Here is a 112,070-nt window from a genome sequence, read left to right as displayed (position 1 = left end):
ATGCACACCGCGTGGTGATCGACAGTTGCGGCTGTACGGAACTCGATGAGCTTGAGTTGGGCCGAGCGGTGGAGTTCATCGCCGACGCGCAGCACGGGGGTCAGTCCCTGCATTGAAGCATACAAGCGAGATTCCTTCAGGAGGGCAGTATGAAGCTAAACGGCTCAGACAACAATATTACAATTCAAGGTGCGAATGTCCATCTCGGTGACGGGCTTCCTGTCTATGCACGGGCGAGCATCCTTCGCATCGCCGGCAAGTACTTCGGGTGCCTGAACACAGCATCTGCCCACTTCAGCCGTGACGGAGCGGCTTACCGATGCAGCATCACGATGCGCATGGGCGGCTTGCCTGTGAAGAGCGCAGAGAGCCGGGACCGAGACATTTACACTGCCTTTGACACCGCCCTCATAAAAGTCGCTAAGCAACTTCGGCGCATGAAGCGGGAGCTGCGCGAGGATCAACCGCTGCGTGCCGACAGGGACATGGCTCTTCGGGATGGACTCGGCCTACCTCCAGTTCTGTGACAAATCTCAAAGTCCCAGCTTAAGTTCCATCCGAAGTTTGAACGAGAAAACCCAATGACTCACAAGGGAGGGACAGCGATGCTTAGGCTTCCAATTCATGGCTTTGCCAAGCGCGTTGACGACGCGGTGGCTCGTGCCATGTCCGCTCTCCAGGCGCGCGAACAGCTAATGGTGAAGAGATCCCAAATCATCCATGATCCACAGCGCAAGGAGCTGGCCAAGAAAGCAGGTAGCAGCGACGCTTAGGCGTGGAATAATGCCTCTCCCAGCTTGTTAGGAAGCTGCCCGCCCCAGGCCCAAATAAACCCAGCTCTCTCTTGGCTCAGAGAGGGGCAATCCTGACAGTGTGTTCCGGCCCATAACAAATTGCGGGTTTGGTTGTGTTGATGATCTCTGTGCCGGATCAGACCAATGGGTCTAGCAGTATCCCTACGTTCACCGCCACGCCACTCCGCGCTGTTCATGGAAGAACCGACATGCCACACTTCTATTTCAACGTCCGTGCCAGGGCAGAATTCCTCAAAGATCCAGACAGCTTCGAGGTCTACAACCTGGGTGCGGCCGAACACGAGGCCATACAGTCGGCTGTTTGTCTCTGACGGATTGGCAGTTACGCGCTCGTGATGTTCATGTTGAGGCAGGGATGAACAGCATCAGTTGCGGCTGATCGTGACCATCGTGCTCACGATTGAGCGACCCGGCGAGGATACAGTGAGTCTCGGGCGGCTCGTCCTTCATGATATGTGGCCACGTTCGACCGAGGTCATCGTCCGTTCACCCCAGGTGAAGAAGCTTGAACAGGCTTCAGAGTTCTTCCTCTTTCTGAATCCTTCTCCCTCACCGGTACTGCCGGCGAGGGAGCTTTCGATGAAATCGGCAGAGCTGCGCTGTCCTGATCCGCGACTGCCCCGCTGAAGCTAGACGACCTCCTCGGCGCTGCCCTTCATCTTGACCGGGATCATCAGGTAACGGACGCCGTTGGCCTCGGCTGGTGGGAACTTGCCGGCCCGGATGTTGGTCTGGATCGAGGGCAGCAGCAGCCGGGGCGCGGCCAGCTTTGCGTCACGGGCGGTTCGCATGGCGACGAACTCCTCCTCGGTGACGCCTTCCTTCACATGCACGTTCTTCTCGCGCTGCTCCGCGACAGTGGTCTCCCAAGCATAGGTGTCGCGGCCCGGCGCCTTGTAGTCGTGGCACATGAACAACCGCGTCTCGGGCGGCAGCGCGGTTAGGCGTCTGATCGAGCGGTAGAGTTGATGGGCGTCGCCGCCCGGGAAGTCGGCGCGGGCGGTGCCGTAGTCCGGCATGAACATCGTGTCGCCCACGAACACGGCATCTTCGACCTTGTAGGAGATGTCGGCTGGGGTGTGCCCGGGGGTGTGCAGCACCTCCACATCGAGCTCGCCGATCTTGAAGCGCTCGCCGTCCCTGAACAGGTGGTCGAAATCGCTGCCGTCCGGGTTGAGGTCGGTGGCGTTGAAGATCGGCCGAAAGATCTTCTGCACGTCCTTGATGTGCTCGCCGATGCCGATCTTCGCCCCGGTCTTCGCCTTGATGTAGGGCGCACCTGAGAGATGGTCGGCGTGGGCGTGGGTCTCCAGCGCCCATTCCACCGTGTAGCCCGCCTCCTCAGCCGCCTTGAGCATCGCCTCGACCGAGCGCGTGTCGACCGTGCCGGAGTTGTGGTCGTAGTCGAACACCGGATCGATGATCGCCGCCTTCCTGGTCGCCGGATCCGCGACCAGGTAGCTGACGGTGTTGGTGGGCTCATCGAAGAACGCCCGGATGATCGGTTGGCCTGACATGATCTGAACCTCCTCAATGGTTCGTCTTGTGATTGCTGTTGACAATATATAAGCAATCACTAAATAAGAAATACCTAATACAATCAGGGACTGCCTCCAGGACCGCCCCACATCGGAGATCCACCATGTCGCCTGCCACCCTGAGCCCCATCGAAGCCAAGCGCCTGCTCGACCAAGGCGCCGTCCTAGTTGACATCCGCGAAACCGACGAGCATGCCCGGGAGAACATCCCTGGCGCCCGTCTGATGCCCCTGTCGAAGCTTGATGCGGCTGATCTCGCCCTGCACGAGGGCAATCCGGTGATCTTCCACTGCAGGAGTGGCGCACGCACGCAGGGCAACGCCGCCCGCCTTGCCGCCACGGCTGGCAGCGCCTGCGATGCCTACATTCTTGAAGGCGGCCTCGACGCCTGGAAGAAGGCTGGCCTGCCGTCGGCCGTCGACCGCCGTCAGCCGCTGGAGCTGCAGCGCCAGGTGCAGATCGGCGCCGGCAGCATGGCCTTCCTCGGCACGATGCTGGGCCTACTCGTCTCACAGTGGTTCTTCATCATCCCAGCCTTTGTCGGTGCCGGCCTGACGATGGCGGGGGTCACCGGGTTCTGCGGCATGGCCCGGATCCTGAGGAAGGCCCCGTGGAACCGGACGGCCTTTGCCCAACCCAAGCACGCCTGACGCATTTAACAACCCGTGCCGCGGCTCTAGCAGGAGATCATGATGGATTTGTCGCTTACCCAGAGCGCCCTCGGCCTCGCCTCGGGCTCGCTCGTCGGCTTCACGCTTGGCCTCGTGGGCGGGGGCGGCTCGATCCTGGCGGTGCCGCTGCTCGTCTATCTCGTCGGCGTGACCAACCCGCACGTGGCCATCGGCACGAGCGCGGTCGCGGTGGCGGTGAACGCCCTCGCCAACCTCGGCAGCCATGCCCGCGGCGGAACCGTCAAGTGGCGCTGCGCCCTGGTCTTTGCCGTCTCAGGCGTGGTCGGCGCGTTCGGCGGCTCGACGCTCGGCAAGATGATGGACGGGCAGAATCTGCTCGCGCTGTTCGCCGTGCTGATGATGATCGTTGGCACCCTGATGCTGCGCAAGCGCTCCGGTGAGGGCGACAAGGATGTCCGCCTGGCGCGGGACAACTTCCCCAAGCTGGTCGGCATCGGCCTGGCGACGGGTGCCCTGTCCGGCTTTTTCGGCATCGGCGGCGGCTTCCTGATCGTGCCGGGCCTGATCATGGCGACCGGCATGCCGATCCTGAATGCTGTCGGCTCGTCCCTGGTGGCGGTGTCGGCCTTCGGGCTGACCACGGCGTCCAACTACGCCCTGTCGGGCCTGATCGACTGGCCCCTGGCGGCGTTGTTCATTGGCGGCGGCGTCTTGGGTGGCCTGCTCGGCACGCGCTCCGCCAAGTTGCTCGCGGGCAGGAAAGGCGCGCTCAACACGGTGTTTGCCGGCCTGATCTTCGTGGTCGCGATCTACATGCTGGTGAAAAGCCTCAACCTCGTCTGAGCCGAAGGGGATCAGGTCCTCGCATAGTTGAAGCAGCCGGGCGGAAGCCCGGCCCCGCTCACGAGGATGGCGCCGCGCCGGAACAGCGTCAGACCTGACTGCTCCTCCGGCATCCGCACCACCACGAGCTCGCCGCTTCCGTCGGCCCACACCAGTTCCCCGTCAACCGCGGCGATGGCCTCGAAGATGCGCCCCTGGCTGGTTCCAGGGGCAAACAGCACCGTGGTGAACTCGTTGCCCCGCGGCGGCCAGAGGGCCACGGCTCCCGCACCAAGAACGAGAAGAGCCGCAAGGGACCGGACGACCGCCGATGCGCGGGACGCGCGAGCCCCGTCCTCGTCCCGCGGCCCTCCCATCATCCAACCAAGGATCAGGGGCACGATGCCGAACAGGCCCAACCACAGCAGGTCCCAGAAGAGAGGATTGGGGCTGTCCATGCGGATGCGGTGAATGCCGAGCAGCCAGTGCGACAGGATGGTGTCGACCACATGCCAGACGCCGAACCCGATCAGGATGCTTCCCAGGAGCAGGCGGCCCGAGGCGCGGGGGTCATTCCGCGACGCCCACAGCAACCAAAGGCCTACGGCGGCGATGACGTACATCAGGGCATGGAAGTAGCCGTCTGCCGCCACCTGGAAGCGGATGTCGTCGGAATTGATCGTGCTCAGGAGGTGATGCCACTGGAGGATCTGGTGGAGCAGGATCCCGTCGAAGAAGCCGCCGAGCGCAAAGCCCAGCAGGTACCCCGACCAGTGGTAGCGGCGATTGGCTCCGGTGCGTGTCACGGCTCACCTCATCGTCAAAGTGGTTCTGCCCCTGGCCGGCCAACCAGCACCTCAGCGGAATGTTTCGCAGGTGCTCCCCAAATCTCGGCCTCCGCTCAGGTTCCGTCGTTTCGGGTGGTGCCGGAGGCCCATGCGGGGGCGGGACCTGCCGGCGTCACCTTCGGCTCGGCCAAGGCGGTTTCCGGACGACTGACCTCCACCCGCCCCGAGGTCAGAGCCTGCAGGCGCGCCGGTCCCGAGCGGCGCAGGAGCTCCTGGAACGAGGGGTGCATCGATCCGTCGGCATAGGTGTAGGAGACAGCTGCCCGCCCCGAGGCCACGATCTCCCTGATCCGTGCCTCGTCCCTCGCCTGCTTCGCCGCCACCATCATGGCGGCCCCGGCCTCGACCGTGAAAGCGGGGCAAGCTGCCCCGGCGCCGAACCGCCCACCGGGATCGTTCGGGCGGGCATTGAACACGTAGCGCTTGCCGCAGCTGGCCACCGTCGGCGGCCGGCGTGTCGCCTCGAAATGGTCCGAGCCCTCCTTCAGGTTGCGCCAGAACGCGATGTGCGGGCTCGCCCGGTGCTCGGCCAGGTTCTCCGGCGTCATGCGGAAGGGGAAGGACTGGACCTGGAACGCCTCCTGTCCGCCCTTGATGGCCTCCCGCGCCAAGGCGAAGAGCTCGGCGGCGCCGTCATCCGTCATGGCGAAGCAGCCCGAGGACGAGCAGGCGCCATGGATCATCAGCGCCGACCCCGTCCGGCCAAGCGCCCGGTCCAACTCGTTCGGGAAGCCTAGGTCGAATGACAGGTAATAGGCGGAGTTTGGGTTCATCTGGCCAGCCCGCACCGTGTAGAACCCCTCCGGCGTCTGCCGGTCACCCTCCTGCATCTTCGGCCCCAGCTGCCCCGACCAGCGGCAGACCGGATAGATCTTGAGAAGGGCGTACTGGCCGGTCGCGTCGCGCTTCCAGACCTCCAGCTCGGCTTCCTTCTTGAACACCCGGATGAGGATGGGATCGGAGACCGTCATCCCCTTCACCTGCATGCTGGCCACCAGCTTCGGCGGCACCGGCTTCAGGTGTTTCGGGTCGCCAACCGTCACGCAGCCCGCCAGGGCTGCGGCCAGGATCACCCCGCTCAGAACGCCACGCGCCGAGTTCATCCGCATTCGTCAAAGCTTTCGTTGTTGAGGTTTCGACCTGACGCGTTGCGTCAGGAGGGGCACACCACCTCGCCGCATTTGTCGAGGGCGGCGACGATCCCGCCAATGGTCTTGGGACCGGGATAACCAAGCACGCCAACGCCGCCGGCGACGAAGGATGGTGTCGCCGCAAGCCCGAGGTTGGCCGCCAGCGAGGTCTGCTCGCGCAGCATCCCGCCAACCTTGTCGCTGTCGGCCGTGGGCTCGATCTGGCGTCTCGGGACCCCAAGGTCCTCGGCGAGCTTGAGCGCCCGCTGGCCGTCGTTCGTGCCGGGCATGGCGAACAGGCGCTGGTGGAACTCGTAGGCCACCGCCGGGCCCTTCAGCAGGAGCAGCGCGATTTCCACCTTTGCCGCCTGCATCGATCCGAGGGACAGGATGGCGTTGTTGATGAGCCCGAGGCGCAGTTCCGGCCTCTTTTTCACGAGCTCGTGCAGGTCCTTCGACGCCACCCGGCAATACGGGCAGTTGTAGTCGTAGAACTCATAGAGCGTCACGGCGGAACTCTTCGAGCCCACCCAGATCAAGCCGGGCAGATGCTCGATCTCGTTGGTCAGCTCGACCGGCAGGCGTGCGTTAGCCACGGGCTTGCCGTCGTCCCCTTTCAGCGGGTGCCAGCCCTCCCCGCTTTGGGCCTGGGCAGCCTTGAAGGACGCGGGGGAGAGGAACGCCAGCGCGGCGCCCTGGATGATCCGGCGTCGGGTCAGATCCATTGGTTGCTCCTTTCCGAAATCACGCTGATCGGATGTGCCAGTCGCCGTCACAGGACGACCACCTTGCTGCCGGCCGGGACGCGGCTGTAGAGATCTATGACGTCCTGGTTCATCATGCGGATGCAGCCGGAGGAAACCGCCTCGCCGATGGTCTCCGGCTCGTTGGTGCCGTGGATGCGGTAGAGCGTGTCCTTGCCGTCCTTGAACAGGTACAGGGCGCGTGCGCCGAGCGGGTTGTCGGTGCCGCCCTGCATCCCACCGGCCCACTTTCTATAGCGCTCCGGCTCGCGCTTGATCATGTCGGGTGTTGGCGTCCAGCGCGGCCACTGCGCCTTGTGGTTCACCGTCGCCGAGCCTTTGAACTCCAGCCCCTCCTTGCCGACGCCGACGCCATAGCGCAGCGCCTTGCCGCCCTCCTGCACGAGGTAGATGAAGCGGGCATTCGTATCGACCACGATGGTACCCGGTTTCTCGGCAGTCGCGTAATCCACGAGCTGGCGCATGCTGCGCGGCTTGAGCGTGGTGGGATCGACGCCCGGTACCAGATGCTTGTCGGTGGTCACCGCGGCATAGCGTTCCGCTGTGACGGGATCGACGGCCGGCGCCGCGGCCACCGGTGGAGGCGGCGCGCTTGCGGTCGTGTTGCAGGCGGCCAGAGTGATCGGGAGGATCAGAGCGGAGACACGGAGGAGACCGGCTAGCTGTACCAGCTGTGCGAGACTGAACATGGATGTCCTGAGAGAGAGTGGTATCGGAGGGGGCGCGGATGCGGGTTACTGCTTGCCCTGGGCGCGGGCGTCGGCGACCGCCTTGCGGAACTGCTCGTAGGTGAGCGCTCCCGATGCCTTGAACGGGCCGATCAGGTAGACCGGTGTTCCCGTCAGCCCGAGCGCGTCGGCCTGATCGAGGTTGCGCTGAATAAGTTCCTGAATCTCGGCGCCGTGCTGCTTCAGGTCTGCGTTCAGGCGTTCCATGTCGACGCCGGACCTCTGGACTGCCTCAGTCATCTTCTCCTTGCTGATCCGCATGCCAGGGATGGCCATCAGGGCGTGGTGAACCTGCTCGTACTTGCCCTGGCGCTTGGCGGCCAATGCCAGCTGCGCACCATGGATGGAAGCTGGCGTGAGGATCGGCCAGTCCTTGTAGACCAAGCGGATCCTGCCGTCGGCCTTGACGAGCTTCTCCAGGTCGGGGGCCGACTTCTTGCAGAACGGGCAGTTGTAGTCGAGGAACGCCACGATGGTGACATCGCCCTTGAGATTGCCGCCGACGGGCGCCTGCGGATCGTTCAGGATCGCGTCGACCGAGATGTCCTGGGCCAGAGCCGGTGCGGCGGGCATGATGACAGCGACAGACAATGCGGCCAAAACGGCGGCGAAGAGAGATCTGGTCAGGACGGCCATTGTTGACTCCTTGGAATGCGGGGAAGGACGGTCGCGGGCCTAAAGGCCTGCAAGATTGATCGTGTCGAGGAAGAGGTTGGCGTCGACGGCCCCGGTCAGGCGGGTTCTGGGCATCTCCCGGCCGTCCTTCGGATCGATGACGAACATGGTCGGCGGGCCTGACACCCGAAGGTGTTCCATGAGCGCCCGGTTGCCGGCATCGACGGCCGTCACGTCCGCGCGAACCAGGGCGATGCGCTCAAGCCGCCTCTTGATCACAGGATTGGAGAACACGCGGCTGTCGATGCTCTTGCAGATCGGGCACCACTCCGCTGTGAAGTACGCCAGCACCGACTTCTTCTGAGCACGAGCCTTGGTGAATGCGGCGTCGAACTCCCTGCGGTTGGTGACATGAGCAAAGGCCAGTTCCGCGGCCCCTGCCTGCCCTCGTTGAGGCGAGAGCGTCAGGCATGGGATCAGGGCTGCATACCTCAGGATCGTCCGGCGCGACCATGCGTAGGCCTGGGGGAAAGCACGGTGACGAGTCGAGCCGAAAACCATCACGCGCCCGCCGCTGTAAGCTTCTGGAGGAAGCCGTCTGCATCGATGGTGCCGATGGTGCGGGCCGGGGCGAGTTCCTGTCCGGTCTTCGGATCGAGGAACAGGATCGTCGGAGGCCCGACCACGCCGAAGCGCTGCATCAGATTGCGGCTCCCATCGTTGTAATCCGTCACGTCGGCGCGGATGAACGCCACGTCCTTGAGCCTTGCCTGCACGGTGGGATCGGCGAAGACGGTGCGGTCGATCTCCTTGCAGGTCACGCACCACTCGGCGGTGAAGTCGACGAGGATCGGCTTGCCCTGCGCCCGGGCCGTCTCGACCGCGGCGTCGAACTCCGCCGGCGTGGTGACGCGGGTGGCTGCAAGCTCACTCGTTACGGCGGGCGCCGAGCCCCGTGCCAAGGTGGCCAGCGGCTGGAGCGGGTCCGTCGCCCCGGACGCGGCGCCCACCACCAGCGTTCCACCGTAGAGAACTGCTGCAATGCCGGCTGCCTTGGCCAGCCGGCGGGCCGCGCAGCCGGGCGCCGGATCGAAGGCACCGAGGAACACGCCGGCTCCGATGGCGAGCATGGCCCACAGGGCGAGCGACAGCTGGGGTGGCGCGATGCGCGAGACCATCGCGATGGCGACGCCGAGGAAGACGACGCCGAAAGCCTGCTTGACGCGCACCAGCCAGAGGCCTGACTTCGGCAGGGCCTTGGCCCCGACGGTGCCGTACACGATCAGCGGCAGGCCCATGCCGAGTCCCAGCATGAACAGGGCCGCCGCGCCACGCATCATGTCGCCCGTTTGCGACACGTAGAGCAGAGCCCCGGCCAGCGGCGGCGTCACACAGGGGCCGACGATCAGGGCCGACGTGAAACCGAGGGCCGCCGCGCCAGGAAGCGAGCCGCCCATCCCCGAGGTGCGACCCGAGATGAAGCTGGTCCAGGAGCTGGGGAGCTGGAGTTCGAACAGGCCGAACATCGACAGCGCAAGAACCACGAACAGCACGCTCATGGCGCCCAAGGCCCAAGGCGTCTGCAGGGCGGCCTGCAGGTTCTGCCCCGACCAGGCGGCGGCGACGCCGAGCAAGCCATAGGCCGCCGCCATGGCGAGCACGTAGGTGACCGAGAGCGCGAAGCCCCTCCCCGCCGAGAGCCGCCCTCCGCTGCGGGCGAGCATGCCCGACAGGATCGGGATCATCGGCAGCACGCAGGGGGTGAAGGTCAGCAGCAGCCCGAAGCCGAGGAAGGTCGCCAGGACCGACGCCAGGCTGCCACTCATCCAGGCATTATCCTGCGAGGCCGTTTGCGGCGTCGGCGGCGCAGTCGTGGCGGACGCGGCGGCTTCGACCGGCTGCGAGGGGCCGGTCGAAGCCGCCGGGCCACCATTCGCCACCGGAAGCGCCGCAAGTTCGATGGCTTTCGTCTCGGGCGGATAGCAGATGCCGAGCTTCTCGGCGCAGCCCTGGTAGGTGACATGGACCGTCTGGGGCGAGCTGGCGGCGGCCAAGGCGCCGGCCGACACGGTCGCGCGGGCCGCATCGTGGTAAACCTCGGTCTCGCCGAAGGTTGGATCGTCTTTCTTCTGGCCGGGGCTGGTTTCGACCGGCAGCGGCTTGGCGTCGCCGGGCGAGGCCGAGACGATCACTTTGTCGCGATACAGGTACATGTCCGGGGCAATCGCCCAGTCGAGGATGATACCTCCATCGGCGCTCTTCGAGGCGCTGAACCTGAACACTTCGTCGGCGCTGGGGATATTGAACTGCGCCCCCGCCCCGATTGAGCCAAGGACCAGCGCAACGAGCGCAAACACAATTCGGGTAAGGTTGTGGGGCAAGCGAATCCTCGCGACTAGGACAACTTCCCCCAAACTCCCGGCCAACCTTAAGGCAGCCTTAAGGGTAGCGGGTCACAGAGCCCGCGGAGGTGCTCGATGCGTATTCTTGTGGTTGAAGACGATGCGGTGCTGCTCGACGGCCTGAAGGTTGGACTTGGCATTCATGGCTTCACGGTCGATGCGGTGGCGTCGTGCGGCGATGCCCGCGCGGCCCTGGCCACGGCCGAGTTCGATGCCATCGTCCTCGACCTGATGCTGCCGGACGGCTCCGGGCTCGACATCTTGCGCGAGCTGCGCCGGCGCCAGGACGCAACGCCGGTTTTGCTGCTGACTGCAAAGGACACCGTCGCCGACCGGATCGGCGGCCTCGACAGCGGAGCGGACGATTATCTCGGAAAACCCTTTGATCTCGACGAGGTCGCCGCCCGTCTGCGGGCTATCTCACGCCGGGCCGCGGGACGCGCCTCGCCGGTCCTGGCGTGGAACGGGATTGAGCTCGATCCCGGCCGCCGCACCGTTGAGGTCGACGGCAAGCCGGTCGGCCTCTCGCGCCGCGAATTCTCGATCCTGGAGGCTCTCATGAGACATCCCGGCACGGTGCTGTCGAAGGACCAGCTCGCCGACCGGCTCTATGGCTGGGAGGAGGACGTGGAGAGCAACGCCGTCGAGGTCCACGTGCATCACCTTCGCGTGAAGATCGGGCGCGACGCCATCGAGACGGTGCGCGGCCTCGGCTACCGTCTCCGGAGCGCCTGACATGAGCTCGATCCGCACCCGCCTCTTCATCATCCTCATTGCCGCCACGACCCTGATCTGGCTGTTCGCGACGGCTTGGATCTATCTCGACACCAAGCGCCAACTGCAGCACGTGCTCGACACGCGCCTTATGGAGGCGGCCCGCATGGTGGGTTCGCTGGTCACCAGCGGCGAGATCGCGCTCTCGGCCCGCGCCGGCGAAGCCCCGGCCTCCATACCGCTCCCGGAGCCAACGCATGTGGGCTACGAGCGCCAGCTCTCGTGCCAGATCTGGTCGTTCGACGGCCGGTTGATCGGACGCTCCAGCGGCGCCCCTGAGGCCGCGTTGTCGAACGAGACCAGCGGGTTCTCGGAGCAGGAGGTGGGCGGCGAGCCGTGGCGGGTCTATGCCTTCGCCGACCGAGACCGCGGCATCCGTGTGCTGGTCGGCGACCGGCTCGGGCTGCGGGATCGCCTCGTCACCGACCTCGTCCGGGGGCTTGTTCTGCCGGCCATCGTTGTGGTCCCGCTGCTCGCCTTCCTGATCTGGGCCAGCGTCGGGAGCGGGCTGCGGCCCCTGCGCCGCCTGACACAGGGCCTCAAGGCGCGCGGCCCCGAGGACCTGAGCCCGGTCAGCGTCGGCAACCCGCCGTCGGAGATCCGTCCCGTTGTTGACGCCCTCAACGGCCTGTTCGGCAAGTTCGCGGCAGCCCGCGAGCATGAGCGCAGCTTCACGGCCTTTGCGGCGCACGAGCTGCGCACCCCGCTGGCCGGCCTGCGCACCCAGGTCCAAGTGGCCCTGGCGGCGAGGGATCCGGAAATCCGCGAAGGAGCGATGAGGCAAACGTTGGTGGCCGTCGACCGCACCAGCCGCCTCGTGCGCCAGCTGCTTGCCATGTCCGAGCTCGATGCCGTTCCGGACGAGGGCGAGCCTCAGGACATCGTGGTCGGGCGCGCCATCGAGGACATCGCCGCCAGCCTCAGAACCAGCCACACGGATGTTGGGGTGGAGATCGACCCCGCGCTCCACCATACGACGATCCGGATGAACCGCGAACTCTTCCATCTCGCCGTGCGCAACCTGCATGAGAACGCCGTGCAGCACTCGCCGGCGGGTGGGCGCGTGCGGTGGGTCCTCGACAGCAGTGCAAGCCCGCCGGTGATCGCCGTGGAAGACGAGGGCCCTGGCATCCCGGAGGACGAGATCGGCCAAGTGACCGACCGGTTCTTCCGTGGGCGCCATCGCAGCCCTGTCGGCAGCGGCCTTGGCCTTGCCATCGTCGACGCGGCGCTCCGGCGGGCAAAGGCCTCCTTCGTGCTGCACAATCGCCAGGGTCGGTCCGGCGTACGGGTTGGCTTCGGCATCGACGTGGCCACAGGCTGACGGTGGCAGCGCTGGATCCGGCGGTTCTCTTAAGGCTGCCTTAAGCTGGATCCTGAACCAACGCGCTCATGCAAGCCGTTTCAATTGGTCCCCTCATCTTCGCCGGTGATCGCCTCGCCGCCATCGTCGGCATCGGTGCCTTCATGGCCGTCACGTGGGTCCTGTCCTCCCGCCTGGATCCCCGCATCGGGCGGTGGTCGAGTTGGGCCCTCATCGCAGGCCTGATCACGGCGCGTCTCGGGCACGTGATCGAGAACACCGCCAGTTTCGCCGCCGAGCCCTGGCGCATCCTGGCGGTCTGGCAGGGAGGCTTCTCCTGGCCATGGGCCGCTGCCTCTGTTGTTGCTGTGTCCGTGGCCCTGGTGCGTACGCGCCGCACGGCCATTGGTGCCGTGGTCAGTCTGGCGATAGCGCTGTTTGCGTGGAACGTCGTGTGGCAGCTGACCAACGCCACGCCTTCGACCCCGATGCCGCATGTTGCTTTGGAGAACATCAAGGGAGGCGACACGTCCATGACGGCTTTTATGGGAAAACCCGTCGTAGTGAACCTCTGGGCCAGTTGGTGTCCGCCCTGCCGGCGCGAGATGCCGATGATGGCCGAGGTGGCAGCGGCGAGAGACGACGTCACGTTCCTGTTCGTGAACCAGGGCGAGAGGCGCACGACGATTGAGGGCTACCTGAACAAGGAGAAGATCACGCTGTCGAACGTGCTGCTCGATGCGCGCACGGACGTGCCTCGCCACTACGCCACGCCGGGTCTGCCGGTCACCCTCTTCATCGGCACAGACGGAAAGCTCCAGTCCGTCCACGTTGGCGAGATTTCCCGTGAGGCATTGTCGGGTGCGCTCAGCCGGCTGCTGGCGGAGTAGCCGAAGTGCGATGAGGCGCCTTGCGGAGCGGTCCGACGACCGCCCTGCACTGCCGCCTTGTCTTCACAGGTCAAGCTTGTTGTCCTACCATGCGGCAAACGACGCTGCGGCCACGGGCGCGGTGCGATGGGGGCCATGCGGAGGAATGCCATGACACGCCAAACCGAGCGGTCGCCCCAAGACCTACCCCTTGACGATCAAGAGCCCCCGCAGCCGGGAGGGATCAGCCGCCGCGGGCTCCTAACCAGCGTTAGCCTGGCGGGCCTAGGGGCCACCGTGGGCGCCAGCGTCCCCCTGTCCTCGAATCCAACCGGCATCATGATCCCGTCGGCTCTGGCGCAGGGGGCTCCCGCATCGGGCGGTGCTGCCCAGCCTTCAGGGCCACAGCCCCTCGACTACCCAGGCAAGGAGAAGGGGCTCGTTGTCCTCGGCGAGCGGCCGCTGGTGGCGGAGACGCCCGAGCACCTGCTCGATGACGAGACCACGCCAATGTCGAAGTTCTTCATTCGCAACAACGGACAGATCCCGGAACCGGCGGCAAACCCGGATGCCTGGAAGCTGACTATTGACGGCGAGGTGAACAACCGGCTTGAGCTGACACTGGCCGAGCTGAAGTCCCGCTTCCAGCCTAAAACCTACCGCATGGTGCTCGAATGCGGCGGCAACGGCCGCTCGTTCTTCCAGCCGCAGGCCAGAGGCAACCAATGGGCCAACGGCGGCGCGGGCTGCGCCGAGTGGACCGGCATCCCGCTGGGCGAAGTGCTGCAGGCGGCGGGGCTCAAGGACACGGCGAAGTACACCGCCCATTACGGCGCCGACCCGCACCTCTCGGGAGACACGACCAAGGAGTCCCTCTCGCGCGGCATGCCCATCGCCAAGGCGCTGGAGCCGCACAGCCTGATCGTCTACCAGATGAATGGCGAGCCCCTGCCCAACATCCATGGCGGACCACTGCGGCTGGTCATTCCCGGCTGGCCTGGCTCGCTGTCGCACAAGTGGCTGACGCGGATCACGATCCGTGACCGCGAGCATGACGGCCAAGGCATGACCGGAACCTCCTACCGGGTGCCGAACACGCCCATGGTGCCGGGCGGCAAGGCGGACGAGAAGGACTTCCGCATCCTCGAATCCATGCCGGTGCGCAGCATCATCACGGCTCCGGCGAACGGCACGAGGCTGCCGGCCGGCACGCGGGAGGTGGCCCTGCGCGGCACCGCCTGGGCCGGCGATCTCACGGTGTCGCGCGTGGACGTCTCGACCGATGCGGGCCAGACCTGGACGCAGGCGACACTGGCACCGCCCCGCAACCGCTACGACTGGAGTAGGTGGACAGCGACCATCCCACTGCCGTCGGACGGCTACTTCGAGATCTGGACAAGGGCCACGGACTCGAACGGCAAGATGCAACCGCCCGTGGCCCACAACTGGAACCCGCAGGGCTATGGCGGCAACACCATGCACCGCGTGGCCGTCTTGGTGGGATAAGGATCATTGATGGTGCGGCTATTCCACTGGCTGCCGATGCTGGCCCTCACGGCATCGGCCTCTTTCTCTGCCGGGCAGGCCCAGCAGGGGCCTGCGCCTGCCTTCACGCCCAAGGACGAGCAGCTTGACGACCTGCCGGCGGGACCCGGACGGGACGAGACCTTCGGCCTGTGCACCGCGTGCCACGGCTACAAGCTAGTGTCGAACCAGGGGTTGACCCGCGACAGATGGGACGAGACGATGACCTGGATGACGGAGCGGCACGGCATGCCGGACATCCAGGGCGCCGACCGGGACCTGATCCTCGACTATCTCGCCACGCATCATCCGCCCAGGGCGCCGGCGGGGGCCGGTGGATTCAGGAACCCGTTCGCACCGCAATAGCTCCCCGACGCTCGACCGGGCGTCACTTGATCGAGCCGATGGCTGGCTGCAGCCGGCTGCCTGATCGCGGAGCAGGCGCAGCATGTGTGATGCTGCCATGCGCCGCCGGCATGAACATCCCGCCACCCCAAGACTTACATCCCCACCCAAGGTATGCAGAGAGCCGAAGGGAATTGGCCCCCACGGCCACGCGAGTGCCGACCCAGTGGAGATTGGAATGAAAGGATCTGCCGCGCCGAAGCGGTCCCATCGCTTGACCCAGGAAACCCTCCGGGATGGCTTCGTGCATGAGATGATCGCCCGCTCCGGGACCAATCTGCCTGTGCTGAGCGATGCCGAGCGGCATGCATCCCTCCAGGCGACCCTGGCCGCGCAGCCCGCGCCGGGCGAGGTCTGGCTGTTCGGCTACGGCTCCCTGATCTGGAACCCGGCCTTCCACCATACCGAGCAGAAGCCGGTCCTGATCCGGGGCTGGCACCGGGAGTTCTGCCTGTCCACGCCCATCGGGCGCGGCACCCCGGACGCCCCGGGCCTGGTGCTGGGGCTCGACAGCGGCGGTTCCTGCCGGGGCGTGGCCTTCCGCATCGCCCGCGCCGAAGCGGAGGCCGAGCTTGAACTGGTCTGGCGGCGCGAGATGGTGACGGGCGCCTACGTGCCGCGCTGGGTGAGCGCTGCACGGTCCCGATCTGCCCGAAGACACGTTCGCCATCGCCTTCACGATCAAGCGCAAGGCCCCGAACTACGTCCGGCCCGCTTCGGAGGCCGACACGGCCCGGGTGATAGCCACCGCCTGCGGGGCACTGGGCTCCTGCCGGGACTACCTCTTCGACACCATCCATGGCCTGGAAGGCTTCGGGATCCACGACCATCATCTGAACCGCATCGCCCGGCAAGTGCGTGAGCACCGAGGCTGAGCGACCGGTCAGCATGGCTTAGCGGCCCTCTTCGATGGGCGCGCCCGCCTGCTGGAGGGCCGCGAAGCCGCCCGCCACATGCGACACGTTTCCGATGCCCATTTCTGTCAGGGCCTTTGCCCCCAGCGCCGACCGGTTTCCGGATGCGCAGTAGAGAACCAAGCGCTTGCCGCCGCCCAGCTCCGGCTTATGCGAGGCGCTGGCGGGATCGGCCTGGAATTCCAGGAAGCCGCGGGGCACGTGCACTGCTCCCTGAACCTTGCCGGTCTTCTGCAACTCCTCGCCTTCCCTGACGTCCACCAGCACCACGCCGGGGTCGCCCACGAGCTTTAAGGCTTCCTCGGCCGACAGGGTCTCAACCGTCTGGTTGGCCTCGGCCACGAGGTCCTTTGCCGTCTTCGTCATGATCGTCTCCTTCATTCGTCCCAGGGGGCGCCGTCGAGCGCGTCGAGGGGGATCTTGAGGTAGCGCTTGCCGTTGCCCTCCGGTTCCGGCAGGCGCCCGCCGCGGATGTTGACCTGCAGCGAGTGCAGGATGAGCTTGGGCATCGGCAGCTCACGGTCGCGCGCTTCGCGCAACGCCACGAACTCCTCCTCCGTCTTCGCCTTCACCAGGTGCTTGTTCTCGCGCCGCTGCTGCCCGACCGTGCTCTCCCACTGCGCCTCGCGCCCGCCCGGCTGGTAGTCGTGCCCCGTGAACAGGCGCATCTCCTCCGGCAAGGCCATGATGCGCTGGATGCTCTGCCACAGCGCCTTGGCGGAGCCGCCGGGGAAGTCGGCGCGGGCGGTGCCGCTGTCAGGCATGAAGATCGTGTCGTGGATGAAGGCGGCGTCACCGACGACGTAGGCGATGGACGCCAGCGTGTGGCCAGGCGTGAACATCACCTCCACGTCCAGGTTGCCGATCCTGAAGCGCTCACCGTCGGCAAACAGCCGGTCCCATTGCGATCCATCCGTCGGGAAGGTGTCGGGCCAGTTGTAGAGGCTCTTCCAGAGCTTCTGCACCTCGACCACCTTCTCGCCGATGGCGGTGGGCACGCCGGTCTTGTCCTTGAGGTAGCCGGCCGCCGAGAAGTGATCGGCATGGGGATGCGTGTCGAGGATCCATTCGAGGGTGTAACCCTCACGCGCGATGTGGGCGAGGAGTTCGTCGGCCTGGATCGTGGCGGTCGCCCCGGACTTCGGATCGAAGTCGAGCACCGGGTCGATGATGGCGCACCTCTTCGTCTCGGGATCGGCGACCACGTACTGCACGCTGCCGGTGCGCTTCTCGTAGAACCCCTTCACGATGGGGCGGCCGTGCAAGGGCGATGACGTCTGGGCGGTCATGATGCTTGCTCCTGTCTTCAAGAAATGACGCAGCGTTTGAAATCTGGGATGGCCGGCTTTTTGGGCTTCAGCCATCCACGCGCGGGGCTTCGCGCCGGAAGGTGACCTGCGGCCAGTCGGCGGGCACGAGGCGGAAGACCGCCATGCCGACGATCATCGCGGCGACGAACACGAACACGGGCCACGGGCCGAAGGTCATGCCGACCAGGGCCGGTCCAGGGCACAGGCCAACGAGGCCCCAGCCGATGCCGAACAGGGCGGCCCCGCCGATCAGGCGCGGATCGAGGTCGCGCCGCGTCGGGATCTCCAGGCGCGGCGCCAGCACGGGCACGCCGCGACGTTTGGCGATGAGATAGCCCAGCGTCGACACCGCGACGGCGCCGCCCATCACGAGGGCGAGGCTTGGGTCCCAGGCGCCGAAGATATCGAGGAAGCCGAGCACCTTGGCCGGGTTGACCATCTGCGAGACGATCAGCCCGAGGCCGAACAGGAGCCCCGACGCGAAGGCGGAAACGATCAGGGGCATGGCTTACATCCCGATGAGGTGACGGGTGACGAACACGGTGGCGATGGCCGTGATCATGAACACGGCGGTGGCCGCGAGCGAGCGCGGCGAGCCGCGGCCGATGCCGCAGACGCCGTGGCCGCTGGTGCAGCCCGCCCCCAGCCGCGTCCCGAAGCCGACGATCAGCCCCGCCAGGATCACGAGTGGCAGGGAGCCATCGAGTTCCACGGGCGGCAGCGCGCCGCCAACGGCGGCATAGACTAGCGGCGCAATGAACAGGCCGGCGAGAAACGCCAGGCGCCAGCCGATCTCGATGCGGGCCGGATGAAGCAGCCCGCCAAGGATGCCGCTGATGCCCGCGACGCGCCCGTTCAGCACCAGGAACAGGGCGGCAGATGCGCCGATCATCAGGCCGCCGATAAGCGCGGACACGGGAGTGAAGTTTTCCATGGCGACCTCCGATCAGCGGGACTTGCTGGCCTTGGCTGGCTTGCAATAGAGCTCGTAGAGCGTAGCGAAGAGTTGCTCGACGCGGGGATCGGCGATGCGGTACCAGATCGTCTGGCTTTCGCGCCGGGTGGCGACGATGCCCTCGTCGCGCATCTTGGCGAGGTGCTGCGACAGGGCCGATTGCGACAGCCCCACCGCCTCGGTGAGCGTGGTGACGTTGGCCTCGCCCCATTCGACCAGCTTGCACAGGATCATCAGCCGGCGCTCGTTGGCGAGCGCCCGCAGGACATCGGCAACCTCGGTCGCCTTCTGTTCGAATGTTTCGAGGTCGAGTTCCACAGCGGGCATAGGCGCACCTACGTTCATGAGGTTTATCTAATTTAGCATATTCTCATGGATATGCAAGGGCGGGCATGCAGCCCAGCCCACCGTGTGGAACCGGCCCGCCAACGCCCCGTTGCCCCTGTTGTTGCAGGAAGCTGAACCATGGTTGCAGGCACCGTCGACCGCGTTCCCAGGCACACCAGCCAGGAAATCAACCGTCAGATCAAGATGCAGATTGCCGAGAGCGTCCGCTGGCATGCGGCCCATCCCGAGGGGATCGACCGCCGGCTGCACGAGCTCGATCAGGAGTGGGATGTCGAACGGACCTTGGAGGCCAACGCCTCGACCCTGGCCTTCACCGGCGTGATGCTCGGGGCGACCTTGGACAAGCACTGGCTCGCCCTGCCGGCTCTGGTGACCGCCTTCCTGTTCCAGCACGCGGTGCAGGGCTGGTGCCCACCTCTGCCGATCCTGCGGCGGCTCGGCTTCCGCACCGCCCACGAGATCGAGACGGAGCGGTATGCGCTTAAGGCGCTGCGGGGCGACTTCGGCCCCATCGAGCCGGGCCCGCATGACCACGACAGCCGGGCCAGCCACGCCATGCAGGCCGCGCGTCTCTAGGCGGCTCGACGTCAGCCCGGAGGCCACCGTGCAGTGGCAGTGATTGAGACAACGGAAGCATGGCAGTCCTGGGTGGCGCCCACCGCCTTTGAGTGAAGCGCGCACCGCGGATGCTTCCTGATGCGAGTGACCGGTTTCAACTTGGAGAGCCTGCCATGAAGACATACCTTGTCGCCGCCATTCTGATCGCCGTCACCGGCCCCACTCTGGCTCAAACTTCCGGTGACCAACACCATCCCGGCGGGGCCTCCGTTGCACAAGCCCAGGCGACGCCTCCCGCACAGACCCAAACGCCAACGGCCCAGCCCGGGGCACGAATGCCGATGGGGCAGATGATGCAGGGCCAGGGCATGCCCGGCGCGCCAGGATGGGCGGCCCCGGCCGGGGCATGATAGGCCGGTTCTCGCCCGAGGACATGAGCGCCTTCATCGACGCCCACATCGCCGCGATCCAAGCCGGTCTGAAGCTCTCAGCCGATCAGGAAAAGCTGTGGCCACCCGTCGAGACCGCGATCCGGAACCTTGCCACTCTCCACGCTAGCCACATGCAGGCCATGCGCCAGGCCCTTGGAATGATGGCGACCGACCCGGTTGGCCTGCTCCGCGCCATGGCTGACCGGATGAGCCAGGGATCGGAGGCCATGCGCAGGCTCGCGGATGCCGCCTCGCCGCTCTACGCCACGCTCGACGAGGCTCAGAAGCGACGATTGCAGGTCCTCGTCCGGATGGGCGGCTGCGGCATGAAGGGGCAAGGAATGGGTCCGGGAATGATGAGCCCGGGCGGTGCCATGATGCCCGGCGGGTCCGGCGACGATGATGATGACGACAACGGCGACAGCCGGGATAGTCGCTGACTATTGAACCCAGGCAGAGGGTTCGCTTAGGACGGGCTCGACACGCCCCGAGCCGTGAGCCCATGAGTGCCGGTGGGACGGGCAATGGCCCGTCCGCACTGTGACGTCACTTCAGCAGGTATTTCACAAGCGCGGCAATCCTCAGGACAACCAGGATGAGGACGAGAAGCGCGATCAGATTCATCCCGCCCATGCCCCAGCTCATGCCGTGCATCATCGGAGTTCCCCCACCCTTGGACCACTCCGCCGACCGGATGCCACTATATGGGTTGCGGCACCTACATCTGCGGGGGTGAACCTGTAAGGGCGAGCTTGGCAAGCCCGGATGCGGTCCCGCGGACCTCGTCGTCCGCGTAATCGGCGGCATTCACCTGGGCAGGCGACACGGAGGGCTCCGAGAGCCGATCCCCGTCGATTGCGAAGTTGTAGACGCGTCCGTCGGGTGTGAAGGTCAGCACAAGATTGTCGCCGTCGCGCTCCAGGCGGAAGTCGTCGGCCTTTGTTGTCACCTTCTTGAAGGCCGCCTCTGCCGCCTTCAAAGGATCGCTGGGGCGGCGCCCTCCAGGTGGTCTCGACATGTTTTCCTCCCTACGGACTGCTGGTTTTCAGGTGGTTCATACTGGCACCGGCGCCTCGTCTACGACAACTTTTTTAGTAACCTCAAGTTCTCACCCTATCCCTGGATGGATTGCAGGTAGGCGAGCAGATCATTAATTTGGGCCGGATCGAGCTCGAACTGAGGCATCGAGGGATGACCCGTGGTGATGCCCTCGGCGAAAGCCTCGGCCAAGCCCTCAATCGGATAAAGGGTATGAAGCGTTCGGAACGGCGGCGCCTCGGGAATGGGGCTGTCGCCGAAGTGGCCGATGGCATGGCATTGGGAGCAGTTGGTCTGCGCAAAGGTGAGCCCGCGCTGCACGCGTCCCGATTGGGCCATCACGGCCGATGAGCCAAGGGCCAGTGCGGTGCAAAGGAGAGCGAGCCGCTTCATTGTCGGTGCCCCTCTGCTCTGGCAGGCTCGGCCAGCTTCACGGAGACCACCTGGAAGGTATGGGGCTTCTCGTCGTCAACCTGGATGGTGATGTATTCACCTTCAGCGAAGCGATGCTGGTGGAGGCGATAGCCTGCCTCCTCATCACCCGGATGACCCTGGTTGTAATCGATCATCCAGGTTGCCCCGCCGGCCCCACCTGGGCGGTGGACCAGAATACCATGCTGCTCCCCCGCACCGGCCCAGAAGCGGCGAACCCGGCAATAGGCCCGCTTGTCCGCCCACTCCTCCTGGTTCAGATGCCCCTGGGCATCGAGAGGCGCGGTGATTTCGTAGCCGTAGCGCGGGCTGCCCTCCGGAAACTCCCTGCTGCGGGCCAGATGAAGCGTAATGTGGTAGAGCATGTCTCCCTCCCAGGTTCAGGGCGCGTCTCAAGCGAACCTCGCCATTGTGGCAAAGCTTAGAGGCACGGCCCCCGACAGCCTTGATCCCGATCAAATCGGGCCGGACCGGAACGGGAAAGATGGCAGGCTTTACTCCTTGTAGCCGTTTTTCAAGGCATCCCTGATACGCCGGATGATGACCCCCTTCGCCTTTCTGTCAGCGGCGGCCTCAATGGCCCCGTTGATGTCGAGAAGCAGCTCCGCGTAGTCATTGTGCCAGTCCCGGTGTCCGGCGCTTGAGCCAGACAGCCGCGGTTCGGGGCGGTCCATGCGCACGGGGCGCGCGCCGCTCAGATCGTAGAGATCGTCAATCTCGGGGATGAGCGCATCCGGCGCCTGCTCCACCTCATCCAGTGACGCTTGCAACGCTTTCAAGGCCGGATCCTCTCCGTGGACTAGGAAAACGCCCCGGCGAACGGGGAGGCGCTCGGAAAGCCACGTCTTCAGCTCCGGCCCGTCCGCATGACCTGAGTAGAGGTCGAGCGTCTTCATCCGTGCGCGGACCTTGATCTCCTCGCCATGGATCCGGACCTTCGACGCACCGTCCTGAAGAATCCGCCCAAGGGTGCCCTGCGCCTGGAAGCCAACGAAGAGGACAGTCGCCTCGTCCTTCCAGAGCCACGCCTTCAGGTGGTGCCGGATCCGGCCCGCCTCGCACATGCCGCTGGCTGCGATGATAATGTGGAAGCTGTGGATGCGGTCGATGGATTTGCTCTGCTCGACTGTTTCCGTGAAGCGCACCCATCGAGACTCAAGCGCCTGCACCAGGTCGCCGCCGTTCCTGAGCTCTCCGGCATGTCGCTTGAAGATGGTGCTGGCCTTCGAGGCGAGCGGAGAGTCGATGAAGATGGGAATATCCGGCAGCTCGCCCGCTTCCATCAGCTCCATGAGGTCGACGAGCAGTTCCTGCGTTCGCTCCACCGCGAAGGACGGTATGAGCAGAACCCCGCTCGGGCGCATCGCGCCCCGCACCTCGTCCCGCAGCACCCGCCGTCGGCGCTCGATGGTGGTGCCGGCCCGGTCGGTGTCGCCATAGGTCGATTCAAGGATCACGTAATCGAGGTCGTGCGGTCCGTCCGGATCGGGCTGTAGGAGCTTCTGATCCGGGCCGATATCGCCGGAGAACAGGAGGCGGGTCGGTCTTTCGGTATCGCTGGACGTCACCTCCATCTCGATAGAGGCCGAGCCCAAGAGATGTCCGGCGTTCCAGTAGCGGGCTCGGAAGCCGGGAGCCACATCCTGCCATTGGCCGTAAGCCACGGGGCGGAACTGCCTGAGAGACGCGATGGCGTCCTCCTCCGTGTAGATCGGGGACACCCTATCCCGCCCGCGTCGGCTGTTGCGCCGGTTCAGCTGATCGACCTCCATCTCCTGGATGTAGCCGGAATCCGGAAGCATGATCGAGGCGAGGTCGGCCGTGCCGCCCGTTGCATAGATCGGACCGTCGAAGCCAGCCTTCACCAGCTTCGGTACAAGGCCGCTATGGTCGATATGCGCATGGGTGAGGCAGAGCGCATCGATGCCGGCCGCGCGGAAGGGGAAGTGCTGGTAGTTGAGCTCCCGCTCAGTCTTTGAGCCTTGGAACATTCCGCAATCGATTAGGATACGGGCGGCGTCCGTCTCAAGCAGAAAGCAGGAGCCGGTCACGGTCCGGGCGGCACCATAGAAGTGAAGGCGAAGCGACAAAGGGACCTCCTGGGTACAAGGAACGATCAGGCAGGGCGATGGCACCTTGGTACACCACCGTCGAGCGGCTAAGTTTGATCCATGCCAAACCAGTGGAAATGACGATCATGACATCCCATCCGGCGTCGTCCAGCCCGGTCTCCCAATCACGGGCCAAGCTTACTCCCAAAGGGACTCTCTCCTGATTGAGCAGTTGCGCCCAGCTCTCGCGGACAGGATCAGGCAGGACCATCCGGCACTCGATGCCCAGAGCTGTATCAGTCGGGCAGCCGTCGACCGGTACCGCTTGCGTTATGTCGAAGAACTCCTGCGCCAGGAACGCGGCGAACTCACCAGGCTCGACAAGGAAGTGGCGCGCAGTCTTGCGGAGGGTCTCACCGTCACAGAGAACGTCGAGGACAACTACGACGAGAACCGCACGTTGGGCGAGCGCCTGTCTGAGGGCTTGCCACGTTCGGCGGGAGTTGGCCGTTCCTGATATTTTTCGCCCTGGGTCTGGGAGCTTGGATCGGCATCAACGCGGCGCGAGGGCCTGAGGCCTTTGACCCACACCCCTACATCCTTCTCAACCTCGTTCTGTCCTGCATCGCCGCCGTTCAGGCTCCCATCATCATGATGAACCAGAGGCGTCAGGAGGCAAAGGATCGACTGCGCTCGCGGAACGACTATCAGGTCAACCTGAAGGCGGAACTCGAAATCCGGCACCTGCACGAAAAGGTGGACCATCTCATCAACCGGCAGTGGGAGCGCCTCGCCGAAATCCAGGAGATGCAGATCGAACTCCTTCAGGAGCGCCGATAAGCCAATCACCGCGTCCCGGAGGAGCCGGGCGCATCGTGATCACGACGGCTCAGGTCCCCACAGCGCCCGCAGCGCGTTCAGGATCATGGCCACGTCGATGGCCTCCTGGATGAGAGCTCCCTGCACCGGCGTCAGATAGCCCAACCCGGCGGCCATCATCCCAACGACCGACAGGCTGATCCCCACATAGACGCTCTGGAACGCGATGTGCCTGGACCGGCGAGCGGCCCGGATCGCCACTGGTATCTTATCGAGCTGATCGAACAGCAGGACCACATCGGCTGCTTCGGCCGACGCGGCGGCACCCTTTGCGCCCATGGCGACGCCAAGGTCAGCAGCAGCAAGAGCCGGAGCATCGTTGACGCCGTCACCGATCATCATCACGGGCCCGTGCCGCTTCTCATCCTGCACGATGGCGATCTTCCGGTCTGGCGTGAGTTCGGCATGGACCGAGTCGAGGTGCAATCCGACTGTCACGGCCTCCGCCACGTCGCGGCGGTCGCCGGATGCCAGCGTGATCCGGGCAATCCCCAGCCGGCGAAGGCTGTCGATCACCCGGGCGGCTTCCGAGCGTAAGGGGTCTGCCAGGATCAGGAGCCCGGCGGGCTCCCCATCGGCCGCCACGGCCACCACAACCGAGCCCACGGGATAGTAGCCGTCGGCCACCGCCCCGGCGTTCGGAACGCGCTGCGAGACAAACCGGACACCGCCCACGACCACGCGCCGGCCGTCGACGTTCCCTTCCAGCCCCTCGCCCGGGATCTCTTCGATTGCTGTAGGACGCTGGAGGTCGAGTCCCCAGGCCTGCGCCTCCAAAACGAGGGCCCGGGCGATGACGTGCTTCGATGCCTGATCAAGCGACGCCGCGAGCTGGAGGAGTTCTTCGGGCGACAGCCCCGCCCTAGGGCGGATCTCGACTATCCGCGCCCGCCCGTGCGTGAGGGTGCCTGTCTTGTCGATCACTAGGGCCTTCACCCGAGCGAGCGTCTCCAGTGCCCTCCCGCCCTTCACAAGCACCCCGGCCTTCGCGGCGCGTGACACTCCTGAGACAATGGCCACGGGCACAGCAAGGATAAGGGGACATGGGGTGGCGACGACGAGAACGGCCAGGGCTCGGATCGGATCGCCACTCCACAGCCAAGCACCGCCGGCGAGCATCACGGTCAGTGCGAGGAACGCCATGGCGAACCGGTCGGCGAGCCGCGTCATGGGAGCCTTTGAGGCTTGCGCGGCTTCGATCAGACGGACGATGCCGGCATAGGTGCTCTCAGCAGCGCGGTGCGTGGCCGAAAGGTCGAAAGCATCGCCGACATTGGTCACGCCGCTCATGACTGGCTCGCCGACTCTCTTCTGGACAGGAACCGACTCGCCCGTCAGCGCCGACTGATCCAGAACAGCCATCCCAGCGACAACAAGTCCATCCACGGGCACGACGTCACCCTGGCGGACCAGCAGGCGGTCCTCCGGCGCGATGGCATCGAGGGGGACCTCCTCAAGCCTGCCGTCCCGCTGTCGGATCGCAGTCCGCGGCACACGGGCGAGTAGCGCCGTCATCTCGCGGTTGGCGCGCCGCTCGGCAAAGCTCTCCAGGTACTGCCCGCCGGCGTACATCAGGGCGACGACAACGGCGGCGAGGTGCTCCCCGAACATGAGCGCCCCGGTCATGGAGAGGGCGGCAACGATGTCGAGGCCGACATCCCCGCGCCGCAGAGTGGCAACGATCTCGATCAGCAATGCACTCAGGACCGGGAGGGTCGCCGCGGCCCAGATCGTCCCGGCCCAGTGCCCGCTTCCGACAATGCGCACTCCGAAGCCCAGGATCAGCCCCATTGCGGGCAGGATGACCAGGATGGGGCGGATGACCCCGTGAAGCTCCTGCAGCGAAGGGATCCTCGGCACGCGGAGGAACCGAGGTCGCGGCGAGGCTGACAGGCTGGCTTTCTCAACACCAGGCATCATCGGGTCCAGCTGGGGCGCAAGGATTGTCGCCCCTTGCAGGGTCTGCATCAACCGTTGCCGATCTGCACGTCAGCAGACCGGTAAAGCCAAAAGCCCACGCAATAGTCACCGAGCCCTCTTGCCGAGGCTGCGCATCGCATCGAGCCAGGCCATCCGTTTACTGTCGCTCATGCCCTCGATCATCCCGACGAGCGTGTGCCGGTTCGGGCCGATGCCAACCAAGGACAGGATGCTGCGCTTCAGACTCCTGAGGCTGTGCGCGCCGAAGTACCACCGATAGACGAAGGCGGGCATGCCCATCGTGATGACGATCCGGGACGAGCGCCCCTTGAGGGCGGTCTTCCAGCTCGCCTTGGAGCCGCCCCCACCCGTCATGAAGGCCGGGCGGAACGCCTGTTCCATGAACCCCTTCAGGAGTGCGGGCATCCCTCCAAGCCACAGAGGGTAGATGATGACGAGGTGCTCGGCCCACGCCATGGTGCGCTGGGCCTCCGCGATGACGGATGGCGGCGGGCCGCTGTCCCAATCGGCTTTCGAGCGCAACAGCGGGAAGTCGAGGTCGGCAACCGGGATGGACCGGACTTGGTGGCCGCCGGCGGAAGCCCCTTCAGCGTACGCCTCGGCGAGCGCGTGGCCGAAATGCCCGCCGCCGGACGTGGGGTGGCCCTGGATAATGACGATGCGTGTCATGCCGATGTCCGTTGCTCGTTGCTTGATGCCCCTGCGGACCGGAACCGCTTGGCCAAGCCGAACCAGCCCCCGGCCAGAACTGCAATGGTCACAGTTATCGCCATCCATGACAGGCTCGGGGATGAAACGCGCAGAATGCTGGCCAGCGGCGGAACGTAAAGGACCATGGCGACGATGACGGCGGCCCCGGCGCCGATCCCCCAGAAAGCGAGCCTCCTCCTGTCAAAGACGGAAGTTCCCGGCTCCGCAGCGTCGGCGAGTGCAAGCACCAGGTTTCCGAGCACCAAGGCGACAAACGCCGCAGCCCGCGCCTCCACCTCCGGAAGGCCAGTATTCAGCGTCCACACATAGAGGCCGAAGACGGCCCCGAGAACGACGGCACCCTGGAGGAGCCCGAGCACGATCTGGGAGGTGCCGAAGAGCGGCTCGGTGGCGGGACGGGGCGGCTGCTCCATCGCATGCCGCTCGCTGGGTTCCCCCTCGAACACGAGCGAGCAGACGGGATCGATCACGAGCTCCAGCAGGATCACGTGCATCGGATACAGGATCGGCGGCAGACCCATCAGGATGGGCAGCAGGGCGAGCCCGGCGATAGGCACATGGATCGCGGTCACATAGGTGAGCGCCTTGCGCAGGTTCGCGAAGATGCGCCGCCCGAGACGCACACCCCCGATGATCGAGGGAAACCGGTCATCGAGGAGCACGATGTCGGCGGCCTCCCGGGCGACATCGGTGCCCCGCTGCCCCATGGCGATGCCAATGTGCGCGGCCTCAAGCGCCGGCGCGTCATTGACGCCGTCTCCGGTCATGGCAACGACCGCGCCATTGGCCTTCAAGGCCTCGACCAGCGCGAGCTTCTGCTCCGGCATGATGCGCGCAAACACCCGGATCCGCCGCGCGAGCTCCCGCAGTCCTTCCGGATCGAGCTCGGCGACCTCCCTGCCGGTGAGCACGCCCGCACTTGTGTCGATCCCGGCCTGGCGGGCGATCTCCAAAGCTGTGGCGGGGTAATCGCCCGTGATCATCGCAACGGTGATCCCGGCCCGCTTCGCCTCGGCGACGGCCTGCGGGACATCGGGCCGCACCGGATCCGCGAAGCCGATCAACCCCTCGAAGGTGAAAGCCAGAGCTTCGGGAGCGGTTGCGCTGTCCCGGGTATCGCGCGCGGATGCCACGCCCAGCACCCGCAGGCCGCGGCCTGCCAGGTCGGCAACGACCCTGTCCATTGCCGCGCGTTGGTCATCCTCCATGCGGCAGAGCCGGAGAATAGCCTCTGGGGCGCCCTTCGCGGCATAGAGGACGCCGCCCTGCGGATCCGCCCAGACCTGGATGAACGCGAGAAGCTCGGGACGGAGCGGATAGGTGCGCAGCGGGGCCCCGGTTCCATCCAGCTCCGTCGGCGGTTGCGCCCTCACCTCATGGATGGCCTTGTCCATGGGATCGACGGGGCGGACGGCGGACGCGAGCAGCGCCGTCCGCAGCGGCTCCATGGCGGCGCAAAGCTCGCCGCTGTCCCGGAGATCCTGAGCCTTGCCGTCGCGCCAGACCGTTGTGAGCGCCATCCGGTTTTCCGTCAGCGTACCGGTCTTGTCGACGCACAGGAAGGTGGCCGCCCCGAGCGTCTCGATCACGGCGGCACGGCGCACCAGCACGTTGTGCCGGGCAAGCCGAAAGGCCCCAAGCGCCATGAAGATCGCCAGCACCATCGGGAACTCTTCCGGCAGCAGCGCAATAGCCAGCGTGATCCCGGATAGCATGCCTCCAATCCAGTCGCCTCGCAGTACGCCATAGGTCACGGCGACGATGGCGCAGAACCCTAGCGCGAGAGCGCCGAGTTTGGTGATGAGCGCGCCAGTCGTTTTCTGCAGCAGCGTCGGCTCGTCCTCAATGGCGGCCAGCGAGGCGCCGATGCGCCCCAGCCGGGTCGCGGCACCTGTACGCATGAGGTGGACCATGCCCTGCCCACGCACATTCAGGGTACCGGCGAACAGGTACGGCGTGTCGTCTCCTCCAGGTTCGGGATCGGTCGCCTTACCCGCCCCATCTGGCGTGGGACGCTTGGACACTGGCACCGACTCGCCCGTGAGGGCGGACTCGTCGACTGTCAGCGCATCGCCGGCGAGCAGGATGCCATCGGCGGGCAGACGTTCCCCCTCTCCAACGAGGACGAGATCGCCCGGCACGAGATCGCGCGCCGGGATGCGCCGCTCGGCCCCGCCCCGGATCACCCGGGCGTACGGCTCCGCGAGTTCTCGCAGGGCTGCCAAGGCTTGTTCGCTCCTCGCCTCCTGCAGCACGACCAGCCCGATGGTCACGAGGGCGCCGGCCATCATGAACAGGCCCTCGCCGATATCGCCGAGCACCAAGTAAAGCCCCGCCGCGGCAAGGAGGAGCAGAAACATGGGCTCGTGCAGGATCCCGCGGACGATGTCGATCAGTCCGCGGGGGCGCCTCCCCGCGACAGCATTGGGCCCATGCCGGGCAAGCCGGCGCTGCGCCTCGGCCTCGTCGAGACCGGTCAGGCTCGCAGGCGTGCCGGCCGCGGTGTCCGCCTCATTGCCGTTCGATGCGACACGCGTCTGCACCAGCATGTCCTGCCCTCCAGGCGATTGGCATGGCCCGCTTTAATGAGCCACCAGCAGCGGACTGTCCGCTGCGGAGAGGATGTCTCGCGTCGCTCCGCCGAACACCTGCTCCCTGAAACGGGTATGGCCGTACCCTCCCATGATGATGAGATCCGCGGACACGCTGCGGGCCTCGTCGAGGATGACGTCGGCGACGCGGCGATCCTGGCTTTCGGCGGTTTCGACCTCCGCGATCACGCCATGGCGGGCGAGGTGGTCCTCCACCTCCATCCAGGGCCTAGTGTCCGGCGGAGGATCCACGACGAGGACGACAGTGCGCCCCGCTTGCTCGATGAAGGGCAAGCCTTCGCGCAGGGCGCGGGCGGCCTCGCGGCTGCCGTTCCAGGCCACCAGCACGGTCTGGATCGGCCCCCGACGATGACGGCCGGGCGGCACGAGCAGGAGCGCGCGTCCGCTGCCGAAGAGAACCGCCTCGACGAGATCCGTCCAGTCGGGTGTCTCGGTCCCGCCATTGGGCCGGGTGGCTAGGAAGAGATCGGCGCAGCGGGCCTGCTCCACCACCTTCGCCGAGAGGGTGCCGTAGGTCCCATCGAGCCGGCGCAGCTCGCTCGGCACTTGCAGGCTGGCCAGCCGCTCGGTCAGGCGCTTGGCGGTGGTGTCGCCGTCCTGGCGCGCCTTATCGTCAAGCTCGGTCAGCACCTGCATCGCCGCCGCGCCGCCGTCCATCGGCATGGCGATGGTGAGGTCGGGCAGCAGGTTGGTGAAGATGCCGATGAGAGGGGCCCGCCCGGCGGACGCGATGGCCTGCCCGTGCTCCAGCCGGATCTCGTCCTCGAGGCTTCCGTCGAGATGCACCATGATGTCCTTGATCATCACTCTCTCCCTCTGTGGGCCCGGACACAGCCGTTGTGCCGAAGCAGCTATCGATCATCATGTGGTCGAAATCGGGGTGAATGCTTTGATCTGGCGCAATTTGCCTGAGCTCGTCCGGGGATAGTGTCCGATGGCCCACTTCCTGCGGCACACAGGGCAAGACCCGGAGGCTGCGATGCCGTCCCACCCATCTGCCACTCTTGCCACCAGACGTGCGCCGAGGGCCCGGGGCACCCCAGCGCCGGGGCAGAAGCCAGATCGGCGTTCCTCTCCCACCATGCCCGCGCCTATCCCCCTGGCCGAGCAATCGGTCAACGCCCAGCTTCACCACTTCTGGGACACCCTCGATCACGCCGCCCATGCGGGCTTGGCGCACCTCACCGGCGGCCTTTCGCTCGCGGCGCTCGCTGCTGCCTACATGGACTGGGCCGCCCACCTTGCCATCTCGCCCGGCAAGCAGGTCGAGCTTGCCACAAAGGCAGCCCGCCAGTGGACGCGCTTGGCGCAGTTGGCCTCCCGTTGCGGCCTGGACGGAAGCCCCTGCGAACCGTGCATCGAGCCGCTGCCCCAGGACCGCCGGTTCGGCGGAGATGAGTGGCAGCAATGGCCGTTCAACATCATCCACCAGGCCTTCCTGCTGCAGCAGCAATGGTGGCACGACGCGACGACCGATATCGACGGGGTCACTAAGCAGCACGAGGCGGTGGTCGAGTTCATCTCGCGCCAGATCCTCGACATGGCATCACCTTCCAACTTCGTGGTGACCAATCCGGTCGTGCAGCGGCGCATCCTGGAAACGGGCGGCCAGAACCTCGTGCAGGGCCTGCGGAACCTCAAGGATGACTGGGACAGGATCGTCCGCTCGAAACCTCCGGCCGGCACGGAAGGCTTCCAGGTCGGCCGCGATGTGGCCGTGACACGCGGCGCGGTGATCTACCGTAACCGCCTCATCGAGCTGATCCAGTATGCCCCGAAGACTGACAAGGTCAGGCCAGAACCTATCCTGATCGTGCCCGCCTGGATCATGAAGTACTACATCCTCGACCTGTCCCCGGAGAACTCTCTCGTCCGGTACCTGACGGATCAAGGCTTCACGGTGTTCATCATCTCTTGGAAGAACCCGACCGCAGAGGATCGGGATCTCGGCATGGACGACTACCGCACGCTCGGGGTGATGGCCGCGCTCGATGCGGTCAGCGCCATCGTGCCGGACCGCAAGGTCCATGCCGTCGGCTACTGCCTCGGGGGCACGCTCCTGTCGATTGCCGCGGCCGCCATGGCGCGTGACGGGGACGAACGCCTAGAGACGGTGTCGCTGCTGGCGGCGCAGGCGGACTTCCGGGAGGCCGGAGAGCTCACCCTGTTCATCAACGAGAGCCAGGTCCACTTCCTGGAGGACCTGATGCGCAGCCAGGGCTATCTCGACACCCGGCAGATGGCTGGCGCATTCCAGCTCCTGCGCTCGAACGACCTCATCTGGTCGCGGCTCGTGCGGCACTACCTGATGGGCGAGCGCACGCCCCTGAACGACCTCATGGCCTGGAACGCCGACGCTACCCGCATGCCTTACCGCATGCACGCGGATTACCTGGAGCAACTCTTCCTCGACAACGATCTCGCCGAGGGCCGCTTCCGCGTCGACGGGCGTCCCGTTGCGGTCAGCGACATCCGGGCGCCGATCTTTTCCGTAGGGACGGAGCGCGATCACGTCGCGCCGTGGCGCTCGGCGTTCAAGATCCATCTTCTGGCCGACACCGACGTGACGTTCCTTCTCACAAAGGGAGGCCATAATGCCGGCATCGTGGCGAATCCGGACCGGCCGGGCGGGCGCTTCCAGATTTTGACGAAATCCGCCACGGACCACTACCTGGATCCGGACACCTGGACCAGGATCGCGCATTGGCATGAGGGCTCGTGGTGGCCGGAATGGGTCCGGTGGCTTGCCTCGCATTCCGGCAATCCGGTGGGCCCTCCCGCGCTCGGGGCGCCAACCCGTGGCTACCCTGCGCTGTGCGACGCCCCAGGCACGTATGTTCAGCAGACCTGATCCCTGATGAGCCTGCCGATGCGGTCACGGCGTGATCGCGACCTTGAGCACGCCGTCGCGCTGGTGGCCGAACAACTCGTAAGCCTCCTCGATCTGGTCGAGCTTGAAGCGGTGCGTTACCAGCGGGCGCGTGTCGACGCGTCCTGAAGCGATCACCTCCATCAGGCGCCGCATGCGCTCCTTGCCGCCCGGGCAGAGCGTGGTCCGGATAGTGTGGTCTCCAAGCCCGGCCAGGAAGCCGTCGAGGGGGATCCTGAGATCACCCGAATAGACACCGAGCGACGACAGCGTGCCGCCCGGCCGAAGCACGCGCAGCGACGCCTCGAAGGTTTGCTGGCGCCCGAGCGCCTCGATGGAAACGTCGACGCCGCGTCCATCGGTCAGGCGCCGGATCTCGTCGACGGGATCGGCCTTCGTGAAGTCGACCACGTGGTCCGCCCCCATCCGGCGCGCCATCTCCATGCGCTCGGGCACGCCCTCGACGGCGATGATTGTGGTCGCGCCCATCAGGCGGGCGCCGGCTGTGGCGCACAGGCCAATCGGCCCTTGAGCAAACACGGCCACCGTGTCGCCGATGCGGATGCGCCCACTCTCCGCACCGGAGAAGCCGGTGGACATGATGTCCGGGCACATCAGCACCTGCTCGTCGGTGAGCCCGTCCGGTACGGGAGCGAGGTTCGCCATGGCGTCGGGAACGAGCACGAATTCGGCCTGGCAGCCGTCGACGGTGTTGCCGAAGCGCCAGCCGCCCATCGGCTTCCAGCCATGCGTTGTGCCGGCCCCGTCCTGGGAATGGCAGCCGCACAGGCAGGCCGCGCTGTGCCCGCTAGGTGTGATGGCGCCGGCGATGACCCTCTGCCCCTCGCGGTAGCCTCGCACGGCCGAGCCGAGCTTCTCGATGATGCCGACCGGTTCATGGCCAATGGTGAGCCCTCGAGCCACCGGGTACTCGCCCTTGAGGATGTGAACGTCGGTGCCACAGATCGTTGTGGTGGTGATGCGGATGAGCGCATCGAGGGGACCGACATCCGGGATCGGCTTCTCATCCAAAACGATGCGGCCCGGCTCAACAAAGATGGCGGCTTTCATCCTGGGCATGGCGGTCCTCCCCGTTTAATTGAAGTGGGGTGTGTCGGCCTCTGGGTGCGCGATACGGATCATGGCGCAGTTGTCAGAAACCGACATTGACGCGGATCAAAAATATTCGAGGAGCCTCGCCTCCCCGTCGAGCAGGGTTGTTCCCGGCGTGGTCATAGGCGCCTGCCCGCCATCACGCGGGTCGACCTTCAGCCGGATCTCGTGTCGTCGGATTGCTCCTGTGTGCCGGTATTCTCCTGCTGGCCGCCCTCTGTCGCGGTGCCCTGACGGGTTGCGCCCCGGCCTTGCACCTGGATGCGGCGGGAACGCTCCTGCCGCCCGGTTTTCGGCACGATCACGGTCAGGACGCCGTTCTCGAAGCTGGCGCTCACCTGCTCGGAGTTAACGGCGTAGGGCAACCGCAATGAGCGTTGGAAGGTGCCGTAGGAGCACTCCACGAAGTGGAAGTTCTCCTTGTCGTCTTTGCGCTCGAACTTCTTCTCGCCCCGGATGGTGAGCACGTCATCATCGAGGCTGAAATCGATGTCCTGCTCGGTGACGCCGGGCAACTCCGCCGTGATGCGGATCTCCTTGTCCGTCTCCAACACGTTCATGCTGGCGTTGACGAAGCTGCCGACGTCGCCTTGGCTCTGGCCGCCGGGCGCCGCGGGCAGGCTGGCGCCACGGAAGACATCATCGAAAAGGCGGTTCATCTCACGATGCAGCGAGAGAAAGGGATCACCGGGAAACATGCCGCCACCGGGGCGGAAGGGGGTCATCGGATGGCGGGACATTGTGCGTTCCTCCTCATTAACCTGTGATCGTGGGTGCGAGGTGTCCTGCACCAGAAGGGCAACACAACTCGGACTGGATGATGGGGGATCCGGCATTTTCCGCCATGGGGAAGCCAACGCGAAAGCCCTCGATCCACCGGACAAAAAAATAGCCCTCCGTCAACCGACTTGGAATGGAGATTAGGTCTACATCCATCCATCACCTATCGCTGGGCCTGAAACATACAGGTCGCCTTCAAGCAGACTCAGCGGATCGATCAGGGGTCTGGAAGTGGGTCAGGTGCTGACACTTCCCGCCCGATTTGAGCGTCAGCTCGCGTTTCGTGAGCCGACCTGAGGATCCAGCATCCCGATGCCCTAGCGCTCCTGCCGTCGCCCGACACTGCACCTTACAGTTCGCTCAGAGCAGATCACTGTGCCCCTCAACCCGATCATCGCCAACCAGACCGAGCTCGCGGTCCAGAGCATCAGCCGGCTCGTTCGCTTCGGTAATGGGTTGCAATAGGCCTGCCTCTTCGAGCGCTTCAATATCCGGCAGACCGCGCAGGGACCCAAATCCGAAGACGGACAAAACTCCGACGTGGTGACATAAGTCAGAGGCGAGCCCGGTTCGGGCGAGCGCGGCCCGGCACCAATGAAGTCCAGCCGCTTGAGCCGGGCGATGACATCGCGGCTCACCTCCTTGCCGAACAGGCGCGACAGCTCTTTGCGCGTGACCGGCTGCAGATACCCGATTGCCGTGACGACGAGACGCTCGGTTGAACTCAGGTCGCGGTCCGCCGAACCGGCTTGCGGCTGCTGGACCACCCGAATGGCATCGGCGTAGCGCGGTCGCGTGCGATGGTGCCAGCCGCCGGCGACGAAGACCAGCTCGAACGGCCGCGCCTGCAACTCATGCTGAATGTCGGCGATCACATCGTCGAGCCGGCAGGCGCGTCCGACAAGGCGGCTCAGGACCTCGCGCGGCACCGGTTCCGGCGAGGCGAAAATGACCGCTTCGACGCGCCCCATCCATTCCCGCCAGCGGATCTCGGGCGGGAGGTGATCCAGTTCCGGATCGAACGGCAGGTCGGGGGGGCCGGATTGCGCCATGTTCAGAGTCCGTAAAGGCGGAAGGTCGGACGACCGGTGAGTTCCCGCACGGCTCCGAGGGCGGTCAAGCGCTCGAGGAAACGGCGGGCGGCGCGATCCGATCCGATCCCGGCCAGACGGACGGGGGCGACGGCATCGTCGGCGAGCAGCAGGGCGGCCCCGTCCTCGCGCCCACGGGACCTGACGCGCGTGATGACCTGCTGCAACTGGGCGGCGCGGCGCAGCAGCTCCCCGGCCCGTTCATAGGCCGCCGTCGCCGCCTGTCATAAGCCGCGCAGAAGAATGGGAGCCAGGCAGGGCTGTCCGGCGCGGGCCAGCGCCCCTCGCCGGCCGGGCGCAGGGAGGGATGGCGGATCGCCGTCGCCAGCAGCGGGATCGGTCGGGGCCAGCCGAGATGAGCGGCCAGAACCAGATCGGCGATCATCCAGGCCACGATCTCGCGCTCGCGGGATGGGCCTGCACCGGACCGGATCACCCGGCCCGCGGCCGCCGCGGCGGCCGCCACGGGAAAGCTCCCCGGCTCGGAAGCGCGGACAGCAAAGGCCTCGGTCGTCGGGATACCGACGTCCAGCAGGGAGGCCAGGTGGGCCACGGACGTCGCATCGGTGCGAGTCGGCTGTTCGGCCATGCGGCGCCACGCCCGGTGCAGGCGCCCGGTCGGCCCGGGATCGTCGCCCGGCCGGGTCAGGTGCTCGAGATCACGGCGGCCGACAGGGCTTGCCGCATCCGCAAGGCGCCGAGGACGGGTGCATCGAGCCGCACGACCTGATCGAGCCAAGCGATGGCGCCGCCCGCCGCAAAGATGGCCTGTGCGGCGACGAGGACATGGGCGGGCTGGGGGCGCAGCCGACGGGGAAGCGGCGCAAGGCTCTCCGCAGGCGCTTGCGGGGGAGACGGCGCCGATCCGGATGGTTCAGAGAGAGGCGCAACCATGCGCCGGGGAGCGGCCGGAATCATGGATCGATCATATGCCTGACGGCGCTTTATCGTGCAAACGGGCGGTGAAAGCGCCGTGGGTGTCGTGAGCTTTTTATGTCCGATAATGCAATCTTATCGGACATAAAGCTGATACACTCGCGGGCCATGGCCCAGCATCCCCCGATTTCGCAGAAAATCCCTGCTCCCGCGCGCCTGACCGGCGATGGTGGTGAAGAAGACGTGGCTCCGAGCACCGCGCCCCCCCCGTCCAGCGCCGGCGTCGCGCAGGGCCCCCTCCCCTCTTCCCTCGGCGGACTGGCCGAGACGGCTCGGGACTATGCCAAACAGAAGGACAGCGCGAATACTGCCCGGGCCTATGCCTCCGATTAGCGCCATTTTGCAGGATGGTGCCGCCAGCGCGGCTTGTCCGCTGGACTGCCGCGATCTTGAGGCTGCGACGCCGGCCGATCCAGGTGGCTCCGCGAGCCCCGGTCGCGTCGGCGTCGTCGCGTGTGATCAGCGTTCTGTCGAGACAATCAGCATCATCAGCGGCTCAACCTCGTCGCTCAGGTCCCGCATCGCCGCGAGTTCGTCGGCGGTCGGAGGCACTCATCCATTGGTCGGATTCGCAGAATTGCCACGCCCTCGTTGTCCTACCCAGTCCCGCCAAAGACAGATGCCTCTTCGGAGCGCCGTGGAAAATTTCGGCCGATTGGAAGAACAACGACCGGCAATTGCGTCTAACGCCGCGGCGGCCTACTCGTTCCGCTTGCCAGCGGAGTTCAGCCTGCGGCCAATGGCAGATCGGCAGCCACCATCCATCATGCTAGTGGCTTTGGCGTCGCGGCGATCGTGGCCGCGGGGAGCTCAGTTGAGAGGAGACGAGCATGTCCCTTCAGAGTGTGGCAGATAGGGTCGAGTATGCCCTTTTAATGATCAAAAATTCAGAGGATGCATGTAGGTTCGAGGGCGGCCTCTGGTACCATGCGATTGCGGTGCTCAACGGCTTTTATGCGATTCGCGAAGAACTCAAGAACAGTACAGCGAACACTCCAGACAGGGCCCTCTCAGACGCTGTTAAGGCATGGCGCAACCTCAATGGCAGCAAGCTCAACAGCTTCTTCGGAAGGGCCCGCGACACTGCAACCCATCAAGGCGCGATCACAACCTGCAACCATACCGAATGGGAAGTCGACATCTGGCACGACACATCTTTTCCGGAGAAATACGCCCGCATCACCGTGAAGGATTCGACGATCGTGAACATGCGCGGCGACGAGTTCCTAGCGCTCGCGCATGAGGCGTTTTCATTCCTGAAAGCCGGAATCGTCGAGATCGAAGCGGACTATAAGGCGCAGGGCGGCGCCAATGAGCTTCTCGACAAGCCCGAGGACCTATCATCGATCTTTGGTGATGAGGAGCTCTAGGCGGAGCTGCCTGTTCATTCGTGTACGGTGTCCCCGGCTCTGTCTGCGCCGGAGCTAGGCCTCGATGGCTTCGGCGGCCCCGCTCTCGTTTGAATGGGATCCGATCTTTCGCTGTCCGGCCGTGCCGATGCGGCACCACTCGCGGAGCAGGGCCCCGTCGCCAGAAAGGCTCTGCCAAATCGAGAGGACGTGGAGCCGGGCCATCTTGGCGCTTGGATTGCGGCGGTCGAGGGTCAGCTATTTGGCCCTGTCGTGAGGCATACCCCAACCAGGGCTATGAGCGCTTCTCGGAAGGGCCGAGACGCTGCTCTACCGTGCCATAAGACAGCTTTGTTTCGGCGTCTCACCCGCGAAGATGAACGACCATTGCTCACCAGCCGCTTTGGTTAGAGGCTTCGGCGGCGCCTCTGCCGCCGCGCCGTCAATCCTGAACCTATCGAGGGGACTTGGGCGACGTCGCTGCGACAGGCGGCAGGACCGGCAATTTATGCGCCCTCGCCAAATCCTCCAGGAGAACAATCCGGCGCTCACGCTGGTCGAGGAGGCCGATCAAGGAGGCGTTCTGGGCCCGAAGGGCATCGTTCTCGCGCCGCAGGACCGCCAGCGTGGCCTCTAGGTCGCCCAGCCGCCCACGCTTGGACTTCCTCAGCCGCAGCTCGATGTTTCGTAGCGCCTGCTGGTAGCGTTCGGTGAGGTCCGGATACTTCCCGACGTTCGGCCGGTCGATCAGGGGGTCGGACCACTGGGCGAGGCTCCCGTCGGGCCCTCCCCAACGGCGCAGCGCCGCATGGGTCTTGGGAACTTCGCTGCCCTCCGGCACCCCTTCTGCCGCCCAACCTTCCAGGATCTCGACCTTGGCCCGGAACGCCTCCAGGACCCGGCGCTGTTTCTCCTCGGGTGACTCGCTCCTGCCCATGGTCACCCCCGGTGCTTTCCGTGCACGGCCGCCTTCGCGGCGGCGATTTTCGCCTTGAGCGAATCGAGCTTGGCCTTCGCCGCCACGCGGCTTGGCTCCGTGGGCGCCTTCTCGGCGGCGGCGGCGATCTGGTCGACCCTGCGGTTGATGACCGTCACGTTCTCGCCGAACGCGACGCAATGGCGGCATGCGAGGCAATCCTCCGTCGACGCGAACGCGTAGTCCGGCCGGTAGTCGCCGTCCGGGCCCGCCTCCCCTGCCTTTTTGCGGAGGCAGACGGCGTCCGCCAGGTCGGACGGGTCGCCGGGCCGGCAGCCGCAGTGAGTGTGCCGGCCTGGATGCGGCTCGATGTACCGGTTGGGAGCGGCGTCGCGCAGCAGCCGGACCAGCGCCTCGCGTTCCCGGTCCGGCGACAGGTTCGAGCGGCCGCTGATCAGCACGGAGCGACGCGCGCTCTCGATCATTTTTTCCAACTCGTCATAGAGCGCCGCCGCGCCGAAGCCGATGGGGCTCTCGGCCCCATCGTACATGTCCAGGACGCGCTCGACGAAGGCGTCCTGGCGCACGTCTTCGTGCTCGCGCGCCCGCTCTTCAAGGCTGATCATAGCCGCCCGGGCCGACGTGAGGACGGCGTCCTGACCTGGCTGCTCCATCTCCTCCGCGCTTCTCAGGCGTGCGTCGATCACCTCCCGCAGCCGCGTCAGCGTGCCGGGGATGGCCTCCGTGATGTACAGCCGGGTCATCTCGGGGTCGAAGTGCAGCAGGAAGCGGCTCAACGCGTCGAGCGAGGAAAAGCGGTTTCCGTGATAGTAATAGACGGAGAAGGCGCGGCGCAGCTGGTGCGGCGCGAATTTCCAGTCAACACCGTCCTTCGACTCGCTCGCCCCGACCACCTCTGCGAAGTCGTTCAACGTGAAGCGGAGGGCGGTCTCGATGTAGACGCGGCCCTGGTCCTCGTCGCTGACGTGCGTCAACGACGGCCTGTGGATCTTCACCAGCCAGTTCTTGCCGGTGCGCTCCCGTGCCGACTCGCTGAGTTCCTCCAGCAGCCGGACGGCCACGGCCACCATGGCGGGGACGGGGATCTGCTCGATGTCCCTGATCGTCTTCTCGATGTAGCTCGACAGCCACCAGTTTCCGAACGGGTCCTTCACGGTGCAGCCGGCCTGGAGGCTGCGCACCTCGTCCCGTCGACGTGCTGACAGCCCGGCGATCAGGACCAGGCACGCGGTGACCAAATGGCCGAGCGCCTCCTCCAGCATCATGCCGTCTGCATAGGCGGGACTGTTGCGTCCAGTCCGCCGCCATTGCGGCACGAGGCGCGGGACGCCCGGTCGGTTGGGCGGGAGGTGCTCGGCGATGATCGCCTCGACGGCTTGCCGGAACGCCGCCATCCTCTTCTTCTGCTTGCGGATGTTGCTCGGATCGCCCTGCACCTCGCGCGCCAGCCTGCAGATCGTCAGGATGGGACCGGAGTAATCGAGGACCCATCGGGCCGCACCATCAAGCAGGGCCAGCCATTGCTCAGGTCGTGGGGTTCCGGTTCGCCCTTCCCCCACGCCGGGCGTCCGGCCTATTTGGCGGGCCCGTGTGACAAGGCTCACCTTCTCAAAAGGGTCGAAGGTGATTGGGTCGTGCGGGAGGAGGCCGATGTCGGAGAGATAGGCCAGCCTCTTCCAGGCGGTCAGCGCCTGCGTCGCCACGCTTACGGAGGGCTGCGGCGACCTGGAATCACCATCCAGATCCTCCGGTTCTCGCGGACCAGAGTCTCCCGCTTGACTGAAATAGATTTTAGGATTCGTGCGTCCGATGAGGGACGTGATACGCGGGTGCATCCACGGCGAGATGAGCATCTGCCGGGGGATCCCGAGCCACGCCGCCAACGCTTCAAAATCAATTCGCTGGGTGGATTGGTGGAAGTATGTGGGCCACGACCATTGCCGGCTTTGGAGTTGCGCCTCAAGCTGGCGGAGCCGGTCCTCCATCGGGACGAGGGCGACCACCCCCTGCCGCAGGCGATCACAGTAATCGTCGAACAAGGACGGAGTGATCTGCTGCATATTTGTAAGACCGAGCGCCAGCCTCCAGCGTACGATCCAGAACACATGCCGGAGCTTTTCAGCGAGCGCCTTGGCAGTGTCCATGGTCATGTACTGGCCCCGCATGGCTTCGATCGCGATGATCTTCGCCGTGAGGAGGTCGCAAGCGAGTGGCTCGTGCGTGAGGAGAACGCCACCGAAGTCGACGGGTTGGGCGAAGTCCAAGGGAAGCTCAGGGTCGAGGACCTTGTCGGGGTCTTCACTCCGGATGATCCAGTAATTGTGGCGCAGGTCTGTCGCTTCCTCAGTGAACTCCTCGTTCGAGTCGAAACTCGGCTTGGTTGTGACCAGCCATTTGGGGCGGCCGTAACTCTCGAGCACCCGGTCGTGGTTGGCAAGGAAGAAGCCACTGGCCATCTTAGTCCTCCAGGCTCGGCAGCACGATCTGCTGGGATCTCAGCGCCAAGGATGCCCGCCGAGCGGCCTGCCAGTACCGCGGACCGAGGTGCTTGCGGAACAGCTCCCGGCCGATGGCCTTCGCCAGCGCCAGGAGCGGAAGGAACTCCAGCCTGAAGCGGGCGCGGTTCGGGTAATAGGCCTGCATTTCCCGCAGCTTCCGATGGATCAGGTAGAGTTCGCCGAGGCGCTCATCGTCCGGCTCGAAACGCAGCGCAGGAGGAGCCGGTCCCGCGTCGTCCGGGACCTCGTCGAGAAGACCAAGAGCCGCAGTGATGCCCGCCCTGTCGGCCGTTCGGCGCAGGCGCGCGAGGTCCGCCGCCGGCCTGTCGAGCTGCAGGGCGACATGCTCCTGATTTAGATCTCGGACTACGATCGCCTCCATAGCGTCTTGGAACTGCCGGATGCTGGCGTCCAGCTCCGCGTTCACCACCGGCGTGTTCAGGTAGTGCGGCATGAGCACCGACGAGCTGGCATGCCCCGCCGCCACCCTGACGGCATCGATCGAGCCGGTCTCTTGCCGCCGAATGATCAAGAAGGTTTTCCGAACAGCCTTGAAGTTGAAGCCGGGACGGGCCAGGACAGAGTTCTTCGGATAGACGTCGGCCTGGATCGCTCGCGTACCCGACGCATAGGTTCTCGGCTGGACGTTGCCATTGATGAAGATCCAGAACCGATCGCCGAAGAGGTCGTGTGAGAAATGCCCGAACTCAGCTCTAAGGGCGTTTGCCATTCGCGTGTAGCGGTCGAGGACGTCCGCAGCCGAGAGCGCACTGCCGTCGCCCGCTGCTTCGAGACATGCGTATCCGTCAAGTTGGCGGGCGGGATCATAGGCCTCTATGGTTCGGTCCCAATGATCAAGGGCCGCGCGAAGCCTGCCTTCGTCCAGCTGATGGTTCTCGCCGAGGAATGCCAGGACATGGTGCCCGGCCCGCCTCTTGAAGCTTTCGATAAAGGACGGCGCGGCAACATACGAGCCTTCAGCGGAGCGGAAGACGAAAGGATCCCGGGCGAGGTCCCGCGCGGGCTGGATGTTCCAGCCGGTATCGCAGATCAGGACGCCCAGAGCGCCGATCATCGCGGGGGCCAATGGCCCGAAGCAGCCGCGGTAGGCCATATTCATCACCGCGACTTGGTCCCACATTCCTGCCGTATCGAAATGTCCGGCTTGGGACCATAATGCTGGGTCGCGGGGCAGGACGTATTCGGCGACTCGCCGCGGAAGCTTGAAGGAGCCGGTCTCGCGAATATGATCCCGGAAGATCAGGAGCCCGTTGCGCAAGGTCTCGCGCGCTTGTGGATCTTGGTCCGGCATAGGCGGGTCGCCTCGGATGAGGCTCTGGCCAAGGTTGAATAGTTCCTCGTAGTAGAGGAATAGCGAGACGAAGGACGAACGGACGAGCTCCATGGCGCGGCGCTCACGCTCGTACCCTTCGTAGCCTTCCAGCTCGGGCCAGTCGGCGGCTCCCAAGCTTGGGAACTCCTTGGTCGGAGGGGTGCCCACCCGGATCCATTTTCGGTTGAAATTCTCCGGAACACCGCGTACGCCCCGGTCCCTGAGGATTTCCAAGGCATGCCTGACCGAGTGGGCCCGGTGCATCCGGGTGCCTTCGGTGAGGTGGCTCTCCCCAGAAACCCTGTAGACGTCGCGCCACTGGTTGAGGACATCGACGAAAGCGCGCTCGTGTGACATGCCGTCGGGGAATAGGCTCTCGACGTCCTCGCCAGGCGCACCGGCAAAGCAGCGGCGAACCCGGTTGGCGAGGCTTTCTGGTTCCGCTTGAATGAGCCACTCGAGGAACGGAATGATCCCGTAGCGCTGAGCGTAGGTCATGTGAGAGACGGCCTCGACCATCTCCGGTCCAAAGCAGTCTTGCCACCGCACCGACGTGTCCATCATAACCGCCACAGCATTTCCTCCTGCAGTTGCGAGGGGAAATGCCGCGTGCCGCCAAGGCGCCTTCCTTCGCAGAAGGAAGCGTGACAGCCGGAAAAGCCTACGTCAACTAGGCTTTTAGCATTCCTTCGGTATTCGGAATATGCGCAAAGATTTTGGCAAAGCGCTTCGCCCTGCCCCGGATCGTGACGATGCCGTCATCGACGGTGACGATGTCGCCGGTGTCGTGCCAGCCGTCCACCGGCGGGCGGATGCCGCCCGGCGCCGACGGGTCGAGATAGCCCTTCATCACGTTGGGCCCGCGCACGTGCAGGCGCCCGCCCTCGTGGATGCCTTCGACAGGCTCGAGCCGCCACGCGATGCCCGGCAGGAAGGGCCCGACGGAGCCTGGACGGTTCGTGTCGGGCAGGTTGCAGGCGATGACCGGCGAGCATTCCGTAGCGCCGTATCCCTCCACGATGATCGTGCCGTGGCGGCTCCAGAGCTTGCGCGTCTCCTCCTTCACCCGCTCGGCTCCGGCGATCACGAAGCGCACGCTTGCCAGGTCGTCCTCCCCTGCAGCGCGGGCATAGCCCTGCAGGAAGGTGTCGGTCGCCAGCATCACCGTCGCGCGCGCTCCGGCCACGAGCTTCGGGATCTGGCGATAGTGCAGCGGGCTCGGATAGAGCACCGACTTCATGCCGTTGAGCAAAGCCGTCAAAAGGCCCGCCGTCAGGCCGAAGGAGTGGAAGATGGGCAGCGGGTTGAAGAAGACGTCGTCGTCCTTCAGCACGTCGCCCGCCAATGCTTTCACCTGATAGGCGTTGGCCACCAGGTTGGCGTTCGACAGCACCACGCCCTTCGGCACGCCCTCCGAGCCGGAGGTGAAGAGCAGCACGGCCGGATCGTCGGGCTGAAGCTTCGCGCCGGCATGGACGCGCCGCGCGATCCAGGAATCGACGAGGCCGCGCAGCTTGTCGAGGCTCGTCAGCCCAGCCCTGACATCCTCGAGCCACAGGATCCGCCGCCCCTCCCCGAGCGCCTCGACGAGGTCGTCGAGCTTGCCCTGCTCGACGAAGCGGCGGGAGGTGACGATGGTGCCGATCCCGGCCACCTCGCAGGCGGCCTTGAGGTTCTTGATGCCGGCCGTGAAATTGAGGAAGGCCGGCACGCGGCCGAAGGCGTTGAGCCCGAACAGGGTCACGGCGATCGCCTGCACGTTCGGCAGCAGCACGCCGACAGATTCCCGCTCCTTCGTCAGGCCTGCGAGCTTGCGCCCGAGCACGAGGGAGCCGAGGACGACACGCCCGAACGTGATCGGCTGGCGCTCCAGGTCCTCGAGAGCGACCTTGTTGCGGCCAAAGCGATCCCTGGCATCGAGAAGCGCGCCGAAGAGGGTCTTGCGCGTCCGCGCGATGTCGAACTCCGCCACGGGCGCGCTCCGTCCGGATCAGCCCGCCGCGCCTTCGCGGATCGGCGCCTGGTAGGCCAGGCCCATGTCCCAGGGGAAGTAGATCCAGGTGTCCTGGCTCACTTCCGTCACGAAGGTGTCGATGAGGGGACGACCGGCGGGCTTGGCATAGACGGCGGCGAAATGGGCGTTGGGGAGCATGTCGCGCACGATCTTGGCGGTCTTGCCGGTATCGGTCAGGTCGTCGATCACGAGAACGCCCTTGCCCGTCCCGTCGCCCAGCGCCTTGATGGCGGGGGAGATGTCCTTGAGCACCTGCAATTCGCCCTGGTTCTTGTAATCGTGATAGCTCGCGATGCACACGCTCTCGATCAGGCGGACATCGAGTTCGCGGGCCACGATGGCCGCCGGCACGAGGCCGCCGCGGGTGATGCAGACGATGGCCTCGAACGGGCCCGCGGAGGCCAGGCGCCATGCCAGGGCGCGGCAGTCGCGGTGGAACTGGTCCCAGGAGACAGGGAAGGCTTTGGGAGAGGTCGGAGACATCGGTTGGCTCTTCTGGCTGGCGGTGGCGAGGATATGGGTTACAGGGGCGCCCGGTCGCCCTTGAGGCGACCGAGAAGATCACGGACGGCGGCGGCGGCCCCGGCAACCGCGTCAGGGTCCTTGCCCCGCACGACGATCTGGTTGCGAAAGCCGCTCGCCGAAAATGACGGGTAGGACCCGATGGAGACGCTCGGGAACGACGTGGCGACCTGGCCGAGGCCCTCGGCATAGATGCCTTCGGCGAGCCCCTCCGCCTCGATGGTCTCGATGATCATGCGTGCGCCGGTCTCCAGGGTCGGCGCGATGTTGTCGAGCATGGCCTGCATGATGGAGGGCACGCCGGCCATCACGAAGACATTGCCGATGCGGAAGCCGGGTGCCTTGGAGACCGGGTTCTCGATGAGGCTGGCCCCGTCGGGGATCCGGGCCATGCGCAGCCGGGCCTCGTTCAGCTCCTCCGGCGTGTAGCGCTCCTTCAGCATGGCGACCGCCCGAGGATCGTGGGCGATCCCGACGCCGAAGGCCTTGGCGATGCAGTCGGCGGTGATGTCGTCATGGGTCGGGCCGATGCCGCCGGTGGTGAAGAGATAGGTGTAGCGGTGGCGCAGGGCGTTGACCGCGGCCACGATCTCCTCCTCCACGTCCGGCACCACCCGCACCTCCCGCAGGTCGACGCCGATCCCGGTCAGGTACTCGGCGATGTAGCCGATGTTCTTGTCCTTGGTGCGGCCCGTGAGGATCTCATCGCCGATGATGAGGAGGGCGGCTGTGACGGAGGTGGCCATGCGCAGCGATCCTTTTGGGGGCCTTTAGCCTCAGAGACGGCAATTCTCAAGCGCATGCAAGAGTTCATCCCCGGCCTTGCGTTTCTCTCCATGCTCTTCACCGTCATCGCCTGACCGGCTCCGGGAACGGCCATGACCGGGGTCGATGTCGCAGATCCAGCGCCTTCGGGCCCGCAGCGTGAGCTGCGAGCCGTCAGGGGAGATCGAGGGTGGCGTGTCGTGCAGCCCGGCTCGATGGATAATGGTGGAAGGTGAAGAGCCGAACTGCTCGTCACGCGCGGTTCTTTTCAGGCGGACCTCCTGCGGCAGCGCCCAGGGTCGGCCTCCCGCGACCACAGGCGTGCGAGGCCTGCGGCGGGACCGCGCCCCGTCCCGCATCTGCGACGCCTCGCGAGCGCGCCCCTCACCGGACGAGGATGAGCCATGATATAGCCGAGCTTAGAGCAGAAGTCAAGAACAAAGTGAGAACATTGCACATCCCCACACCCGCACCTGGCCCTCTCCCCGCTGCGGGAGAGGGTTAGGGAGCTGTGCCCAAGACCCGGTGGGGGAGTCCGTGGGGGTTCCATCGCGCCGAGTGCGCGAGCAATCCCCTCTCCCGGCCTCGCGGCCGCCACGGACAACACGGATGCAGGCCGGGTTGAAGACAGGGCTTCTCCCCTGCTACCAGGGATTTTTGCAGCCGAATGTTGGTTTTGAATGCGTTTTCAGGAAACCCTGCTCGCGGGTCGTCTCATCGAGCGTTACAAGCGATTTCTGGCCGACGTGGAGCTCGACAGCGGCGAGGTGGTGACCGCCCACTGCGCCAATCCCGGCGCCATGATGGGCCTGAAGGAGCCCGGCAGCCGGGTCTTTCTGTCCCGGGCCTCGAACCCGAACCGCAAGCTCAAGTATAATTGGGAATTCGTGGAGGTCGCGGCCGGCGGCGGGCCCCTCCAGCTCATCGGCATCAACACCTCCCGCCCCAACCTGCTCGTGGCCGAGGCCTTGCAGGAGGGGCGGCTTGCCCCCTTCGCGGGTTATGACCGGGTCCGGCCGGAGGTGAAGTACGGCCGCAACAGCCGGGTCGACTTCCTGCTGGAGAAGAACGGGGAAGCGCCCTGCTACCTGGAGGTCAAGAACTGCCACCTCATGCGCGAGGCGGGCTTCGCCGAATTTCCGGATTGCGTGGCCGCCCGCAGCGCGAAGCATCTCTACGAACTCGCCGACATGGCCGCGCAGGGCGCCAGGGCCGCCCTCGTCTACGTGATCCAGATGGACGCCGAGCGCTTCGACGTCGCCCGCGATATCGACCCGGCCTACGACAAGGCCTTCCGGCACGCCCTCGCCTCGGGCGTGGAGTCCTATGCCTATGCCTGCCGGATCACGCCGGAAGAGGTGACGATCGACCGGCCCGTGAGGATCGTGACGCCCCGTTGAGGCGCTCAGGAGCGCTCGAACACCAGGTTCATCTTGGTTTCGAGGATCTGCCGGTAACCCCTGTCCTTCAGGAGCTTGACCACGTCGATCTGCCAGCGCTCGGGCACGTTGGCCACGATGAAGATCGACGGGTGGAGCGAGGCCGGCGCATCCCGGAAGAAGGGGTCGAGCACCAGGTCCTCCGCCCCCTCCACGTCCAGCTTGATCGCGTCCACCCGGGTCAGCCCCTCCCGGTTCAGGAGGTCGAGCAGGGTCACGGCGGGGACGCGGATCGCGTCCGTCTGGCTGGAATTCACGATCTTCAGGCTCGCCTCGCCCCGGTTGAGCGGGTCGAGGAACAGGGTGAGCTCGCCCGTCTTGTCGGCCACGGCGCAGTCCACCGCCTTGATGGTGCAGGAGGGGTTCTGGCGGATGTTGTAGATCAGGCGGTCGAAGATTTCCGGCTGCGGCTCCACGGCGAGGATCCGGATCGAGACGTCGGGCCCCGCTTCGCGGGCCAGGAACAGGGCATACCAGCCCACGTTCGAGCCCACGTCGATGAAGGTGAAGCCGTCCCGCACCTTCGAGGTGAGGATCCTGAGTTCGTCGGCATCGAAATATTGCGGGGTGAAGAGGATCCGGCGCTCGCAGACGTTCTTGTACGGGTACAGCCGCATGCGCACGCCGAAGGTCTCGAGGTCGAGCGGCAGCCCCTTGAGCATCTTCATCGCCAGGTGGCGCAGCATCAGGGCCAGCCGGCGGCCGGCCCATCCCTCGGGCAACCCGCGCGTGCGGTCGATCACCCAACGGGTGAGGCCTGAAGGCGCAAAATCGCCGAAGGGGCGAGAATCATGCATTACCGAGAAATCCGGACCCGCGCAGTGAATGAACAGGGTTGCTCATGACACCCTCGGGCGCCGATCGCAAGCGGGGCATAAGGTCTTTGCTTGCTTCGCGCGCCGCGATCCTTACATTCCCGGCAGCAGACAAGGATCGAGCATGACCGACACCGACGTTGTGGAACGCAAGCGCGCCGCCGAGATCCCGATTCACGGGCCCGAGGCCTTCGAGGGCATGCGGCGGGCCGGGCGCATGGTGGCCGAGTGCCTGGACATGCTCACGGAGCACGTGAAGCCCGGCATCACCACCGAGTTCCTGGACAGGCTCGCCTTCGACTTCATCCGCGACCATGGCGCCTATCCGGCCTGCCTGCACTACCGCGGCTACACCAAGACGATCTGCACCTCGATCAACCACGTGGTCTGCCACGGCATCCCCAACGACAAGCCCCTGCGCGAGGGGGACATCATGAATGTCGACGTCACCCTGATCCTGGACGGGTGGCACGGGGATTCGAGCCGCATGTACTATGTGGGCGAGGTTCCCCGGCGGGCGCAGCGCCTGTGCGAGATCACCTACGAGTGCCTGCTGCGCGGAATCGCGGCCGTGCGCCCCGGCGCGACCACCAACGACATCGGCGCGGCGATCCAGTCCTACGCGGAGGCCGAGCGCTGCTCCGTCGTGCGCGACTTCTGCGGCCATGGCATCGGGCGGGTCTTCCACGACTCGCCGACGATCCTCCACTACGTGGAGCCGTCCTACAACGTGGAATTGAAGCCCGGCATGTTCTTCACCATCGAGCCCATGATCAACTTGGGCCGGCCGCAGGTGAAGGTGCTCTCCGACGGCTGGACCGCCGTGACCCGCGACCGCTCCCTCTCGGCCCAGTTCGAGCACATGGTGGGCGTGACGGAGACCGGGGTCGAGGTCTTCACCTACTCGCCCAAGGGTCTGGACAAGCCGTCCTGAAGCCCGGCAAGGCACTAGCCTGCCCCATCGCCTCTGGCCTAAAAGGTAACAATGATGCTCCGGGATCTCCCCGAGGGCACGTTGAGGGCAGGAAGCACGGGCGGGCATGAGCGACGACCTTCCGCATTACCATGGCCATCGCGACCGGCTGCGCGCCCGCTTCATGGAGGTGGGCGGCGATGCGCTGCCGGATTACGAACTCCTGGAACTCGTGCTCTTCCGCTCCATCCCGCGCCGGGACGTGAAGCCCATCGCCAAGGAGCTGCTCAAGCGCTTCGGCACCTTCGCCGAGGTGCTGGCGGCGTCGCCTTCCCGGCTCATGGAGGTGGACGGGATCGGCGAGAGCGTGGTCACGGACCTGAAGATCGTCGAGGCCTCCGCCCGGCGCCTGGCCAAGGGCGAGGTCGCCAAGCGGCCGGTCCTGTCCTCCTGGTCGTCCGTGCTCGACTATTGCCGCACCGCCATGGCCTTCATGGACAAGGAGCAGTTCCGCCTGCTCTTCCTCGACAAGCGCAACGCGCTCATCGCCGACGAGGTGCAGCAATCGGGCACCGTCGACCACACGCCGGTCTATCCGCGCGAGGTGGTCAAGCGGGCCCTCGAACTTTCCGCCTCCGCGCTCGTCCTCGTCCACAATCACCCCTCCGGCGACCCGACGCCCTCCGCCGCCGACATCAAGATGACCCGCGAGATCATCGAGGTCGCCAGGCCTCTGGGCATCACCGTGCACGACCACATCATCGTCGGCCGCGAAGGCCATGCGAGCCTGAAGGGCCTGCGGCTCATCTGAGCTTGACCGCAGAACCAAGCCCGCCCGGTTGCGTTACACCTGCACCGAAACGCAATGGGAGATCGTTGATGAAAACCTTGATGACCGCGAGCCTGCTCGCCTCCACCCTGCTCGCCTCTGCCGCGCTGGCCCAGTCCACCTCGGGCTCCGCAGGCTTCATCACCCGTCTCGAGCCGGGCCAGATGCTGGCCTCGAAGATCATGGACGAAGAGGTGCTCGGCGCCAACAACGAGGACATCGGCGACGTGGAGGATCTGGTGCTCGACCGTGACGGCCGCGTGGTGGCCCTCGTCGTCGAGGTGGAGGAAGGCCTCGGCGACCGCACGGTGGCCCTGCCCCTGAGCGCGGTCCGGATGGGTGCCGGCGACGTCGCGGCAACGGGCTCCGTCCAGAACCAGGGCCAGGCGGGCGGCGCCTCCGCAGCGCGGAATTCCGACGACGTCCGGATCATGGTCACCATGCCGGTCGATCAGCTCAAGTCGGCGCCTGAGTTCGACGACAACGACTGACCTTGCAGCGTCTGCGGCCGCCCGGCGCGGCCGCAGGCTCCCTCACATGAGCGTGTCGATCCCGGTGAAGATCGCGTAGACGAAGCCGAGGCTCAGCGTCAGGCCGACGGAGCCGATCAGGAGGCCGCCCACCACCACGAGGCCGTCGCGCTCGACCAGCCCCAGCCCCACGAGGCACACGGCCAGGCCCAGCGGGATCTGCCCGACGAAGGGCGGCGCGAAGAGAAGCCCCAGCGACAGGACAAGGACGACCGCGCCCATGAGGCGCATGGCCACGGGCGTGTCGAGGAAGGTCATGCGCGGGCGCGAGATGCGCTCCAGGCGCCGGAAGGCGGGAACGGCGCGGCCCACCGCCCGCTCCACGTCCGTGCGGGCGACCGAGCGGTTCATGAGCTGGCGCGGCAGCCAGGGCGAATCCCGTCCGAAGACGATCTGGATCGCAACCAGCGCCAGCAGGAGGCCGCAGACCAGCGGGATCGGCGGCGGCATGGGCAGGCAGTTGGGCAGGCCGAGCAGGACGATGAGCAGCGCGAAGGCCCTGTCCTGGAGCACCGCCATGATCTCGCGCACGGTCAGTCGCTCCCCTGGCTGGGATGCGAGGGCGAGCAGGATTTGGGAGGTGCGTGCGTTGGAAAACAAGGAGCCCTGGCAGGTTCGAGGATGCTCAGGGCGCCTCTCTACCCGACTTGGGCTCCCGGGCCAAGGCTTCTCAATGAATGTTGATCTCGCCCTGGACCGCGCGGAACTCGGCAGGCCGGATCAGCTGGGCATGGGTGATCGTCACCGAGTGCAGGGGCCCGGCGAGTTCCCGCTTCCAGAACTCGAGGAAGTCGATCAGCACGGGAAAGCGCGGGGCCAGGTCGTATTCCTGCCAGATATAGGTTTGCAGGAAGGTCGGATGGTCGGGCATCCGGTAGAGGATCTTGGCGGTCGTGAGCCCGTAGCCTTCCATCTGGCGGATGAAATCCTTCGATACCATGCGAACTCCTTCTCAAGCCCGGTCGAGCCTTGAGGACAGGCGTCCGCCCCGACGGCACAGGCGGTTTCCTGCCCTATGCTCAAGGCTAAATCTTGAGTGCAGTTCGAGGTTCCCGCAAGTGAATGGACTTGCACATCCCCGCGATCTTGCGTTGATTGCTCGGATCAGAGCCTGATCGGAAGCATCGCGGAAGGAGAGCACCGGGAATGCGTTTCGCCTTCGCCGGAATCGATTTTCTCGGAGATGTTTTCGAGACGCTGCTCGCCAAGGGCTGGGAGCCCGTCAAGCTCTTCAGCCGCCCCTGCGACGGCATCTACGACTTCAACGACGTGACGCTCGCCCGCGCCCGCTCCTTGAGGCTGCCGGTGCAGATGTCGCGCATCCTGCCCGCCGACCTCGCAGGCCTGAAGGCCATGGACTGCGATGTCCTCGTGGTGGCGGGCTACCCGTGGCTGATCACCGGCTGGGAGCGCCACCTTCCCTACGCCGTCAACTTCCACCCCTCGCCCCTGCCCCTGGGCCGCGGGCCCTATCCGCTGTTCCAGGCGATCCTGGACGATCTCCAGGAATGGGGCATGACCGTCCATGCCCTCGAGCCCGCCTTCGACACCGGCGCGATCCTCGCCCAGAAGCGCTTTCCCTTGAGCCGGGCCGAGACGCACGACACGCTGCTCGCCAAGTGCCAGATGGCGGCCAAGGCCATTGCGGCGGAACTGGCCGAGGACCTGCCGCGGCTCTGGCGGGAGGCGGCGCCGCAGGGGCCGGGCACCTACTGGCCCCGGGTCACCCAGAGCCAGCGCTCGGTGGACTGGACCGGCCGCGTGCAGGATGTGCTTCGGACGATCCGCGCCTTCGGCTCCATCGAGGCCTTCGCCCAGATCGATTCCCGCTATGTTTACGTGTGGGAGGCCACGGGGTGGGAGGAGCCGCACCGCTACAGGCCCGGCACCCTCGTCCACCGGCATCGCAGGCACCTGGTCGCCGCTGCCAGTGACGGCTTCGTCCAGATCAGCGGGTGGAGCCCCTATGCTCCGGGGCCTTCGCGGAGATCCTGAGCACGGGCCGCCGCTAGCGCCGGCGCCTGATCATCTTCCAGGCCTGCCGGAGGATGAAGAGGTTTCTGATGAGCTTGAGCATCGCCGTTTCCTTGAAAAGCCATATGCCTCTCAAGGGCGCGGCGGGCCCGATGGTTCCAAGGGCGGGATCCTTCAGGCGAGAGGAGCGCTTACGGAGCAGACGACCCCATCCGGACGAAACTCGATGCGCGCCTCGCCGTTCAGCTCCCGCGCCAGGCTCCGCTCGATGAGGCGGGAGCCGAAGCCCTGATGGGTGGGCGGCCGGACGGCCGGCCCGCCGCTTTCCTCCCAGCGCAGGCAGAGACGAGGCGACGGCCCGGCCTCCTCGACCGACCAGGCCACCAGAACCCGGCCCTGCGGGCTGGAGAGCGCCCCGTACTTCACCGCATTGGTGGCGAGCTCCTGCAGGGCCATCGACAGGGCAAGCGCCACCCGCGGCAGCAGGCGGAGCTCGGGCCCTCTCATCTCCAGGCGGTTCCGGTTCTGGCCGGCATAGGGGGCAAGCGCCTGGGCGACGATCTCCCGGATGTTGGCCCCCTCCCAGTTTTCCTGGGTGAGCACGTCATGCGCCCTGGCGAGGGCGATCAGCCGCTCCTCGAAGGCTCCCTTCGCCTCCTGCATGGTGCGGGCGTTGCGCAGGGTCTGGGAAGCGATGGACTGGACCGTGGCGAGGGTGTTCTTGACCCGGTGGTTCAGCTCATGGATCAGGAGCGTGCGCTGCTCCTCGGCCTGCATGCGGTCGGTGATGTCGCGCTGGATGCCCCAGAGCCGCCTGAGCCCGCCGTTCTCGACCACCCCGATCATGCTGTTGGCAAAATGCTTCAGGTTCCCGGCGGCATCGTGCTCCGTCGATTCCACGTCCGTCACGCTGTATCCCGCGCGGATGATCCCTTCGAGATAGGCCCTCGCGGCCGGGTCGGAGGCGGGGAGCGGAAAGTCGAGGGTCTTGCCGATGAGATCCTCGGCGCGGGCAAGCCCGTACATGCGCGCCATGGCATCGTTGCAATCGACGAAGCGCCCGTCCCGATAGGCGCGGTCGATCTGCTCTTCCACCGACAGGGATGTATCGAGCGGCGGATCGAATTCCAGGAGCCAGATGCCTTCCGAGCTGTGCGCAACGAAGGAGCGGTAGCGCTCTTCGCTCTCGCGGGTGCCCGTCTCGACCCGCCGGCCAGCAGTGGAATCCGCGAAAACCCCGATGATGCTCTCCGCACGGCCCTCGGCTTTGCATGCCGCATCGCCCATGGCCGTCACGATTCGTGTGGCGCCGTCCGGGTGCAGCATCCTGAAGCTGACGTCGAGGCGGGAATGCCCGTCGGCGCATGCCCGCACCGAATCATGCACCCCGGACAGGTCGTCCGGGTGGATGCGGCCGAGCACCTCCTGCACGGAATGCCCCTCGCCGGGCTCGAACCCGAAGATCTCCCGGCTTCTCTCGTCGAGACGCACCTCGCTGGTGAGCAGGCTCCACTCGAACGTGCCGAGCCCCGCAATTGCGAGGGCTGCCGCGCGGCGGGCACTGCCACCGTCGACCTCATCCCCTGGCCGAGCTGCCGACACCGACTTGGAAGGAGGCGATGCGACCGGCTTGTCGGCTTTCTGGGATCGGGACGATGCCTCCCGTGCGCCGAGTTTGTTCACGGCCCGTCTGCCTGCTGACCGGCCGCCGTCGCTGCGGAACTTGCGAGCGCAGGGATCTGTCGCGTTCCTTCCCTTCCGCGGAATCTTCTGGAGGAGGATCGGAACGGAACGGACGGCATTACGGCTGCGGAATCATCTGAAACTGTCGAACTCGCCAACATCCCTGCCCCAGCTCTTTAGATGACGACCGTAATGCAAACAAGACACCATGAAACAGGCAAGACTTCAATGAGGATCTGGCGCAACCCGCTCCGGAGACAACTCCTGGGCAGAGATATTCCGTATCGTTCCGAAGGCCCTCCGCTCCCGCGCGCCTTGGCCTTACGAAAGGCAAATTGCTTTGGAACCAAGCCACCCAGTCCGCATTACCTTCCGAGAAGGCCGCGCCCCATGGTCTTCGAGACCCCAAAGCCCTCCATGTGCCCCCGTGGAGGGCTTTTCCTTTCCAGAAGCCGCTCCCGCAGCCTCAGAGCGCGTGGTAGTGCCGCTCCCTGTAGACGAGAGCGGGCTCCTGCCGTCCGAGCCGGATCCGGACGATTTCCCCGATGATCACGTTATGGGTCGCAACGACGCGGGCATCGCTGATGCGGCAGTCGAAGGACACGAGCCCCGAGACCAGGGCCGGCGATCCGGTCGCGAGCTTGTCCCATTCCCCCTTCGTGAAGCGTTCCTGCCCGTGAAGGCCGGCCCGTCCGGCAAAGATATCCGCCAGGGCAAGATCGGCCATGCTCAGGGTGTTCACGCAGAAGACCCGGTTCGCCAGGAGCGCCTGGGCCGAGCGGGATGCGGTGTTGACGCAGACGAGGAGCGAGGCCGGGCTGTCCGTGACCGGCGTGACCGCCGTCGCCGTGAACCCCGCGCGGCCGGCCATGCCGTCCGTGGTGACGATGTGCACCGCGCCGGCGACGCGGCTCATGCCCTCCCGGAACAGCGCGGCGTCAGGGGCGGCAGCGCCGGTGGCGGCTGAAGGGGAAGGGGCTTGGCTCTTCAACATCGTCATCCAGACAAGCCTCTTCACACTCTTTGCGGGCGGAACACAAGGCCGTTCATGGGCCATATGGTCCCTCGCCCCTGCCTTGGGAAGCGGCCGCGCAGGCGCCCGAGCCCCTCTTCGACCAATGGCTGCCCCGAATTCCATTAAATGGGGTGATAGGAATCTTAACAGTACGTTGTCGAATGAAAATCCGTTTGCTAAAGGCACCAGCACCTTACGTCAGGGTTGGCGATGTTCATGCATCGTGCTTTCCTGCGGTGTTTCCCAAGAATGACCCCTTCCAGAGGGGCAAGGGTAGGACATGGAAATCTTTGTGCAGCAGCTCATCAACGGGCTGACTCTAGGGTCGATCTACGGCCTCATCGCCATCGGCTACACGATGGTCTTCGGCATCATCGGCATGGTGAACTTCGCCCACGGCGACGTCTTCATGCTCTCGGCCTTCATCTCGCTCATCTTCTTCCTGATCCTGACCACCTGGCTCGGGATCTCCTCCGTCGCGCTGGCGCTGCTCATCGTGCTCGTCATCGCGATGGCGCTCACCTCCCTGTGGGGCTGGGCCATCGAGCGCATCGCCTACCGGCCCCTGCGCGGCTCCTTCCGCCTCGCCCCGCTGATCTCGGCCATCGGCGTCTCGATCTTCCTGTCCAACTTCGTCCAGGTCTCTCAGGGCGCCCGCAACAAGCCGACGCCCCCGATGGTGCAGGACGTGATCGTGCTGTTCCAGGGCGCGAGCGGCTACAATGTCGCGCTCTCCTACAAGCAGATCATCATCATGATCGTGACGGCGGTGCTGCTGACGATCTTCTGGTACCTGGTTCAGAAGACGTCGCTGGGCCGCGCCCAGCGCGCCTGCGAGCAGGACCGCAAGATGGCGGCGCTGCTCGGCATCAACGTGGACAGGACGATCTCGCTCACCTTCGTCATCGGCGCCGCCCTCGCCTCCGTCGCAGGCACCATGTATCTGCTGTACTATGGCGTCGTGAGCTTCAACGACGGCTTCGTGCCGGGCGTGAAGGCCTTTACGGCCGCGGTTCTCGGAGGCATCGGCTCGCTGCCGGGTGCGGTTCTGGGCGGGCTGATCATCGGCCTCATCGAGACCTTCTGGTCGGCCTACTTCTCCATCGAGTACAAGGACGTGGCCGCGTTCTCGATCCTCGCCATCGTCCTCATCTTCATGCCCTCCGGCATTCTCGGACGGCCTGAGGTCGAGAAGGTCTAGGGAGCTTAAGAGCCATGAACGCTCCTTCCATCACCACCGCGGCCCAGACCCAGGCCGTGACCCGCAGCTTCGATCTGAACGCGGCCCTCAAGGACGCCTTCAAGACGACCCTGATCACGTTGGGCCTGTCGATCCCGATCCTGGCCTACAGGACGGATCAGGCCGGCGCCGACCTGTTCCTCACCCCCCGCTGGGGCCTGGTGGCGATCGTCTGCGCCATCGTGTTCGGCCTGCGTCTCGTTCTGCATGCCTTCACGGCCTCCAGGGCCTACGGCAAGGCGACGCCCAGCGCGCGCCAGGCGACCGAGGCGGTCCATGCGACCCCCAGCGCCTTCCAGCACGTGTCGCGCTTCGCGTTGCCCATGTTCCTGGGCGTGGCGCTGTTCTTCCCGCTCATCATCTACCTGATCCAGGGCGGCCTCACCGAATCCCGCTACTGGGTGGATCTGGGCATCCTGATCCTCACCTACGTGATGCTCGGCTGGGGCCTCAACATCGTGGTGGGCCTCGCCGGCCTGCTCGACCTGGGCTATGTCGCCTTCTACGCGGTCGGGGCCTACACCTATGCCCTGCTCTCGACCACCTTCGGCCTGTCGTTCTGGATCTGCCTGCCGCTCGCCGGCATTCTCGCCGCCTTCTGGGGCATGATCCTGGGCTTTCCGGTGCTGCGCCTGCGCGGCGATTATCTCGCCATCGTGACACTCGCCTTCGGCGAGATCATCCGCCTCGTGCTCATCAACTGGGTGGACGTGACAGGGGGCGGCGCCGGCATCTCCTCGATCCCGCGTGCAACCTTCTTCGGCATCCCGTTCACGGCTGGCGAAGGCGGCTTTGCGCAAACCTTCGGGCTTGAATTCAACAGCATGCACCGGATGATCTTCTTCTACTATCTCATCCTGGCGCTGGCGCTCATCACCAATTTCGTCACCATGCGCCTGCGCAAGCTGCCCGTGGGCCGCGCCTGGGAGGCGCTGCGCGAGGATGAGATCGCCTGCCGGTCGCTGGGCATCAACACCACCAACACCAAGCTGACGGCCTTCGCCATCGGCGCCATGTTCGGCGGCTTCGCCGGTTCGTTCTTCGCGGTCCGCCAGGGCTTCGTCTCCCCGGAAAGCTTCAACTTCCTGGAATCGGCGATCATCCTGGCCATCGTGGTTCTGGGCGGCATGGGCTCGCAGATCGGCGTGGCGATCGCCGCCATCGTGCTGGTCGGCGGCCCCGAGATCCTGCGCAACCTGACCTTCCTGCAATCCGTCTTCGGTGCGGGCTTCGATCCGAACGAGTACCGCCTGCTGCTCTTCGGCATCGGCATGGTGGCCATGATGGTCTGGCGTCCGCGCGGCCTGATCTCGGAACGCGAACCCTCGGTGATCTTGAAAGAGCGCAAGGCCATTTCCGGCTCGCTCGTGAAGGAAGGACACGGCTAATGCGCTGGCTGCAGGATCCCATCCTCGACGTACAGCATCTCACGATGCGCTTCGGCGGCCTCGTGGCCGTCAACGACCTCTCGTTCAAGGCCGGGCGCGGCGACATCACCGCGCTCATCGGCCCGAACGGGGCGGGCAAGACCACGGTCTTCAACTGCATCACGGGCTTCTACAAGCCGACGGAGGGCATGGTCGCCCTGCGCAAGCCCGACGGGTCGCACCTGCTCCTGGAGCGGCTGCCGGGCTACGACATCAACTGGAAGGGCAAGGTCGCCCGCACCTTCCAGAACATCCGCCTGTTCTCCGGCATGACCCTGCTCGAGAACCTGCTGGTGGCGCAGCACAACCCCCTGATGATCGCCTCCGGCTTCACCTTCATGGGCGTGCTCGGCATCGGCGGCTATCGCAAGGCCGAGAAGGAGGCGATCGAGAAGGCCAAGTTCTGGCTCGAGAAGACCCGTCTCATCCACCGGGCCGACGAACCGGCCGGCGACCTGCCCTACGGCGACCAGCGCCGCCTGGAGATCGCCCGCGCCATGTGCACCGACCCGCTCCTGCTCTGCCTGGACGAGCCGGCGGCCGGCCTCAACCCCCGCGAGTCCCTGGAGCTCAACCAGCTCCTGCTGTCGATCCGCAAGGATCACGGCACCTCGATCCTGCTGATCGAGCACGACATGTCGGTGGTGATGGAGATCTCGGACCACGTCGTGGTGCTGGATTACGGCGTCAAGATCTCGGACGGCTCGCCCTCCGAGGTAAGGAGCGATCCGAAGGTCATCGCCGCCTATCTCGGCGTGGCCGATGACGAGGTCGAGAAGGTCGAAGCGGAGATCGGCGCATGAGCACCGCTGGAGCAAACATCGCGATGCAGAATCCCCAGGCCTCCACCTCCCGCCAGCCGCTTCTGAGCGTGCGCGGCGTGAAGACCTATTACGGCAACATCATCGCCCTCAAGGGCGTCGACATGGACGTCAACGAGGGCGAGATCGTCACCCTGATCGGCGCCAACGGGGCCGGCAAGTCGACGCTGATGATGACGATCTTCGGCAACCCGCGGGCCCGGGAGGGAACGATCACCTACCAGGGGCAGGACATCACCCGGATGCCCACCCACGAGATCGCCCGCCTGTCGATCGCGCAATCTCCGGAAGGCCGGCGCATCTTCCCGCGCATGACCGTCTACGAGAACCTGCAGATGGGCGCCTCCATGAACAATCTGCAGTACTTCGACCAGGATCTGGAGCGGGTCTGCACCCTGTTCCCGCGCCTGAAGGAGCGCCTGCAGCAGCGCGGCGGCACCCTCTCGGGCGGCGAGCAGCAGATGCTGGCCATCGCCCGCGCTCTCATGAGCCGGCCGAAGCTCCTCCTCCTGGACGAGCCGTCGCTGGGCCTGGCGCCCCTGATCGTCAAGCAGATCTTCCAGATCATCAAGGAGCTCAACGAGAGGGACGGCATGACCGTCTTCCTCGTGGAGCAGAACGCCTATCACGCCCTCAAGCTGGCCCATCGCGGCTACGTGATGGTGACGGGCAACATCACCATGAGCGGCACCGGCAAGGATCTGCTCAACGATCCTCAGGTCCGCGCAGCCTATCTCGAAGGGGGGCATCACTGATGCAGGGCATCCTCTACGAAGAGCCGTCCTTCTGGCTCTTCCTTCTCATCACCGTGATCATGGGCGGCTGGGCAGCCTGGATGACCGGGCGGGCCATCGCCCTCACCTGGCGTCCGTTCTGGACCCTGATCGTCTACCTGTTCATCCTCGGCGCGGCCGTGCGCTTCATCCACTTCGCCCTGTTCGGCGGGACCCTGCTGTCGATCCACTACTACGCGGTCGATACCATCGTGCTCCTGATCATCGGGGCGCTCGGCTTCCAGTATCGCCGCGCCCGGATGATGACCACCCAGTACCGCTGGCTCTACGAGCGGACCGGTCCGTTTTCCTGGCGGGAAAAGGCGTCTGCGACCAAGGGCTAATGCAGGGGCGGCGCCCGGAGAGGCGCCTTTAAGAAGACGGAGCATCGGATTGATTCCAAAAGCGATTTCGGCTTTTGGGCCCGATGCTCCGGCAAAAAAGATTCCCAGGTGACATCCGCTCAAAAACCGGCATGATGTTGCCTTGGATGACGGGTCTCCCGTCAAACCGGCCCCGAAGGAAGGGGGCCTATAAAACCACCCAGAGGAGTGACCTCATGAAAAAACTGCTGTTGACCGGCGTGGCGCTTGGTCTTGGCCTCGCCTTCTCCAGCGCTGCCAGCGCCCAGATCAAGATCGGCGTTGCTGGCCCCATCACCGGCCCGAACGCGGCTTTCGGCGCCCAGCTGAAGAACGGCGTCGAGCAGGCTGTCGAGGACATCAACGCGGCTGGCGGCATCAACGGCCAGAAGCTGCAGATCGTCATCGGCGACGACGTCTCCGACCCCAAGCAGGGCGTGTCGGTGGCCAACAAGTTCGCCGCTGAGGGCGTGAAGTTCGTGGTCGGCCACTTCAACTCCGGCGTGTCGATCCCCGCCTCCCAGGTCTACGAGGAAGCCGGCATCGTCCAGATCACCCCGGCCTCGACGAACCCGCAGTTCACCGAGCGCGGCCTCTGGAACACCTTCCGCACCTGCGGTCGCGACGACCAGCAGGGCGCGGTTGCCGGCGCATACCTCGCCGACAAGTTCAAGGGCAAGAAGGTCGCCGTCATTCACGACAAGACCCCCTACGGCAAGGGCCTTGCCGACGAGACCCAGAAGGCCATGAACGCCAAGGGCCTCAAGGAAGTCGTGTACGAGGGCATCAACCCGGGCGAGAAGGACTACTCCGCGCTCGTGTCGAAGCTGAAGCAGGCCGGCGTCGACGTCGTCTACTTCGGCGGCCTCCACACGGAAGCCGGCCTCATCATCCGCCAGATGCGCGACCAGGGCCTCCAGGCTCCGATGATGTCGGGCGACGGCATCGTGTCGGCCGAGTTCACCTCGATCGCCGGCCCGGGCGCCGACGGCACCCTGATGACCTTCTCGCCGGATCCGCGCAAGAACCCGAACGCGAAGGACGTGGTGGCCAAGTTCAAGGCCAAGAACTTCGAGCCGGAAGCCTACACCCTGTACTCCTACGCCGCGGCCCAGATCCTGGCCGAGGCCGCGAAGCAGGCGGGCAGCACCGACGGCAAGAAGGTCGCCGACGTCATGAAGGCGGGCAAGCCCTTCAAGACCGTGATCGGCGACATCTCCTTCGACAAGAAGGGCGACATCACCCGTCCGGACTACATCATGTACGTCTGGAAGAAGGGCGCCGACGGCAAGATCGACTACACGGGCAACGAACTCGCCATGTAATCGACCTAATCGACCGGCCCAAAAGCCAACCGACGGAACCCGCCCTGGCGACAGGGCGGGTTTTCTTATGGAAAGCTGTTCTGCAGAACAATCCATGCCAACACTCAGCCTGATTCTCCTGAAGGAGACCTATGCCGTCTGCCGCCTCCCGGGCGGTGCATCGGTCGCAGCACCTCGGCCGGGAGCCTTCTCGCTCCTGGTGCAGGCCGTCGAGGAGACGACCCTCGTCTGCCCCGCCGCCCAGGCACCAGCGGAGGCGGAGATCGATGCGGGCTGGCGGTGCTTTCGGATCATGCAAAGCTTCGACTTCAGCGTGCCGGGGATCCTCGCCTCCGTGCTCGATCCCCTGGCCAGGGCCCGGATCGGCATCTTCGCCACCTCCACCTTCAGCACGGATTATGTGCTCGTGAAGGAACAGGATGTGGAGCGGGCAGTCGAGGCCCTGCGGGCCGCAGGGCACCGGATCGATGTCTGATCGCAACCTTATCCCAACCGCCCAAGCGCCGGGAACGTCTCCAGGAGCCAGAAGGACATGCTGGTGATCCAGCCGGTGAGGAAGGCGATTCCGGTGAGAACGAGGAGCACGCCCATCACCTTCTCAACCATGGCGAAGCGCGAGCGCATGCGCTTCAGGAGCGCCACGAAGGGCTTCATGGCGAAGGCGGCGAGCAGGAAGGGGATGCCGAGGCCCGCCGAATAGGCGGCGAGCAGCAGGGCGCCCTGGGCGACGCTGTCCTCCGAGCCCGCGACCGTGAGGATCGCCGCCAGCACCGGCCCGATGCAGGGCGTCCAGCCGAAGGCGAAGGCGAGGCCCATCACGTAGGCGCCCCAGAGGCCCACGGGCTTTTCCACGCTGAACCGGGCCTCGCGGTAGAACAGCCCGATCCGGAACACGCCGAGGAAGTGGAGGCCCATGACGATGATGGCGACGCCCGCCACCGTGCTCAGCACGTCCAGATATTGCCGGATCACCTGGCCCAGGGCCGAGGCGGTGGCGCCGAGCAGAACGAAAACCGTCGAAAACCCCGCCACGAAAAGCAGGGCGGCCAGGACGGCGCGCCGGCGCACGGCGCGGTCGTCGCCCGCGCTCAACCGGTCGAAGGTCGTGCCGGCGAGGAAGGACAGGTAGGGCGGCACCAGCGGCAGGACGCAGGGGCTCAAGAAGCTGACGAGGCCGCCGAGGGCGGCGGCCGGAAGGGACACGCTGAGCATGAACGCCTTTTATCCCGTTGCGGCTTCCCGAGAAAGCCGGTGAAACGCCGCTTCGCCAGCTTGTGAAGGCCCCGGAATTCCGGTTTGCTGAACCCCATGACCGAGCTTCGCAATCTCATCACCGACGTGGCAGGCCTTCGCGTCGGCAATGCCCACGACCCCGATCTCGGCTCCGGCGTCACCGTCGCGCTCTTCGACGAGCCCGCAGTGGCGTCCTATTGCGTGATGGGCGGTGCGCCGGGTACCCGGGACACGGACCTGCTGGAGCCGGACAAGGTGGTTCCCGGAGTCAACGCCATCGTGCTCTCCGGCGGCTCCGCCTTCGGCCTGGACGCGGCCGGCGGGGTGCAGGCCTACTTGCGGGAGAAGGGCGTCGGCTTCGCAGTGGGGTCCGCCCTCGTCCCCCTCGTGCCCCAGGCGATCACCTTCGACCTGCTCAACGGCGGCAACAAGGAGTGGGGCCGCTATCCGCCCTATCGCGAGCTGGGCTACGAGGCCGCTCGGGCGGCAGGGGAGGATTTTGCGCTCGGCACGAGTGGCGGCGGCTACGGCGCCACCACCGTCAACCTCAAGGGCGGTCTCGGCTCCGCCAGCGCGGTCACCGGCTCGGGCCATGTGGTCGGGGCGCTGGTGATCGTGAACGCCCTCGCCTCGGCCGTCATCGGCGAGGGCCCGCATTTCTGGGCCGGCGGGTTCGAGGAGGGCAAGGAATTCGGCGGCCTCGGTCTGCCGGAGCGCATCACCCCCGAGATGCGCCGCCTGGACTGGAAGGGCCGCAACCGGGAGAGCAAGCCGCCGATCTCGACCACCATCGCGCTTGTCGCCACCGATGCGGTTCTGACCAAGGCCCAGGCCAAGCGCCTGGCCGTCGTGGCCCATGACGGGCTGGCGCGAGCGCTGCGCTTCGCCCACGCGCTCTACGACGGCGACACGATCTTTGCCGCCGGCACCGGCCGCAAGCCCCTGGCGGACGAGGCCGGGGACCTGATCGAGATCGGGGCGCTCGCCGCCGACTGCCTCACCCGTGCCATCGCACGGGGCATCTACGAGGCCACCGCTCTGCCCTTCCCGGGCGCGCAGCCCGCATGGAAGGATCGCTGGGGACGGCGATGACGACCCAATGGCCGGACTCGATCACGATCGACGGGGAGCAGTGGCCCGTAGGCCTTCGCGGCATGCCGGACCCCCTGCCGCGGCCTTACCCGCGCGGCCTGGTGATCGAGTTCGAGTACCCCCACACGGGGCTCTATCGGGGCTATCTCGCCCGGTGGGGACTGCGCGGCAGCCGGCTTTACCTCGAAGCGCTCGAGGCGCATGGCTGGATCGGCGAAACAGGACCGCCCGAAACCCTGCGGGAGCTGCATCCCGGCGGCCCCATGATCCGGCACATCGACTTCCGGCCGCGGGACTTCACGCTCGAGGACGTGTTCGGCAGCCCGGAGCCGGTCTGGGCGAGCTGGGTCACGACCGAGCTGCGGGTCGCCTCCAGCAGGGCCACGTACCGGCATACGTCATGGAAGACCTTCTGCTCGCGCTGGCGTGTCCTGACCGTGGAGAACGGTGTCGTCGTGCGGGACAGGATCGAGCCGGGCGAAGTGAGGGGGTGAACGCCTGCCCTCGGGCACGCCTTCGCCGAGGGATCTGTTTCGCCCTCTGAGCGCAGCTACGACGCTGCCATGGCCGCGCGGGCGGGCCTGTGAATGTCGGCCCCTTCCCCCAGCTTCCACAGAAAGCTTGCCATCTTTGCCTCGGTTGCGGATCGCGTCTGTCCGAGCAGCCGGTCCAGGGTGACCTGCACGTTCTCGGTCGATGTCAGCAAGGCGGCGGCCAGGCGCGGGCAGACGGAGGCGATCAGCCGGGCCAGGCGCTGGGACTCGCCGGCATCGATGACGAAGGTGGTGCGGACCAGGTCCATCAACCGGTTCTCGGAATGGGCCGGCCTGATCATCAGGAGGGTCGTTTCGCAGCCGAAAATGTCCTGCGCCGCTCCCCGCATGGGGATGAGATAGGCCACCGCAGCCCCGTTCTCCTCCGTTGCCGGCAGGGGAATGGGCCCCCGGAGCTGGTCGAACAGGCCCGCGGTGAGGCGCGCGAGGCTGCTGCTCAAGCCTTCTTGAGCGCTTCTGTCCTTGAATGCGATCCGGTCGCCTGCCCTGACGCTCACCTGGGACAGGCGATCTTCCATGGCGACATTGCAGGCGAGAAGCCGGCCGCTCCGGGTCAGCACCGCGGCAGGAATGTCCATGAACTGAAGCGCCGAGACCGTCGAGCGGGCCTGCCGCAGCCCGAGCCTCGTGAACAGGAAGGCCGCGCGGGAGAGATGGGGCCGCAGGACATTGAGCCTTGCCCGCAACTCGGGATCCATCGGCCCATGGTGGAAGGGGCGTTCGAACCGCATGGACACCCGGCCGCCGTTGGGAATCTGCATCAGAGCCCCCGCAGACCAGCCGCCGCCCCGGGGACGGATGAAGTCGCGGTACATGGGGATCGTGTCGATCTCGCCGGGTGCGAAGATTTCGGTCTCGTCGAAGAACTGCAGGCGCCTGCGCCGGCTTCCCCGCTCGGCCCAGGTATTCCGCAGGTGCCATCCTTGGGCATAGAAGTCGCCCAGAACCGGACGGAAGCGCTCCGTGGCCACCCAGGACCGCGCGCCCCCGGCCGTCTCAGCAATCATGAAGCCGCCATTCGCACCCGCAAAGGACGAGATCTTCTCGAAGACCTGAAACCATCGTTCCGGAGTGACCGCAGCCTCGTAAATGTCGCTGACTAACTCTCGGTCACCCCAAACCATCAACCCGCTCCGTAACGTTGGAGCGGATCATAAACGTTCTAACCTCTCCTACAAGAATTTTCCCCTCTAAATGGGTAGGATGACATTCTTGTGAACGAGACTTTACGAGGGCGCGGAGGAGGCGCCTCGGCTAGAAGCGATCGGCCCGATACGGCCTCGGGTCCACCATCGGCGTCTCTCCCGTGATCATCTCGGCGAGGAGCCGGCCCGTCACCGGGCCGAGGGTGAGGCCGTGATGGGCGTGGCCGAAGCCGAACCACAGGTTCTTGTGCTTCGGCGCCGGGCCGATGATCGGCATCATGTCCGGGGTGCAGGGGCGCATCCCCATCCAGGGCTCCGGATCGACCCGCTCGCCCAGCGGGAAGAACTCGCGGGCGATGGGCTCGGCCCGGCCGAGCTGGACCGGGGTCTTGGGCGCGTCGCGCTCGGCGAATTCCGCTCCGGTCGTAAGCCGGATTCCCTTCGACATGGGAGCCAGGAAATAGCCGCGGTCGAAGTCGAGGGTCGGACGGTTGAGCACGGCATTGCCCTGGGGCTTGTAGTGCATGTGGTAGCCGCGCTTGACCGCAAGCGGCAGGCTGTAGCCGAGGCGCTTCGTCACCACGTCGGCCCAGGCGCCGAGCGCCACGACCACGGCGCCGGCCTCAACCGAGCCCCTCTCGGTCTGGACGCGCCAGCCCGCCGGCGTCTCCTCCAGCGTCTTGGCATCGCCCGCCGCCAGCTCGCCGCCGAGGCGCTCGAAGAGCCCGACATAGCCCATGGTCAGCATGTGCGGGTCGGAGACGGAAGCCGGGTCGGTCCAGTGAATGCCGCCCTTCGTCTCCACCTTCAGGTGCGGCTCCCGCTCGGCCACCGCCCTGGTGTCGAGGGCGTCGAAGTTGACGCCGAAATCGCGCCTGACGTTCTCCGCATCCCTGAACTGCTCGTCGCGGCTCTTCTCGTCGCGAAACACCTTCATCCAGCCGGTCGGGCGGATCAGGTGGGTGGAGCCGGATTCCTCGGCCAGCGCCATGTGCTCCGTGACGGAGCGCTCGATGAGGGGCGCGTACATCCGGGCGATCGCCTTGTGCTGGGCGGGACGCGAATGCATCCAGTACTGCCACAGGAAGGGCGCGAGCTTCGGGATCGCGGCCCAGTGGTAATGGGCGTCGATGGTGTTGTTGAGGGCGTAGCGCAGGAGCGCGCCGAAATCGTGCGGGAAGCCGTAAGGATAGACGCCCTCGCGCTGGATCAGGCCCGCATTGCCGAAGGAGGTCTCCTCGCCGGGCTTGCGCTTGTCGACCAGGAGAACCGACCGTCCGCGCTTCTGCAGGTGCACGGCGATGGACACGCCGACGATGCCGGCCCCGAGAACAACCACATCCTTACGCATGAAGGCCTGCCCCATTTCAGTCGCCGGTCGGGAACGACCGGCAGGTTCGTACCGTTCGAAACGAGGCCATCTTTACTCCTCCCGGATCGAGGACGTCCACGGAATTCCTGCCGCAAACGGACCTCTCCCCAGGCGAGTGGCATTCGACTGGTTCGCGTCCTTAGCGCCATTGTCCCGTTGCCGCGAGGGCAGGCCCGTGCTAACGGCGCGGCCATGACACGCCCCCTTCTCATCGCCCCCTCCATCCTGGCCGCCGACTTCTCCAAGCTCGGCGAGGAGATCCGCGCCGTCGACGGGGCGGGAGCCGACTGGATCCACATCGACGCGATGGACGGGCATTTCGTGCCGAACATCACCATCGGCCCGGATGTGGTGAAGGCCTTGCGCCCCCATACCCGAAAGGTCTTCGACGTTCACCTGATGATCGCGCCGGTCGATCCTTACCTGGAGGCCTTCGCGAAGGCGGGCGCGGACATCATCAGCATTCATGCGGAGGCGGGCCCGCACCTGCACCGGTCGCTCCAGACCATCCGGGCGCTCGGCAAGAAGGCGGGCGTGGTGCTCAACCCCGGCACCCATGAATCCGCCATCGAGCCCGTGCTCGACATGGTGGATCTCGTGCTGCTGATGACCGTCAATCCAGGCTTCGGCGGGCAAGCCTTCATCGGCTCCGTCTGCGACAAGGTTCGCCGTGTAAAGGCGATGATCGGCGATCGCGACATCGACATCGAGATCGACGGCGGCGTGACCGCCGAGACGGCTCCCCTCGTGGCCGCCGCCGGCGCCAACGCGCTGGTCGCAGGATCGGCCACCTTCAAGGGCGGCCCCTCGGCCTACGCGGCCAACATGGCGGCCATTCGCGAGGCGGCGGCACGGGCGCGTTGAGATCGCGGGGTGATCGTGCTACCGCGCGGGCATGTCCCCGCGTGGAAGTGAGCAGTCATGATCCCCCGTTACAGCCGTCCCGAGATGGTGGCCATCTGGTCGCCGGAAACCAAGTTCCGCATCTGGTTCGAGATCGAGGCCCACGCCACCACGGCGCTGGCCAATCTCGGCGTCGTGCCGAAGGAGGCGGCTGAGAAGGTCTGGGAGAAGGGCTCCAAGGCCACCTTCGACGTGGAGCGCATCGACGCCATCGAGCGCGAGGTCAAGCACGACGTCATCGCCTTCCTGACGCATCTCGCCGAGATCGTCGGCCCGGAGGCCCGCTTCGTCCACCAGGGCATGACCTCCTCCGACGTGCTCGACACCACCTTCAACGTGCAGCTCGCCCGCGCCACCGACATCCTGCTGCGCGACATGGACGAGCTGCTCGCCGCCATCAGGCGCCGCGCCTTCGAGCACAAGATGACGCCGACCATCGGCCGCTCGCACGGCATCCACGCGGAGCCCACCACCTTCGGCCTGAAGCTCGCCCAAGCCTATGCCGAGTTCGAGCGCTGCAAGCTCCGGCTCATCGAGGCCCGGCGCGAGATCTCCACCTGCGCCATCTCGGGCGCCGTCGGCACTTTCGCCAACATCGATCCTTCCGTTGAGGACTACGTGGCCGAGCAGATGGGGCTTCAGGTCGAGCCGGTCTCGACCCAGGTCATCCCCCGCGACCGCCACGCCATGTACTTCGCGACGCTCGCCGTCATCGCCTCGTCCATCGAACGGCTGGCCACGGAGGTGCGCCACCTGCAGAGGAGCGAGGTTCTGGAAGCCGAGGAATTCTTCTCGGCCGGCCAGAAGGGCTCCTCGGCCATGCCGCACAAGCGCAACCCGGTGCTCACCGAGAACCTGACGGGCCTTGCCCGCATGGTGCGCGCCTACGCCCTGCCGGCCATGGAGAACGTGGCGCTCTGGCACGAGCGGGACATCTCCCACTCCTCCGTGGAGCGCATGATCGGTCCCGACGCCACGATCACCCTGGACTTCGCGCTGGCACGGCTCACCAACGTGATCGACAAGCTCGTGGTCTATCCGGAGAACATGCAGAAGAACCTGGACCGCCTCGGCGGGCTCGTCCATTCCCAGCGGGTTCTGCTGGCGCTCACCCAGAAGGGCGCCTCCCGCGAGGACGCCTACCGGCTCGTCCAGCGCAACGCCATGCCGGTCTGGCGCGGCGAGGGCGACTTCCTCACCCTCCTGAAGAACGATGCCGACGTGACGAGGCATCTGAAGCCCGAGGAGATCGAGGCCTGCTTCGACCTCGGCTACCACTTCAAGCATGTGGACACGATCTTCACCCGGGTCTTCGGAGCGAGCGCCGCCTAGCCCGAGGGGCTGGCAATAGTTTCCGAAATAAGCAAGAATTCCCGTGCGGAGCGATCAACGGCGCGGGAATTGCCGCCATGCTGTCGGAGACCATTCTCAAAACAGCCTTCGAGCGCGCGGTCAGGCGGGGCAGCCTGGACATGGTCACCGCCGGGGGCGAGCGCTTCACCTTCGGGGACGGAGGCGAGCCCCGGGTCTCGATCCGCTTCACGGACGCCGCGGCCCAGATGGCCCTCTGCCTCCATCCGGAGCTGAAGCTCGGCGAGCTGTTCACGGATGGGCGCCTCGTCGTCGAGCAGGGCACGTTTCTCGACCTGCTCCAGCTCCTGCTTCAGGACACCCGCGGCGAACTCGACGAGCTTCCCCTGTCGCGCCTGCGCAAGATCCGCTCCTGGATGATCCGCCGGGCGGAGAACGATGCGACGAGGGCCAAGCGCAACGTCGCCCATCACTACGATCTCGACGGGCGGCTCTACGCCCTCTTCCTGGACAGCGACCGCCAGTATTCCTGCGCCTATTTCGACCGTCCCGACGCCAGTCTCGAGGAGGCTCAAGCCGCCAAGAAGCGGCACATCGCGGCCAAGCTGCTGGTGGACCGCGGGCACAGCGTGCTCGACATCGGCTCCGGCTGGGGCGGCATGGGCCTCTACCTCGCCCAGGCAGCGGGGGCCGGCTCCGTCAAGGGGATCACCCTCTCCGAGGAGCAGCTCGACGTCTCGCGCCGGCGGGCCGCCGCCGCTGGGGTCATGGACCGGGTCCGCTTCGACCTGGAGGACTACCGGCACATCTCCGGGAGCTTCGACCGCATCGTCTCGGTGGGCATGTTCGAGCATGTGGGCCTGCCCTCCTACGACGATTACTTCCAGGCCTGCCGCCGCCTCCTGAAGGAGGACGGGGTCATGCTCCTGCACACCATCGGGCGCTCGGGTGCGCCCTACCCGACCAATCCCTGGATCACCAAGTACATCTTCCCCGGCGGCCACCTGCCCGTTCTGTCGGAGATGATGCCGGCCATCGAACGGGCGGGGCTGATCGTCACCGACATCGAGGTTCTGCGCCTGCACTACGCCTATACCCTGCAGGCCTGGCGCGAGCGCTTCCTGGCTCACCGCGAGGAGGTCCTGAAGCTCTACGACGAGCGCTTCTGCCGGATGTGGGAATGCTACCTTGCCCTGTCGGAATCCGCCTTCCGCTGGCAGGACGCGGTGGTGTTCCAGCTGCAGCTCGCCCGGCGCAACGACGTGGTGCCGATCACCCGCGACTACATCGCCGAGCGGGAGGCCGCCCTGAAGGAGACGGAGGCCATGGAGTTCAGGAGAAGCGCTTGAAGGCTCCCCCGAGGGCCTTTATCTCCGGGGCATGAAAACCTCCGATTGCAGCATCCTCATCGTTCCAGGCTACACGAATTCGGGCGAGGACCATTGGCAGAGCCGATGGGAGCGCCAGCTCTCGTCCGCGCGGCGGGTCGAGCAGGAGAGCTGGGACGCACCCAGCAGGGACGCCTGGGTCGGGCGGATCCTCGAGGACGTGAAGCGGGCCGACAAGCCGGTCGTGCTCGTCGGTCACAGCCTCGGCGTGCTCGCCATCGCCCATGCCGCCCCGCTCCTGCCCAGGGGCAAGGTCCAGGGCGCCTTCCTGGTCAGCCTGCCGGACGTGGAGCGTCCGGACTTCATCCCCGCCATCGACCGCGCCTTCGCCCCGATCCCGCGCGATCCCCTGCCCTTCCCGTCGGTTCTGATCGCCAGCCGGACCGATCCGCATTGCGACTACGCCAAGGCGGAGGACATCGCCTATGCCTGGGGCTCGGCCATCGTGGATGCGGGGGATTCGGGCCATCTCAACGCCGAGAGCGGCCATGGCCCATGGCCCGAGGGGCTGATGCGCTTCGCCGGATTCCTGAAGCGGCTCTGAGGCCGGCGCCGGCCCTCTCCACATGACGAAAAGTTCATGCGGCAGTCACCTCCGGGAGAGCAGGATCGGAGCAATCCTGTCCTTACCGCCATCACGGAGGAGATCCGCATGAAGACCCTCGCCACTCTCACCCTCGCAGCGCTGCTGGCCGGAACCGGAACCGCGGCCGTCGCGCAGCAGAGCCCCGCACCGCAGACGCCTTCGCCCGCCGCTCAGGATCAGGCGCAGCCCTCCCCCCGGCGCGGCCTGAGCCAGGAGGATTTCAACCGGCTCGTGGATGCCCGCATCGCCTCGATCAAGGCCGGGCTCAAGCTCTCGACCGACCAGGAGCGGCTCTGGGGACCGGTGGAGAGCGCCATCCGCACGGCCGCCAGCGGGCTCTTCGCCCGCATGGAGCAGCGCCCCGACCGCGAGCAGCGCCAGTCCATGGATTTCATGCAGCGCCTCGAGCGCCGCAGCGCCATGATGACGGAGCGGGCCCAGCGCTCGGCCGCCGTCACGACGGCCATGCGCCCTCTCTGGGACACCCTGACCGAAGACCAGAAGCGGATCGCGCCCCGCCTGCTGCGCGAGGCCGTCGACCAGGACGGCCCGCGCTGGCACGAGCGCGGCGGGCGCCGCGGCCATGGTCGCGACCATGGCCGCATGGGCATGATGGAGCATGGCGGGCCGGGTCACGGAGGGCACCGTCCGCCCGCCCGGCCATGACCCCACAGCAAAAAGGCCGCCCCATGGGGCGGCCTTTTCGTTTGAACTCTTGTGGCGGCTTTAGCGCGAGTAGAACTCGACCACGAGGTTCGGTTCCATCTGAACCGGATAAGGAACCTCGGAGAGGGTCGGGATCCGGGTCAGGCGGGCCGTCATCTTGGAGTGATCGACCTCGATGTAGTCCGGAACGTCGCGCTCGGCGAGCTGGCTCGCAACGACCACGATCTCGAGCTGCTTCGACTTCTCGCGCACCTCGATCACGTCGCCGGCCTTCACGAGATAGCTCGGGATGTTGACGCGGCGGCCGTTGACCTTCACGTGCCCGTGGTTGACGAACTGGCGGGCGGCGAAGGGGGTCGGCACGAACTTGGCACGGTACACGACCGCGTCGAGACGGCGCTCGAGCAGGCCGACCAGGTTCTCACCGGAGTCGCCCTTCTGGCGGATCGCCTCCGCGTAGTAGCGGCGGAACTGCTTCTCGGTGATGTTGGCGTAGTAGCCCTTCAGCTTCTGCTTGGCGCGCAGCTGCGTGCCGAAGTCGGAGAGCTTGCCCTTGCGGCGCTGGCCGTGCTGGCCGGGGCCGTATTCGCGGCGGTTCACGGGGCTCTTCGGGCGGCCCCAGATATTCTGGCCCATGCGGCGGTCAAGCTTGTGCTTGGCCTGAATGCGCTTCGACATCGCTGTTCCTCTTGGTTGTCGAATTTGCGAGGAACGCGCCCTTCCTCTTCCCCGAGGGGACGACAGGCCGGCCGGAGCCGGGCCACGGGTGCGTAAAAAGTTACGCGGCCCGTGAGGACCGCGCGACCGGGAGGGCTATAGGCGGAAAGGGCGGGAAAGTCAATTGACCTCCGCACCCCGTCAGCAGCTATGCCGCTTCGTTGTGCTTCTCCTTCGCAGGAACGGCCTTGATCTCCATACCGAGCGCCTCGAGCACCTTAAGCACGGTGCTGAACTCGGGGTTTCCCTCCGGGCTCAATGAGCGGTAGAGGCTCTCGCGCGAAAGTCCTGTCTTCCTGCCGATCGCCGACATGCCAATGGCACGCGCGACAACCCCAAGGGAATCACTGATGAAGGCTGCGTCGCCAGTCTGGAATGCTTCCGTGAGATAAGCGGCGAGAGCCTCCTTGTCCTCAAGGTACTCCGCCGGGTCGAATGGATTTGTGTCCAAGGCCATGGGCTTTAGCTCTAAACTTCCCCAGCCAACGCGACAGCCCGGGCCGTGGTCGATGCGCATTTCGCTGACGCCCTGCCCTACCGGTTTCACATCGCCAGGATTGCCGAACGCCAACCGCCGAATGCGGGATGCGATCTTAGCCTTGGCCACGGTGTCCCGAAGGCCCGCATCCATTTTCTGAACTCGTCTGTTTTCCTAACTTCGATCTGTAGCTCATAGGCTACAATTTGGTAGTTGGAAAGCGCGTGCGAAAATTCCTCAGAGACTGAAAGGCCTGCACGTAGAGCTCGTCAAACCATAGCCAGTATTGGAAAAAACCTAGCCGTACGACAGCGGCATCTCCTCGACGGCCACCACCGGCAGGCCCTTGTCCAGCAGGGCGCCGCGCAGGGCCGGGCCGATCCCGGCGCCGCTGGTGAACACGGCCATGGCCTCGTTCTCGTCCGCCTCGTGGCCGGGCACCGGAGGTCCGATGAGCTGCGTCACGCGTCGGGCGATGGCCGGGGCCGGGTCGATCCAGGCGACCGGCCAGGGCGCCAGGGCCTGCAGGCGCGGCAGGAGCAGCGGGTAATGCGTGCAGGCGAGCGCCACCACGTCGGTCCGCCCGCCCTCGTCCGCGACGAAGCAGGGCCGAAGCTCGGCGATCAGCTCCGCATCCGGTACGGGTTCTCCGGCCATCTCCGCCTCCGCGATGCCCGCAAGACGGCGGGAGCCCACGAGGTTGACCCGGCAGCCCGCCGCGTAGGTCTCGACGAGATCGCGGGTGTAGTCCCGCGCCACCGTGCCGGGGGTGGCCAGAACGGTGACGTAGCCGGTCCGCGTCGTCTGCGCGGCCGGCTTGATCGCCGGCACGGTGCCCACGAAGGGAATGGAGAAGCGTGCGCGCAGGTGCGGCAGCACGACGGTCGAGGCGGTGTTGCAGGCCACCACCACGAGGTCCGGGTCGTGAGTGCCGATCAGCCGCTCCATGACGGCGATCACTCGCTCGGCCAGCACCGCCTCGCTCAGGCGCCCGTAGGGAAAGGCCGCATCGTCCGCCGCGTAGACATAGCGCGCGTCGGGGCGCGCCTTCAGGATCTCGGAGAACACGGTGAGTCCGCCGAGGCCTGAATCGAAGACGAGGATGGTGGGAACGGGAGAAGGCATGACCGCCGGATTATAGGTCGCCCCGGCCAGAAGATCAGCACGCATGACACAACCTTACGAACGCAGCCTGTCGATGAAGTCGGACAATCCCTGCCGGTTTTCCGCGGGCGCCATGTTGAGCCGGCGGCGGGGTCCGGGCTCGTCCTTCTTCTCCTGCCCCTCGACCTTCGGCATCTGCGCGGAGAGGCGCTTCACCGGCCAGCCGTCGCTCCAGGTGCCCATGTCGACGAACTTGGGATCGCGCAGGAGCGCGGCGGCATCCCTGCCGGCAAAGGCCGCCTCGGCGGCGATGTCGAAGGTCTTCCAATAGGCGAGATAGTCGAGGGCATCGGTGACGTTGGTGCCGAGCTGCTGGGTTAGGATGGTCTGCGGCCCGGAGAGCGCCATGTCGGCGCTCCAGCGCCAGGTGTTCTTCTGCTTCGGGTCGCGGGGCGGGTCGGGCGGCAGCTTGATGGCGGCGGCATCGTAATCCGCCTTGACCGATCCGGGGGACGCGAGCGTTGCGGTGAGCGCCGGGAAGCCGTGATCGTCGGAGGAGGCGCGCATGAAGAGCTTGCGGGTGGCCGGAACGGCGCTCGCCTGCTGCAGGAGCAGCCGGGACGCCCGGTCGGCGGGCAGGTAGTCCCGGTCGCCGCTCATGGTGATGATCAGGGTTCCCGGATCCACCGCCGAGAGGTCCCGCAGGAGGATGCCGCGCTCCTTCTCGTTCGAGGCGATGCCGCCGGCCATCAGCCCGAAGACGAGCTTCGGCGCCGGAACCTTGCCCGAGGCAGCGCCGGCCGCGAGGTTGAGCGCAAGCGGGACGCCGGCGGAATGGCCGATGAAGGCGACCCGCCCCCTGTCGGGCCGCGCCTTCGGATCGTCCGCCAGGGCCGCCAGGGCGCTCTCGATCAGGGTCTCGGCCAGATTGGAGGCATCCGCGGGCCGGGAGCGGTTCACCTCCTGGAAGCGGGGGAAGAGCACGAGGTTCCCCTTGCGGGCGAGGTGATCGATCCAGCCGCCGTAGAGCCCCGGGTTCACCGCGCCCCAGGAATGGAGGAAGACCACGACCGGACGGGGCCTCGCAGGGGTATCGTTGCCGTGGAAGACGAAGGTGCCGGCGCTGGCGGTGCCGACCGCCCGCTTGACGACGTCCGCGGAGGGATAGTCCCGTCCGCCGGGTCCCTGCTCGGGCTGCTGGGGCGGCGTGGCCGCGCGGGCCGGCGGAGCGGCAAGCGTGGCACCCAGGAGCAGGACAGGCAGCAGGAACCGGCGCATCGTCGTCTCGAACTCTGAACAATCGGGCAGATAGGGCCCGAGCGTTATAAAGCCACGATTTGCTTAAGGTTTTCTCAACCTGCGCCCTTCCGCAAGGGCACGAATCGCCCCGCGCAGGGTGCGCACCTCCTGCTCGGTCATGCTGAGGCGGTAGAAGATGTCCCGCATGTTGCGGGTCATGGTCGGCCGCTTGTCCTCCGGGTAGAAGCCCACCGCATCGAGCTCGCCCTCGATGAAGTCGAAGAACGACAGCACCATCTCGCGGGGCGCAGGCGGCGATTGCGGCCCGCCGTCGAAGGGCAGCGCGCCCCCGGTGGCGAGCTTGTACCACTCGTAGGAGACCAGAAGGACGGCCTGCGCCAGGTTCAGCGAGGAGAACTTCGGGTCGACCGGGAAAGTAATGATGGCATCCGCCAGGGACACCTCGTCGTTCTCGAGCCCCGTGCGCTCGCGCCCGAACAGGATGCCGATCCCCTGTCCCGCCGCGAGCCGCTGCTGCGCCTCCCTCATGGCAGGCTCCGGCGCATAGACCCGCTTCATCTGCCCGCGCTCGCGGGCCGTGGTGGCGAAGACGAAGTTGAGGTCGGCAATGGCCTCGCGGACGCTGTCGTAGAGCTTCGCGCCGTCCAGCACATGGGTCGCGCCGGACGCCGCCGAATGGGCGCCCTTCTTGGGCCAGCCGTTGCGCGGCGACACGAGGCGCAGTTCCGAGAGCCCGAAATTGGCCATGGCGCGGGCCACCATGCCGATATTCTCGGCGAGCTGCGGTTCCACGAGGATGATGATCGGGCGGGTCATGGCGGTCGGGTCGATGAGGAGATCGGTGAGCGATGGCGCTCCCATACAGCCAAACCCATCCCGTCGACTAGGCTTGCCGCAGGGATGCTTTGGCGGAGCCGCACCCGCTGAAGACGGCGGAAGCCTCCCCGAGGGTCCGAGGAGGCTCCGGCATCGCTGGAGGATGCCCGACTTCGCGCTACCAGCAGCCCCAGCCGCAATAGTAGTGCGGACGGGCCGCGGCCACGCCGAGGGCCGCGCCGCCGACGACGCCGACCGCCGTGCCGACGGCAACCTGGTTGGCCGCCGCGTTCGACTGGGCCACGTTGTTGCGGTAATTGGCGTTGCGGCAACGCTCGTAGTTCTTCGTGCCGGGCTTGAGGCCCGATTCCATGCACACGGATTCCGCATTGGCCATGGATTGCTCGGCCGTCTGGCAGCCCGCCAGAACCAAGGCCGTCGCTCCGAGAATGAAGGCAAGACGCATGTCAGCTCCCCTTTGTGTTGAACAAGATTCCAGCGGCGCCGGAGGAGCAGCCTGACGCTGCTGGCATCAGGTTTCCTGTACGGAAGCCGCTGGAACGGGAGCGATCTGAACAACGGATAAGCTTGGCTTTCCGTGCGGCAGCACACGCGGCGCGGCGCTTTTTCCCTTCAGGGGAACCTTGACCCAGCCCTTTCTCTTATTTCCTGCAATCTTGATGTCATAGCGTCACGTTCCGTGAGCGGCTTCGGAGGAGCGAGTGTCCCGGCTGCGTGCCCTGTCCTTTGGCCTGTTTCTGATCGTGGCCGGCCTCGGTCCAGCCCTGGCAGCCCCTTCGGGACCGGCTCCGTCCCTCTTCCATGGAAACTGGTGCGGAGCCGGGGACCTCAACCGGGCCTCTCCCGTCGATGCGCTCGATTCCGCCTGCCGGGCCCATGACCTGTGCTACGAACGGGTCGGGCGCGGCGCCTGCATCTGCGACAGGGCCCTCCTGAGGGCGACGGCCGCCCTGGTCAGGAGCCGCACGGTCCCGGAGACGGTGCGCAGCAAGGCCGCCACCGTCAATTCGCTCTTCAGCGCAACGCTCTGCACCGAGAGCCGGAAAATGCCGAGCCGGCTCGGACAGGGCTGAATTCCTTTGCGCCTTCCACCTTCCCCGCCGGCCATAACCGCGCTATAGCCGCCGCAACAGCCTGCCGCAGGGCAGGCCCGTTCCAGCCCTTTAGCGCAAGGTGAGATCATGGCGAAGATCAAGGTTGCCAATCCGGTCGTCGAGCTCGACGGCGACGAGATGACCCGCATCATTTGGCAGTTCATCAAGGACAAGCTGATCCACCCCTATCTCGACATCGACCTGAAGTACTACGACCTCGGCATCGAGCACCGCGACGCCACCAACGACAAGGTCACGGTCGAGGCCGCCGAGGCCATCAAGAAGTACGGCGTCGGCGTGAAGTGCGCCACCATCACGCCGGACGAGGCCCGGGTGAAGGAGTTCAACCTGAAGGAAATGTGGAAGTCGCCCAACGGCACGATCCGCAACATCCTCGGCGGCGTGATCTTCCGCGAGCCCATCATCTGCAAGAACGTTCCGCGCCTCGTTCCCGGCTGGACCCAGCCGATCATCGTCGGCCGCCACGCCTTCGGCGACCAGTACCGCGCCACGGACTTCAAGGTGCCCGGCAAGGGCCGCCTGACCATCAAGTTCGAGGGCGAGGACGGCACGGTCATCGAGAAGGAGGTGTTCAAGTTCCCCGAGGCCGGCGTCGCGATGGCGATGTACAACCTGGACGAGTCGATCCGCGACTTCGCCCGCGCCTCGTTCAATTACGGCCTGAACCGCCGCTTCCCGGTCTATCTCTCCACGAAGAACACCATCCTCAAGGCCTATGACGGCCGCTTCAAGGACATCTTCCAGGAGATCTACGACGCCGAGTTCAAGTCCCAGTTCGAGGCCCTCGGCCTCACCTACGAGCACCGCCTCATCGACGACATGGTGGCCTCGGCCCTCAAGTGGTCGGGCGGCTATGTGTGGGCGTGCAAGAACTACGACGGCGACGTGCAGTCCGACACGGTGGCGCAGGGCTTCGGCTCGCTCGGCCTCATGACCTCCGTGCTGATGACGCCGGACGGCAAGACCGTCGAGGCGGAAGCGGCGCACGGCACCGTGACCCGCCACTACCGCGAGCACCAGAAGGGCAAGGAGACCTCCACCAACTCCATCGCCTCGATCTTCGCCTGGACCCGCGGCCTCGCGCACCGCGCCAAGCTCGACAACAACGAGGAGCTCGCCCGCTTCGCCGCCACCCTCGAGAAGGTCTGCGTCGATACGGTCGAATCCGGCTACATGACCAAGGACCTCGCGCTCCTCGTCGGCGCCGAACAGAAGTGGCTCTCCACCACCGGCTTCCTCGACAAGATCGACGAGAACCTTAAAAAAGCGATGGCGGCTTGAGCCGAGTGCTCGGGAAACTCTGAAGATGAAACGGCCGGGCTCGCTCCGGCCGTTTTCTTTTGGGCCTCACGAGACGAGGCGGCCTTAACCCGCGGATAGCCTCTGCGCCGCATCGGCGAAGGAGAATTGCAGCCCCTCCTGAGCGAGGACGTTCTGCAGCCACGGCTCTTGCACGGCCGGCACGATCCTTTGTCTCAAGGCGGCCTCGTCGACCGGCTCCAGGTGATCGGCCGCCTCTCCGATCCCATAGCGCAGGTAGAGCCCCTCCAGATAGCTGCCCTTCGGCGGCAGGAAGCGGTTGGGATCGAAGCCGCATTGCAGGCGGAACATGGCCGCATAGAGATGGATGAACGCGGAGCGCCTTGTCCGTTCCTCGAGTTCGCCCCTGTATTCCGGCAGCAGAAGCTTCGCGGCCTCGGCCCAGTGGATCGGGTAGAGCTGGCTTTGGTCCCAGCGGTACCGGTCGATCCCCGCCCCGGCAACGATCCGCGTCAGCAGATCGGGACCCGACGCGCCCCAGGCCGAGATGTCCGCCGCCGCAGCCTCCTCGGCAGCGCGCACCATGACAGGATGGCTGCGGGGGAATTTGAACTGGCCGTTATTGATCGTGCCGGCGCGGTCGGCAAAGGCAAAGGCGATGTCTGTGCGCGGCACGCGATCGGTGTTGCAGACCACGTCCGTATCGATCCACCAGCCACCCACCTTCCTGATCAGGCAATAGCGGAACAGGTCCGCAAAATGCTCGAAGCCTCCATGGGCCTCGAAGAGCCTCTCCTTCGGCAGGATGGCCTCCGCAGGCCTCCGGCTGACGCCGGCAGGCACGAACTTCACATCGCCATAAGTGTAGAGATCGACGGAGAAACCGCGGCTGAGAAACGAGTTCAAACTCATGACCGCAACAGGACTCAAGGCTGCGCCGTGCCAGAAGGCATTGAACGCCTCCCGCTTGTGAAACCAACGTCCGAACATCGGCTCGGGCAATCCTTTCGTAAGGCAGGCGCAGCATCGGCTGGGTGAGCCGGCTTGCACCTTGCGCCCTGCCGGAGCTGCGATCATTCTGAAGGCGCTGGAGCTACAGCGTCGATATAGCAGAACATAGTCTAGGACCATCCATCGCGGCAAGCCGGGTGGGGGCTTTGGGCTGAATGGGCAAAGCCAGACGGGAGGAGATCATGCCCTCAGAAGAGACCCGCTCCGCTGTCATGACCGGCGGCTGCCAGTGCGGGGCGGTGCGCTATGCGCTCATGTCGGAGCCGACCCATGCCAGCATCTGCCATTGCCGCATGTGCCAGAAGGCCTTCGGCAACTACTTCGCGCCGCTCACCGGCGTGCCGCGAAAGGATCTGGTCTGGACCAAGGGTCGGCCCGGCATCTTCAGGAGTTCGGAGGCGGTGGAGCGCGGCTTCTGCCGGGATTGCGGCACGCCGCTGACCTTTTCTTATGTGGAGCGCAACCGCATCACGGTCTCCATCGGCAGCCTCGACGAGCCGGGCCGGGTCACCCCCGAGATCCAGTACGGCATCGAGAGCAGGCTGCCCGCCTTCGAAAAGCTGCACACCCTGCCCGGCGAGCGGACGGAGGATGGCGCCTCGCCGGAACAGTTGCAGAAGATGGCCTCGCGGCAGCATCCGGATCACGATTGAAGATCCGCCGCGCTGTCCGCTGCCTGGAGCAACCCGCGTTCCTTTCCCGTAGAGCGGCCCATGGACGATCCCATGGCTGCCGCCGGCGGATGAGGACTGTTTTCGCAACCGAGTGACCGCTGATGCATTGACCCCGCAAACCTTTGCCGGACGCGACGTCGCGCGGCCGGTCCAGGAACGGGAGGAGATGCTGTGGTTGCCCTATCCAGCCCAGGGGCTCTGAGGCCGCTTCATCCTCTTCACGCCATCCTTCTTGCCTTCCCATTGCCCCTGTTCGCGGGTGCTCTGCTCAGCGATCTCGCCTATCGGTCGACCTATCATGTGCAGTGGGCGAACTTCTCGTCCTGGCTCATCGCCGGCGGGTTGTTCGGCGGTGGCTTCGCCGTGCTCTGGGCGCTGGTCAATCTCTTTCGCAGGGGACCGGCCCGCAAGGGGCGGCTGGCGCTCTATTTCGTCGTGCTGCTCGCCATGTGGGGGCTCGGCCTCGTCAATGCCCTCGTCCACGCGAAGGATGCCTGGGCGACCATGCCGGAGGCCGTCTATCTGTCGGCGGTCACGACGCTCCTGGCCCTCGTCGCGGCCTGGATCGGCTATTCCGGGTTCCAGTCCGGAGGCGTGAGATGATGCGCTCGACCCTCCTGATCGCCGCCTTTGGCCTCGCCCTCACCGCCTGCAACGGCGACCCCGAGCCGCCGCAATATGGCCCGAACCCGAACCTTCCCGAGCCGGAGCGGGGCCTTCTGCCCTCCATGAAGATCCCGAGACCGGCTCAATGGGGCAACGAGCTACCGAAGGTGCCGGAGGGCTTCAAGATTCAGCCTATCGCCACGGATCTCAAGATCCCGCGCCAGACCCTGGCGCTCCCCAACGGCGACATCCTGGTGGCCGAGGGGTCCGGCGGCTACGCGCCTTCGCTGCGCCCCAAGGACATCATTGCAGGCTTCATCAAGAGCCTCGGCAAGAGCGCGGTGAAGGGCGGCGATCGGCTGACGCTGCTGCGCGACGCAGACGGCGACGGCACCTACGAGATGCAGGGCGTCTTCGCCGACAGGCTCAACGCGCCCTACGGCCTCGCCTTCGTCAAAGGCGCTATCTACGTGGCCAATCAGGATTCCCTGGTGCGCTTCGATTACCGCGACGGCCAGACCCAGGCGAGCGGGCCGCCGGTGAAGGTGGCGGATCTGCCCGCGGTGATCAATCACCACTGGACGAAGGCGATGACGGCCAGCGCGGACGGACGCTTCCTCTATGTGGGCATCGGATCCAACAGCAACATCACCGAGCGCGGGATGGATGTCGAGGAAGACCGGGCGATGATCTGGCAGATCGACCCCCAGACGGGCGCGCACAAGCCCTATGCGACCGGCCTGCGCAACCCCACGGCGCTCACCATCCAGCCGGGCACGGGCCAGCTCTGGGCCGTCGTGAACGAGCGGGACGAGATCGGCCCCAACCTCGTCCCGGATTACCTGACCTCCGTGCGCGAGGGCGGCTTCTACGGCTGGCCCTTCAGCTACTGGGGCCAGAACGTCGACCCGCGCGCCCATCCGCAGGATCCGGCAAAGGTCGCCTCGGCGATCCGGCCCGACTACGCCCTGGGCTCGCACGTGGCGGCGCTGGGCGTGGCCTTCTCGTCCCCGGCCATGGGTCCGGACTTCGCCGACGGCGTATTCGTCGGCGAGCACGGCAGCTGGAACCGCAGCGTGCCGGTTGGCTACAAGGTGGTCTTCGTGCCGTTCCGCGACGGCAGGCCCGCCGGCGAACCGATCGATTTCGTGTCCGGCTTCCTGCTCGACGAGGGCAGGACGCGGGGCCGGCCGGTCGGGGTGACCGTGGACCCGCGCGGCGCCCTGATCGTCGCCGACGACCTGTCGAACACGGTCTGGAGGGTGACGAAGAATTAAGCGCTCTTATACCGTCAGGCGATCCCGGATCGGCCTTCGCCGTCCGGGATGACGCGTGTTCTTAAGCGGCCGCCAGCGCCGCCTCGATCGCCGCGAGAGCCGCTTCCGCCTGAGCGCCGTCGGGGCCGCCGGCCTGGGCCATGTCGCGGCGTCCGCCGCCGCCCTTGCCGCCGAGCTTCTCCGAGCCGACCCGCACCAGCGAGACGGCGTCGAGCTTGGAGGTGAGGTCTTCGGTGACGCCGACCACGATGCCGGCCTTGCCGTCCTCGGCCACGCCCACGATGGCGACGACGCCCGAGCCGAGGCGCTTCTTGCCCTCGTCGGCGAGGCTCTTGAGGTCCTTCATCTCGACGCCCGTGACCGCGCGTGCCATGAGCTTGATCCCGGCGACGTCCTTGACCGGATCCCCGCCGCTCGAACCGCCGCCGCCCATGGCGAGCTTGCGCCGGGCCTCGGCGAGATCGCGCTCCAGCTTGCGGCGCTCCTCGAGGAGCGCCGTCAGACGCGCGGAGACCTCGTCCACCGGCGTCTTGAGAAGGCTCGCGACTTCGCGCAGGCGGCGGCTTTCCTCGGCCAGGTAGCGGCGCGCGGCGTCGCCCGTCATGGCCTCGATGCGGCGCACGCCGGCCGCGACCGCATTCTCGCCCACGATGGTGATGACGCCGATGTCGCCTGTGCGGTTCACATGGGTGCCGCCGCAGAGCTCGACCGAAAAGGCCCGGTTGTTGTCGCCCTTGCCCATGGAGACGACGCGAACCTCGTCGCCGTACTTTTCGCCGAAGAGCGCGCGAGCGCCGGATTCGATCGCCTCGTCCACCGCCATCAGCTTGGTGACGACCGGCTCGTTCTGGAGCAGCACCCGATTGGCGATCTCCTCGACCTTGGCGAGCTCCGCATCCTCGATGGGCTTGGGATGGCTGAAGTCGAAACGCAGGCGGTCGGGCGCCACGAGCGAGCCCTTCTGGGCCACGTGATCGCCGAGCACCTGCCGCAGGGCCTCGTGCAGGAGGTGGGTCGCCGAGTGGTTCGAACGCACCGCCGAGCGGCGCTCGTGATCCACGACGAGCTCCAGCGACTGGTTGAGCCTCAGCGCGCCGTGTTCCACGGTGACATGGTGCACGAAGAGATCGCCGAGCTTCTTCTCGGTGCCGGTCACGAACACGCGGGCGCCCTCGCCCTGCATGGTGCCGGTATCGCCGACCTGGCCGCCGGACTCGCCGTAGAACGGGGTCTGGTTGAGCACGACGAGGCCGCTCTCGCCCGCCTTCAGCTCCTGCACCTCCCGGCCGTCTTTCAGGAGCGCGAGCACGATGCCCTCGGCCGTTTCCGTGTCGTAGCCGAGGAACTCGGTGGCGCCGGTGCGCTCCTTCACGGCAAACCACACGGTCTCGGTCGCCGCCTCGCCGGAGCCCGACCAGGCCGCGCGGGCCTTCTCGCGCTGGCGCTCCATGGCGGCGTTGAAGCCCTCCGTGTCGACGGCGATGCCGCGGGGCTTCAGCGCATCCTGGGTGAGATCCAGCGGGAAGCCGTAGGTGTCGTAGAGCGTGAAGGCCGTGTCGCCGGAGAGGCTCTGGCCCTTGCCGAGATTCCGGGTCTCCTCGTCGAGGATGGCAAGCCCGCGCTCCAGGGTCTTGCGGAAGCGGGTCTCCTCGAGCCGCAGGGTCTCGGTGATCAGCGCTTCGGCGCGGATCAGTTCGGGATAGGCCAGCCCCATCTCGCGCACGAGCGCCGGCACGAGACGGTACATGAGCGGCTCCTTGGCGCCGAGCAGCTGCGCATGGCGCATAGCGCGGCGCATGATGCGGCGGAGGACGTAGCCGCGGCCCTCGTTCGACGGCAGCACGCCATCGGCCACCAGGAAGCAGGAGGTGCGCAGGTGGTCCGCGATCACCCGATGCGACGCCTTGCGGTCGCCTTCCGGCGTCACGCCGGTGGCATGGGCCACGGCATCGATCAGGGTGCGGAACAGGTCCGTGTCGTAATTCGAGTGCACGCCCTGCAGGATGGCCGAGATGCGCTCGAGGCCCATGCCGGTGTCGATGGAGGGCTTCGGCAGGGGGATGCGGTTGCCGGGCTCGATCTGCTCGTATTGCATGAACACGAGATTCCAGAACTCGAGGAAGCGGTCGCCGTCCTCCTCAGGGCTGCCGGGAGGGCCGCCCCAGAGCTTGTCGCCCTGGTCGATGAAGATTTCCGAGCAGGGGCCGCAGGGGCCGGTATCGCCCATCTGCCAGAAGTTGTCGGAGGTCGGGATGCGGATGATCTTGGAATCCGAGAAGCCGGCGATCTTCTTCCAGAGGTCCGCCGCCTCGTCGTCCGTGTGATAGACGGTGACGAGGAGCTTGTCCTTCGGCAGGTCGAACTCCTTGGTGATCAGGTTCCAGGCGAGCTCGATGGCGCGCTCCTTGAAGTAGTCGCCGAAGGAGAAGTTGCCGAGCATCTCGAAGAAGGTGTGGTGGCGCGCGGTGTAGCCCACATTGTCGAGATCGTTGTGCTTGCCGCCGGCGCGCACGCATTTCTGCGAGGTCGCGGCCGTGCTGTAGGGGCGCTTCTCGACTCCCGTAAAGACGTTCTTGAACTGCACCATGCCGGCATTCGTGAACATCAGGGTCGGATCGTTGCGCGGCACGAGCGGGCTGGAGGCCACCACCTCATGGCCGTTCTTGGCAAAGTAATCGAGGAAGGTCGACCGGATCGCGTTGATGGACCGTAGTTCGTTGGCGCCGCTCATGGGTTCTCAAGCTCGAGGAATGGGGCTTTTCAGGGCCCGAAAGATCTGATGGTGGCCGGTTTTAGCTGCCTATGCCTGCGCTGTCGAGGCGGCGTTTCGGCAGGGAAAGCGAATAGGCCTGCAGCAGGTGCCGCGGCCCCTGCCCCGTTCCGACAGGCTGGAAGCCCACCCGTGCCAGGAGCCTGTGGGAGCGGACGTTCGGCTCGTCCGCAAGGGCGACGAGGCGATGCAGGCCGAGATCGTCCCGGGCATAGGCCGCAGCCCGCCTGACAGCCTCCGTCGCATAGCCGCGCCCCCAGGCCAGCGGATCGATCGCGACGAGGGGCTCCACCTCCTCCGCGAAAGCAGGCCAGGCCGTGGCCGCAACCGCGGAGACCGGCTGCAGACCGAGGATCCCGAGCCAGGCGCCGTCCTCGTCTCGGATGGACCAGAGCCCGAGCCCCCGCGGCGCCAGGGCAGCAGCCTCGCCCGTCAGGCTCTCGACCTGGGCGCGGTCCAGGACGGCGGCGTCGCACAGATAGCGCCGGATCTCGGGCCGGATCAGAAGGCCGAGCAGGCGGCCGAGATCGCCATTGGCGACCGGCTCCAGCCGCAGGCGCTCGGTGGCGAGCATGGGCAGCATGGCCGGATTGTGCCGCCCGGCGCGGAAAGGCGCAAACGGGCGGCGGGTTGTGTCCGACCGTTCTGGTGCTAACCTGGTTCCGGCCGTTGTGGCCTCGGATCATATCCGGTGTTTTTCATATGGTTGTTCCTTCAGCGGCCTTTTTTCGGCCGGCAAACCGCAGATCGCGCCTTCGACTTGCATCCAGTCTTGCCGGCGCGGCCTGGCTCGGCCTTGGCCTCTTCGGCAGTCCCGCTGCGTCTCAAGGCCATCAGCGGGAGTGGCACCTCACCGCCTATGGCAGCCAGTGGGTCAATGCCGATCTGCTGGAGATCCCCGAGCGCGCCGTGACCGGCCGCCTGGCCGCGGAACCTGCCTACTTCATGGGTGCCGGCCTTTCGCGGGTGATCGTCCCCTCCTTCTCCATCCCGCTGCCGGGCACGGACTTCGCATTTCACGGCAACCGCATCGAGCTGGAGGCGCAGGTCCTGCGTCATTTCGGCGATCAGAGCCATTGGGAGGGCACGATCGCGCTCATGTTCCGGACGGGCCGGATCCCGCTCTTCGGGGGCCTGAGCGTCAACCTCGCCTTCGGCGAAGGTCTCTCCTACGCCTCGGAGCGGCCGAGGCTGGAGGGCAGCTTCCGGGTCGAGCGCAGCCGCTTCCTCAACTATCTCGCCTTCGAGGCGGAGTTCTCCCACGCCTCCCTGCCGGGCGTGTATTTCGTCCCCCGGATCCATCACCGCTCCGGGATTTTCGGGCTCGTCGCGGAGCGCGAATCCGGATCGAACTTCATCGGTGCCGGGATCCGCGTGGATCTGCGATAGAGCCATTTCAGGAAAAGTGGGAACCGGTTTTCCGTCCGAAATGGCGACAAACTAAAGACTGACAGTGCGGTTGGCGATTCCGTGGAACCGCCAACCGCTCTAGGCTCTGTCGCACCCGTATCCGTGCCACCCCGATGAAAAAGACCGCCGCGATCTCTCGCGACGGCCTCTCTTTGCCCTTGAAGGAGAGCAAACTTCTTTGTGCATGGCCCTTCGGATCACCGGATCCGACTTGTCCGGGCCATGCGTTATTCAGCGGAACCTTCGTCCAGATCGTCGGCGGTCGGGGTCGCCTGATCCAGGATGCGGTCGGCCAGGAGGCCGGCATTCTGGCGGATCTGCCCCTCGATCTTGGCGGAGATCTCCGGGTTGTCGCGCAGGAACTGCTTGGCGTTCTCGCGGCCCTGACCGAGGCGCTGGCTGTCATAGGAGAACCAGGCGCCGGACTTCTCGACGATGCCGGCCTTGACGCCGAGATCGATGAGCTCGCCCACCTTGGACACGCCCTCGCCGAACATGATGTCGAACTCGACCTGCTTGAAGGGCGGAGCGACCTTGTTCTTGACCACCTTCACGCGCACCGAGTTGCCGATCGGATCGTCGCGATCCTTGAGCGTCGAGACGCGGCGGATGTCGAGGCGCACGGAGGCGTAGAACTTGAGCGCGTTGCCGCCCGTGGTCGTCTCGGGGGAGCCGTACATCACGCCGATCTTCATGCGGATCTGGTTGATGAAGATCACCATCGTGTTCGAGCGCGAGATCGAACCGGTGAGCTTGCGCAGGGCTTGGCTCATGAGACGGGCCTGGAGGCCCGGCTGGACCTCGCCCATCTCGCCGTCGAGCTCGGCCTTCGGGGTCAGCGCCGCCACCGAGTCGATGACGAGCACGTCGACCGCGCCGGAGCGGACCAGGGTGTCGGCGATCTCGAGGGCCTGCTCGCCGGTGTCGGGCTGGGAGATCAGGAGATCGTCCAGGTTGACGCCGAGCTTGCGGGCATAGACCGGATCGAGGGCGTGCTCCGCGTCCACGAAGGCGCAGACGCCGCCCTTCTTCTGGGCCTCCGCGATGGTGTGCAGCGCGAGCGTGGTCTTGCCGGACGATTCCGGCCCGTAGATCTCGATGATGCGGCCGCGGGGCAGACCGCCCACGCCGAGCGCGATGTCGAGGCCGAGCGAACCTGTCGAGATGGTTTCGATCTCGACCGGCTGCTGCCCCTTGCCGAGCCGCATGATTGAGCCCTTGCCGAAGGCACGCTCGATCTGCGAGAGCGCCGCGTCGAGAGCTTTCGATTTGTCTTTATCCATTGATGAGCTTTCCACCAGTCGCAGGGAGGACTGTGACATGACCTAACATCCTTATGGCAGGAGGAAGAGTGAATCTCAACGCGGTGTTGAGAGAATATATGTACTCACTTTGTTCCCCCTTACAAGTTCTTTTTTCGTTCTCTTTCAGGAATTCACAGATCCTGTGCAGGGCACGATGACGCAGGGTTAATGATAAGTTAATTCAATGGGTTAGCGAGCCATCGCCTGCTTCACCGTCTCGACGAGCTGGCGCAGGCTGAAGGGCTTGGGCAGGAAGTTGAACTCCTCCCCTTCGGGAAGGTTCTTGCGGAAGGCCTCCTCGGCATAGCCGGAGACGAAGATCACCTTGAGGTCGGGGTAGAGCTTGCGCAATTCGCCGAGCAGCGTCGGGCCGTCCATCTCCGGCATGACCACGTCGGAGACCACGAGATCGACCGGCTCGCCGCGCTCCCGGATGATGTCCAGGGCCTCCACGCCGGAGGCCGCCTCCAGCACCGTGTAGCCGCGGGCGGAGAGGGCCCGGGCGTTCACGGCGCGCACCGGATCCTCGTCCTCCACCAGCAGGATGGTGCCCTGCCCCGTCATGTCGGCGGCGGGCTTCTTCGCCGTCTCGGGCTTTGCCTCCTCGGGCGTCTCCTGCACCGCCGGAATGTGCCGCGGCAGGTAGATGCGGAAGGTCGTGCCCTCGCCGGGCCTGGAATCCACGTCGATATAGCCGCCCGACTGCTTGACGATGCCGAAGACGGTGGAGAGGCCCAGACCCGTGCCCTTGCCCACCTCCTTGGTGGTGAAGAACGGCTCGAAGATCTTTTCGAGCACGTCCGGGGTCATGCCGGAGCCCGTGTCGGAGACCTCGACCATGACGTAGTCGGCCGCCGGCATGCCGCTCACGGCGAGGCGCCCCGCCTCGGCGGCGGACACGTTGGCGGTGCGGATGGAGAGCCTGCCGCCGTTCGGCATGGCGTCGCGCGCGTTCACCGCGAGGTTCACCACCACCTGCTCGAACTGGTTCACGTCCGCCTTCACGAACCAGAGGTCGCGGCCGTGGTTGAGGTCCAGCGCCACGCGCTCGCCGAGGAGGCGCTTGAGCAGCATCGACAGGTCGTAGAGCTGGTCGTTGAGGTTGAGCACCTCCGGCCGCAGGGTCTGGCGGCGCGAGAAGGCGAGCAGCTGGCGCACGAGGCCCGCGGCCCGGTTCGCGTTCTGCTTGATCTGCATGATGTCCTGGAAGGACGGGTCCGTGGGCCGGTGATTGGCGAGCAGCAGGTCGCTGTAGCCGATGATGGCCTGCAGCACGTTGTTGAAGTCGTGCGCCACGCCGCCGGCGAGCTGGCCCACCGCATTCATCTTCTGGGATTGGGCGAGCTGCTCTTCGACTTTGCGGAAATCGGTGGTGTCGAGGGCGTAGAGGATCGCCGTCTCCCCGTCCGCGCCCGTATCGCCCACGGGCGTCACCCAGACCCGAACGGAGCCGCCGCTCTCGCCCCTCGTCTGCAGCTCGAGGGGCGGAATGTCCCCCTTGTTCTCGGCCGCAGCCTTGAGGGCCGCCTCGAGGGAATCGCGTTCCCGGAAGACCTCCAGGATCGATGGGCCGTCGGCTCCGTGCTCTCCTGTGCGCGGCAGGGAGCCGAACAGCTTGGAGAAGGGCGCGTTGGCATGCACGATCCGGCCTGCGCGGTCAACGGTGGCGATGGCGATGGGCGTGTTGTTGAAGAAGCGGGCGAAGCGCACCTCGGCCGCCCGCTGCCCCTCGTCCACCTCGCCGCCTGCGGAGCGGTTGAGCACCAGGGTGCGCGATGCGCCCATGCGCCCATCCTGCCCGAAGGCGATGCGGTGGTAGAGCCGCACCGGCAGGAACTGGCCGTTGCGGCGGCGCAGGTCGAGATCGAAGGTTTCCGTGCGCACGCTGCCCGGCTCGCCCGAGAACGAGGTCATCATCGACACCACGTCGCGGGGCACGATGTCGGACAGCGCCAGACCGCCGGACCCGACCTGGGCGAGGTCGTAGTCGAGCCAGGAGGCGAGCGTGGCGTTCAGGTAGATGATGGAGCCGTCGGGATCGACGGACAGGAATCCCGCCGGCGCGTGATCGAGGTAGTCGATGGCGTGCTGCAGCTCCTGGAAGACGTTTTCCTGACGCTCGCGTTCGTGGGTGACCTCCGCAATGGTCCACAGCGCGGCCTGCCGCCCGCCGGGACGCGGCACGGGGCGCACGCGCACGCGGTACCAGCCGAATTCCTGGGTGCCGCTCAGCGACGGAGACAGGCGGATCTCCTCGGCGCCCGTGCGATGCTCGCGGGCGGCCTGGGCGAGACGATAGATCGCCTCCGACACCTCGGGCGCGCCCATGAAGAGGCGCTCGACGGGACGCACATCGCCGCCCTCCCCGCCTGCGAGGGCGAGATAGGCCTCGTTGGCATAGATGATGCGCCCATCGTCCTCCACAACCACCAGCCCCTCGCCGGACGTGTCGGCCATCAGCTTGGTGATATCGTTGCGGGCGGTCTGGCCGGAGAACTGGACCACGCCGATCGCCATGGCAAAGAGGAAGAACACGCCCGCCATGGCGAAGAAGGCGAGCAGGCCGAGGATCAGCGGCTGGGCCTGCTGCAGGCCGAGGAAACGCAGGCTCAAGGTCGCGCCGACCAGCAGAGCGGCGAGGAGCAGAACCCATCCGATATGGCCGTGACGGTCGGAACGGTCGATGGCCGAACCCTTTGGCGTGTCGCCCTCATAAGCCATGGAGCATCAACATCCTCAACGGGCGGGCGTGCCTCCCGGCACCGGACGCAGGATTGCAGCCGCCGCTTGATCTTCGCCGGTCAGGATACACGGCAATTCTTGACTGACCTCTAAGGCTCCAACCTGCGTGAGCGCAAGGGCCGGAACGGCGCCGCACGCCTCGTGCGGAGCGTGGGCGTCATAGGAAATCCTTATTTTGCTTGATGAAACGCAAGTCCGACCCATCTTGGACGGATCGCCGGGATCCGTTCCCGACCGCAGACCTGCATGCGCGGGCCGGAGGCTGTTAACCATCTGTTAACCTTGCCGCTGGCTTTGGCAGTCAATGTGGTACAACCAACACAGAAGTGGCCTGCGAAGGCCGGCTAACACTTGAGAGTACAACGTGTCATCTCTTTTTGGTCTCGAAGCATCACGAGCAGTCCAATTCGCGATTGCGTTTGCGATCATCCTGATCCTGCTCGTGCTGTTCGGTGTCGTCTTCCGCAAGCTGACAGGCGCCCGCCTCATGATGCCGGGCAGCGATCGCGGCCGCAGCCGCCAGCCCCGGCTCGGCATCGTCGACGTGTATGATCTCGACCGCCAGCGCCAACTCCTCCTGCTGCGCCGGGACAACGTCGAGCATCTGCTCCTCATCGGCGGCCCGAACGACGTGGTGATCGAGACCAACATCGTTCGCGTGGCAGGCGCGCGCATTCCCGCTCCGTCCGTCGATCCGGGTCCCGAGCGCCTCGAGCCGCCGGTCGATCAGGCTCCCCGCGCTCCCCAGGTCGAGCCGAACGGACGTCCTTCCATCGAGAGCCAGCTCGCCGCCCAGCTCGGCGCCTTCGTGCGCCGCCCCTCGGAGGAATCCGACATCGACGAGGAGCTTTCTCCGATCGCGACCGCGAGCGCGCCGGCATCGGCTCACCGCGAGCCTGTGCTGAAGCCTGATGCCGTCGCCGCATCGGCTCCCCCGGCGATCCAGGGATTGCGCGCCGAGGCCAGGACGCCTCCTGCGCCGAGCGCTCCCCCCATCCCCGCGCTTCCGGAGGAGCGTCCGGAGCCCCGTCCGCATTTCACGCCCCCACCGTTCCAATCCAGGCCGACCCCCGTGCCCCCGGCACCCCCCGAGCCCGTTCGCCCGCCCCAGCCGGCCCCGGTCGAGCGTCCCGCCGCCTCCGAGCGGTCGGGTCCCGACGCGGCCCTTCTCTCCGACATGGCCAAGCAGCTCGAGGAGGCGCTCAAGCGCCCGGCGAGCCCCGTGACTCCGCCTTCGGTAGCGCCTGTGGCCCCTCCCGCACCGCCTGCGGCGCCTGCCATCCATGAGCCTGCCGTCTACGACGACGTCAGGGACGAGGAGGAAGACCGCCTCGATCCCGTCGCCCCGGAGGAGCCAGCAGACGGCTACGAGGAGCGGCAGAAGGACGACGCCTTTGCCGAGGAGGAGCCGGAAGCCACGGCTCCGGTTCAGCCGGCTCCGGCAGTCGAACTGGTGCGGCCCGCAACACCGCCTGCCCCCCCGCCTCCTCCCCGGCCGCCGGTTGCGGCGCCCCTGCCGCCCCAGGCCAAGGAGCCGCCTCCGGCTTCCCAGAAGCCGGCGGATCCCTTCTCGGTCGAGGACATCGAGGCGGAATTCGCCCGCCTGCTCGGCCGCCCGCTCGATCCCAGCAAGAAGGGGTGACGGGCTCGCCGCCACGAACCGGTCGTGCAAACGAAAAGGGCTCCGCAAGCGGAGCCCTTTTCCATTTCGGAATGCCGGTCCTCAATCGTCCCGGTAGACCCTCTCGTTCCGCTCGTGGCGCTCCTGCGCCTCGAGGGACAGGGTTGCAATCGGGCGGGCCTCGAGCCGCTTGAGAGAGATCGGATCGCCCGTCTCCTCGCAATAGCCGTAGGAGCCGTCCTCGATCCGCGCCAGGGCCGCATCGATCTTGGCGATCAGCTTGCGCTGACGGTCCCGGGCACGAAGCTCGATGGCGCGATCCGTCTCGGAGGAGGCGCGATCCGCAAGATCAGGATGGTTCTCGTTCTCGCTCTGCAAGGTCGCGAGGGTTTCCTGAGCCTCCTTGAGGATATCGTTCTTCCAACGGATCAGCTTGCGCCTGAAGTACTCCCTTTGCCGTTCATTCATGAAAGGTTCGTCTTCTGACGGACGGTAGCCTTCATCGATCACGCTATCAGTCATGTTCAGCCGTTCTTCCCCGATGAGCTGTGGCGCCCCTATATAGGCAAGCAGGGGCCACGACAACGAGATTAAGTGTCATCGCTTTGTCTAAGAGGCAGGGCGCAAACCCTGCCGGGCTTGGAAAGACAGCCGCAAGGCCCAAGCTGCACGATATGTCGCACCCGTCGGGACGGGCTCGGCCTCAGGAGGCGGCGGCCTCCGCCCGGCTGATGAGTTCGCCGGCCACATCCCCGATCTTGGGCGCCTCCTCGCGGATGAAGGGGAGTGGCCGGCAGACGGAGAGGGCCGCCAAGCCGAACCGGGCCGTCATGAGGCCGTTCAGCACCCCCTCCCCGAGCTTGGCGGAGATCCGCGCCGCGAGGCCCAGCCCCAGCACCTGCTGCATGAGGCTGTCGCCGACGGCCACGCCTCCCGTGACGGCCAGATGGTTGAAGGCGGCCTTGGCGAGCCGCAGGAAACCGAGCAGGCCCGGCCGCCCGCCATAGATCCGCGCCAGGGTGCGCAGGAGGCGGACCGCCGCGAAGATCACGAAGGCCACATCGACGATGGCTCGCGGGCTCACCGCCGTCACGAGGGAAACCTGCTGCGCCGCTCCCGCGATCGCCCGCTTTGCCTGGGCGTCGAGGGGCGCGAGGAGCTCCCGCTCCGCGATGGCGAGGCGGTCGTCAGCATCGATGATCTCGTCGGTGAGGGCCTTGAGCCGCGCGCTCCCCTGCGTGGCGGCGGAGCGACCGCCATAGAGGCCGATGAGATCGGCGACGATGCCCTTGGCCGCCTTGTGATCCTTCACGGCGAGCGCATCCACCGCCGCCTCGCGCAGGCTCTCGATCTTCTGCTCGCGCCAGATGCCGGAGATCTCGCGCCCGACGAGCGCCAGGAAGGCCAGCAGGGCCAGAGCCGCGAGGGCGAGCGCCAGCCAGCCCAGCCCGGGGGCGATGGCATAGAGGTCCACGATCAGGGTCTCGACCGCCAGGCCCAACCCAAGCAGGAGGAGGCCGGACAGCGCCGAGAGCAGGATGCCGAGCCAGGGCGCCCGCCGCTTCTCGCCCATGGGCACCACGATGCCGTCCGCGGCCTCGATGGCATCGAAGGGCTCCTCCGTGACCTGCACGGCGCCGGCGGAGATGTTCGGATCGTCCAGGCGATAGGCGCGCGGTTGGCGGCTCATGCGAAACGGTCCCCCAGCAGGAATTCAAGGGCGCGGTCGAGGCGGATGTGGGGCATCTTGGCCATGCGGCCCGCCGCATCCACCGGCAGCTTCGGAGGGCGGAAGCGCGGGAAGCGCAGGGAGCCCGGCGGCACCGCGCCCTGGAACACGGCCTCCGCCGTCTCCGGAAGCTCTCCGGGAAAGATTGCCGCCTCGGCCTCCCCGTCGAAGACCTCCTCGCCGACCCGCTCGCCCGCCTCCGGAATGCCGGCCACGGCGCGCAGGGTCTCGCGCCCCTCGCGGATGGTCGTCTCGCGGGTCGCGCGGACGGAGGCCAGCGCCACCGTGCCGACCCGCGCCCCCGCGGCCTCGGTCCGCCGCGAGGCGCGGTTCACGAGCAGGCGCAGGATCGCATCGAGCCGGTCGTGATCGGTGTGGTGGATGTGGTCGGCCTTCGTCGCGGCAAAGAGAACCCGGTCGGCGCGGGGCGAAAACAGCCGGGAGAGGAGCGTGTTGCGCCCGATGCGGAAGGCCATCAGCACCTGATCCAGCGCCTCCTCGAGTTCGGCCAGCGCCGCAGGTCCCGCATCGATGGCGGCGAGCACGTCCACCAGCACGATCTGCCGGTCGATGCGCTGGAAGTGATCGCGGAAGAAGGGGCGGACCACATGGGTCTTGTAGGCCTCGAAGCGCCGTTCCATGAGGGCTGCGAAGCTCCCCGGCGCGATGGCCTGGCCCTGCGCCAGGTCGAGCGGCGCGAAGGTGAGAGCGGGCGAGCCGGCGAGATCGCCCGGCATGAGGAAGCGGCCCGGGGGCGTCGTCGCCACCGCCTCGGCCCCCGCGCGCAGGCCCGTCAGGTACTCCTTGAAGGCTTCGCTTGCCTTCGATGCGAGCACCTCGTCGGAAGGGCCTGAGGGATCGAGGGTTTTCAGAGCCTCGTGCCAGGGTCCCGCAACGGGCGCGCGGTCGCGCCTGCGGCTCGCTTGAACCGTCTGGCGGGACCACTCGGCATAGCCTGCATCGAGAAGCGCCAGGTCGAGCAGCCATTCGCCGGGATAATCCACGATGTCGAGGGCGAGCGAGGCGGGGCCCGTGCGCCAGCCGGTCTTGCGCTCGTATTCGATGTCGACCCGCAGCTCGCTGATCCGGTTCGTGGATTGCGGCCAGCGGCGGCCCTCGGTGAGAGCCGCCATGTGCTCCTCGAAGGGAAAGCGCGGCACGGCGTCGTCAGGCTGATGCGCCAGGTGCGCGCGCCTGATCCGGCCCTCGGCCGAAGCCCGGAAGGCCGGCAGGCTCGTGCCGCGGGTCAGATGATGGACGAGAGCGGTGGTGAAGACGGTCTTGCCCGAGCGGGCGAGCCCGGTGACGCCGAGGCGGAGGGAGGGCTGGATCAGCTGGCCGGAGGCCTCCCAGAGCGATTGCGCCGCGGAGCCGGCGCGGGAGGCGAGATCGGTGATGACGGACACGAAGATGAACCTACTGCTCTCAAGCCAAGCTTACAGGTGGGGCTTGAAGTCCTAACGCGCAAGGCGCGTCTAACGCTCCGGAGCCCGAGACCCGCCTGCAGGGAGCTCGGCCTTCTGCGCACCCGGTTGTGCGCTTCCCTTCACCCTCGCGACCGCCCGCTCGATAGCGCCCTCCACAAGGTCGGGGCTCGCCCGCAGGGCTCCGAGCTCGAAGGCCGACATGGCGAGCATCACGTGAGCAAGGTTGGGCAGGGGCGTGCCGTCCTCCGCAAAGAGCTTCAGGTCGTCGGAAGGCCCCAGGCCCAGGCCCTCGACCATGCGGCTCGCATAATTGCGGTGGCGCTGCTCCTCGGAGGGGCAGGCCATGGCACTATGGACCTTCGGTGCGGGCTTTGGTGCCACCGATGCGGTCGCGTTGGGCTCCGCAGGCTTGCGGCGGGCAGCGACAGGAGGCTCCGGCGGCTTGGCGGGCTTCGGCCTCTCGCCCATGCCGGCGGCGATGCTCGGCACCCGGTATTGCGGCGTCTTCGGCGCCATCGGGATCACCATGGAGACGCGCCCGGGCCTGCCGCCGGGGCCCGCTTTCGCGGTGTAGCGCACCGCCCCTCCCCGCCTGCGCGAGGCGAGGTACTGAGCGCGCACCGTGCCGCCGATCCCCCTGACCGCCAGAACCGCAAGGCCGCCGATTCCGGTCGCCACGTTGCACTCGGCCGGCGCCCAGCGGCGCACGATGTCGAGGGCGGATTTGCGGTTGAATTCCAGATAGTAGCGCCGCAGCAGGGCGGCGGCGGCATCCGCTCCGTGCTCGGCGGAGACGAAGCCCACATGGCCCTCGCTGTCCGTGGCGATCTCCCCGTTCCAGCGGGCGCTCTTGATGCACCAGTAGTTGTTGAGCTTCACGCAGCGGCTCACGAAGGGCCGCTCGGCCCGGAACAGGGCGGCCATGGCCACAACGGGCTTCGGCTCCAGGGCATCGACGGCCTCCGAGCGCCAGTTGGTGACCTCGCGCGTGCCGGGTTCGTAGCGCACCGCCCCGGCCTGCGGCTCGGGCTGCAAGGCACCCCCGCCTCCGGGATCAAACTCGCCCGGCAGGAGCGCGCGAGCCGCAAGGACGAGCGCATAAAAGGTCTGAGGCAGCATGATGAGGATCAGCCCCGCTTCGGCCAGGAACAATCAGGAAGGTTTCAGGCCAAACGATGGTGGGGCGGATAGGTTCATCCTCAAGCCCCTCCCTTGACCGCGAGGATCGTGCATTCCACGAATACGCCTCTCACTGGCAGCGGACCTCCATGACCTCAGACATCCTGATCCGTCCTCTCGAACCAGCGGACGCTGAAGCGTTCCGCGCCCTGAGGCTCGAAGGGCTCACCGTCGCGCCAGAGGCCTTCGGCGCGAGCTACGAGGAGGATGTCTCGGTACCGCTCGAGACGATCCGGGCGCGCCTGTCCGCAAGCCCGAATGCGGTCTTTGGGGCCTTTGCCGATCACGCTCTCGTCGGCATGGCGGGCTTTGCGGTCTACGACCGGATGAAGGCCCGTCACAAGGGTCTTCTGTGGGGTGTCTACGTGAAGGCGGAATGGCGCGGGCGCCACATCGCCAAAAGGCTCGTCCAACAGGTGATCGATCATGCCTGCCAGCATGTGATCATGCTGGAAGCGGCCGTGGGACTCACGAACGATGGAGCCCGGCGCACCTATCACGGGCTCGGATTCAAGCCTTACGGGATCCAGCGCAAGGCCCTTCGGGTCGGCGACACGTTCTACGACGAGGAACTGCTGTATCTCGATCTGGCAGGGTCAGGAGGGGCCTAGTCGTCCTCGCCGCTGCCGAGCGACTTCGGCGTCACGAAGCGGTCGAGCCGGCCGGATTTGTGCGCGACATCGGCCCAGCGTTCCAGGGCAAAGTCGATCACTGCGAGACCCGCCGTGGGAAATTTCTGGCCGAGCCGGAGGATGCCGTCCATGTCGCCTTCGCCGATGAGTAGCTTGGCGAGATCCTCGAAGCCGGGATTGTGCCCGATGACCAGCAGGGTGCGGATTCCCGGCTCAACCTCCCGCACCACCTCCACGAGGCGGCTGACGGGCGCCTCGTAGATCCGCCCGTCCGGCCGCATCTCGATCTCGCCGAGATAGGGCTGCACCCGCTCCCAGGTTTCCTGGGTGCGCCGCGCCGAGGAGACGATGGCGAGATCGGGCTCGAGCCGCTCCTTCTTCAGGTAGCCGCCCATGAGGAGCGCCGCCGCCTGCCCGCGCTGGGCGAGGGGCCGGTCGACGTCGAGAATGCCCGCGGGCCAGGCGGCCTTGGCGTGACGGAGGAGCAGGAGGCGCAGCATCAGCGCCCCTCCCGCCGGGCGATGAAGGCCAGCTTCTCGAACAGGCTCACATCCTGCTCGTTCTTCAGGAGGGCGCCATGGAGCGGCGGGATGAGCTTGCGGGTGTCGCGCTCGCGCAGCTGCTCGGGGCCGATATCCTCCGAGAGCAGGAGCTTGAGCCAGTCGAGCAGCTCGGAGGTCGAGGGCTTCTTCCTGAGGCCTGGGACCTCGCGCACCTCGAAGAAGATTTTGAGGGCCTCCTCGACCAGCCGGTGCTTGATGCCCGGGTAATGCACCTCGACGATCCGGGCCATGGTCTCGGGGTCCGGGAACTTGATGTAGTGGAAGAAGCAGCGGCGCAGGAACGCGTCCGGGAGCTCCTTCTCGTTGTTGGAGGTGATGACGACGATGGGGCGCTGGGCCGCTTTGACCGTTTCGCCCGTCTCGTAGACGAAGAACTCCATCCGGTCGAGCTCGAGCAGGAGGTCGTTCGGGAACTCGATGTCGGCCTTGTCGATCTCGTCGATCAGCAGCACCGGGCGGACGTCAGAGGCGAAGGCCTCCCACAGCTTGCCGCGCTTGATGTAGTTGCGGATGTCCGACACCCGCGGGTCGCCGAGCTGGCTGTCGCGAAGGCGCGAGACCGCATCGTACTCGTAGAGCCCCTGCTGGGCCTTGGTGGTGGACTTGATGTGCCAGGTGATCAGCGGGGCGCCCAGGCTCCGGGCGATCTCCTCCGCCAGGACCGACTTGCCCGTGCCGGGCTCGCCCTTCACCAGGAGCGGCCGCTCCAGCGTGATCGCGGCATTGACGGCAACCGTGAGGTCCTCCGTGGCCACATACGATTCGGTTCCGGCAAAACGCGCCATTCCACTCTTCCTCGCTTTATCAGACCCTAAGTCCTGCCCCCGCCTTTCGGCAATCGCCTTCATAGGCTAAGCCCATGACAAACAAATGGGAGACATGACCTATGGCATACAACCGCTACCACAAGGACCGCATCGGCAATCATAAGCTGAAGCCCGAGACCCTGATGCTGGGCTACGGCTACGATCCGACCCTGTCGGAAGGCGCGGTGAAGCCCCCGGTCTTCCTGACCTCCACCTTCGTGTTCAACAGCGCCGAGCACGGCAAGGAGTTCTTCGACTACGTGGCGGGGCGGCGCGAGCCGCCTCAGGGCGAGGCGGCGGGCCTGGTCTATTCCCGCTTCAACCACCCGAATTCCGAGATCGTCGAGGACCGGCTCGCCATCTTCGAGGAGGCTGAGGCCGGCCTCCTCTTCTCGTCCGGCATGTCGGCCATCGCCACCACGATCCTGGCCTTCGCCCGGCCCGGCGACGTGATCCTGCACTCGCAGCCCCTTTATGGCGGCACGGAGACCCTGATCGCCAAGACCCTGGCCAACATGAACATCGGCGCCGTGGGCTTCGGCGACGGGGTCGACGGGGCGGGCATCCGGGCTGCGGCCAAGGAAGCCATGGCCAAGGGCCGCGTCTCGGTCATCAAGATCGAGACGCCCTCCAATCCCCTCAACACCCTTGTCGATGTCGCCCTCATCCGCACCGTGGCGGACGAGATCGGCGCAGCCCAGGGGCACCGCCCGGTCATCGTCTGCGACAACACCCTGCTCGGCCCGGTCTTCCAGAAGCCGCTGCAGCACGGCGCCGACATCTCGGTCTATTCGCTGACGAAATACGTGGGCGGCCATTCGGACCTGATCGCCGGCGCGGCGCTGGGCTCCAAGGAGCTGATGAAGACGGTGCGCCTGCTGCGCTCCTCCATCGGCACGCAGCTCGATCCGCATTCCTGCTGGATGCTGGGCCGCTCGCTGGAGACCCTGGCGCTTCGCATGAACGCGGCAAACCGCAATGCGGAGATCGTGGCGGCATTCCTGCACGAGCACCCGAGCGTGGCCAAGGTCCATCACCTTGCCTACCTGCCGGAGGATTCCCGCGCCCGTCAGGTCTACGAGGCCCAGTGCGACGCGCCTGGCTCCACCTTCTCCTTCGACGTGAAGGGGGGAGAGGCGGAGGCCTTCAAGGTGCTCAACGCGCTGCAGGTGTTCAAGCTGGCGGTGAGCCTGGGCGGCACCGAGTCGCTGATCTCGCACCCGGCCTCCACCACCCATTCCGGCGTGCCGAAGGAAACCCGCGACCGCCTCGGCGTCACCGACGCCACGATCCGCGTCTCCATCGGCATCGAGCATCCGGACGACCTGGTGGCCGATCTGGCGCAGGCGCTGGCGACGCTGGGGTAAAATACGGCGTCATCCCGGGGCTGCGAAGCAGAACCCGGGATCGCGAGACGAGGTCAGCACCTTATTCTGCACACGATCCCGGATCGCCTTGCGGCGTCCGGGATGACGCGCATGTGGGTCACTGCATGGGCGCTCATGCGCTCATGTCGCGGCCTCCATCCGCCTCATGCGGCATTAACCCCTTGCGCATCCCTTACCGCTAGAACGACAATAGCCTCGACCGGAAGGAAGCAATGGCCGCTGCGATAGACCTGCACGCCTATCAGGAACCCATTCTTTTTCTGGCAACGGCAGGCATCGTCGTTCCCCTCTTTCACAGGCTTAAGGTAAGCCCGGTGCTGGGGTTCCTGGCAGCCGGCGCGTTGCTGGGACCCTATGGGCTCGGCCGGCTGATCCCGTCCTATCCCTGGATCGACTGGCTGACCTTCACCAATCCCGAGGGCACCTCGCGCCTGGCCGAGTTCGGCGTGGTGTTCCTCCTGTTCACCATCGGCATCGAGCTGTCCTGGCAGCGCCTGCGCCTCCTGCGCCGCATGGTCTTCGGATTTGGGTCCCTCCAGGTCCTGCTCTGCACCCTGGCCCTGAGCCTCTTCGCCTTCAAGGTCGTCGACACGGTCACGGCCGCCGTCGTGATCGGCATCGCCTTCGCCCTCTCCTCCACGGCCATCGTCCTGCCCGTGCTGGCCGAGCAGAAGCGCCTCAACACCACGCCCGGGCGCGCCAGCTTCTCGGCCCTGCTCTTCCAGGATCTGGCCGTCGCCCCGATCCTGCTCACCATCGCGGTGCTGGACACGCGCCAGCCGGAGGTGACCGCGCTCACCATGGCGACGGCGCTCCTCCAGGCAGGACTCGCGCTGGCCGTCATCGTCGTGCTGGGGCGGATCGTCCTGCGGCCGTTCTTCCAGATGGTCTCGGTCACCAAGAGCCCTGAGCTTTTCATGGCCGCCTGCCTGCTCGTGGTGATGGTCACGAGCCTGGTCGCCGCCGTGAGCGGCCTGTCCATGGCGCTCGGGGCCTTCATCGCCGGCATTCTCCTGTCGGAGACCGAGTACCGCCGCGCCGTCGACACCACGATCCAGCCTTTCAAGGGCCTGCTGCTCGGCGTCTTCTTCGTCTCCGTGGGCATGAGCCTGGACGCGTCCCGCTTCCTCGAGGCTCCCCTCACCATCCTGGCGGTGGCGACCTTCGTCGTCGCCCTCAAGAGCGTCATCATCTACTGGCTGAGCCGCCCCTTCGGGCTCAATGCGGCGGAAGCCGCCGAGACGGGCCTGCTGCTCGGTCCCGGCGGCGAGTTCGCCCTCGTCATCCTCGGCAGCGCCATGGCGGCAGGGCTCGTCCCCCTCGAGCCGGGGCAGAACCTCCTGCTGGTGACCACCCTCACCATGGTGGCGATTCCCTTCTTCGCGCGCCTCGGCCGCCGCCTCAGCCGCCGGATGGAGAAGAAGCGCTCCCTCGATTGGGCCGCTGCTGCTCCCCCGCCCCCGGAGGAGCCCGGGCGCGTCATCGTTGCGGGCTACGGCCGGGTCGGGCAGCTCGTGGGCGACATGCTCCAGCGCCACAAAGTGCCCCATCTTGCCATCGACATGGATCCGGTCAGGGTCGCCGAGCAGCGGAAGGCCGGAAAGCCCGTCTATTTCGGCGACGGCTCCCACCCGGAGTTCCTGCGCGCCTGCGGCATCGAGCAGGCCCGGGCCCTCGTCATCACCCTGGATACCCCGAGCGCCATCGGGGCGGTCGTGGCCGCCGCCCGGCAGGAGCGGCCCGACATCACCATCGTGTCCCGCGCCCGCGACGACAAGCATGCGGCCCAGCTCTACGATCTGGGGGTGGACGATGCCGTGCCGGAGACCATCGAGGCCTCGCTGCAGCTCAGCGAGGCGGTTCTGGCGGATATCGGGGTGCCCATGGGCCTCGTCATCGCCTCCATCCACGAGCGGCGGGACGAGTTCCGCGCGGTCCTGAGAAGGAACCCCCGCAAGCCCGACCGTAGCGAGTTCCGGGCCCGGCGCACCGTCGGGAAGTGAGGGTCTGAACCGGGCGGCCCGATTGAGTCTTGACCTTCGTCCCCGTTGCCGGAGACTGGCGCGATGTTCCTCACCTTCTTCACAGAGCTGCGCGCGGCCAAGGTGCCCGTCTCGCTGAGGGAATACCTGTCCCTGCTGGAGGCGCTCGACCGGGATCTCGCCGACAAGAGCGTGGAGGAGTTCTACTACCTCTCCCGCACCTGTCTGGTGAAGGACGAGCGGCATTTCGACAAGTTCGACCGGGTCTTCTCACAGGTGTTCAAGGGTCTCGAGAGCATGGGCCAAGCCCTTGAGAAGACCGGCATCCCGGAGGAATGGCTGCGCAAGCTCGCCGAGCGCTACCTCACGGAGGAGGAGAAGCGCCAGATCGAAGCCATGGGCTGGGACAAGCTCTGGGAGAACCTGAAGAAGCGGCTGGAGGAGCAGAAGGGCCGCCACCAGGGCGGCAACAAGTGGATCGGCACGGCCGGAACCTCGCCCTATGGGGCCTACGGCTACAACCCGGAAGGCGTGCGCATCGGCCAGGAGGGCAACCGCAACTTCCGCGCCGTGAAGGTCTGGGACAAGCGCGAGTTCAAGGATTTCGACGACAGCGTGGAGCTCGGCGTCCGCAACATGCGCATCGCCCTGAGACGCCTGCGCCGATTCGCCCGCACCGGTGCGCCGGAGGAGCTCGACCTGGACGAGACGATCCACGAGACCGCCCACAAGGGCTATCTCGACGTGCGCCTGCGGCCCGAGCGCCGCAACGCCGTGAAGGTGCTGCTCTTCCTGGATGTGGGCGGGTCCATGGACTGGCACATCGAGATCGCGGAAGAGCTGTTCTCGGCGGCGCGGCTGGAGTTCAAGCACTTCGAGCACTTCTACTTCCACAACTGCGTCTACGAGCACCTCTGGAAGGAGAACCGCCGGCGCTTCGACGAGAAGATCCCCACCCTCGACGTGATCCGCACCTACCCGTCCGACTACCGCGTGGTCTTCGTGGGCGACGCCTCCATGAGCCCCTACGAGATCACCCATCCCGGCGGCTCGGTGGAGCACTGGAACGAGGAGGCCGGCGGGGTCTGGCTGCGGCGCGTTCTCGATCATTTTCCCCGGGCGGTCTGGCTCAACCCGGTGCCGAAGCCGCACTGGGGCTACACCCAATCCATCACCCTGATCCGCCAGCTCTTCGGCGAGCGCATGTACCCGCTCAATCTCGAAGGCATAGACCACGCGATGCGCGAGCTGGTACGCTGAGACGATCCAGGCAAGAGATCCGATGACCGCAACCTACACCCACAGCCCCAAGCCTTTCGGCGGGCCGATCTCCTTTACCCTCGAGGGCGACAGGCTCACGGTGGATTCCGGCCGCAAGGTCCACGAGGTCCGGCTCGGCGCGGTGGACACCGTGCGCATGACCTACGAGCCAGGACGCCTGGCCAAGGGGGCGTTCCGCACCAAGGTGGTCATGAAGGACGGCAAGTCCTTCACCTTCGGCTCCCTCGACTGGCGGAGCCTCGTGGAGGCGCAGGAGCTGACGCGGGAATACCGCACCTTCGCCCAGGCCCTGTGCCGGGCGATCGTGCGCGCCAACCCGGAGGCGAAGTTCGTGGCCGGCAAGCCCCTCTGGCTGTGGGCGCCTTCTTCTGCCCTGGCCGTCGCCTCCCTGCTCGCCATGCTCTACCTGATCTGGCAGGCCTTCAGCATGGGCGCGAGGGACGTGGCGCTGCTCGGCGGCCTGCTCGCCTTCATCGGCGTGTGGCAGATCGCGCCGATGCTGCGCCTCAACAAGCCCCGCCCGTTCCGCTCCGAGGCGTTGCCGGAGGAACTGCTGCCGAAGGCGGGGTGAATTCGTCCCGTCATCCCGGGCCCGCAGCGGAGCCCGGGAACCATAGCCACGACGCTTCAAGCAAGGGCGATCAGCGTCGCGCGCTTTTCTACGACGTTGGCGGGTATGGATTTCGGGCTCGGCTCTGACGAGCCGCCCCGGAATGACAACGAGGGAAAAGTTCAAGCCCTCACCACCAGCACCGAGCACCGGGCATGGCGCACGATGGTGGCGGCATTGGAGCCGAGCAGGTAGGTGGCCATGGTCGGGCGGTGCGAGCCGACCACGATGAGGTCGGCGCCGGTCTTCTCGGCCTCGTCCAGAACCTCGGCATAGACCGAGCCGAGGCGCACCACCGCCGAAACCCGCTCGGAGGGCATCCCGACCCCGGCGGCGACCTCGGCGAGCTTCGTCTCGGCCTCGCCCTGCTGCTCCGCGTCGAAGGCCGGCGGCATGAACTCCATATAGGTGACGGGCACGATGGCGCGCACATAGATCAGGCGCAGGCTGCCGCCCGAGTGGCCCGCAAGCTCCACCGCCTTGTCGATGGCGGGCCTGGCCGCCTCCACCTCGCCGAGATCGACGGGAACGAGAATCGTCTTGAACATGGGCGCTCCTCCGCCTCAGCCCTGGCGCGTGGGGGTGTGGACGACGAGGCCGTCGAGTTCGGGCCGGACGCGGATCTGGCAGGAAAGGCGCGAGGTGGGGCGCACGTCGAAGGCGAAATCGAGCATGTCCTCCTCCATCGGCTGGGGCTGGCCGGTGGCGGTCTCCCACTCCTCGGCGACATAGACATGGCAGGTGGCGCAGGAGCAGGCTCCGCCGCATTCCGCCTCGATGCCGGGAATCCCGTTGCGGATGGCCGTCTCCATCACGGTTGCGCCCTCCTCCGCCTCGACGGTGCGGGCAGTTCCCTCGGAATCGATGAACGTGATCTGGATCATTGCGGACCTCTGCTAGCTGGCGCATACTTATGACAGACGGCGCCGGAAGACGAGAGATACGCGCACGACCTGCCGTTTTTTCGCCGCAATTCCCCCGGCAGAGCAGGTTACTAAGCCGTTAACGACGTTCACAAGTGGCAGGGGACATCGGGTTTCCTTGTTTCAGATCGGCCGCTAGACTTGCTTGGTAAATGACAGATTACCGTGCGGAGGCGCCTTGAATGGTTAATCCGTGCCGGTTGAGGTCATGCATTCACCTTGCTTTTCGTGGATGGAATGCGGCTTCAACCATCATCAGTTGCGTCACGAGGGCGGATCATGGCGACCGAGAACAAGAAGATGAAGGACCCGGCTGAGGCGGCCCTTTCGGCTGTCGAGCAGGCTCTCAACCTTGACGAGACATTCGTGATCCACACGCCCGGGCGCCCGGGCGACAAGGCCTTCGAGGAGCCGAGGCTTCCCGATATCGACGACCATGATTTCACCCGGGGCCCCTTCGGTCTCGGCTCCGATTCCCTCTCCGGCCAGGCAGACGACCGCGACCCGCGCCTGAACGACATGGCCCGCTCCGGCTTCGTCGCCCCCGACCGGAGCGCGGTTGCCAACGACGACCGCCAGAATGTCGGCGTCATGCTGCAGGCGCTGCAGGTCCGCCCCTCGCGCCGCGCCTACTGGATTGCCGCCCTCGCCTCCCTGCTCTGGCTCGGCGGCATCGGAGCCCTCGTCTACACGCAGGGCATCACCACGCCCGAGCAGTTGCTGTCCACCTTCTCGACCTCGCAGCTGGCGCTCGCGGCCGTGGGGCTCCTCGCGCCGATCTTCCTGTTCTTCATCGCGGCCATGCTCACCGTGCGCTCGCAGGAGATGAAGATGGTGGCCCGCGCCGTCGGCGAGGTCGCCGCCCGCCTGGCCCAGCCGGAGAACTTCTCCACCGACGCGGTGCTCTCCGTGTCGCAGGCCGTGCGCCGCGAGGTCGCAGCGGTGGGTGACGGCGTCGAGCGGGCGCTCGCCCGCGCCGGCGAGCTGGAGACGCTCGTGCGCAGCGAAATCTCCACCCTCGAGCGCGCCTATTCCGACAACGAGATCCGCATCCGCTCGCTGATCGACGAGCTCGTGGCGCAGCGCGAGGCCATCGTCTCGAACGCCGAGCGCGTGCGCGGCTCGATCACCGGCGTGCATCAGAGCCTGATCCAGGATCTCGACGGCGCCAGCGAGCGCGTCGTCGCCGCCGTCAGCGGCGCAGGAGACAAGGTCACCGCATCGCTCGAAAAGCAGGGCGACCACATCACCCAGGCCCTCGGCCGCGCCGGCGAGCGCGTCGTCGAGGAGATGGCGAGCCGCGGCGTCGAGCTGGTGGAGCGCCTCGCGGGCTCCAGCGACGAGATCAAGAACGGCATCTCGGAGGTGGGCGTGACCATCACGACCGCCCTCGAGAGCAAGGCCCAGGACATCACCGGCGCCTTCGAGCGTACAGGCGACCTCCTCACCCGCCACCTTCAGGAAGGCGCGAGCCAGGTCACGCGCACCCTCGCCGAGACCGGCCGCGGCGTCATCGACGCCCTCGCCCAGCAGGGCAACGACGTGCGCGAGGCCTTCGAGCAGACCGCCCGCACCCTGGAGGACAGCTTCACCCAGCGCGGGGCCGAGATCACCGAGAAGCTCGCCGCCACCGGCGGCGTGATCGCCGACGACATCTCGGCCCGCACCGCCGAGATGCGCGACCAGATCGCGGCGGCCGGCGCCTCGGTGAGCGAGGAGATCGTGGCCCGCGGCACCCAGCTGCGCGAGCAGCTCTCCGAGACCGGCGCCTCCCTGGTTCAAGCCCTCACCACCAGCAGCGGCACCGTGCGCGAGGAGTTCGCGGTTACCGTCAGCTCCGTCATCGAGGAGCTCGCAGCCCGCGGCATGGCCCTGCGCGAGCAGCTTGCCAGCACGGGCACCGGCGTCGTTGACGAGATCGTGCTGCGCGGCAGCGAGGTGCGCGAGCACCTGAAAAGCGCCGTGCGCCTTGCCGACGAATCCATCGGCACCCGCGTCGAGGATCTTGCGAGCCGCCTGGAGACTGCCAGCCAGCGCGTCAGCGAAACCGTCACCGTCCAGGGGCAGGCCCTCGAGACCAGCCTCACCCAGGCCGGCGAGCGCCTCTCCACCCTCATGGGCTCTCAGGTCGAGGATTTCCGCGCCGCCTTCGACACCCGCGGCCAGGAATTTTCGGACGCTCTCGCCCGTCACACCGACGAGGCGCAGACCCGTCTCGCCGCAACCGCGAGGGACATCGTTCTCGCCATTGCCAGCCAGGGCTCGCGCGTCAACGACGCCCTCAACCGCACGGCTGAGACCCTGTCCACCACCGTGGACAGCCGCACCCGCGAGATGGAGGAGACCCTCGGCGCCCGCCTCGCGGCCCTGGAGGACGTCACCACCCGCGGCAGCGAAGTGGCCGAGCGCATCTCCCGCGACGTCGGCAGCCTGACGGAGACGATCACCGGCCGCCTCGAAGAGATGGACCGCCTCATCACCGTGCAGGGCCGCACCGTGGCCGAGTCCTTCTCCGAGCGGGCCCGCGACGCGACCACCGCCATCGCGACGCAGCTTGCGGCTCTCGAGGAGCATGCCACCCGTCGCACCTCAGAGATCACCGCCAGCTTCGACGCCATCGTCGAGCGGGTCGACAGCGTTCTCGGCGCCCGCTCCACGGCCCTCAACGAGGCCCTCGTGGTGCGCACGGGCGAGATGGCCCGCGTCATGGCCGAAGGCGGCCGCGACGTGGCCACGGCCCTTCAGGCCCGCGTGGACGAGATCAGCCAGGCGATCACGGCCAAGACCAACGCCATCGCCGACACCCTCGCCTCCAAGGCGGAGCAGATCGGGCAGTCGCTGGACGGCCGCATCGCATCGATCAACGAGGTTCTCAGCAGCCGGGCCGATGAGGTCGCGGAGACCCTCGGCACCCGCGCCTTCGAGATCAACCAGACCTTGGGAAGCCGCGCGGAGGAGATCGCCGCGACGCTCGGCAGCCGCACCGACGAGCTTGCCGCCGCCCTCAACCAGAGCGTGACCATGCTGGAGGATCGCGTCGTCAACCGTCTCTCCGGCGTCGCGGAGACCATCGACGAGCGCGGCCAGGCCGTTCTCGGTTCGCTCACCAGCCGCATCGGCGAGATCCGCTCGATCCTCGACACGCAAGGGGCTTCGCTCGTCGAGAGCCTCGGCAGCCGCGGCGAGGTCATCGGCCAGCAGGTTGCCGCCATCAGCGAGACGACCCTGCGCAACCTCGAAGAGCGCACCAATGGGGTCGTTGAGGCCCTTCAGGACCGCAGCAGCACCCTCCTCTCGTCGCTCCAGGAGCGCACGATGGAGCTGACCGCCTCCTATCTGCAATCGACGCAGGCCGTGCGCAGCGCCCTCGACGAGGGTACCCAGCAGACGGTGGAAGCCCTCACCGGCGCCAACGAGCGCCTGCGGGACGAACTCACCGAGGTGCTCGGCCGCCTGACCGATGCCAACCGCATGCTCCAGCAGGTGGCGGCCTCCGCCAGCAGCAATCTCGGCGCCGTCGAGGATGGCCTGGCCGGACGCGTCCACCACATCGAGTCGCTGCTCTCCGAGATCGCCACGCAGACGGGCCGCGCCTCCGATCAGGTGGCCGATCAGGTCGATGCCCTGCGCCACGTCTCGTCCGGCGCAATCCAGCAGGCGCTGGAGCTGGCCCGCACCCTCGAGGAGCGCGGCCGTGCGCTCACCGACACCACGGGCGAGCAGATGCGCACCCTCACGGAGGCTGCGGCCGCCCTGGAGCGCGTCGAGGCCCGCATGAACGAGGCTCTTTCCAGCCGCCAGCAGGCCCTGGACGAGCTCCTGAACCGGATCAGCGAGCGCTCGCAGGATCTGGAATCGGTCACCCGCTCCTTCACCACCCTGCTGGAGCGCTCCCTCCAGGAGGCCGAGGCCAAGGCGAGCCAGATCGGCTCCGTCCTGGCCGCTGCGGCGGAGTCCACCACGAGCGCCATCGGCGAGCAGTTCGAGCGCATCCGCGCCACGACCGGCGCCGAGAGCGAGCGCACGGCGGAGGCCCTGCGCGCCAGCTACGAGCAGGCAACCGCCGAGATGGCCAGCGCCCTGAGCGGCGCGACCGCGAAGTTCCGCGAGGCCATGGGCGAGCTGCGCGGCATGACGGGTCAGATCCAGCGCGAGCTGGAGGCCACCCGCGCCGAGCTGCGCCGCGGCGTCGTGGAGCTGCCGCAGGAGACCCAGGAAACGACCGCCAACATGCGCCGGGTCGTCGCCGACCAGATCAAGGCCCTCAACGAATTGTCGGCCCTGGTCTCCCGCTCGACCCGCCTCGTCGACGCGGTTCCTGCCGCCCAGCCGCGCAAGGCTGCCATGAACGAGACGCCGGTTGCCGCGACCATGGCGGCCGTGGCCGCCGCAGTCGAGCAGCGGATCGCCCAGACCACGCCGCCCGCCCCTGCCCCCGCCCCGGTGGCCCGCCAGGCCGAGCCGAAGCCGGCTGCAGCCCCGACCCCCGCTCCCGCCCCGGCTCCTGCGCCCGTGCGCCAGGCGCCGCCTGCGGCCGAGCGTCCGGCACCGCGCCGCGAGGAGGCTCCTTCCCGCCAGGGCGGGCCGCGCGGCGGCTGGCTGTCGGATCTCCTGAACCGGGCTTCCCGTGACGAGCCGGCTGAGGCTGTCCGGAGCCCCGGCCGCCCGGATCGCAGCCGCACCAACAGCCTCGAGTCCCTGGATTCGATCTCGGTCGACATCGCGCGGATGATCGATCACGACGCGGCCGTGGAGCTGTGGGACCGCTATCGCCGCGGCGAGAGCAACGTCTTCACCCGCCGGCTCTACACGTTGCAGGGGCAGCAGACCTTCGACGAGATCCGCCGCAAGTACCGCAGCGACGACGAGTTCCGGCAGACCGTGGACCGTTACGTGGAGGAGTTCGAGCGCCTGCTCTCGGAAGTCGCCCGCGACGACCGCGACTCCATGCTGACGAAGACCTATCTCACCTCGGAGACCGGCAAGGTCTACACCATGCTGGCCCACGCCAGCGGCCGGTTCGACTGAGCTCGATCAAGTTCTAGCTGAACAAGAAAAACGCGGCCCGGAGGCCGCGTTTTTCGTTGGCCGGAGCACCTTGCAAGAGGTGTCGTTCCCGGCCGGAGGGAAAGGGAATCATGCCACAGGGCGTGATCGTGGATTCCCTTCCCTCGCCTGCGGCTTGACCTGAGGATGACATTCGTCACGGCATGGGCGGGCTTGTCCCGGCCGTCCCAATGACAGGGGCGCTGCGTCGTCCTAAAGCGAGATCACCGGCACAAGGCCGGTGTGACGAACGGAATGGTCTATGCTGAGCTGAGTGCCCTAAGCCGGCGCCTTCGCCTCGTCTGCCGCAGCAGTGCCCGGATCGTCGCGGCGCGGCAGATGGCTGCTGCTCACCCAGCGCACGATGTCGAGCATGACCACGGAGAGCGCCTCGTCGAGAGCGCGGGCGGCATTCGCGGCATCGACGGCGCTCGCAGGAACGCTGGTGCGGAAGATCCGCCCATTGACGATACGGCCGTCGCGGTCGCTGACGATCTTCACCGAGATCTCGGCGACGGCCTCGTTGCCGGGCGTCGCGATCTCGAAGCGGCGCAGCTCGGAAATCAGCTGGACATCGGCCACCGCACCGCTGCTCGGGCGGGAGACGCCCCGGATCTGGGAGGCGTTCTCGAAGGTGTTGATCAGGCGGGTCTGGATCAGGCGGGGCAGGTTGTCGGCCCACTGCCCTCCTCCGATATAGGAGACGGAGCCGCTGGCGTCCTTCACCAGGATCTGCTGGGTCGAGAGCGGCTGAAGCGCCGCCGGCTCGTTCACCAGCACCTGGACCCCCGCGGCACCCCGGATCCGGGCGCTCGGGGCCGAAAGGTCGAAGGTCGCGGGCGCGGGTCCCGACGAGCAGGCCCCGGCCAGGGCAGCCAGAAATGCAACCGGCGCAAGGCGCCGGAGCAGGCAGGCTCGATCGGTCAGGGGAGACGGCACGAAGGATCCACGCATACAGGTTACTTAGCGGCGTCCACTATACTCGGGGAGATTCGAACGGCCACCGAAAAGAAACTGCTGTGGATTACGTTCGATGCTGCGCACCGCGCGGCTGATGTCGCCCAGCGTCCGGCGCCCCTCGACGGCCAAGGCCTCGTATTCCCGCAGGCCCGATTCCGTGAACCGGTTGATCCCGCCCAGGACGCCTTCCGTGCGCTGGTTCAGGTCGTTGGCGAGCTCCCGCACCGCTACCGCGGCCGCCCGGATCTCGTCGAAGGCGCCCTTGCCGGACTCGCCGGAGGCCGAGCCGAGGAACTTCTCGGCCCCAGCCAGGACGCTGTCGATGCGGTCGGCCGACTTGTTGAGCTTCTCGGTGATCGAGCGGGCCTCCTGGATCGCCTTGTCCACGTCGGGGCTGCGGCGGCTCAGGGTCTGGGCGAAGGTGTCGACGCTGTCGACGGTGCGGCTGACCTTGGCCGGATCGACGGCCTTGGCGAGTTCCGCGATCTCGGCCACGGCGGTGTCGAGCTTCGGCGCGGTTTCGTTCAGGCGGTCGATGAGGCTCGCCGCGTCCTTCAGGGCCTCGCTCACGACCTGGCCATTCTCGCCCAAGGCCTGGGCGAAGCTGTCCACGTTCTCGACGATGCGGGCGACCCGCTGGCGGTCGACCGCGCGCACCACCTCGTCCACGTTGGTGGCCAGCGTTTCAAGCTTTTCGGCCAGGGGGCCGACCTTCTCCGCCGCCTGCCCCACCTGGGCCAGGAAGCGGTCGATTCCTTCCGCATTCTCGCCGAGCGCCTGCGAGAAGCGCTCCACGTTCTGAACCGTGCGGCTGATGGAAGCCTCGTTGTCGGACACCACGCGGCCAACCCGCTCCAGCACGTCGTCGGCCCGGCGGGCGATGTTGCGGGCCGTCTCGATGAGATCCTGGAAGTCGGAACGGTCGGCGAAGATCGTGGGCATGGGCTGGCCCGGCCCGGCAACCAGGGGAGGCGCTCCCGGTTCCCCGCCCGACAGGCCCACATTCGCGACGCCGGTCAGGCCCTGGTATTCCAGGCGAGCCCGGGTGTCGGCCCGGATCGGCGTGGTGCCGTTGACCGAAGCGATGGCCACCACCCGGCGCGGATCCTCGGGGAGGAGGTCGAGGCTCGACACCTCGCCGACCCGCAGGCCGTTGAAGGACACGCTCGAGCCCTGGGACAGGCCCGCGACCGATCCGGAAAAGACGATGCGGATGTTCTGCCGGGCCTGCCCCCGCTCGCCGCCCGAGAACCAGTAGACGAAGCCGAAAGCCGCCGCGATCACCGCCAGGGTGAAGAGCCCGATCAAGGCGTAGTTTGCACGCGTTTCCATCGTTACCCTTGCGCGCCGCCGGCCATGACCGCGCGTGCCCGTTTGCCGTGAAAGTAAGAGCGGAGCCACGGATGATCCGAGGCGAGCATCGCCTCGATGGGACCCTCCGCGAGAATTCGTCCCTCGCCCAAAGCCGCTATCCGGTCGCAGACCGAGTAAAGGCTGTCGAGATCATGGGTTACCATGAATACGGTCAGCCCTAAAGTCCGCTGTAACGTCGCAATCAGGTCGTCGAACTCGCCGGCGCCGATCGGGTCGAGGCCCGAGGTCGGCTCGTCCAGGAAGACGATCTCCGGGTCGAGGGCGAGCGCCCGGGCCAGGGCGGCCCGCTTGATCATGCCGCCCGAAAGCTCCGAGGGCAGCTTGTCGGCGGCATCGGGGTTGAGGCCCACCATCTCGATCTTGAGCATGGCCAGCTCGTCGAGGAGCCGGTCCGAGAGGTGCAGGTACTCCCGCATGGGCAACTGGATGTTCTGCTTCACGGTCAGCGCGGAGAACAGCGCCCCTTGCTGGAACAGCACGCCCCAGTGGCGCTCGAGCTGCCGCCGCTCGGAGGGCGACAGCTCGTCCAGGTTCCGGCCAAGCACCTCGATGGTGCCCGCGCGCTTGGGAACGAGCCCGAGGATGGCGCGGGTGAGGACCGACTTGCCCTGGCCGGAGCCTCCCACGAAACCCAGGATCTCGCCGCGATAGACGTCGAGGTCGAGCCCTTTCAGGATCGTCCTCTCCCCGAAGCCGACCTCCACGCCGCGCACGCGGATGATCGGCTCGCGGTTCTTTGGGGGAGCGGGATGGCGCCGTTCGAGCATCGTCTCAGTACCTGATCGCTGCGAAGAACATGGCGAAGAGGCCGTCGAGCACGATCACCATGAAGATCGCCTTCACCACCGAGGAGGTCACGTGGCGCCCGAGCGACTCGGCGGAGCCCGCGACGGCCAGGCCCTCCAGGGTCGCGATGATCCCGATCACCACCGCCATGAAAGGAGCCTTGATGAGGCCGACCAGAAAGGTGTTCATCCCCACGGCAGCCCGCAGGCGCTCCAGGAAGATGTCGGGGCTGATGCCGCCATAGAC

The 112,070-nt window shown here is 66.5% G+C and carries 113 protein-coding genes and 2 pseudogenes (2 of these 115 cut by a window edge); 51 read left to right on the top strand and 64 right to left on the bottom strand.

The window, feature by feature from the left end; genetic code table 11:
* The 3 genes from GR303_RS08560 to GR303_RS08550 all read left to right on the top strand — a co-directional run.
* Positions 1-116 carry the 3' end of a hypothetical protein gene (locus tag GR303_RS08560; RefSeq protein WP_161722366.1) on the top strand. The gene continues 187 nt to the left of window position 1, outside the view, so the window shows 116 of its 303 coding nt (coding positions 188-303); the start codon falls outside the window, past its left edge; it ends in the stop codon at positions 114-116.
* 33 nt (positions 117-149) lie between these two features.
* A complete protein-coding gene (gene hpf / locus GR303_RS08555; protein ID WP_161722367.1) occupies positions 150-527 on the top strand; it encodes a ribosome hibernation-promoting factor, HPF/YfiA family in 378 nt (125 codons plus the stop codon).
* Between the two features lie 657 nt (positions 528-1,184).
* Positions 1,185-1,442 (top strand): hypothetical protein, encoded by a 258-nt coding sequence (locus GR303_RS08550; protein WP_161722368.1) that lies wholly within the window; start codon positions 1,185-1,187, stop codon positions 1,440-1,442.
* A 2-nt stretch (positions 1,443-1,444) separates the two neighbouring features.
* On the opposite strand, the gene GR303_RS08545 is transcribed toward GR303_RS08550, so the two are convergent.
* Positions 1,445-2,332: an MBL fold metallo-hydrolase gene (locus GR303_RS08545; protein WP_161722369.1), complete on the bottom strand. Its 888-nt coding sequence runs from the start codon at positions 2,330-2,332 to the stop codon at positions 1,445-1,447.
* Between the two features lie 125 nt (positions 2,333-2,457).
* Here GR303_RS08545 and GR303_RS08540 point away from each other — a divergent pair, with 125 nt between their 5' ends.
* Complete coding sequence (locus GR303_RS08540) at positions 2,458-3,003, top strand: rhodanese family protein (RefSeq protein ID WP_161722370.1); 546 nt, start codon at positions 2,458-2,460, stop codon at positions 3,001-3,003.
* 42 nt (positions 3,004-3,045) lie between these two features.
* Entirely contained in the window at positions 3,046-3,828 is a 783-nt protein-coding gene (locus GR303_RS08535) for a sulfite exporter TauE/SafE family protein (RefSeq protein WP_161722371.1), read from the top strand.
* An 11-nt stretch (positions 3,829-3,839) separates the two neighbouring features.
* On the opposite strand, the gene GR303_RS08530 is transcribed toward GR303_RS08535, so the two are convergent.
* The 7 genes from GR303_RS08530 to dsbD form a co-directional block, all read right to left on the bottom strand.
* Positions 3,840-4,613: a DUF2243 domain-containing protein gene (locus GR303_RS08530; RefSeq protein WP_161722372.1), complete on the bottom strand. Its 774-nt coding sequence runs from the start codon at positions 4,611-4,613 to the stop codon at positions 3,840-3,842.
* A 95-nt stretch (positions 4,614-4,708) separates the two neighbouring features.
* The gene (locus GR303_RS08525; protein ID WP_161722373.1) at positions 4,709-5,758 is read right to left on the bottom strand and encodes a L,D-transpeptidase family protein; all 1,050 of its coding nucleotides are present in this window, start codon (positions 5,756-5,758) and stop codon (positions 4,709-4,711) included.
* A 50-nt stretch (positions 5,759-5,808) separates the two neighbouring features.
* The gene (locus GR303_RS08520; protein ID WP_161722374.1) at positions 5,809-6,510 is read right to left on the bottom strand and encodes a DsbA family protein; all 702 of its coding nucleotides are present in this window, start codon (positions 6,508-6,510) and stop codon (positions 5,809-5,811) included.
* A gap of 47 nt (positions 6,511-6,557) precedes the next feature.
* Positions 6,558-7,238 (bottom strand): L,D-transpeptidase, encoded by a 681-nt coding sequence (locus GR303_RS08515; RefSeq protein ID WP_161722375.1) that lies wholly within the window; start codon positions 7,236-7,238, stop codon positions 6,558-6,560.
* 45 nt (positions 7,239-7,283) lie between these two features.
* Entirely contained in the window at positions 7,284-7,913 is a 630-nt protein-coding gene (locus GR303_RS08510) for a DsbA family protein (RefSeq protein ID WP_161722376.1), read from the bottom strand.
* 39 nt (positions 7,914-7,952) lie between these two features.
* Positions 7,953-8,453, bottom strand: coding sequence for a thioredoxin family protein (locus tag GR303_RS25135; RefSeq protein WP_161722377.1), 501 nt, complete (start codon positions 8,451-8,453; stop codon positions 7,953-7,955).
* Positions 8,453-10,273 carry a protein-disulfide reductase DsbD gene (gene dsbD, locus GR303_RS08500; RefSeq protein ID WP_161722378.1) on the bottom strand — a complete coding sequence of 607 codons (1,821 nt, stop codon included), beginning with the start codon at positions 10,271-10,273 and terminating at the stop codon, positions 8,453-8,455. The genes GR303_RS25135 and dsbD overlap by 1 nt, the downstream gene beginning before the upstream one ends.
* A gap of 96 nt (positions 10,274-10,369) precedes the next feature.
* Here dsbD and GR303_RS08495 point away from each other — a divergent pair, with 96 nt between their 5' ends.
* The 7 genes and pseudogenes from GR303_RS08495 (at position 10,370) to GR303_RS25410 (ending at position 16,044) form a co-directional block, all read left to right on the top strand.
* Complete coding sequence (locus GR303_RS08495; RefSeq protein WP_161722379.1) at positions 10,370-11,029, top strand: response regulator; 660 nt, start codon at positions 10,370-10,372, stop codon at positions 11,027-11,029.
* A gap of 1 nt (position 11,030) precedes the next feature.
* Positions 11,031-12,392, top strand: a complete 1,362-nt coding sequence (locus GR303_RS08490) for an ATP-binding protein (protein ID WP_161722380.1) — start codon at positions 11,031-11,033, stop codon at positions 12,390-12,392.
* A gap of 68 nt (positions 12,393-12,460) precedes the next feature.
* Positions 12,461-13,261 carry a TlpA disulfide reductase family protein gene (locus GR303_RS08485; protein WP_161722381.1) on the top strand — a complete coding sequence of 267 codons (801 nt, stop codon included), beginning with the start codon at positions 12,461-12,463 and terminating at the stop codon, positions 13,259-13,261.
* Positions 13,262-13,537: 276 nt separating this feature from the next.
* The gene (locus GR303_RS08480) at positions 13,538-14,746 is read left to right on the top strand and encodes a sulfite oxidase (RefSeq protein ID WP_343038412.1); all 1,209 of its coding nucleotides are present in this window, start codon (positions 13,538-13,540) and stop codon (positions 14,744-14,746) included.
* A gap of 9 nt (positions 14,747-14,755) precedes the next feature.
* Positions 14,756-15,130: a hypothetical protein gene (locus tag GR303_RS08475; protein WP_161722383.1), complete on the top strand. Its 375-nt coding sequence runs from the start codon at positions 14,756-14,758 to the stop codon at positions 15,128-15,130.
* Positions 15,131-15,212: 82 nt separating this feature from the next.
* Positions 15,213-15,788 (top strand): annotated as a pseudogene (locus GR303_RS25415) (gamma-glutamylcyclotransferase); the annotation flags it as partial.
* A 13-nt stretch (positions 15,789-15,801) separates the two neighbouring features.
* Positions 15,802-16,044, top strand: coding sequence for a gamma-glutamylcyclotransferase (locus GR303_RS25410; protein WP_425515144.1), 243 nt, complete (start codon positions 15,802-15,804; stop codon positions 16,042-16,044).
* Between the two features lie 18 nt (positions 16,045-16,062).
* Here GR303_RS25410 and GR303_RS08465 read toward each other — a convergent pair whose 3' ends face one another.
* The 5 genes from GR303_RS08465 to GR303_RS08445 all read right to left on the bottom strand — a co-directional run bounded on the left by GR303_RS08465 (position 16,063) and on the right by GR303_RS08445 (position 18,675).
* Positions 16,063-16,452, bottom strand: coding sequence for a rhodanese-like domain-containing protein (locus GR303_RS08465; RefSeq protein WP_161722608.1), 390 nt, complete (start codon positions 16,450-16,452; stop codon positions 16,063-16,065).
* Between the two features lie 8 nt (positions 16,453-16,460).
* Entirely contained in the window at positions 16,461-17,372 is a 912-nt protein-coding gene (locus GR303_RS08460) for an MBL fold metallo-hydrolase (RefSeq protein ID WP_161722385.1), read from the bottom strand.
* Positions 17,373-17,439: 67 nt separating this feature from the next.
* Entirely contained in the window at positions 17,440-17,898 is a 459-nt protein-coding gene (locus GR303_RS08455) for a YeeE/YedE family protein (protein WP_161722386.1), read from the bottom strand.
* A gap of 3 nt (positions 17,899-17,901) precedes the next feature.
* A complete protein-coding gene (locus tag GR303_RS08450) occupies positions 17,902-18,327 on the bottom strand; it encodes a YeeE/YedE family protein (protein WP_161722387.1) in 426 nt (141 codons plus the stop codon).
* A gap of 12 nt (positions 18,328-18,339) precedes the next feature.
* Complete coding sequence (locus GR303_RS08445; protein ID WP_161722388.1) at positions 18,340-18,675, bottom strand: ArsR/SmtB family transcription factor; 336 nt, start codon at positions 18,673-18,675, stop codon at positions 18,340-18,342.
* A 138-nt stretch (positions 18,676-18,813) separates the two neighbouring features.
* On the opposite strand from GR303_RS08445, the gene GR303_RS08440 reads away from it, so the two are divergent.
* From GR303_RS08440 to GR303_RS08430, 3 genes are all read left to right on the top strand, one after another.
* Positions 18,814-19,272, top strand: a complete 459-nt coding sequence (locus GR303_RS08440; protein ID WP_161722389.1) for a hypothetical protein — start codon at positions 18,814-18,816, stop codon at positions 19,270-19,272.
* 155 nt (positions 19,273-19,427) lie between these two features.
* On the top strand, positions 19,428-19,664 hold the full coding sequence (locus tag GR303_RS08435) for a hypothetical protein (protein WP_161722390.1): 237 nt from the start codon (positions 19,428-19,430) through the stop codon (positions 19,662-19,664).
* A gap of 23 nt (positions 19,665-19,687) precedes the next feature.
* Positions 19,688-20,125, top strand: coding sequence for a Spy/CpxP family protein refolding chaperone (locus tag GR303_RS08430; RefSeq protein ID WP_161722391.1), 438 nt, complete (start codon positions 19,688-19,690; stop codon positions 20,123-20,125).
* Positions 20,126-20,403: 278 nt separating this feature from the next.
* Here GR303_RS08430 and GR303_RS08425 read toward each other — a convergent pair whose 3' ends face one another.
* The 4 genes from GR303_RS08425 to GR303_RS08410 form a co-directional block, all read right to left on the bottom strand.
* Positions 20,404-20,703 (bottom strand): hypothetical protein, encoded by a 300-nt coding sequence (locus GR303_RS08425; RefSeq protein ID WP_161722392.1) that lies wholly within the window; start codon positions 20,701-20,703, stop codon positions 20,404-20,406.
* Positions 20,704-20,798: 95 nt separating this feature from the next.
* Positions 20,799-21,116: a c-type cytochrome gene (locus GR303_RS08420; RefSeq protein WP_161722393.1), complete on the bottom strand. Its 318-nt coding sequence runs from the start codon at positions 21,114-21,116 to the stop codon at positions 20,799-20,801.
* Positions 21,113-21,520 (bottom strand): hypothetical protein, encoded by a 408-nt coding sequence (locus tag GR303_RS08415; RefSeq protein ID WP_161722394.1) that lies wholly within the window; start codon positions 21,518-21,520, stop codon positions 21,113-21,115. The genes GR303_RS08420 and GR303_RS08415 overlap by 4 nt, the downstream gene beginning before the upstream one ends.
* Before the next feature lie 129 nt (positions 21,521-21,649).
* Entirely contained in the window at positions 21,650-23,245 is a 1,596-nt protein-coding gene (locus GR303_RS08410) for an MBL fold metallo-hydrolase (RefSeq protein WP_161722395.1), read from the bottom strand.
* A 193-nt stretch (positions 23,246-23,438) separates the two neighbouring features.
* Between GR303_RS08410 and GR303_RS25305 the strand changes: the two genes are divergently transcribed.
* Together GR303_RS25305 and GR303_RS25300 are read left to right on the top strand one after the other, a co-directional pair.
* Complete coding sequence (locus tag GR303_RS25305) at positions 23,439-23,723, top strand: hypothetical protein (protein ID WP_343038413.1); 285 nt, start codon at positions 23,439-23,441, stop codon at positions 23,721-23,723.
* Complete coding sequence (locus tag GR303_RS25300; RefSeq protein ID WP_343231989.1) at positions 23,720-24,046, top strand: DUF1003 domain-containing protein; 327 nt, start codon at positions 23,720-23,722, stop codon at positions 24,044-24,046. The genes GR303_RS25305 and GR303_RS25300 overlap by 4 nt, the downstream gene beginning before the upstream one ends.
* Before the next feature lie 39 nt (positions 24,047-24,085).
* On the opposite strand, the gene GR303_RS08400 is transcribed toward GR303_RS25300, so the two are convergent.
* The 4 genes from GR303_RS08400 to GR303_RS08385 all read right to left on the bottom strand — a co-directional run bounded on the left by GR303_RS08400 (position 24,086) and on the right by GR303_RS08385 (position 30,153).
* On the bottom strand, positions 24,086-25,876 hold the full coding sequence (locus GR303_RS08400) for a heavy metal translocating P-type ATPase (RefSeq protein ID WP_459076686.1): 1,791 nt from the start codon (positions 25,874-25,876) through the stop codon (positions 24,086-24,088).
* A 234-nt stretch (positions 25,877-26,110) separates the two neighbouring features.
* A complete protein-coding gene (locus GR303_RS08395) occupies positions 26,111-26,695 on the bottom strand; it encodes an NAD(P)H-dependent oxidoreductase (RefSeq protein ID WP_161722396.1) in 585 nt (194 codons plus the stop codon).
* Positions 26,692-29,286, bottom strand: coding sequence for a cation-translocating P-type ATPase (locus GR303_RS08390; RefSeq protein WP_161722397.1), 2,595 nt, complete (start codon positions 29,284-29,286; stop codon positions 26,692-26,694). The genes GR303_RS08395 and GR303_RS08390 overlap by 4 nt, the downstream gene beginning before the upstream one ends.
* 33 nt (positions 29,287-29,319) lie before the next feature.
* A complete protein-coding gene (locus GR303_RS08385; RefSeq protein ID WP_161722398.1) occupies positions 29,320-30,153 on the bottom strand; it encodes a universal stress protein in 834 nt (277 codons plus the stop codon).
* A 277-nt stretch (positions 30,154-30,430) separates the two neighbouring features.
* On the opposite strand from GR303_RS08385, the gene GR303_RS08380 reads away from it, so the two are divergent.
* On the top strand, positions 30,431-32,200 hold the full coding sequence (locus GR303_RS08380) for a PHA/PHB synthase family protein (RefSeq protein WP_161722399.1): 1,770 nt from the start codon (positions 30,431-30,433) through the stop codon (positions 32,198-32,200).
* A gap of 24 nt (positions 32,201-32,224) precedes the next feature.
* On the opposite strand, the gene GR303_RS08375 is transcribed toward GR303_RS08380, so the two are convergent.
* The 5 genes and pseudogenes from GR303_RS08375 to GR303_RS25405 form a co-directional block, all read right to left on the bottom strand.
* Positions 32,225-33,298, bottom strand: coding sequence for an NAD(P)-dependent alcohol dehydrogenase (locus GR303_RS08375; protein ID WP_161722400.1), 1,074 nt, complete (start codon positions 33,296-33,298; stop codon positions 32,225-32,227).
* A gap of 188 nt (positions 33,299-33,486) precedes the next feature.
* Positions 33,487-34,122, bottom strand: a complete 636-nt coding sequence (locus GR303_RS08370) for an Hsp20/alpha crystallin family protein (RefSeq protein ID WP_343038414.1) — start codon at positions 34,120-34,122, stop codon at positions 33,487-33,489.
* A gap of 306 nt (positions 34,123-34,428) precedes the next feature.
* Positions 34,429-35,163, bottom strand: coding sequence for an SMC-Scp complex subunit ScpB (gene scpB / locus GR303_RS08365; RefSeq protein WP_343038415.1), 735 nt, complete (start codon positions 35,161-35,163; stop codon positions 34,429-34,431).
* A gap of 2 nt (positions 35,164-35,165) precedes the next feature.
* Positions 35,166-35,369: a DUF1403 family protein gene (locus tag GR303_RS25130; RefSeq protein ID WP_425487097.1), complete on the bottom strand. Its 204-nt coding sequence runs from the start codon at positions 35,367-35,369 to the stop codon at positions 35,166-35,168.
* A 170-nt stretch (positions 35,370-35,539) separates the two neighbouring features.
* Positions 35,540-35,941 (bottom strand): annotated as a pseudogene (locus tag GR303_RS25405) (DUF1403 family protein); the annotation flags it as partial.
* A 1,027-nt stretch (positions 35,942-36,968) separates the two neighbouring features.
* Between GR303_RS25405 and GR303_RS08350 the strand changes: the two are divergent.
* Positions 36,969-37,508 (top strand): hypothetical protein, encoded by a 540-nt coding sequence (locus GR303_RS08350; RefSeq protein ID WP_161722402.1) that lies wholly within the window; start codon positions 36,969-36,971, stop codon positions 37,506-37,508.
* Between the two features lie 54 nt (positions 37,509-37,562).
* Here the strand turns inward: GR303_RS08350 and GR303_RS08345 are convergent, their stop codons facing one another.
* From GR303_RS08345 to GR303_RS08315, 7 genes are all read right to left on the bottom strand, one after another.
* Positions 37,563-37,745, bottom strand: coding sequence for a WGR domain-containing protein (locus GR303_RS08345; RefSeq protein WP_281351463.1), 183 nt, complete (start codon positions 37,743-37,745; stop codon positions 37,563-37,565).
* Positions 37,746-37,941: 196 nt separating this feature from the next.
* The gene (locus GR303_RS08340; protein ID WP_161722404.1) at positions 37,942-38,424 is read right to left on the bottom strand and encodes a hypothetical protein; all 483 of its coding nucleotides are present in this window, start codon (positions 38,422-38,424) and stop codon (positions 37,942-37,944) included.
* Between the two features lie 2 nt (positions 38,425-38,426).
* Positions 38,427-40,880, bottom strand: a complete 2,454-nt coding sequence (locus tag GR303_RS08335) for a site-specific integrase (RefSeq protein WP_161722405.1) — start codon at positions 40,878-40,880, stop codon at positions 38,427-38,429.
* Position 40,881: 1 nt separating this feature from the next.
* Entirely contained in the window at positions 40,882-42,753 is a 1,872-nt protein-coding gene (locus GR303_RS08330; protein ID WP_161722406.1) for a hypothetical protein, read from the bottom strand.
* Between the two features lie 172 nt (positions 42,754-42,925).
* Positions 42,926-44,227, bottom strand: a complete 1,302-nt coding sequence (locus GR303_RS08325; protein WP_343038416.1) for an AMP-binding protein — start codon at positions 44,225-44,227, stop codon at positions 42,926-42,928.
* An 18-nt stretch (positions 44,228-44,245) separates the two neighbouring features.
* Complete coding sequence (gene gpt, locus GR303_RS08320) at positions 44,246-44,752, bottom strand: xanthine phosphoribosyltransferase (RefSeq protein WP_161722407.1); 507 nt, start codon at positions 44,750-44,752, stop codon at positions 44,246-44,248.
* A gap of 38 nt (positions 44,753-44,790) precedes the next feature.
* Positions 44,791-45,537 carry a competence/damage-inducible protein A gene (locus tag GR303_RS08315; protein WP_161722408.1) on the bottom strand — a complete coding sequence of 249 codons (747 nt, stop codon included), beginning with the start codon at positions 45,535-45,537 and terminating at the stop codon, positions 44,791-44,793.
* Positions 45,538-46,236: 699 nt separating this feature from the next.
* Between GR303_RS08315 and sfsA the strand changes: the two genes are divergently transcribed.
* Positions 46,237-46,956 carry a DNA/RNA nuclease SfsA gene (sfsA, locus tag GR303_RS08310; protein WP_161722409.1) on the top strand — a complete coding sequence of 240 codons (720 nt, stop codon included), beginning with the start codon at positions 46,237-46,239 and terminating at the stop codon, positions 46,954-46,956.
* A gap of 5 nt (positions 46,957-46,961) precedes the next feature.
* On the opposite strand, the gene GR303_RS08305 is transcribed toward sfsA, so the two are convergent.
* Positions 46,962-47,792 carry an FkbM family methyltransferase gene (locus tag GR303_RS08305; protein ID WP_161722410.1) on the bottom strand — a complete coding sequence of 277 codons (831 nt, stop codon included), beginning with the start codon at positions 47,790-47,792 and terminating at the stop codon, positions 46,962-46,964.
* A 142-nt stretch (positions 47,793-47,934) separates the two neighbouring features.
* On the opposite strand from GR303_RS08305, the gene map reads away from it, so the two are divergent.
* The 3 genes from map to GR303_RS08290 all read left to right on the top strand — a co-directional run bounded on the left by map (position 47,935) and on the right by GR303_RS08290 (position 50,043).
* Positions 47,935-48,744 carry a type I methionyl aminopeptidase gene (gene map, locus GR303_RS08300; protein ID WP_161722411.1) on the top strand — a complete coding sequence of 270 codons (810 nt, stop codon included), beginning with the start codon at positions 47,935-47,937 and terminating at the stop codon, positions 48,742-48,744.
* A 106-nt stretch (positions 48,745-48,850) separates the two neighbouring features.
* A complete protein-coding gene (radC, locus tag GR303_RS08295; RefSeq protein ID WP_161722412.1) occupies positions 48,851-49,534 on the top strand; it encodes a RadC family protein in 684 nt (227 codons plus the stop codon).
* 68 nt (positions 49,535-49,602) lie between these two features.
* Complete coding sequence (locus tag GR303_RS08290; protein ID WP_161722413.1) at positions 49,603-50,043, top strand: PRC-barrel domain-containing protein; 441 nt, start codon at positions 49,603-49,605, stop codon at positions 50,041-50,043.
* Positions 50,044-50,085: 42 nt separating this feature from the next.
* Here GR303_RS08290 and GR303_RS08285 read toward each other — a convergent pair whose 3' ends face one another.
* Positions 50,086-50,682, bottom strand: a complete 597-nt coding sequence (locus GR303_RS08285) for an exopolysaccharide biosynthesis protein (RefSeq protein WP_161722414.1) — start codon at positions 50,680-50,682, stop codon at positions 50,086-50,088.
* Positions 50,683-50,752: 70 nt separating this feature from the next.
* A complete protein-coding gene (locus tag GR303_RS08280; RefSeq protein ID WP_161722415.1) occupies positions 50,753-51,022 on the bottom strand; it encodes an usg protein in 270 nt (89 codons plus the stop codon).
* Between the two features lie 206 nt (positions 51,023-51,228).
* On the opposite strand from GR303_RS08280, the gene GR303_RS08275 reads away from it, so the two are divergent.
* Positions 51,229-52,077: a methionyl-tRNA formyltransferase gene (locus GR303_RS08275; protein ID WP_161722416.1), complete on the top strand. Its 849-nt coding sequence runs from the start codon at positions 51,229-51,231 to the stop codon at positions 52,075-52,077.
* 153 nt (positions 52,078-52,230) lie between these two features.
* Here the strand turns inward: GR303_RS08275 and GR303_RS08270 are convergent, their stop codons facing one another.
* Both GR303_RS08270 and GR303_RS08265 read right to left on the bottom strand, forming a co-directional pair.
* Positions 52,231-53,739 (bottom strand): HWE histidine kinase domain-containing protein, encoded by a 1,509-nt coding sequence (locus GR303_RS08270; RefSeq protein ID WP_161722417.1) that lies wholly within the window; start codon positions 53,737-53,739, stop codon positions 52,231-52,233.
* Between the two features lie 466 nt (positions 53,740-54,205).
* The gene (locus GR303_RS08265) at positions 54,206-54,733 is read right to left on the bottom strand and encodes a flavin reductase family protein (protein WP_161722418.1); all 528 of its coding nucleotides are present in this window, start codon (positions 54,731-54,733) and stop codon (positions 54,206-54,208) included.
* 301 nt (positions 54,734-55,034) lie between these two features.
* Between GR303_RS08265 and GR303_RS08260 the strand changes: the two genes are divergently transcribed.
* From GR303_RS08260 to GR303_RS08230, 7 genes are all read left to right on the top strand, one after another.
* On the top strand, positions 55,035-55,955 hold the full coding sequence (locus tag GR303_RS08260; RefSeq protein ID WP_161722419.1) for a branched-chain amino acid ABC transporter permease: 921 nt from the start codon (positions 55,035-55,037) through the stop codon (positions 55,953-55,955).
* 14 nt (positions 55,956-55,969) lie between these two features.
* Positions 55,970-57,382: a high-affinity branched-chain amino acid ABC transporter permease LivM gene (gene livM / locus GR303_RS08255; protein ID WP_246205437.1), complete on the top strand. Its 1,413-nt coding sequence runs from the start codon at positions 55,970-55,972 to the stop codon at positions 57,380-57,382.
* A complete protein-coding gene (locus tag GR303_RS08250; RefSeq protein ID WP_161722420.1) occupies positions 57,382-58,224 on the top strand; it encodes an ABC transporter ATP-binding protein in 843 nt (280 codons plus the stop codon). Before livM ends, GR303_RS08250 begins: the two co-directional genes overlap by 1 nt.
* Complete coding sequence (locus tag GR303_RS08245; protein WP_161722421.1) at positions 58,221-58,997, top strand: ABC transporter ATP-binding protein; 777 nt, start codon at positions 58,221-58,223, stop codon at positions 58,995-58,997. The genes GR303_RS08250 and GR303_RS08245 overlap by 4 nt, the downstream gene beginning before the upstream one ends.
* Complete coding sequence (locus GR303_RS08240; protein ID WP_161722422.1) at positions 58,997-59,359, top strand: DUF6867 family protein; 363 nt, start codon at positions 58,997-58,999, stop codon at positions 59,357-59,359. Before GR303_RS08245 ends, GR303_RS08240 begins: the two co-directional genes overlap by 1 nt.
* 215 nt (positions 59,360-59,574) lie before the next feature.
* On the top strand, positions 59,575-60,702 hold the full coding sequence (locus tag GR303_RS08235; RefSeq protein WP_201751951.1) for a branched-chain amino acid ABC transporter substrate-binding protein: 1,128 nt from the start codon (positions 59,575-59,577) through the stop codon (positions 60,700-60,702).
* Positions 60,703-60,796: 94 nt separating this feature from the next.
* On the top strand, positions 60,797-61,177 hold the full coding sequence (locus tag GR303_RS08230) for an ACT domain-containing protein (protein WP_161722423.1): 381 nt from the start codon (positions 60,797-60,799) through the stop codon (positions 61,175-61,177).
* A gap of 8 nt (positions 61,178-61,185) precedes the next feature.
* Here the strand turns inward: GR303_RS08230 and GR303_RS08225 are convergent, their stop codons facing one another.
* Complete coding sequence (locus GR303_RS08225; protein WP_161722424.1) at positions 61,186-61,914, bottom strand: cytochrome c biogenesis CcdA family protein; 729 nt, start codon at positions 61,912-61,914, stop codon at positions 61,186-61,188.
* A gap of 96 nt (positions 61,915-62,010) precedes the next feature.
* Here GR303_RS08225 and GR303_RS08220 point away from each other — a divergent pair, with 96 nt between their 5' ends.
* Positions 62,011-63,027, top strand: coding sequence for a P1 family peptidase (locus tag GR303_RS08220; protein WP_161722425.1), 1,017 nt, complete (start codon positions 62,011-62,013; stop codon positions 63,025-63,027).
* Positions 63,024-63,521 carry a hypothetical protein gene (locus tag GR303_RS08215; RefSeq protein WP_161722426.1) on the top strand — a complete coding sequence of 166 codons (498 nt, stop codon included), beginning with the start codon at positions 63,024-63,026 and terminating at the stop codon, positions 63,519-63,521. Before GR303_RS08220 ends, GR303_RS08215 begins: the two co-directional genes overlap by 4 nt.
* A 56-nt stretch (positions 63,522-63,577) precedes the next feature.
* Here the strand turns inward: GR303_RS08215 and GR303_RS08210 are convergent, their stop codons facing one another.
* Together GR303_RS08210 and GR303_RS08205 are read right to left on the bottom strand one after the other, a co-directional pair.
* Positions 63,578-64,705, bottom strand: a complete 1,128-nt coding sequence (locus tag GR303_RS08210; protein WP_161722427.1) for a hypothetical protein — start codon at positions 64,703-64,705, stop codon at positions 63,578-63,580.
* A 130-nt stretch (positions 64,706-64,835) separates the two neighbouring features.
* Complete coding sequence (locus GR303_RS08205) at positions 64,836-66,077, bottom strand: NAD(P)/FAD-dependent oxidoreductase (RefSeq protein ID WP_161722428.1); 1,242 nt, start codon at positions 66,075-66,077, stop codon at positions 64,836-64,838.
* A 213-nt stretch (positions 66,078-66,290) separates the two neighbouring features.
* Here GR303_RS08205 and rpe point away from each other — a divergent pair, with 213 nt between their 5' ends.
* The 5 genes from rpe (at position 66,291) to GR303_RS08180 (ending at position 70,952) form a co-directional block, all read left to right on the top strand.
* Positions 66,291-66,962, top strand: a complete 672-nt coding sequence (gene rpe, locus GR303_RS08200; RefSeq protein ID WP_161722429.1) for a ribulose-phosphate 3-epimerase — start codon at positions 66,291-66,293, stop codon at positions 66,960-66,962.
* A gap of 57 nt (positions 66,963-67,019) precedes the next feature.
* On the top strand, positions 67,020-68,333 hold the full coding sequence (purB, locus tag GR303_RS08195; RefSeq protein ID WP_161722430.1) for an adenylosuccinate lyase: 1,314 nt from the start codon (positions 67,020-67,022) through the stop codon (positions 68,331-68,333).
* Positions 68,334-68,410: 77 nt separating this feature from the next.
* The gene (locus tag GR303_RS08190) at positions 68,411-69,661 is read left to right on the top strand and encodes an SAM-dependent methyltransferase (protein ID WP_161722431.1); all 1,251 of its coding nucleotides are present in this window, start codon (positions 68,411-68,413) and stop codon (positions 69,659-69,661) included.
* Positions 69,662-69,692: 31 nt separating this feature from the next.
* On the top strand, positions 69,693-70,244 hold the full coding sequence (locus tag GR303_RS08185) for an RBBP9/YdeN family alpha/beta hydrolase (protein WP_161722432.1): 552 nt from the start codon (positions 69,693-69,695) through the stop codon (positions 70,242-70,244).
* Between the two features lie 36 nt (positions 70,245-70,280).
* Entirely contained in the window at positions 70,281-70,952 is a 672-nt protein-coding gene (locus GR303_RS08180) for a Spy/CpxP family protein refolding chaperone (RefSeq protein WP_161722433.1), read from the top strand.
* Positions 70,953-71,012: 60 nt separating this feature from the next.
* On the opposite strand, the gene rpsD is transcribed toward GR303_RS08180, so the two are convergent.
* The 6 genes from rpsD to GR303_RS08150 all read right to left on the bottom strand — a co-directional run bounded on the left by rpsD (position 71,013) and on the right by GR303_RS08150 (position 75,793).
* Positions 71,013-71,630: a 30S ribosomal protein S4 gene (gene rpsD, locus GR303_RS08175; protein WP_161722434.1), complete on the bottom strand. Its 618-nt coding sequence runs from the start codon at positions 71,628-71,630 to the stop codon at positions 71,013-71,015.
* A 187-nt stretch (positions 71,631-71,817) separates the two neighbouring features.
* A complete protein-coding gene (locus GR303_RS25295) occupies positions 71,818-72,300 on the bottom strand; it encodes an addiction module antidote protein (RefSeq protein WP_343038417.1) in 483 nt (160 codons plus the stop codon).
* A 144-nt stretch (positions 72,301-72,444) separates the two neighbouring features.
* The gene (gene murI / locus GR303_RS08165; protein ID WP_161722435.1) at positions 72,445-73,317 is read right to left on the bottom strand and encodes a glutamate racemase; all 873 of its coding nucleotides are present in this window, start codon (positions 73,315-73,317) and stop codon (positions 72,445-72,447) included.
* Between the two features lie 9 nt (positions 73,318-73,326).
* Positions 73,327-74,529, bottom strand: coding sequence for a dienelactone hydrolase family protein (locus GR303_RS08160; RefSeq protein WP_201751950.1), 1,203 nt, complete (start codon positions 74,527-74,529; stop codon positions 73,327-73,329).
* 63 nt (positions 74,530-74,592) lie between these two features.
* Positions 74,593-75,327 carry an RNA methyltransferase gene (locus GR303_RS08155; protein WP_161722616.1) on the bottom strand — a complete coding sequence of 245 codons (735 nt, stop codon included), beginning with the start codon at positions 75,325-75,327 and terminating at the stop codon, positions 74,593-74,595.
* A gap of 178 nt (positions 75,328-75,505) precedes the next feature.
* Positions 75,506-75,793: a hypothetical protein gene (locus tag GR303_RS08150; protein ID WP_161722436.1), complete on the bottom strand. Its 288-nt coding sequence runs from the start codon at positions 75,791-75,793 to the stop codon at positions 75,506-75,508.
* 256 nt (positions 75,794-76,049) lie between these two features.
* Between GR303_RS08150 and GR303_RS08145 the strand changes: the two genes are divergently transcribed.
* Entirely contained in the window at positions 76,050-76,421 is a 372-nt protein-coding gene (locus tag GR303_RS08145) for a phospholipase A2 family protein (protein WP_161722437.1), read from the top strand.
* A 108-nt stretch (positions 76,422-76,529) separates the two neighbouring features.
* Positions 76,530-77,744 (top strand): NADP-dependent isocitrate dehydrogenase, encoded by a 1,215-nt coding sequence (locus GR303_RS08140; RefSeq protein ID WP_161722438.1) that lies wholly within the window; start codon positions 76,530-76,532, stop codon positions 77,742-77,744.
* An 84-nt stretch (positions 77,745-77,828) separates the two neighbouring features.
* Here the strand turns inward: GR303_RS08140 and GR303_RS08135 are convergent, their stop codons facing one another.
* Positions 77,829-78,713 (bottom strand): glycosyltransferase family 32 protein, encoded by an 885-nt coding sequence (locus GR303_RS08135; RefSeq protein ID WP_161722439.1) that lies wholly within the window; start codon positions 78,711-78,713, stop codon positions 77,829-77,831.
* 203 nt (positions 78,714-78,916) lie between these two features.
* Between GR303_RS08135 and GR303_RS08130 the strand changes: the two genes are divergently transcribed.
* The 3 genes from GR303_RS08130 to GR303_RS08120 all read left to right on the top strand — a co-directional run bounded on the left by GR303_RS08130 (position 78,917) and on the right by GR303_RS08120 (position 81,291).
* Positions 78,917-79,387: a GFA family protein gene (locus GR303_RS08130; protein ID WP_161722440.1), complete on the top strand. Its 471-nt coding sequence runs from the start codon at positions 78,917-78,919 to the stop codon at positions 79,385-79,387.
* Between the two features lie 192 nt (positions 79,388-79,579).
* Positions 79,580-80,011, top strand: coding sequence for a DUF2231 domain-containing protein (locus tag GR303_RS08125; protein WP_161722441.1), 432 nt, complete (start codon positions 79,580-79,582; stop codon positions 80,009-80,011).
* Positions 80,008-81,291: a PQQ-dependent sugar dehydrogenase gene (locus GR303_RS08120; RefSeq protein WP_201751949.1), complete on the top strand. Its 1,284-nt coding sequence runs from the start codon at positions 80,008-80,010 to the stop codon at positions 81,289-81,291. The genes GR303_RS08125 and GR303_RS08120 overlap by 4 nt, the downstream gene beginning before the upstream one ends.
* 61 nt (positions 81,292-81,352) lie before the next feature.
* Here GR303_RS08120 and alaS read toward each other — a convergent pair whose 3' ends face one another.
* Both alaS and GR303_RS08110 read right to left on the bottom strand, forming a co-directional pair.
* Positions 81,353-84,022, bottom strand: a complete 2,670-nt coding sequence (gene alaS / locus GR303_RS08115) for an alanine--tRNA ligase (RefSeq protein ID WP_161722442.1) — start codon at positions 84,020-84,022, stop codon at positions 81,353-81,355.
* 61 nt (positions 84,023-84,083) lie between these two features.
* Positions 84,084-84,644: a GNAT family N-acetyltransferase gene (locus tag GR303_RS08110; RefSeq protein ID WP_161722443.1), complete on the bottom strand. Its 561-nt coding sequence runs from the start codon at positions 84,642-84,644 to the stop codon at positions 84,084-84,086.
* 119 nt (positions 84,645-84,763) lie between these two features.
* On the opposite strand from GR303_RS08110, the gene GR303_RS08105 reads away from it, so the two are divergent.
* Positions 84,764-85,450, top strand: a complete 687-nt coding sequence (locus tag GR303_RS08105) for a hypothetical protein (protein WP_161722444.1) — start codon at positions 84,764-84,766, stop codon at positions 85,448-85,450.
* A 248-nt stretch (positions 85,451-85,698) separates the two neighbouring features.
* Here GR303_RS08105 and recA read toward each other — a convergent pair whose 3' ends face one another.
* A complete protein-coding gene (recA, locus tag GR303_RS08100) occupies positions 85,699-86,793 on the bottom strand; it encodes a recombinase RecA (protein ID WP_161722445.1) in 1,095 nt (364 codons plus the stop codon).
* A 171-nt stretch (positions 86,794-86,964) separates the two neighbouring features.
* Positions 86,965-89,496 (bottom strand): cell cycle histidine kinase CckA, encoded by a 2,532-nt coding sequence (cckA, locus tag GR303_RS08095; RefSeq protein WP_161722446.1) that lies wholly within the window; start codon positions 89,494-89,496, stop codon positions 86,965-86,967.
* A 385-nt stretch (positions 89,497-89,881) separates the two neighbouring features.
* On the opposite strand from cckA, the gene GR303_RS08090 reads away from it, so the two are divergent.
* Positions 89,882-91,159, top strand: a complete 1,278-nt coding sequence (locus GR303_RS08090) for a hypothetical protein (RefSeq protein WP_161722447.1) — start codon at positions 89,882-89,884, stop codon at positions 91,157-91,159.
* Between the two features lie 81 nt (positions 91,160-91,240).
* Here the strand turns inward: GR303_RS08090 and dksA are convergent, their stop codons facing one another.
* The 4 genes from dksA to GR303_RS08070 all read right to left on the bottom strand — a co-directional run bounded on the left by dksA (position 91,241) and on the right by GR303_RS08070 (position 95,413).
* Positions 91,241-91,660, bottom strand: coding sequence for an RNA polymerase-binding protein DksA (gene dksA / locus GR303_RS08085; RefSeq protein WP_161722448.1), 420 nt, complete (start codon positions 91,658-91,660; stop codon positions 91,241-91,243).
* 181 nt (positions 91,661-91,841) lie between these two features.
* Positions 91,842-92,828 (bottom strand): YcjF family protein, encoded by a 987-nt coding sequence (locus GR303_RS08080; RefSeq protein WP_161722449.1) that lies wholly within the window; start codon positions 92,826-92,828, stop codon positions 91,842-91,844.
* Positions 92,825-94,273: a YcjX family protein gene (locus GR303_RS08075; RefSeq protein ID WP_161722450.1), complete on the bottom strand. Its 1,449-nt coding sequence runs from the start codon at positions 94,271-94,273 to the stop codon at positions 92,825-92,827. The genes GR303_RS08080 and GR303_RS08075 overlap by 4 nt, the downstream gene beginning before the upstream one ends.
* 69 nt (positions 94,274-94,342) lie before the next feature.
* Complete coding sequence (locus GR303_RS08070; RefSeq protein WP_161722451.1) at positions 94,343-95,413, bottom strand: hypothetical protein; 1,071 nt, start codon at positions 95,411-95,413, stop codon at positions 94,343-94,345.
* Between the two features lie 149 nt (positions 95,414-95,562).
* Here GR303_RS08070 and GR303_RS08065 point away from each other — a divergent pair, with 149 nt between their 5' ends.
* Entirely contained in the window at positions 95,563-96,084 is a 522-nt protein-coding gene (locus GR303_RS08065; RefSeq protein WP_161722452.1) for a GNAT family N-acetyltransferase, read from the top strand.
* Here the strand turns inward: GR303_RS08065 and GR303_RS08060 are convergent.
* Entirely contained in the window at positions 96,081-96,605 is a 525-nt protein-coding gene (locus tag GR303_RS08060) for a SixA phosphatase family protein (RefSeq protein WP_161722453.1), read from the bottom strand. The genes GR303_RS08065 and GR303_RS08060 overlap by 4 nt on opposite strands.
* Positions 96,605-97,453: an AAA family ATPase gene (locus GR303_RS08055; RefSeq protein ID WP_161722454.1), complete on the bottom strand. Its 849-nt coding sequence runs from the start codon at positions 97,451-97,453 to the stop codon at positions 96,605-96,607. The genes GR303_RS08060 and GR303_RS08055 overlap by 1 nt, the downstream gene beginning before the upstream one ends.
* 101 nt (positions 97,454-97,554) lie before the next feature.
* Here GR303_RS08055 and GR303_RS08050 point away from each other — a divergent pair, with 101 nt between their 5' ends.
* From GR303_RS08050 to GR303_RS08035, 4 genes are all read left to right on the top strand, one after another.
* The gene (locus tag GR303_RS08050; protein ID WP_161722455.1) at positions 97,555-98,841 is read left to right on the top strand and encodes a cystathionine gamma-synthase family protein; all 1,287 of its coding nucleotides are present in this window, start codon (positions 97,555-97,557) and stop codon (positions 98,839-98,841) included.
* Positions 98,842-99,074: 233 nt separating this feature from the next.
* Positions 99,075-100,865, top strand: coding sequence for a cation:proton antiporter domain-containing protein (locus tag GR303_RS08045; protein WP_161722456.1), 1,791 nt, complete (start codon positions 99,075-99,077; stop codon positions 100,863-100,865).
* Positions 100,866-100,928: 63 nt separating this feature from the next.
* The gene (locus tag GR303_RS08040; RefSeq protein WP_161722457.1) at positions 100,929-102,104 is read left to right on the top strand and encodes a vWA domain-containing protein; all 1,176 of its coding nucleotides are present in this window, start codon (positions 100,929-100,931) and stop codon (positions 102,102-102,104) included.
* A gap of 22 nt (positions 102,105-102,126) precedes the next feature.
* Positions 102,127-102,696, top strand: coding sequence for a hypothetical protein (locus GR303_RS08035; RefSeq protein ID WP_161722458.1), 570 nt, complete (start codon positions 102,127-102,129; stop codon positions 102,694-102,696).
* Positions 102,697-102,857: 161 nt separating this feature from the next.
* On the opposite strand, the gene GR303_RS08030 is transcribed toward GR303_RS08035, so the two are convergent.
* Positions 102,858-103,283 carry a universal stress protein gene (locus GR303_RS08030; protein WP_161722459.1) on the bottom strand — a complete coding sequence of 142 codons (426 nt, stop codon included), beginning with the start codon at positions 103,281-103,283 and terminating at the stop codon, positions 102,858-102,860.
* A gap of 15 nt (positions 103,284-103,298) precedes the next feature.
* Positions 103,299-103,619 carry a 2Fe-2S iron-sulfur cluster-binding protein gene (locus tag GR303_RS08025; protein WP_161722460.1) on the bottom strand — a complete coding sequence of 107 codons (321 nt, stop codon included), beginning with the start codon at positions 103,617-103,619 and terminating at the stop codon, positions 103,299-103,301.
* Positions 103,620-103,937: 318 nt separating this feature from the next.
* On the opposite strand from GR303_RS08025, the gene GR303_RS08020 reads away from it, so the two are divergent.
* Positions 103,938-108,686, top strand: a complete 4,749-nt coding sequence (locus GR303_RS08020) for an apolipoprotein A1/A4/E family protein (protein ID WP_161722461.1) — start codon at positions 103,938-103,940, stop codon at positions 108,684-108,686.
* A 297-nt stretch (positions 108,687-108,983) separates the two neighbouring features.
* On the opposite strand, the gene GR303_RS08015 is transcribed toward GR303_RS08020, so the two are convergent.
* The 4 genes in view from GR303_RS08015 to GR303_RS08000 are tightly spaced (at most 24 nt apart) and all read right to left on the bottom strand, a layout consistent with a single transcriptional unit that may run on beyond the window.
* Positions 108,984-109,643 (bottom strand): ABC-type transport auxiliary lipoprotein family protein, encoded by a 660-nt coding sequence (locus GR303_RS08015; protein WP_343231987.1) that lies wholly within the window; start codon positions 109,641-109,643, stop codon positions 108,984-108,986.
* Positions 109,644-109,667: 24 nt separating this feature from the next.
* Entirely contained in the window at positions 109,668-110,996 is a 1,329-nt protein-coding gene (locus GR303_RS08010; protein WP_161722463.1) for an MCE family protein, read from the bottom strand.
* Positions 110,997-110,998: 2 nt separating this feature from the next.
* Complete coding sequence (locus GR303_RS08005) at positions 110,999-111,805, bottom strand: ABC transporter ATP-binding protein (RefSeq protein ID WP_201751948.1); 807 nt, start codon at positions 111,803-111,805, stop codon at positions 110,999-111,001.
* A 4-nt stretch (positions 111,806-111,809) separates the two neighbouring features.
* Positions 111,810-112,070: the 3' end of an ABC transporter permease gene (locus GR303_RS08000; protein ID WP_161722619.1), read on the bottom strand. 849 nt of this gene lie beyond the right edge of the window; only the last 261 of its 1,110 coding nucleotides appear in the window; its start codon lies off the right edge, out of view; the stop codon is at positions 111,810-111,812.

The organism is Microvirga arsenatis, from assembly GCF_009910705.1.
Taxonomy (GTDB): domain Bacteria; phylum Pseudomonadota; class Alphaproteobacteria; order Rhizobiales; family Beijerinckiaceae; genus Microvirga; species Microvirga arsenatis.
This window is presented reverse-complemented; position numbering and strand designations above follow the sequence as displayed.

Coding starts and splice junctions, on each gene's coding strand:
- hpf (WP_161722367.1), top strand. CDS start 150: ATGAAGCTAAACGGCTCAGACAACAATATTACAATTCAAGGTGCGAAT.
- GR303_RS08545 (WP_161722369.1), bottom strand. CDS start 2,332: ATGTCAGGCCAACCGATCATCCGGGCGTTCTTCGATGAGCCCACCAAC.
- GR303_RS08540 (WP_161722370.1), top strand. CDS start 2,458: ATGTCGCCTGCCACCCTGAGCCCCATCGAAGCCAAGCGCCTGCTCGAC.
- GR303_RS08535 (WP_161722371.1), top strand. CDS start 3,046: ATGGATTTGTCGCTTACCCAGAGCGCCCTCGGCCTCGCCTCGGGCTCG.
- GR303_RS08525 (WP_161722373.1), bottom strand. CDS start 5,758: ATGAACTCGGCGCGTGGCGTTCTGAGCGGGGTGATCCTGGCCGCAGCC.
- GR303_RS08520 (WP_161722374.1), bottom strand. CDS start 6,510: ATGGATCTGACCCGACGCCGGATCATCCAGGGCGCCGCGCTGGCGTTC.
- GR303_RS08515 (WP_161722375.1), bottom strand. CDS start 7,238: ATGTTCAGTCTCGCACAGCTGGTACAGCTAGCCGGTCTCCTCCGTGTC.
- GR303_RS08510 (WP_161722376.1), bottom strand. CDS start 7,913: ATGGCCGTCCTGACCAGATCTCTCTTCGCCGCCGTTTTGGCCGCATTG.
- GR303_RS25135 (WP_161722377.1), bottom strand. CDS start 8,453: ATGGTTTTCGGCTCGACTCGTCACCGTGCTTTCCCCCAGGCCTACGCA.
- GR303_RS08495 (WP_161722379.1), top strand. CDS start 10,370: ATGCGTATTCTTGTGGTTGAAGACGATGCGGTGCTGCTCGACGGCCTG.
- GR303_RS08490 (WP_161722380.1), top strand. CDS start 11,031: ATGAGCTCGATCCGCACCCGCCTCTTCATCATCCTCATTGCCGCCACG.
- GR303_RS08485 (WP_161722381.1), top strand. CDS start 12,461: ATGCAAGCCGTTTCAATTGGTCCCCTCATCTTCGCCGGTGATCGCCTC.
- GR303_RS08475 (WP_161722383.1), top strand. CDS start 14,756: ATGGTGCGGCTATTCCACTGGCTGCCGATGCTGGCCCTCACGGCATCG.
- GR303_RS08460 (WP_161722385.1), bottom strand. CDS start 17,372: ATGACCGCCCAGACGTCATCGCCCTTGCACGGCCGCCCCATCGTGAAG.
- GR303_RS08455 (WP_161722386.1), bottom strand. CDS start 17,898: ATGCCCCTGATCGTTTCCGCCTTCGCGTCGGGGCTCCTGTTCGGCCTC.
- GR303_RS08450 (WP_161722387.1), bottom strand. CDS start 18,327: ATGGAAAACTTCACTCCCGTGTCCGCGCTTATCGGCGGCCTGATGATC.
- GR303_RS08445 (WP_161722388.1), bottom strand. CDS start 18,675: ATGCCCGCTGTGGAACTCGACCTCGAAACATTCGAACAGAAGGCGACC.
- GR303_RS08440 (WP_161722389.1), top strand. CDS start 18,814: ATGGTTGCAGGCACCGTCGACCGCGTTCCCAGGCACACCAGCCAGGAA.
- GR303_RS08435 (WP_161722390.1), top strand. CDS start 19,428: ATGAAGACATACCTTGTCGCCGCCATTCTGATCGCCGTCACCGGCCCC.
- GR303_RS08430 (WP_161722391.1), top strand. CDS start 19,688: ATGAGCGCCTTCATCGACGCCCACATCGCCGCGATCCAAGCCGGTCTG.
- GR303_RS08425 (WP_161722392.1), bottom strand. CDS start 20,703: ATGTCGAGACCACCTGGAGGGCGCCGCCCCAGCGATCCTTTGAAGGCG.
- GR303_RS08420 (WP_161722393.1), bottom strand. CDS start 21,116: ATGAAGCGGCTCGCTCTCCTTTGCACCGCACTGGCCCTTGGCTCATCG.
- GR303_RS08415 (WP_161722394.1), bottom strand. CDS start 21,520: ATGCTCTACCACATTACGCTTCATCTGGCCCGCAGCAGGGAGTTTCCG.
- GR303_RS08400 (WP_459076686.1), bottom strand. CDS start 25,876: ATGGGGCTGATCCTGGGCTTCGGAGTGCGCATTGTCGGAAGCGGGCAC.
- GR303_RS08395 (WP_161722396.1), bottom strand. CDS start 26,695: ATGACACGCATCGTCATTATCCAGGGCCACCCCACGTCCGGCGGCGGG.
- GR303_RS08390 (WP_161722397.1), bottom strand. CDS start 29,286: ATGCTGGTGCAGACGCGTGTCGCATCGAACGGCAATGAGGCGGACACC.
- GR303_RS08385 (WP_161722398.1), bottom strand. CDS start 30,153: ATGATCAAGGACATCATGGTGCATCTCGACGGAAGCCTCGAGGACGAG.
- GR303_RS08380 (WP_161722399.1), top strand. CDS start 30,431: ATGCCCGCGCCTATCCCCCTGGCCGAGCAATCGGTCAACGCCCAGCTT.
- GR303_RS08375 (WP_161722400.1), bottom strand. CDS start 33,298: ATGCCCAGGATGAAAGCCGCCATCTTTGTTGAGCCGGGCCGCATCGTT.
- scpB (WP_343038415.1), bottom strand. CDS start 35,163: ATGGCGCAATCCGGCCCCCCCGACCTGCCGTTCGATCCGGAACTGGAT.
- GR303_RS08350 (WP_161722402.1), top strand. CDS start 36,969: ATGTCCCTTCAGAGTGTGGCAGATAGGGTCGAGTATGCCCTTTTAATG.
- GR303_RS08340 (WP_161722404.1), bottom strand. CDS start 38,424: ATGGGCAGGAGCGAGTCACCCGAGGAGAAACAGCGCCGGGTCCTGGAG.
- GR303_RS08335 (WP_161722405.1), bottom strand. CDS start 40,880: ATGGCCAGTGGCTTCTTCCTTGCCAACCACGACCGGGTGCTCGAGAGT.
- GR303_RS08330 (WP_161722406.1), bottom strand. CDS start 42,753: ATGACCTACGCTCAGCGCTACGGGATCATTCCGTTCCTCGAGTGGCTC.
- gpt (WP_161722407.1), bottom strand. CDS start 44,752: ATGTCTCCGACCTCTCCCAAAGCCTTCCCTGTCTCCTGGGACCAGTTC.
- GR303_RS08315 (WP_161722408.1), bottom strand. CDS start 45,537: ATGGCCACCTCCGTCACAGCCGCCCTCCTCATCATCGGCGATGAGATC.
- sfsA (WP_161722409.1), top strand. CDS start 46,237: ATGCGTTTTCAGGAAACCCTGCTCGCGGGTCGTCTCATCGAGCGTTAC.
- GR303_RS08305 (WP_161722410.1), bottom strand. CDS start 47,792: ATGCATGATTCTCGCCCCTTCGGCGATTTTGCGCCTTCAGGCCTCACC.
- map (WP_161722411.1), top strand. CDS start 47,935: ATGACCGACACCGACGTTGTGGAACGCAAGCGCGCCGCCGAGATCCCG.
- radC (WP_161722412.1), top strand. CDS start 48,851: ATGAGCGACGACCTTCCGCATTACCATGGCCATCGCGACCGGCTGCGC.
- GR303_RS08290 (WP_161722413.1), top strand. CDS start 49,603: ATGAAAACCTTGATGACCGCGAGCCTGCTCGCCTCCACCCTGCTCGCC.
- GR303_RS08280 (WP_161722415.1), bottom strand. CDS start 51,022: ATGGTATCGAAGGATTTCATCCGCCAGATGGAAGGCTACGGGCTCACG.
- GR303_RS08275 (WP_161722416.1), top strand. CDS start 51,229: ATGCGTTTCGCCTTCGCCGGAATCGATTTTCTCGGAGATGTTTTCGAG.
- GR303_RS08265 (WP_161722418.1), bottom strand. CDS start 54,733: ATGTTGAAGAGCCAAGCCCCTTCCCCTTCAGCCGCCACCGGCGCTGCC.
- GR303_RS08260 (WP_161722419.1), top strand. CDS start 55,035: ATGGAAATCTTTGTGCAGCAGCTCATCAACGGGCTGACTCTAGGGTCG.
- livM (WP_246205437.1), top strand. CDS start 55,970: ATGAACGCTCCTTCCATCACCACCGCGGCCCAGACCCAGGCCGTGACC.
- GR303_RS08250 (WP_161722420.1), top strand. CDS start 57,382: ATGCGCTGGCTGCAGGATCCCATCCTCGACGTACAGCATCTCACGATG.
- GR303_RS08245 (WP_161722421.1), top strand. CDS start 58,221: ATGAGCACCGCTGGAGCAAACATCGCGATGCAGAATCCCCAGGCCTCC.
- GR303_RS08240 (WP_161722422.1), top strand. CDS start 58,997: ATGCAGGGCATCCTCTACGAAGAGCCGTCCTTCTGGCTCTTCCTTCTC.
- GR303_RS08235 (WP_201751951.1), top strand. CDS start 59,575: ATGAAAAAACTGCTGTTGACCGGCGTGGCGCTTGGTCTTGGCCTCGCC.
- GR303_RS08230 (WP_161722423.1), top strand. CDS start 60,797: ATGCCAACACTCAGCCTGATTCTCCTGAAGGAGACCTATGCCGTCTGC.
- GR303_RS08225 (WP_161722424.1), bottom strand. CDS start 61,914: ATGCTCAGCGTGTCCCTTCCGGCCGCCGCCCTCGGCGGCCTCGTCAGC.
- GR303_RS08220 (WP_161722425.1), top strand. CDS start 62,011: ATGACCGAGCTTCGCAATCTCATCACCGACGTGGCAGGCCTTCGCGTC.
- GR303_RS08215 (WP_161722426.1), top strand. CDS start 63,024: ATGACGACCCAATGGCCGGACTCGATCACGATCGACGGGGAGCAGTGG.
- GR303_RS08210 (WP_161722427.1), bottom strand. CDS start 64,705: ATGGTTTGGGGTGACCGAGAGTTAGTCAGCGACATTTACGAGGCTGCG.
- GR303_RS08205 (WP_161722428.1), bottom strand. CDS start 66,077: ATGCGTAAGGATGTGGTTGTTCTCGGGGCCGGCATCGTCGGCGTGTCC.
- rpe (WP_161722429.1), top strand. CDS start 66,291: ATGACACGCCCCCTTCTCATCGCCCCCTCCATCCTGGCCGCCGACTTC.
- purB (WP_161722430.1), top strand. CDS start 67,020: ATGATCCCCCGTTACAGCCGTCCCGAGATGGTGGCCATCTGGTCGCCG.
- GR303_RS08190 (WP_161722431.1), top strand. CDS start 68,411: ATGCTGTCGGAGACCATTCTCAAAACAGCCTTCGAGCGCGCGGTCAGG.
- GR303_RS08185 (WP_161722432.1), top strand. CDS start 69,693: ATGAAAACCTCCGATTGCAGCATCCTCATCGTTCCAGGCTACACGAAT.
- GR303_RS08180 (WP_161722433.1), top strand. CDS start 70,281: ATGCGGCAGTCACCTCCGGGAGAGCAGGATCGGAGCAATCCTGTCCTT.
- rpsD (WP_161722434.1), bottom strand. CDS start 71,630: ATGTCGAAGCGCATTCAGGCCAAGCACAAGCTTGACCGCCGCATGGGC.
- GR303_RS25295 (WP_343038417.1), bottom strand. CDS start 72,300: ATGGATGCGGGCCTTCGGGACACCGTGGCCAAGGCTAAGATCGCATCC.
- murI (WP_161722435.1), bottom strand. CDS start 73,317: ATGCGTGCTGATCTTCTGGCCGGGGCGACCTATAATCCGGCGGTCATG.
- GR303_RS08160 (WP_201751950.1), bottom strand. CDS start 74,529: ATGCGCCGGTTCCTGCTGCCTGTCCTGCTCCTGGGTGCCACGCTTGCC.
- GR303_RS08155 (WP_161722616.1), bottom strand. CDS start 75,327: ATGACCCGCCCGATCATCATCCTCGTGGAACCGCAGCTCGCCGAGAAT.
- GR303_RS08150 (WP_161722436.1), bottom strand. CDS start 75,793: ATGCGTCTTGCCTTCATTCTCGGAGCGACGGCCTTGGTTCTGGCGGGC.
- GR303_RS08140 (WP_161722438.1), top strand. CDS start 76,530: ATGGCGAAGATCAAGGTTGCCAATCCGGTCGTCGAGCTCGACGGCGAC.
- GR303_RS08135 (WP_161722439.1), bottom strand. CDS start 78,713: ATGTTCGGACGTTGGTTTCACAAGCGGGAGGCGTTCAATGCCTTCTGG.
- GR303_RS08130 (WP_161722440.1), top strand. CDS start 78,917: ATGCCCTCAGAAGAGACCCGCTCCGCTGTCATGACCGGCGGCTGCCAG.
- GR303_RS08120 (WP_201751949.1), top strand. CDS start 80,008: ATGATGCGCTCGACCCTCCTGATCGCCGCCTTTGGCCTCGCCCTCACC.
- alaS (WP_161722442.1), bottom strand. CDS start 84,022: ATGAGCGGCGCCAACGAACTACGGTCCATCAACGCGATCCGGTCGACC.
- GR303_RS08110 (WP_161722443.1), bottom strand. CDS start 84,644: ATGCTGCCCATGCTCGCCACCGAGCGCCTGCGGCTGGAGCCGGTCGCC.
- GR303_RS08105 (WP_161722444.1), top strand. CDS start 84,764: ATGGTTGTTCCTTCAGCGGCCTTTTTTCGGCCGGCAAACCGCAGATCG.
- recA (WP_161722445.1), bottom strand. CDS start 86,793: ATGTCACAGTCCTCCCTGCGACTGGTGGAAAGCTCATCAATGGATAAA.
- cckA (WP_161722446.1), bottom strand. CDS start 89,496: ATGGCTTATGAGGGCGACACGCCAAAGGGTTCGGCCATCGACCGTTCC.
- dksA (WP_161722448.1), bottom strand. CDS start 91,660: ATGACTGATAGCGTGATCGATGAAGGCTACCGTCCGTCAGAAGACGAA.
- GR303_RS08080 (WP_161722449.1), bottom strand. CDS start 92,828: ATGAGCCGCCAACCGCGCGCCTATCGCCTGGACGATCCGAACATCTCC.
- GR303_RS08070 (WP_161722451.1), bottom strand. CDS start 95,413: ATGCTGCCTCAGACCTTTTATGCGCTCGTCCTTGCGGCTCGCGCGCTC.
- GR303_RS08065 (WP_161722452.1), top strand. CDS start 95,563: ATGACCTCAGACATCCTGATCCGTCCTCTCGAACCAGCGGACGCTGAA.
- GR303_RS08060 (WP_161722453.1), bottom strand. CDS start 96,605: ATGCTGCGCCTCCTGCTCCTCCGTCACGCCAAGGCCGCCTGGCCCGCG.
- GR303_RS08055 (WP_161722454.1), bottom strand. CDS start 97,453: ATGGCGCGTTTTGCCGGAACCGAATCGTATGTGGCCACGGAGGACCTC.
- GR303_RS08050 (WP_161722455.1), top strand. CDS start 97,555: ATGGCATACAACCGCTACCACAAGGACCGCATCGGCAATCATAAGCTG.
- GR303_RS08045 (WP_161722456.1), top strand. CDS start 99,075: ATGGCCGCTGCGATAGACCTGCACGCCTATCAGGAACCCATTCTTTTT.
- GR303_RS08040 (WP_161722457.1), top strand. CDS start 100,929: ATGTTCCTCACCTTCTTCACAGAGCTGCGCGCGGCCAAGGTGCCCGTC.
- GR303_RS08035 (WP_161722458.1), top strand. CDS start 102,127: ATGACCGCAACCTACACCCACAGCCCCAAGCCTTTCGGCGGGCCGATC.
- GR303_RS08030 (WP_161722459.1), bottom strand. CDS start 103,283: ATGTTCAAGACGATTCTCGTTCCCGTCGATCTCGGCGAGGTGGAGGCG.
- GR303_RS08025 (WP_161722460.1), bottom strand. CDS start 103,619: ATGATCCAGATCACGTTCATCGATTCCGAGGGAACTGCCCGCACCGTC.
- GR303_RS08020 (WP_161722461.1), top strand. CDS start 103,938: ATGGCGACCGAGAACAAGAAGATGAAGGACCCGGCTGAGGCGGCCCTT.
- GR303_RS08010 (WP_161722463.1), bottom strand. CDS start 110,996: ATGGAAACGCGTGCAAACTACGCCTTGATCGGGCTCTTCACCCTGGCG.
- GR303_RS08005 (WP_201751948.1), bottom strand. CDS start 111,805: ATGCTCGAACGGCGCCATCCCGCTCCCCCAAAGAACCGCGAGCCGATC.